Raw genomic sequence first — 113,090 nt, 5'->3', positions numbered from 1 at the left:
AGGTGCTCGACAAGACTCAGCGCCGTTTCCTGCTGGCCCTCCGTCGATCGGACGAATTCGAGAACATACGACCAGAGGACGATCTGCCCGATGCGGAACGCGTGAAGGAAATCGATCAGGGAGATGCCGTGCGCAACGCGCTCCGACGCATGCCCGGAGGTGAACGCGAAATCGTCGAGGCGCGGATTCCGTTGTTCGATGACGCTGGTCGTGAACACCCCGAAGACGCCGATGACGTGGGCGACCACGTCGTCGTACAGTCCGGTGGCGCGGTAGGACGGCAGTTCCGCCCAGATCGCGTCGGTGGCGGCTCGCGCGATTTCCGGATGGCGGTCGTGCACCCACTTCGCGAGATCGATCGCCGCGTCGTCGAACGGCCGCGTCGCGCCGTGTGCTGTGGTCATCCCCACGACCTCCGATACTGTCCACACGCTGTGGCCAGGCTACAGCCCGAATTCGGACCTTCGACACATTCCCACCAGGGGACTGTGGGCCGACCACAAACATCTTCGGTGTCGCACCACGATGAAGTGATGGCTGTCACGGCCTATGGTTGCCCGGACGACCCACGAGGCTCGCCGCCATTCGCGCGTGGGAGCCCGCCGCAATCTTCGAGGGAGTGACCCACGTGAGCTTCAAGAGCCCGTTTCCGGATGTCGAGATCCCGAACCTCAGTGTCTACGATTTCCTGTTCGGTCAGCTCGACCCGGCTGATGCGGGGCGGCCCGCCTTGATCGACGGCGCCTCGGGTGCGGTCACCACCTACCAGGCCCTGGTGGCGCAGATCGGCGGGGTCGCCGGGGCCCTGGCGGCCCGCGGNCTCGCGGTCGGTGAGGTGGTGGCCCTGCACTCACCGAACGTGCCCGCGTTCGCNGCGGTGTTCCACGGCATCCTGCGCGCCGGCGGCGTCGCCACCACCATCAANGCCCTCTACACCGCCGAGGACATCGCCAAACAGCTCACCGACTCGCACGCGAAGTTCCTGTTCACCGTCTCCCCACTGCTGCCGCAGGCCCGGGCCGCCGCCGCGAAGGTCGGGATCCCGGACGAGAACGTGATCGTCCTCGACGGCGCCGACGGCCACCCCTCACTGCGGGATCTGCTCACCGAGGCCCACCCCGCCCCGGAGGTGTCGTTCGACCCGGCCACCCACCTCGCCGTNCTNCCGTACTCNTCGGGGACCACCGGCCGCCCCAAGGGNGTGATGCTCACCCACCGCAACCTNGTCGCCAACGTCTGNCAGATCAACCCGCGGATGGGCATCGGCGCCGACGACAAACTCCTCGCCGTGTTGCCGTTCTTCCACATCTACGGGATGACGGTGCTNCTCAACGCCGCCCTCTACAACCGGGCCGCGCTGGTGACGATGCCGAAGTTCGACCTCGTCGAATTCCTGCGCATCGTCTCCGGNCAGCNGTGCACGTATGTGTTCATCGCGCCGCCGGTCGCGGTCGCGTTGGCCAAGCACCCGTTGGTCGACGACTACGACCTGTCGAGTGTGCATTCGGTCTTCTCCGGTGCCGCCCCGCTGGATCAGGAACTGGGCAAGGCCGTCGCGGACCGGCTCGGCTGCCGGGTCCGGCAGGGGTACGGGATGTCGGAGATGAGCCCGGTCTCGCACGCGATCCCGTTCGACCGCGACGACATCGCCCTGGACTCGGTCGGCCCGACGATNGCGAACATGGAATGCAAACTCGTCGACCCCGCCACNGGTGAGGAGGTCGAGTACCCCAGCGAGGGGGTCAGCGCGCCGGGGGAGTTGTGGTGCGCGGGCCCGAACATCATGGCCGGATACCTGGGCAACGAGCAGGCCACCGCGGAAACCCTGGACGCGGACGGGTTCCTGCACACCGGGGACATCGCGACCGTCGACGCCGACGGGGTGGTGACGATCGTGGANCGGATGAAGGAGTTGATCAAGTACAAGGGGTATCAGGTGCCGCCCGCCGANCTGGAGGCGCTGCTGCTCACGCACCCGCAGATCGCCGACGCCGCCGTCATCGGTGTCCTCGACGACGAGGGGGAGGAGGTCCCGAAGGCGTTCGTCGTNNCCCAGCCCGGCGCCGAGGGGCTGGACGAGGCCGCGGTGATCGCGTTCGTCGCCGAACGGGTGTCCCCGCACAAGAAGGTCCGCAAGGTCGAGTTCATCGACCTCGTCCCCAAGTCCGCCGCAGGCAAAATCCTCCGCAAGGACCTCCGCACGCGGGAAACAGCAGGACAGTAGACGGTCATCTGTAGCCAACGACGTTGAGTGCAGGTGCCGCCCGACCAGCAGCTCGGGCAGCACCTGCACCCCACCCCTCGCGTGATCGACTCGTGTGCCTGAGACGTCCGCGGCGTCATGTGACCACCATGACGGCCCCGACGCTACCAGAAAACAGGCCGAATGGTTTGTTTCATTCTCCCGGGGCAGACCGAGCACGCAGGTCGAGTCCGCGCAGGAGGGCCGCGAGGCCGGTCTCGAACTCGTGGTCTTGGCCCAGGGCGACGACTTGCCGCGCGATGTCGATGAAGTGAGACGCCGCCGCGTCGGTCCGATCGGTGGCGATGACAATCTCACCCCCGTCACGCGCCGTCTGCTGCTCGATCGCCGAACCGATGGTGTACCGCGAGACGGCAATCAAAGCCAACGCCGCGTCCGTACCACTGAAACCCGCTCCCTCCAACAGGGCGATTTGCTCGATCGCGATATCGAGACTCGGACTTCGCGAACCCGTCGACGCGATCAGCCTGGCGCCGTCGCGGACGCTCAGCATGGCACGGCGCAGGCTCCGCGCGTTCCGGGCCACGAACTCGTCCCAGCCTTCGCCGTCGGCGGGAAGGCGAGCGGTGTGCCGACGGCACAGAATCTCCTCCGCAACGGCGTCGAGCAACTCGGCTTTGCCGCCGAAGTAGTGGTAGAGGCCAGGCTGACGAACGCCGAGGCGAGTCGCGATCGCTCGGAGCGAGACACTGTCGAGTCCGCGCTCCTGCATCAACTCGATCGCGGCCGACACGATGGAATCCCGGTCCGTGCGTCGCGGGTACGGCATGAGCCTCAACGTATACCTTGAACAGCAAGATTATCAACGATAACCTTGGGGGTGTGTCCCACCGAGCGAAGGGAACATCATGAAACGAGAAGACATTTGGAGCGGCACCGTCGTGAAGAAGTCACGCGGTCTGCTGGACGGCTCCAACCTCTACCGAAGGGTCACCGTCCGCACCGACGACGACCGGACCGCGAAGGTCAGGGTCAATCGGACGCTGTGGAACGAACTCGCCGTCGGCGACCGCGTCGTGAAGGACGCGGGCCAGGAGCCTTACCGCGCATGACCGGTGACGTGATGTCGGGCCACCGGAATCCTCGCCTCCCCGACAGCAAGCCCCTCCACCCCGACGTCCAGACGCAACAGAGCGCCCACCGTCGTGACGTATATCGCCCTCCCGGAGAACGCGAGTGAGGACACGAAACGCCCAGGCACGTCGATCAACTCGTCGAGGACACCGTCGGGAGTGAAACGCGCAATGCCGCCACCACTGCCCAGTGCCACCCAGACGCCGCCCTCCACGTCGACCGCGAGCCCGTCACATTCCCCGCGCGGTGCCCGCGCAAATACCGATCCTCCGTCCGGGCCGAGTACCCGGACACGCGCGGCAGCGAACTCCGCAACATACACGGTCATGCCGTCCGGCGACGCACCGATCCCGTTCGGCCACAACAGATCATCGACCACGACACGCACCGAACCTGCCGGTGTCATCCGCAGCAACTCCGACGGCGGCGCGGTCTCCCCCGCGCCAGGACGGTGCCGCAGAACCCCCACCAGCACTGATCCGTCGGCGGTGACGGTCATGTCGTTCACCCCGGTCGCCCCGTCGACCTCGAGCACAGTGGTCAGACCCGCGACGCCGACATGCACAAGATCGCGACCACCCACCAGCAGTCCACCGTCGACATGCGCCGCGATTCCGCCGATCCCCCGCCGGCGCGCCACCAGGGTGGTGACCCCGGCAGGAGACCATCGATGCACCCCACCGACGGTGGTGTTCGCGAACACCACCGAACCGTCCGGCATCGGACGCGGGGCCTCCAGCAAGCCCTCCCCTTCGAACAAGACGTCCACAACCCACATATAGTCCTCGACCACCCGGGTGAGTCACCGTTTCGCTGCAGGACAGCCGCTCGGCGATCTTCCCGCCCTCGGCCAGGGACCGTGGAGTTCCGGTCAGCACGCCGTCCGGGATGGAGGTCGTCAGGCGGGGCGGGGCGCCAGCGGTCACCGTCACGGTGAGGTGTAACCGCGAGAGCCGACGAGTTCGTAGGCGGTCTGGGTGAAGGTGCGGGCGGCGGTGCTGATGTAGGCGCCTTGCCGGTAGAGGAGGGCTACCGTACGGGCCGGCAGGGGCGGGTCGAGGAGGACGGGGACGAGGTGGGGGTGGTCGTGGGTGATGGCGTCCGGTAGAACAGTGGCCACGGACGCGCGTTGGACGATCTCGATTATGGATTGAATCGAATTGGCCTCGAATATGATTCGTGGTTCGACGCGGTGTTCGGCAAAGTAGGTGTCGATGTGGCTGCGGGTGGCGAAATCGCCACTGAGCAGCGCCAGTTGCCGGTCGTGTAAAGCTTGCGCGGGTAGGGGTTCCGGACTCGGATCAGCGTCTTGGATGCCGGTGACGAGGCCGAGGGTTTCGATGAAGAGCGCGGCAGCAGTGATGCCGGACAGGTGGGATCCGGTAAAGGCGATACCGAGGTCCAGATCGTCGGCGAGCAGGGCCGATTCGATGCGGTCCTGAGTTGCCTCGGTGAAGGTCAGGACTATACCCGGGTGGCGGGTGTGGAATTCGGCGACGAGTGGGCCGATGAGATAGGCCGCGAAGGTGGGGGTGGCACCCAGGCGCAGGTGACCGCGAGAGAGGTCTTGGACGTCGTGGACTGCGCGGTCGGCGGCGCTCAGATCACGCAGCGCACGCCGGGCATGGTCGACGTAGACGTCACCGACGTCCGTGAGCCGGACTCTGCGGCCGGTGCGGTCGAGTAGCTGCACACCCACTGTGCGTTCGAGCTGCTTGATCTGTTGAGAAAGCGTGGGCTGGGAGATGTGCAGGTCTTCGGCAGCGCGGGTGAAGTTGCCGTGCTCGGCGACGGCGAGCAGATAGCGCAGGTGGCGCAGTTCGAGGGCGGCCATGGGTCAACTATAGCTGCCAACAATTGCCTCGATGGATATCAAGTCTTGGACTCTATAGATGCAGTTCGTGCAGGGTGTAAGTCACAGCCGACAGGGGCTGATCACCACCGAAGGAAGTGACCCATGCAAGACCTCGCCGAAGGTGTCGCTCATTTCCGGGAAACCGTATTCCCGGAGAAGGCGGAGTTGTTCGCCCACCTGGCCTCGCATCACACGCCGCACACGCTGTTCATCAGCTGTTCCGATGCCCGCGTCGTGCCGGAGTTGATCACCGGCACTGAGCCGGGTGACCTGTTCGTCATCCGCACTGCCGGCAACCTGGTGCCCGCCTACACGCCCGGAACCGACGGCGTGGCTGCGAGTATCGAGTATGCCGTGGCGGCGCTGGCCGTGAAAGACATCGTCGTCTGCGGCCACTCCGCCTGCGGCGCGATGACCGCGCTGGCTCAGGGACACGACCTCAGCGGTGCCCCCGCGGTTGCCGCATGGCTGCGGCACGCGGACACTTCCCAGGCCCGCACCCCCGGCACCGGTGACGTCGACGCTCTGGTGCGCCAGAACGTGCTCACGCAGCTGGCGAACCTGGCCACCCACCCTTCGGTTGCTCGCGCCTCGACGGAGCAGAAGCTCACCCTCCACGGCTGGGTCTTCGACATCGCCACCGGCGCAGTCGAAGTACTGCCCACCGCAGGCTCCGGTCCCGTTTCCTGACTCCCCTTACCCACAACTTCCACCTCGCGATCCGCGCGACGTGGTCCACCCGAAAGGGAAAGAAGCACCAATGATGATGCAGGCCCAGTTCGACCCGACCGCCCGTCAGGCCATCGCCAACACAGCTGTCGACGCCAAGACCCGCAAGGGCCTTTCCTGGCAGCAGATCGCCGACGCGTCCGACCTGTCGGTTGCCTTCACCACCGCCGCAGTCCTCGGCCAGCACCCTCTGCCGGAGCCGTCCGCAAAGGCCGTCGCTGAGCTGCTCGGCCTCGATGAGGACGCAGCCCTGCTGCTCCAGTCCGTCCCGACCCGAGGATCGATCCCTGGCGGTATCCCCACCGACCCGACCATCTACCGCTTCTACGAGATGCTCCAGGTCTACGGCACCACCCTCAAGGCGCTCGTCCACGAGCAATTCGGCGACGGCATCATCTCCGCAATCAACTTCAGGCTCGACGTGAAGAAGGTTGCGGACCCCGAGGGTGGCGAGCGCGCCGTGATCACACTGGACGGCAAGTACCTACCGACGAAGCCGTTCTGATCCGACATCGAGCCTGCACAGACCGGACATCGACGGGGTGGCCCGGAAGCATCTTCCGGCCCACCCCGCACCCCGACCACTCATCTGAGGAGGACACCTCCATGGACTTCGTCCAACGCACCATCGATCTCGCCCGCCAGAACGTCACCACGGGTGGCCGACCGTTCGCAGCCGTCATCGTCAAGGACGGCGAGATCCTCGCCGAGAGCCCCAACAAGGTCGCCCAGACCGGTGATCCCACCGCCCACGCGGAGATTCTCGCGATCCGCGAAGCCTGCACCAAGCTGGGCACCGAGCACCTGACCGGCGCCACCATCTACGTCCTCGCCCACCCCTGCCCTATGTGCCTGGGTTCGCTGTACTACTGCTCACCAGACGAAGTCGTCTTCCTCACCACGCGCGCAGACTACGAGCCCTACTACGTCGACGACCGCAAGTACTTCGAACTCGCCACCTTCTACGACGAGTTCTCCAAACCCTGGGACGAACGCCGCCTTCCCATGCGATACGAACCGCGCGATGACGCCATCGACGTCTACCGGCACTGGCAAGTGAACTCGGCATAGCACCATCTCCGGCGCAATGCAGTGGACGGTTGCCCTGCGCCAACCGTGCAGGCCAACCGTCGGAGGTATCTCGACCGCACCTGACCGTTTCGCAGCACGATTGCCGCGAGATTCAGCACGGCAGGGTTGCTGCCTACGCGGCCGGCGCCTTGGCCTGAGCGAGATTGAAGGCGTCTACGATCTCCGCCGAGATCCGGCCACGGGCCGATATATCGAGGCCTTCGCCGATCGCCCACTCGCGAATCTCCCTGGTCGTCCTCTTCGCCGGAGCCTTGCTCACCGCCGCCCTGTTCGATGGAGCCTTCGTCGCGGCCGTCTTCTTCGCGGCTACCTTCTTCACAGCCGGCTTGCCCGCAGCGACCTTCTTCGCCCGAACCGCCTTTGTCTGAACCTTCTTTGCCTGAACCTTCTTCACCTGAGCGTCATGGAAGGCCCGCTCGACCTCGGCCGAGATCCGGCCACGGGCAGACACATCAAGACCCGCACCGATCGCCCACTCCCGAATCTCCTTGGTCGTCTTCGTCGCCGGAGCATTCTTCGCGGCAGGCTTTTCCGCAACTACCTTCGTCACAGCCGGTTTCTCCGCGGCGACCTTCTTCGCCGGCACCGTTGTTGCCTCAACCTTCTTTGCCTGGCGCTTCTTTGGCTGACTCTGCTTGGTCTGAGCGTCTTCGAAGGCTTTTACGATCTCTGCCGAAATCCGACCGCGGGAGGACACATCCAGACCCGCACCGACCGCCCACTCCCGAATCTCACTGGTCGTCTTCGCCACCGGAGCATTCTTCGCGGCAGGCTTCTCCGTGGCCACCTTCTTCACGGCCACCTTCTTCACGACCGGCTTCTTCACGACCGGCTTCCGTGCGGCGAGCTTCTTCACCGGAACCCTTTTTGGCTGACTCTGCTTTAGCTGAGCGTCCTCGAAGGCTTGTACGATCTCAGCCGGAATCCGACCGCGGGGCGACACATCCAGACCCGCACCGACCGCCCACTCGCGAATCTCCTTGGTCGTCTTCGCCGGAGCCGTCTTCGTCTGAACCTTCTCTACCTGGGCGTCCTCGAAAGCTTTCACGACCTCTGCCGGAATCCGACCGCGGGAGGACACATCAAGACCCGCACCAATCGCCCACTCGCGAATCTCTCTGGTCGTCTTCGCCGAATCTTTCGAACCCGTCGGTGATTGGGCCATCTTGTTCTCCTTCTTCGCTGGGCAATCGTCGAACGCACACAGTAACGGCAAACTTCGCTCGGTAGTCAGAAAGCTCACCTGAGCTGACTTTTCGACGCCTCCAATTATTACCTATCTGGGCAGGCCAACACGATGATCCGGGCTCCGCAGCGCGACTCTCTCCCGAAACTCGATTCCCCACCACCCTCCGAAATGCCTCGGCCCCTGCAGTATCAAGCGCGTCGGCTTTTGACGCATTCGGCGACAGGTGGTTCAACATAGCGTGAGCCGGGTCACACCTATACCGAGTCGTGACGTCTGAAACTGCACGGAAAGGCAATCGAACTGGCGTGGCCCGACCACACTGCGGGCACTCAGACTCCGCTGAGACTTGATACGAATTCGTCGATGGCCCCGCTGCGGCCGGGGACAATCACCTTCTCGAAGACGGTCAGGATCAGCTCGTCCAGGTGGTCGGTGTGCGCGTGGGTGATGCGCGTGACGCCGACAGAGCGGAGTCCGCGTCCGCGTACGAGTTCTGCGAGCGGCGTTCCGTCACGCTCAGCGGTCGCCTTGCGGCCGGACGTGTGCCGAAGTGTGTATGCGCGACCGGGGAGGGTGACTTCGACTCTTTTGTACTTGCGGCGCATCCTTCCGGCCATTTGGTCGGTTGCTGTGAACTCGTCACCGGGTCCCGGGCGCAGTGTGGCGCGAGTGATATGCGACGGATCGATCAGCGTGACCGAGGACAGGTCGTCGTTGATCCGGGCCGTCCAGCCGGTGATTGTTGGTTGATTCCACGACACGTGCTGATTCTGTCAGGCCCGTCCGCGGACCGCGTGACCCGCATCGCGGCCGGTGCCTCCGTCGGCACGCGTTGCGCGATTTCGGTGTCACAGACTGGGCGAGCGATGCACCGAGCAGTTCGGTGACTCCAATGCACGCGACTCCCACACGGCCCGTTGTCCGGCTCGACGGTCAGGCGAAGGAACTGACTCGTCGAGGCTCTCCGGCGATCACGGGCGCGGACATCACACGAAGGCGCTTTGTCCGGTTAACGACCGTCCGACGATCAGGGTGTTCATTTCCCTGGTTCCCTCGTACGAGTAGATCGCTTCCGCGTCGGCGACGAATCGTCCTACGTTGTGTTCCAAGAGTATTCCGTTGCCGCCCATCAGCTCCCGCGCCCAGCCGACGGTTTCACGCATGCGGACCGTACAGAATGCCTTGGCGAGCGATGAGTGCCGGTCTTCGGCGTGCCCCTGATCCTGTAACTGGGACAGCCGTGCACACAGGGCCAAGGACGAGGTGATGTTTCCGAGCATCCGCACCAGCAGGTCCTGCACGAGCTGGAAGCCGCCGATCGGCCGGCCGAACTGTTCACGGGAGCAGGCATATCTCAGCGCGTTTTCGTAGGCGCCGCGCGCGCATCCGACCGCCATCCAGGCCACGCCCGCGCGTGTCAGTCGTAGCACCTCGGCCGTGTCCGTGAACGTGTTCGCGCCCTGTAGGCGGTTGTGCTCCGGAACCCGCACGTTGTCGAGGGTGATGAGCGCGTTCTGCACGATCCGCAGGGCGATCTTGTGCTCCTGCTTGTCTGCCGTGAATCCGGGCGAGGAGTTGTCGACGACAAATCCCTTCACCTGGCCGTCGGCGACGTCCTTGGCCCAGATGACCGTGAGGTCGCCGAACGTCGCGTTGCCGATCCATTTCTTCTGCCCGTTCAGGGTCCAGGTGTCACCGTCGCGTTCGGCGGTGGTGGTGAGCCCGCCCGACGCACCAGAGCCGACGTCGGGTTCGGTCAGCCCGAAGGATCCGATCTGCTCGTACCGTGCCATCGCTGGGAGGAAGCGTTCGCGTTGTTCGTCCGAACCGCACAGGTAGATCGACCCCATCGCCAGGCCGCCGTGCACGCCGTTGAAGGTGGCGATCGAGGAATCCGTGCGGGCCAGCTCCATCGCAATCATCCCGTCGAGCAGGTAGCTCCGTCCGGCACAGCCATGACCCTGGTAGGGCACGCCGGCGATGCCGAGTTTCCGGAGTCCGGGCACGATCTCGAATGGGAAGGTCCCGGCATTCCAATGTGTGTTGATGATCGGGTCGACCTCGGTGGTCATGAAATCGCGCACGGAGTGCAGCATTGCGCGCTCGGAATCGGAGAGCATCTGTTCGACTGCATAGAAATCCGAGGTGTCGATGTTCGGACCGGGGCTCATGGGCTTACTCCTGGGTCGTGAAGGAAGGTGGTGATCACCGGCGCGAGTTCGGTGGCATTGGTGACCAGGTCGATGTGTCCGCCGGAGTGCAGATGGACGGTTGAATGTGGCAACAGCTGATTCATGATGCGGGCGTTGACGACGGGCACGATCGGGTCGTCGGTACCCGCGACGAGGAGGGTCTGCTGCCTGATCGCGGGCAGCAGGGGCAGGCTCGTCCACACCGCTCCGGCGAGTAGTTGATGGAAGTAGCCGATCTTCGATCCGGCGTGCAGCTGCTGGAGGAAGAGCCCGGCAACGTCGTCGCCCTGCCGGCGCGCGGTGCCGCCGTACAGCTCGCCGGCGATCGAGGCCGCGTAGGCCGGGTCGCGGAACCTGCGCGGTGTCAGCATCTTGGCCAGCACCCGCGGGTTGCCGGGAACCATCACTGCGCCGGTGCCGGTCGCGGCCAGGACCAGTCGCCGGCACCGGCGCGGATTCTGGACGGCGAACTGCTGTGCCAGCGCCCCACCCCAGGACAACCCGAGCACGTCCACGACGCCGAGGTCGAGTTTGGTCAGCACCCGCCCCAGCACCCAGGCCAGGTAGGCAAACCCGTAGGGGGCAACGGACGCGGGGGATCCGCCGGTGCCGGGAACGTCGAACCGGATCACGGTGATCTCTGGATCCAGCTGCGCCACCAACGGATCGAGCACCTCGTAGCTGGCCCCGATGCCGTTGCACAAGACCAGCGGCACACGCCGGGTGCCGGATCCGGGCCGGATGCTGACGCGGATCCGCTGACCGGCGGCCGCGACGAATCTCTCGGCCTCGATGGCCGCGTTCATCGGTACAGCACCACGACATCGGCGATGCAGGCCGGGCGTTCGGTGCCGTCGACCTCGTAGGTCAGTCCGAACACCACCTCGACGCCGGCGGGCTTGTGCTGGGCCGACGTGACGGTGACCGTTGCCCGGAGTTTGGCACCGACCGGCACCGGCGAGGGGAACCGCACCCTGTTGAGCCCGTAGTTCAGCGCGGCCTGCACGTTGTCGATGGTGAGGACATCTGCGAGCACTCGCGGGGCCAGCGACAGCGTCAGGTAGCCGTGCGCGATCGTCCCCTTGAACGGCCCCCGGGCGGCGCGTTCGGGGTCGGTGTGGATCCACTGGTGGTCGCCGGTCGCGTCGGCGAAAAGGTTCACCTGCTCCTGGTCGATTTCGAACCACGCGGTGGTTCCGAGGGTCTGTCCGGTCAGGTCGAGCAAGTCCGCCGGGTTGGCGATATGTGTGGTCATCGTCTTCTCTCGGGTGGTGTCAGTTCTGGTGCACGTAGGTGCCGGGCGCTGGGGCGAGGGGTGCATAGCCCGGCCCGCCGAGGGTGTGCGGGGCGTCGACTTCGGGGCCGCTGCGGTCGGCCAGCCAGCTGATGTAGTCCGGCCACCACGAGTCGGTGGCCTGCTCGGCCGTCTGCACCCAGTCTTCGGCCGTGTCCTGATCGACTTGGCCGATCCGGAACGAGGCCCTGGGGTTGCCCGGCGGGTTGACCAGTGCCGCGATGTGGCCGCTCGACGAGAGGACGAACCGATTGTCCTTGCTGCCGAGCAGCCGGGCACTGCGGTAGCAGGCCTGCCAGGGTGAGATGTGATCAGCGACACCGCCGATGACGTACGAGTCCGCGGTGACCTTCGACAGGTCGACCGGGGTTCCCAGCATGCTCACCGCCCCGGGAGTGGTCAGCGCGTTGCGTAATCCCATCAGCACCAGGTCGCGGTGCAGCGCGGCCGCCATCCGGGTGGTGTCGGCATTCCAGAACAGCACGTCGAAGGCTGCAGGCGAGCGGCCCTGCACGTAGTTGTTCACCCAGTACCGCCACACCAGGTCGGTCGGCCGCAGCCACGCGAACACCTCGGCCATCGCCCGTCCGTCGAGGTATCCCTTGGACCTCGATGCTCGGATGGCGGCCTGCGCTGCGCGCTCGCTCATTGCGGCCGAGGCGAAGCCGGCCCTGTTCTGGTCGAGCACCGTGACGGCGAGCGTGAGTCCGGCGATCCGATCACCCTCGCCGATCGCAGCGAGGTGGGCCGCGGTCATGGCGGCGAGGATGCCACCCGAGCAGGTCGCCAGTAGGTGCGCACTGTCGGTCCCGGCGATCTTCTGCACCGCATCGAGCGCCTCGATGATCGCCGCGCCGTACGTATTGACGTCCCAGTCACGATGCCGGGCTTGGGGATTGCGCCACGAGATCGCGAAGACCTGCTGGCCCTGTTGCAGGAAATACTCGATCATGCTGCGACCGGGAGCGATGTCCATGATGTAGTACTTGTTGATCACCGGCGGGATCATCAGCAGCGGAATCGAGCGCACATTCTGTGTCTGAGGTGCGTAGTGGATCAGTTCGAACGCCCGGGTCTGCAACACCACCGCCCCCTTGGTGGTGGCGACCGTCTCGCCGACGGTGAACGCGTCGGGATCCACCATCGCCGGAGTCCGGGGCTGGGACAGCATGTCGCGGGCGAAGGCTTTCAGTCCGCGCACGGCGCTGAGTCCGCCGGTGTCGATCATTGCTTTCCAGCCGAGCGGGCTGATCAAGGGGTTGTTGGTCGGCGCCAGCCCCTCGACGATGTTGTCGAGAACGAACCGCATCTTCTCCGCGTCGCGCCAATCCAACTGGGCATCGTCGAACAGCTTGTCGGCCGTCTCCGCCGCCGCCAGGTACGCCTGCATGGTTCGCTTGAGCAGGGGGTTGCCCTGCCACGCCGGATCGACGAAGCGTTTGTCACCCTTCGCGGGGGCGCGTTCGCAGGTCCCGACGGCAATCGTGCCCAGTTCGCGGGCCAGCGTGGTGCCGCGGTGAGCGAGTGTGCGCTGCCGTTTGGTGAGATTCACCGCGGAGCGGGCCCAGGCCCCGTTCGGGAGCATTCGGCCGACGAATCCTCGGGTGGAGCTGGTCAGCAGTAGGTCCAAAGGTGCGGCGAGCTCATCGGGGCTCGTGGTCGGGTTGGTGGTCGGGTTCGTCATGACTACTTGGCGCTTTCGGTGGTCGGAACGGTTACCTCGCGGCGGAGAATCTTGCCGGTCGCTCCCTTCGGGAGACTGTCGACGATCCACACACGGCGCGGGTACTTGTAGGCGGCAACGCGCTGCTTCACGAAGTCGCGCAGTTCGGCGGGATCGACGTGTGCGCCGTCCTCGAGGACGACCGCAGCGCCGATCTCCTCGCCGAGCGAGTCGTGCGGAAGACCGACGACCGCAGCCTCGACCACCACCGGATGCTCGTAGAGCACCTCCTCTATCTCCCGGGGATAGACATTGAAACCACCGCGGATGATCAGGTCCTTCTTGCGGTCGACGATGTAGAAATAGCCGTCTTCGTCGACCTTGCCGACGTCACCGGTCGAGAACCAGCCATCGACCGAGAGGGCCGACGCCGTCGCTTCCGGCAGGTTCCAGTACCCCTTCATCACGTTGTGGCCCCGGATCTGGATTTCACCGAGCTCGCCCTGCGGGACCTCGTGGCCCATCAGGTCGACGATCCGCATCTCGACACCCTCGACCGGGGTACCGATCGATCCGGGCTTGCGCTCGCGGTGCGGGTGGTTGAAGGACGCGACCGGGGAGGTCTCGGACAGCCCGTATCCCTCGAGAATCGTGGCACCGAACATCTGCTCGAAGTCGGTGAGAACCTGAACCGGCAGGGAGGCGCCGCCGGATACGCAGACGCGGAGGGACGCCGTCGCCGAAGAAGGAAATCTCCTCGCCTCACCGAGCAGCGCCGAGTACATCGTCGGCACGCCCTCGAACACCGTGACTGCGTCGCGTTCGATCACCTCGATGGCCGTGTGCGCGTCGAATCGGGGGATCAGTGTGAGCGTCGCCCCCGCCGACACCGAGGTGTTCAGCCCGCAGGTCAAACCGAAGACGTGAAAGAGCGGCAGGCACCCCATCACCACGTCGTCGGGCCCCACTTCGATCAGGGTGTTCGCGGCGACGTCCTTGTTGCGGTCGAGGCCGCCGTGGGTGAGCTCGGCCCCCTTCGGCCTTCCGGTCGTCCCCGACGTGTGCAGGATGACGGCGGTGTCTGTGACGGCGCGGTCGACCGGACTCGCTTGTTCGGGCAGATCCGCCGTCAGCCTCACCAGATCGGCATCGTCGACCAGCCAGCATTTCGCTCCGGCTGCCGCGGCGGCCGCGGTGGCCTCAGCGGCGAAGGTCGGTGTCGCGAAAAGAGCTTTCGCACCCGTGTTGGAAAGATAGAACGCGATCTCGCGGGACTTGAACAACGGGTTCATGGGCACCGCGATGGCACCGCTGCGCAGGATGCCGTAGAAGGCCAGCGCGAACGCCGGCGTATTGGGCAGCATCAGCCCGACCCGATCGCCGACCGCGATTTCTTCGCGGGCGAGGAAGGTGGCGACTCGCGCGGCCGCCTCGTCGAACTCGGTGAACGTGAACTCCTGATCGTTGCATCGGAGCGCCACCTTATCCGGGTATTTTCGCGCTGAGGCAACAAGATTCAGACTCAGATTGGACAAGAGGACCTCCGGTGGCTGTTGGCGTTTTGCCGGTGATTCAAGAGTGACTCCCGGCTCCGCCTGAGTCGATGGCCCCGGGAACAACGTCAACGGGCCGCCGGTGTGTGCGCTCACAACGGGCGTCGATTCGGCCTATCGTGTCGGTATGGAGGGACGACCGGATCCACCCCTCGTCGAAGTCGCCGACGCGATGCTGGCCCGTGCCGACGAGCTCGGTGCCGCGATGGCCGCGGTCATCCGTCGCGACATCGACTACTACCGGTCGAACACCCTCGTGAGCACCGACGATATCCAGCGCAGCTGCAGCGCGAACATGACCTTCGTCTTTCATGCGCTGGCCGGAGACACCGATATGGACACCTCCGCAGCGGAAGCGACCGGGGCCGCCCGGGCGCTGGCCGGCGTCCCGTTGCCGGCGGTGATGGCGGCGTACCGGGTCGGCTTCCGCTTCATGTGGGAGAAGATGGTCACCGACGCGAGAAGTAGCGGGGTGCCGCCCGAGGCGATCCTGAACGCCACCTCGCAGATCCTCATCGCCCAGGACATGTTCACCCAGGCGATGACCGACGCGTACCGGCACCAGCAGACGATTCAGGTTCTCAACCACGAGGAGGAACGTTCGGCGCTCGTGGAAGCGTTGTTGTTCCACCGCATCATCGACATACAGAGTCTGTGGGAGGCAGCCGACCTCCTGCGGTTACCGACATCTGGACCGTATGTCGTTGTGGCAGCACAGGTTCCCGCCATCGGCAAACTCGGCCTCCCGGAAATCGCAAGCAAGCTCGACGTCCGCGACATCCGCTCGGCATGGCGACTGCTACCCGACCTCCAGGTCGGCATCGTCTTCCTCCGCCGCCCCGACATCCTCCACGAGCTGATCGACGTCCTCGACACCGTTGCCACCTCGCGCGTCGGCATCAGCCCCCAATTCGACGACCTCAGCGAGACCAGCGAAGCACTCCGACTCGCCCGGATAGCCACCGGCGAGAGACCGTCCGGCGACTCCTTGGTCTCGGTCTTCGACGGGTCTGCCCTCGCGTTCGCCGCCGTCAGCGCACCCGAGGCCATGAAACGGATCGGGAAGTCCGTGCTCGGACCGATCGACGACCTGCCACCCGAGGAGCGCAAAATTCTGGTGGACACCTTCGCGGCGTGGCTCGAGACCGGTGGGTCGGCGAACGAGACCGCTGCGAAGATCTACTGCCATCCGAACACCGTGCGGCATCGCCTCCACCGCATCGAGGAGTGGACCGGTAAATCGCTGTCGCGGCCAAGAGATGTCGCCGAACTCTGCCTGGCATTCGAGATCGACCGGCTACTGCCCTGAAGGCGCTGCCAACTTGGCTGGTGGCCCGGTGCAGGGCATGGATCGCGGGTGTGGGCGCGCGGATTCCGCACGCCCACATCAGTTGACGGCGGTGTCGTATGTCCAGAGGAGACGGATCGTCAGGCGGGCCCCGCCGGCATGCACCCGCGGGGCCCGGTTGCGGGTCCAAACGCTGAACCGAGCCCTCCCTGACGATGCCGCGCGCGTGCCTATCGCTGCCGGCTCAGGCTCGCCAGTACGGCCTTCGCCGCGCGCTCGCCCGACGTGGCTGCGTCGGCGAGTGACGGCATGTCGAGCTGGTAGTCGCCGGCGAGGTGGATGGTTCCGAGCGGATCACGCAACGTCGGAAGCGAGTTCCTCCGCCCGGGCGCCCAGAAGGGCACGACCCGACGGTGCTTCCGCACGATGCCCTCGCCCAGCTTCCCGTCCAGCTCGGGAAACACTGCGAGCAGGTCCTTCTCGAATCGCGACACGATCTCTTCGTCGGACAGGTCGAACAGCGCGTCGGCCTGAGCGCCGCCTGCGAAACAGGCCAGTGCTCCGCCCGGCTTGCGATCGTCGCCGTTCCGCATCGCCGCGGCGTGGTTGAACATCGCCTGGAACGACAATTGCGGCGTCGAGACACCGAGATAGTCGTCCCAGCGCTGCGGCCCGGCTTCGTCGGTGAAGAATCCGACGATCACGTACCGGCCGTAGGTGATGTCGTTGAATGCGTTCCGGTGCTGCTGCGGGAGGTCCGGGATGATCCGCTCGGTGATATCGGCGGGTGCGGTCACGATCGCGCGTTTCGCCCGCAGCCGCACCGGCCGGTCACCGTCGAGGTAGTCGACGACGACGCCGTCGCCGTCCTGCCGCACCGATTGCACCGCCGAGTTCAGCCGGATCCGGTCACCCAGATCGTCCGCCAGCACGTCGGTCAACGTCTGGTTGCCACCCACCGGCAGCGAGAAGTTCGGGATCTTCTCCGGGTCGGCCAACGCGAGGCCGACCGAGGTGACGAACTGGGTGGCGGCCGTCTCCTCCACCTCGCATCCCATCCACTGCGCGGACCACGACCGGACGACGGCGGCGGCCAGTTCCGACCGGACACCCTTCAGGAGGTACGACGCCAGCTTGGTGTCGAGTTTGGCGCGAACCCGTTGCGCGAGGCGGCTCTGCGACTCCAGGAACGGCATGACCGAGAGGATGCGTGCACCGACGATGGCCATGCCGATGCGGTCCATCATGGTCATCCGCGTGCGGAACATGAGCGCGACGGGATTCGAGGTGTCGACCACCCCACCGTTCAGGTACAGCGCGACGCTCTTGCCTGCGAGCGAACCCATCTCGATGCCGTGCCGGTCGAGGGCATCGATGAGTGTGCCTGTGCCCTCGGTGAACTGAGTGCCGACGTTGACCCAGTAGTCGCCCTGCCGGACGGTCTCGACTCGTCCGCCCACGCGATCGGTGGATTCGAGCACAACCACGTCGGCCTTCGGCGACAGCGTGGTCGCCGCCGTCAAACCCGCCATTCCGGCGCCGACGACGACCACCTCGGTGGTCTCTTCCTGGACGTGCGTTGTCATTTCGGTTCCTGACTCTGGAGAACGATGGGCTTCGGTGCTGCGGTGGGTCACGGCGCGGCTCAAGCCGTGACCGAAGCGCCGCCGCTGACCGCCTGGGCGTCGACGCGCTTGTTGTGAGCGTCGAACGCCCGGTACGCGCGGAAGTACGCGAACATCTGCAGGCCCCACGTGGACAGCGCGAAGATGTAAAAGATCGTGTGCTCCGCGTCGTCGCCCGGGATGTGGACGAAGTCGTAGGTCGAGGCGATGACGAATCCGCAGGCGGTGGCGACGCCGGCCCACACAGCGTGCCCGCGCTCGCCGATACCCCACAGGCGCGTGACGAAGTAGATGAGGAAGATCGTGGTGAGCACGTTGACCACGATGTAGAAGATCTTGCCGGGAACGCCGATCTGCTCGGCGAACTGGCTGAGGAGGAATCCCACCACGGCCGCGAGGGCGAACGCGCCGATGTCCACCGCCACGGACGGCTTGTACCGGTGAGTGACCTTCATCAGTCCGAGGACCAGGATCAGCGTGATCCCGACGGACCGGGAGAAGGCATCCAGGAAGTAGGCGAACGTGTACATCGGGCTGTCGTGACCGGCCTTGATGAGACCGTAGATCAGGAAGTTCGAACCCGACGTCGCGACGATCATCCACTCGATGCCGAGCAGGTAGTTCTTGTAGTTCCGGATGAACTTGATCCCGTAGGTGAATCCGACGGCGATCATCCAGATGTCCGCGACCGCAAAGAGCAGTTCTCGGATGGACATGATTTTCTCCTTGGATGTGACATCAGCCGTCCGGACGGGCGGCGATGGCTATTTCGTGAGGGCAGCCAGGCGGTCGGAGGCGCGGTCGGCGAGCCAGCCCGCATGCAGCACAGGGCCACTGACGAGACTGGGCCGGAAGCGCTTGCGGCCGCGCCAGATCGCCGCAAGGTCGTCGTGCAGCGGCGCGTCGCAGATGCGGTCCGCGAGCAGGTGGCCCACGTACTGCGCCTGGGCGAAGCCGTGGCCGTTGCAGGCGAGCGAGTAGAGCACGTTGTCGGAGGCCTCGCCGGCGACGGGGAGCCATGTGGAGCTCATGCCTATCCAGCCGCCCCAGGCCTTCTGCGGCTCGATGTCACGCAGACCGGGAAAGCGGTCGTGGAATCCGCGGACGAGGTCGTCGGCGACGTTGCGGGCGGGGGTGCGGTCGGGCAGTGGGTTGCGGCCGGTCTGTACGCGGCGGGTCCCGAACACGATGGTGCCCCGTGGGGTGACGCGATAGCTCTCGAGGATCATGTGCAACGTGACCATCGGGGCGCGGCTGGTCCAGCCGATCTCGTCGAGCCGCTCGGGTGCGACGGGTTCGGTCTCGACCAGGGAGGTCCACACCGGGGTGGCGAGGTTCTTCGGCGCGATCGACAGGCCCGCGCTGTAGGCGTTGGTGGTCAGCAGCGCCTTGCGGGCCCGGACACGTCCCTCCGGGGTGTCGACGGTGACGCCGCCGCCGGTGTCCGTGACGTCGTGGGCGGGGGTGTGCTCGTAGACGCGCACGTCGGACGCGATCGTCGCGGCCCGCAGGCCGAGGACGAACTCACCCGGGTTGAGGGTGCCGCCGACGCCCTCGCGCATTCCGCCGAGGAAGCCTTGCGGCAGCCCCGCCTCGGGGCCCTCGATGAATTCGGCCGAAGATCCGGCGTCGGCCAGGACCTTCGCGTTGCGGCGCGCGTGCCGCAACTGGCCCTTGGACACGGCGGCCATCACGATGCCCTCCGACTGGTAGCCGCAGTCGATTCCGTGGCGACTGATGGCGCCCTCGGCGAAATGCACCGCGTTCTCGGCGTACCGGTACAGGTTGCGTAACCGCTCGGGTTTGAGCAACAGCCCGAGCAACTCCGGATCGGCGGCGATCGAATTCGTGATGTATCCGGCGTTGCGGGAGCTGGCGCCCCAGCCGAGGGTCTTCGCCTCGAGAAGCACCACGTCGACACCCTTGTCGGCGAGGCGGAGTGCGGCCGACATGCCGCCCCCGCCGCCACCGATCACGACCACGTCGCAGTCGATGTCACCGGTCAGGGGCTGTTCGACAGTGGTAGGCGTTGCGGCCCAGCCGGTCTCGTGAATCAGTCTCATCGTCACTACTCCGTCGCGTCTGCAGGGATGACCGCGGTGCCGCGAGCGCGCACCGCGACCAATGGATGCTCCAGGACCTGCGATCGGCCCGTGTCGCCGGAGGCTCGGCAGATCACACGGAGCTCGAAATCGACGGTGCGGCTGCGATTGCCCTTTTTCACGAGCTTGGCCTCGGCCTCGACGACATCACCGCCGCGGACTGCGGCGAGGAACTCGACGGACGAGTAGCCGGCGAACAGGCCCTCGTGGCCGTCCAGCTCGATCGACAGGTTCGTGCCGACGTCGCCGAAGAGTTTCAGGGCGTAGGCGCCGTCGACGAGATTGCCCGCGTAGTGCGCGTCTGAGAAGGCGACGTATCGCCGGTGGACTGCAGTACTCACGAGATCTCCCGGTGGATGGGGCCGAGCTGACGGGACACTGTTTCGCCGTCGATCTCGACGCCGGGGTAGCCGCGCTTGGCGATCTCGGTGCACATCCGGCGGTACTTGCCGACACCGCCCAGGTAGCCCATGAACGTGTTGGGCTTGCCCTCGACGTTGGAGCCGCGGTACCAGGAATCGGTGGTGGCGTACAGGGTGGCGGCGACGGTCTCCTCGGTGATGTCGACCCAGTCGTTCTGGCCCTCGACGGTGGCCTCCACCAGCGTCGCGCCGGCGTCGAGGGCGTGCTCGATGAGGTCTGCGATCCAGTCCACACTCTGCTCGATGGACATCACCACGTTGCTCGCGAGCGCGGGGCTCTGCGGGCCCGCCACCATGAAGAAGTTGGGGAAGTCCGCGGTCATGATCCCGAGGTAGGTGCGGACACCGTCGCGCCAGGCCTCCTGCAGCTTCGTGCCGGACGCGCCGGTGAGATTGAGCCCGTAGAGCGGGCCGGTGAAGGCGTCGAACCCGATGGCGAGCACGACGGCATCCGCCTCGTACGTGCCCTTCGATGTGACGATCGCGTTCGCGGTCATCGTCTCGAGCGGCTCGTCGCGCAGCGACACCAACGACACGTTGGGCCGGTTGAAGGTCTCGTAGTAGTCCGTTCCGAAGCAGCTGCGCTTGGCGCCCAGCGGGTGGTATTTAGGCACCAGCAACTCGGCGGTGGCCGGATCCTTCACGATCTCGCGAATCTTGTCGTGGATGAATTCCGAAGCGGTCCGGTTGGCCTCGATGTCGGTGAGCAGGTCCGTGAACTCGGCGCCGACACCATTGAAACCACTGAGTTCGTAGGCCGCCTCGTAGCGCCGCTGACGCTCCTCGGCCGATACGTCGAAGGCCTTGTCGGCCACGGGGCGCTCGGGGATCCCGCCGAGCGAGTGCCGGCATTCCTCGCGGATCGCCTGGTAGTCGACCTTGACGGATTCGACCTGCTCCGTGGAGAGTTCGGTGTTGCGGGCAGGCATCACGTAGTTCGGTGTGCGCTGGAACACCGTGACGTGCTCCGCGACCTCCGCAATCAGTGGGATGGCCTGCACGCCCGACGATCCGGTGCCGATCACGGCGACGCGCTTGCCTGCGAGGTCGTCGAGCGAGATGTTCCACCGGCTGGTGGACACCTGCAGTCCGGCGAAGTTCTCGAGGCCCGGCACGTCGAAGTCCTTGGGGGTGGACAGGCCGCCTGCACCCGAGATCAGGTAGCGGCTGCGGCGCGTCTCGCCGTCGTCCAGCCGCACCTCCCACAGCCGGTCGGCCGCGTTCCACGTCGCGCCGACCACGCGGGTATCGAACGTGAAGTGCTTGCGCAGGTCGAAGCGGTCGGCGACGTGTTCGATGTAGCTGAGGATTTCGGCCTGCGGCGCGAATCGCTGGCTCCACGTCCATTCCTGCTGGAGCGCCTCGTCGAACGAGTAGGAGTAGTAGATGCTTTCGACGTCGCAGCGGGCGCCGGGATAGGTGTTCCAGAACCAGGTGCCGCCGACGCTGGGGCCGGCCTCGAAGCCCGCGAAGGTCCACCCGGCGTTCGTGAGCCGGTGCGAGAGGTAGAGGCCGGTGAAGCCGGCACCGACGCCGATGACATCGACAATCCCGCTGGCTGAGGTGGAGGTGGAGTTCATGCTGTCGCTTTCGTTGTTTTGGTCAAACGACTGGATCAAGTGACTTAGTTGAGTAGACCAGTGGTATCGGTCACAGTCAAGGGGTGACGCGAAAGTAGTCGCGATCGCTACAGGGGAGGGTCGGGAGAATCGACGCCGACCACGCGATCGCCGCAGAACACCCGGACGGACTCACCGGGGGCATGGCCGCCGATTCCGGAGGCCCCCCAGAAGCTCTGTGCCGAACCGTCGGCGAGATCGGCGACCTTGGCACCGTTCACCCGCACCTCGCCCGAAAGCACCCGGGATCCGACGTCGATGGCGCGGTCCAGGTCGCCACCGAACACGTACGCGTCGAGACCCGACGGGTTCGCGTTGGCGACGCGCAAGGCGTCCTCGTCGGACTCCACGGCGTGCAGGCTGACGAGCGGCCCGAACAGTTCGGCAGTTGCGACCGACGCGTCGACTCCCGAAGCGACGGTGGGGGAAAGGAAGAACCCGTCGAGCGCGGGGAGCTGCGCGGGCTGATGGATCGTCCCGCCGTGGGCCCGCAGCGCCTCGATCCGACTCTGCAGCGTGGCGAAGTGCGGGGCGTTCGAGATCGGACCCAGCTGTGTGTTCTCGTCGAGCGAGTGCCCGATGTCGATGCGGGAGATGCGATCGAGCAGCGCCTCCAGGAGCGGCGCGACGAGACTCTTGTGCGCCAGCACCTTTCCGGGGCCTTCACACCACTGACCGTTGAGCTTGGTCATCCCGTCGAGGATCCCGTCGGCGGCCACGTCGATGTCGGCGTCGTCCAGCACGAGGGCCGGGTTGTTGCCGCCGAGCTCGAGCTGGAGCACCTTGAAGTCCTCCGCGGCCGCACGAGCGATCGCGCGGCCGGCGTTCGGGCCGCCGGTGAAGGAGACGATCTTCACGCGGTGATCGCCGGTGATCGCCGCGCCCACATCGCCCGCGCCGTGGACGAGCTGCAGCGCACCGTCGGGCAGCCCGGCCTTGACGAAGCATTCGACGATGATCTGGGCGCTGCTCGGCGCATGCTCGGACGGTTTGAGGATGACCGGGCAACCGGCGGCGAGGGCGCTCACCATCTTCGCGGCGGGGATGAAACTCGGGCCGTTCCACGGGGTGAGGATCGCGGCGGGGCCCCACGGGACCTTGTACAGCCGCACGTCGCGGCCACCGGCCTCCAGCGCCGTGCGACGCGGGACGGCGCGCAGATCCGCCGCCGACGAGCGGAGCCGGTACGGGAGGAACTGCGCGACCATCCGAGCCTTCGCGATCGGGACGCCGCTGGTGAGGGCATCGGTGCGAGCGATGTCCTCGATCCGGGCCTCGACGATGTCGGCCGCACGCTCGATGACCGCCGCGCGTTCCTCGCTCGCCGCGTCGTCCCAGCGTTCGAAGCCGTACGACCGCTCGGCGTGCCGCAGTGCGCGCTCCACGTCGTCCGGGCCGGTGGTGACGGCGCGGTGGACCGGTTGGCCCGTGTTGGGGTCGAGATTCCACGCGTCCGGGATCGTCCGGCACTCGGACCACTCGTCGGCGATGTAGTTGATCGGCTGGGGCAGTTGAGGGTTCGACATCCGAGCCTTCCTTCGGTGCGTAGGTATGAATGGGTCGGTGTGATCACACGGTGAGGTCGGCGACGATGCGGGTCACCTCGCCCGACTTCATCGCCTCGAAGCCCTTGTCGATCTCGCGGAACGGGATCACGTCGCTGACCATCTCGTCGAGCAGCAGGCTGCCCTGCAGGTACAAGCGCGCGAACTGGGTGATGTCCTCGTGTGCCTGGCCCGAGCCCATGTACGAGCCGATGAGGCGCTTCTCGCCGAAGAAGAAATCCGACGCGGGAACGGTGAGATCGGTGCCGTCCGGTGCGATACCCACCAGGCAGGCGGTACCCCTGGCACGCAGCACCGACAGCGCGGTGGCCGCGGTACGCGCGGAACCGACGGCCTCGAACGAGTAGTCCACCCCGTCGCCGAGCACGTTCCGGATCTCGGTGGGGACGTCGGCCGCGCCGTTCACGACGTGCGTGGCACCGTACTTGCGGGCCGCAGCGAGCCGGGCATCGTCGAGATCCACGGCGACGATCGCCGAGGCACCGGCGAGCCGCGCCCCCTGGATGATGGCCGACCCGACACCGCCGCAGCCGATCACGGCCACGGTGGCGCCGGGGCGTACCTGCGCGCCACGGAAGACGGCACCGACGCCGGTGATGATGCAGCACGAGAGGAGGCACCCGACGTGCAACCCCACCTCGTCGGGCACCTTCACCAGCGAGTTCTCCCGCATCAAGGTGTGGCGGGAGAACGCGCCGATGTCGCCGAGCCGCTCGACGACCCGGCCTCCCGGCAACTGGAAAGCGGGGCGGGGCCGTTGCCGGATCTGCGAGGCGCGCTGGCACTGCGTCGAGTGCCCGGCCTGGCAGTTGCGGCACAACCCGCACGAGGGCGTGAGAGCGCCGACGACGCGGTCGCCCGGACGCAACGAGGTCACCGCGGAGCCGACCGCCTCGACGATGCCCGCCACCTCGTGCCCGACCACCACCGGCAGGTCGGTGTGCACGGTACCGGTCATGTAGTGCAGGTCGCTGTGGCACAGGCCGACATTGGAGACCGCGACGCGGACCTCGTTGGGCTCAGGGTCGTCGACCTGGATCTCGATGAATTCCAGCGGCTCGTTCACCGCTGTGAGAAGTGCTGCTTCGGTGGTGATCACCATTGTCTCCGATCTCAATTGCTCGTCGTGGGCGCCGTCGGCGCCGCGTTCTTCGATGCCCAGAAGCCCTCGATGCCCTCGGTGAAGGCGCCGGATTCCCACGACTGGCGGGCGGCGTCGTCTTCGCGGGCGAACGCGGCCTCGACGTCTTCGGGTCGCGGCCGCAGCAGACCCAGGTGCAGTGCAGTGGTACGGGGATCGGAGTTCCACTGCCGGATCACCTCGACCGCGCGGTCCACCAGTGTCTGCGGGGCGACGATCTCGTCGAGCAGCCCGATTCGCAGGGCCTCGTCCGCGCCGATCCGGTTGGAGCCGAGAATGATTCGCATCGCGTGGTTCCGGACGAGGCGGCCCATGAGGAAGCTCGAGGCGTTCGAGATGATGATCCCGCGGTGGTTCTCCGGCTGGTAGTACTCGGTGGCGGGGGTGCCGATCCGCGAGTCGCAGCACAGCGTGATCTCCGACGCGCCGCCGACCGCGATCCCGTTCACGGCCGCGATCACGGGGACCTTCGTCTCGAGGATCGCCCGGGTGATGTCGTGGAACGTCGCGAAGGCCTCGTGAATCTCGTCGTAGCTGGTCGGCACCGACTGCAGGTCCTCACCGGCGGAGAAGGCCCGCCCGGCGCCTGTGAGCACGATTCCGCGGACGACGTCCCCCGTCCCGAACCGGCGGATCGTCTGCGCGAGCCTCACCCGCGTGGCCACGTCCATCACGTTCAGCTTCGCCGGACGGTTCAGCGTGAGCACGGCGACGTCGCGGTCGATGTGCACATCCAGGTAGTTGTCGGTCATTTCTGGCTCCTCAGTTGCGGCCGCCGGCGGTGCGCGGCGACCGCAGGTCGTAGGTGATGCCCGGATGTTCGGCGGAGCGCGCCTTCAGCGCCGGCTTCGCCACCCGCTCGGACGGGGTGCGCGGGAAATCGGCGACGAATTCGACGTAGCGCGGAATCTTGAAGCGAGCCAGCTGGGTTCGCGTGCTGTCGACGATCCGCTCTGCGGCCCCGCGGCTCTCCTCGACGCCGGGGGCCAGCTGCACGAAGGCCTTGACCTCCTCGCCGAACAGCTCGTCCGGGACGCCGACCACCGCTGCCGCGACGACGGTGTCGTCGCGCTCCAGGACGCGTTCGACCTCGGCGCTCGCGATGTTCTCGCCGCCGCGGCGCACCATGTCCTTGATCCGGCCCACCAGGCGGTAGCTGTCCGCCTCGCGGACCGCGACATCGCCGGTGTGGAGCCAGCCGTCGCGCAGGACCTGCGCGGTGTCTTCGGGCCGGTTCCAGTAGCCGAGCATCATCGGTCTGCCCGACGTGATCAGCTCGCCGGATTCTCCCGCGGCAACCTCGGCGCCCTGCGGATCGACCACCCGGACCTGCTTCGTGGGAACCGGCTGCCCCAGCCGGCCGCTGCCGACGTCGGCCGTGCGCTCGGGGAGGCTGACCAGGTCGACGCCGCTTTCGGTCATCCCGAAGATTTCCCGCCACGGCGCGCCCCAACGGTCTTCGAGCCCAGCGTGCAGCGCGACGGGGATTGCCGAGCACAGGACGAGGCGTAGGTCGTTGTCCCGGTCCTGCGGACTCGGCGCCTGTTTGAACAGCAGCGTGGGCATCGAGCCGAGCACGTAGCAGAAGGTGGCCCGGTGCCTGCGGACGTCCGCCATGAAACCCGAGGCCGAGAACCGGGGCAGGACCACCAGCGGCGCGCCGATCGTGAGGCACAGCGAGGTGTTCCACTGCGGGTCCATGTACGAGAACGGCTGCGAGGTCAGTGCCACGTCGTCGGCCCCCAGGCCCGCCGCGCTCGCACAGACCCACCCCAGGCGGACCCAATAGTCGTGAGTCAGCATGCACGCCTTCGGGAATCCGGTGGTCCCCGAGGTGTACTGGAGGTTTGCGAGCGTCTCGCCGGAGATGGCGACCCGCGGCCTCTCCGCCGGATACTGCGCGAGTTCTTCGCACGAGGCGGCTTCGACGATCCGGACATCGCCCAGATCGCCGTTCGCGGCGCGCACCTCGTCGACGAGCGGGGTGTGACCGGCGTCGGTGAACATCACCCGGGCGCCGGAATCCCGCAGCACGAATTCGAGGTCTGCGCGCTGGTACGACGAATTGATCGGCACCGCGACGCCGCCGGCCTTGAGGATCGCGAGCCAGGCGATCGGCCACTGCACCACGTTGGGCAGCATGATCGCGACCCGGTCGCCTTCGCGGACCCCGTCATCGGAGACGAGTCGCTGCGCCAGGCGTGACGCCCAGTCGTCGATCTCGCCGAAGGTCCACGACCCGTCCTCGAACCGGAGGAACTCGCGGTCGGGATACCGGAGGGCCTGGATCGCCAGCAGGCCGACGAGGGTGTCGATCGGCGGGTCCACAGCCAGGCGCTCGAGCGCGATCGCGCGTTCCCGGTGAACTGATTCGACTCCGGTCATGGTCATCCTCTACGTCGGGTGCAGTGCGGCGTTGAAGCGGGTGCAGCTCGCGACTCTCGTCGTGACGGCGTATCCGCGGCGAGCTCGTGGCCCGCGACCTTCCGGTCGCCGACAGGCGCCGGACTGTGGTCCCGGTCATAGCCTAGAAGAACATGGTCATATGATCAAGGCGTATGACCATGACATGGTGGGAACTGCAGGTCCAGAGGGTCCGATCTCGGCGATGCGGGGGCCCACTTACCCGCTCGACTGGTAGCGTGGGGAACTGACTTGATCATCCGTTCAGGTCCGATTCGACAGGAGAACGCATGGCCCGCATTCCCGCCACCGAACGTCGCGCCGAACTGGTGGCCGCAGCCGTGCGCATGATCGCCGCCCACGGGGTGGACGGTGCGACCACACGCCGCATCGCGCAGGATGCGAACGCTCCACTGGCCACGCTGCACTACTGCTTTGCCACGAAGGAGGTGCTGTTCGCGGCGGTGTTCGAGTACGTCAACGCGCAGTATCGAGAAGTGTTGACGCGCAACGACGTCCAAGTCGACGTCGAGACCTCCGCGCGTACCCTGCTTCGTGGCGTGATGGAGTGGTACGTGGCGAATCCCGATTTCGGTGCGGCGATCGTCGAGCTGATCAGCTGGGCCCAGCGCCAGGAGGGCGAGCAGGCCGAGATGGTGTACAACCAGGCGTTCGCGACCATGCGGCCGATCCTCGACGCCGCCGCGACCGCTGCGGGCCAGTCCGTCGACCCGAAAACCATCGACGAACTGACCTACATCGTGTCCACGCTGTCCGACGGATTCGCGCTCAACTGGCTGGTGTTCGCCGATCGTGCAGCGGCCGAGTCGCAGATCGAGCTCGTCCTCGGCGTCCTCGATGCGTGGATGGCCGCCAACCTCGGCGATGTACCCAGACCGGTGACTCCGGCCGCGAAGGCCTCACCGGAAGACGCCATGCGTTCGCTGGTGACCTGGGTGAGCGTGGACTGACGCACCCTGTTTCAGGACACGGCACTTTCGACGCGTCGACCGGACCGGGCGCGCGAGATCAGCACGGTCACCACGATGAGCAGGGCGAGGACTCCCGACAGCCAGTAGCCGGTGCCATAGAGGCCCTTGGCCGCGACCTCGAGGCCGGTGCCGACCACCGGAACCAGTGAGGCACTGAGGTCGCCGCTGACGAGTGCGGTGCCGAAGGCGAAACCCACGGCCATGAACGTGCCGGCGACACCGGCCGCCATCCCGGCCTTCTCTTCGGGCACTGCCATCTGCACCATGGTGAAGCCGGCTGCGTAGCCGATTCTGGTCCCGAGCCCCATGACGGCAGCACCCACGAGGTATTGCCACTGCTGGTCGTGCGCCAGGGCGAGCCAGGCCAGCCCCGATGCGCTGGTGAGCGCTCCGATGACGAAGACGGGGATGCCACGGCCGTTGAACAAGGCACGGTCGAGCACGGTTCCGCGGACCAGGAACGCCGCCGCGAAGGGTGCCATGAGCCAGCCCGTCTGCAGCGCGCTGAGCCCGAGTCCGTAGGAGTCTTCCGGCCGAAGATTCTCGGGAGAGATCTGGGCGTACGTGCTGAGCAGCAGCAGAAACGCCGAGTTCACCGCGGCGAACAACGCGATGCACAAGCACGACGCGGTGACCAGAGGCGTCTTCATCATTGCGACGTCGAACACCGCCGAGGTCGACCGACGCTCGACGCGCACCCAGGCGATGCCACCGACGATTCCGACCACCAACGGAATGAGTGCCGCGATGCCCCACACGAGGCCTTGAGTCAGAGTCAGCAGGATCGCTGCGACCCACGCGATCATCCACACCGTGCCGAGTACTGCGATGCGGCCGTTACGCTCAGCGGGCGGGGCGTGGGGGATCGTGACAAAGCACGCAATGGTCGTCGCCGCGCACACTGCGGTGAGGATGACGAAAAAGCCCCGCAGCGACAGGCTCTCGACGATGAAGCCGCCGCCGATCATGCCCACGACGATGCCGACACCGGTGGCGACGACCAGAACCGCGACACCCACCGCGATTCCCTCGTCGCCGAGGTTGCGGCGCAGGAAGCCGAGCGGAAGTAGCTGCGCCGCACCACCGAAGCCCATGAGCATGCAGCCGGCCAAGAGGGTCGGATACGAGTCACCGACAGCCGGAACCAGCGCGCCGACCGCGAGGAATGCCGACGCCGCCACCGAGGCGTTTCGGTCGCCGTACAGATCGGCGAGGCGCGGCAGCAGGATGAAGCCGGCTCCCCCGCCGAGGGTCAGCGCCGTGTACAGCCACGTCGTCTCGGCCACTGTGGCAAGGCCGTACTGCGCCTGGATGATCGGCAACAGCGGCGGCAGGATGAAGATGACGGCGTTGGTCAGGACGATCAGCAGCGTGCCGACTCCGATCAGCACTCCCTTGTTCGGCGCACCGCGAGCAGGCGCCTCACCGGCGAGTCCGGCTTGGTGGATCTCTGTCATCAGTTTCTCCGATTCGTGATCAGACGTGGGCGGGGAGCGCGTCGCCGATAGCGGTGTATTGGTCACAACTGAGCAGGTCCATGGGGTCGGACATCTGGCCCCCGACCTCGACCCAGCCGACGTAGTGCTCCGAGGACCAGTCGAGTGCTCGCTGGATCTCCTCCGGGAACGACCGAATCTGATCGAGGGTGTAGGTGAGGAAGGGGTTCTCCTCTGGGCGCAGGAATGCGAGGTCGTAGCCCATCGACAGGCCGAAGCGGTACTCGTCCGACGTGGTGTTCCGGCCACCACCGTGATAGGTGGAGCCGATCCAGATCAGCGCCGATCCGGCCTTCATCTCCGTCGGGATCGCCTCCTCGAGGCGCGGTGCGCGCTCGTCGTCCCACAGGTGCGAGCCCGGGATCACCAGGGTGCCGCCGTTCTCGGCAGTGAAGTCGCTGACCGCCACCATGATCTGCACCCGTGCTTCGCGCTGATAGGTGGGGTGTCGCCACAACCAGACCGAGTCGTCACGATGGAGCGGCTGCGAACCCTGTCCCGGGCCGATCTTGATGGCCATCGTCGCGCCTACGTGCATGCCTGCCGGGTTCGGCATCGACTCTTCGCCGAAGAAGACGTTGATCGGCTTGTTGAGGATGCGCTCGGCGACGCCTCGGTACAACGGGTTCAGCGCGACCGTCGCCATGTGCTCGGTCCGCGCGAACAAGCCGCTTGCGCGCTTGGTTCTGTTGCCGGCGAACAGCTCGTCGTGGCCGGTGTCGACCCGGTCGAGCACGGGGCCCAAGTCGGTCTCGAGTCCCTCGATGGTGGCTTCGTCGAAGAGTCCTTCGATGATCACGCCGCCGTCTCGCATGATCACCTCGACCGCGGCTTCTGTGGTGACGTCGGGAGTCAGACGTGTGAGTTCGTTCGTCGTCATGAGGGGTCTGTTCCTTCGAAATTGGGCTGGTCGCATTGGAGGGGCGCCGGAGCCGGCGATGTGATCCGGCTCATACCGTAAGGCAAGTTAGTCAAATGATCAAGGTGTTTGACTCATAAAACTTGAGGGTTTACCTGCAGTTGGGGACGGCTTTTCTCGGCGATAGGGCCGTCCCCTCACTCCTCTGACTGCTAACGTGGGACTCGACATGATCATCTGATCAGCTCTGTCTCGACAGGAGAACGCATGGCTCGCATTCCCGCCACCGAACGTCGCGCCGAACTGGTGGCCGCAGCCGTGCGCGTGATTGCCGCCCACGGAGTGGACGGCGCCACCACTCGTCGCATCGCGGAAGAGGCGAACGCTCCACTGGCGACGCTGCACTACTGCTTCTCCTCCAAGGAGGTGCTGTTCGCTGCGGTTTTCGAGTACGTCACCGATCAGTATCGAGAGGTGTTGACGCGCAACGACGTCCATGGCGACGTAGCGACCACCGCGCGTGCTCTGCAGCGCGGCGTGATGGCGTGGTACGTGGCGAATTCCGATTTCGGCGCCGCGATCGTCGAGTTGATCAGCTGGGCGCAGCGCCAGGAGGCCAAGCTGGCCGAGATGGTGTACAACGAGGCATTCGCGACCATGGGGCGGATCCTCGGTGCCGCCGCGACCGCTGCGGGCCAGTCGGTCGACCCGAAAACCATCGACGAACTGACCTACATCATGTCGGTATTGTCGGACGGATTCGCGCTCAACTGGCTGGTTACCGACCGCACAGCGGCGGAGTCGCAGATCGAGCTCACCCTTGGCGTGCTCGACGCCTGGATGGCCACGAACCTCGGCGCTGCTTCTGTGCCGGCGCGCCGAGCTTCGACGGTCTCTCCCGAGCCGACGCTGCGCTCGCTCGTGTCCTGGGTGAGCGTGGATTGATACCGGGCCGTCACCGAAAGACAACTGTCGGCCGCCCCTTTCGGTGGCGGCCGACAGTATCTTGTGGTCAGATCCGCTGGTTGCCTTCGGCGACGATCCAGCTCAGCGCCGGATCGTCGCGTTCCATCCACTCGGGATGCCACTGGACACCGAGCACCGCGGCCCCCGGCAGCTCGACCGCTTCGACGACGCCGTCGGCCGCGCGCCCCGTGACCACGAGGCCGGTACCGCAGCTGTCGACCGCCTGATGGTGCCACGAGTTGGTCACCGCGCCGGCGCCGAACAGCCGTTCCGCGATCGAGCCGGGCTCGAACGTCACCTTGTGGTCGTCGGCACCGTCGGTGAGCGGCGGCGACACCGACAGGTGCTCGACGGAGCCGGGCGGAAGGTCGGCGATGAGCGTGCCGCCCAGGGCGACGTTCAGAACCTGCAGGCCGCGGCACACCCCGAGCACCGGAATGCGCCTGGCGAGTGCGGCACGCACGAGCGCGATCTCGAACTCGTCCCGGTCGGGGTCGTGGACCATCGGATCGTCCCGCGGATCCACGTCCCGGACCACCGACGGGTCGCCACCCCAGCACGCGGGATGAACGTCCTGACCTCCGGTGACGACCACGCCCGCCAGCCAGTGGCACAGTGCCTCCGGGTCGGCATCGTACGGCAGGTTCACCGGAATGCCACCGGCCCTGGCGATCCGGTCCGAGAAGTCCGACATGAAGGCGTCGGCGAACAGGTGGCCGTAACGCTTGTCGAGTCCGTCGACCAGCCCCAGCCGGAACCGTCGGCCGGTGATGCCGATCAACGGCCGGACGGTGCCCGGCGTCGCGTTCTCCGTGCTCACGGGAACTCGAAGTATCGCGTCGACTCCCATTCGGAGAGCTCGGCGAACGGGTCGCCACCCGCGGTGTGGAACTGCATCCACTCCCACCGGCGGGTACCCACCCAGTAGTCGACGAACTCGTCCCCGAGTTGTTCGCGCAGAATCGGATCCGCCTCGAGAGCGGCGGCCGCCTTGGTGATGGTGTTCGGCAACCGCTCGAGATCGGGCGCGCACCACGCCATGTCGTTGACCGGCTCGGGCGGCTCGATCGCGCCGTCGAGGCCGGCGATCACCCCGGCGAGAATCGCCGCGACCGCGAGGTACAGATTCGCGTCGGCACCGGGAACCCGGTACTCGAGGCGGGAGTACGCCGGGTGCCCGCACACCGCACGCACCGCGGTGGTCTTGTTGCTGATGCCCCACGTGACCGTCGTCGGCGGGCCGCTCAGGTCGACCAGGCGGCGGTACGAGGTGATCTGTGGGAGCACGATCGACGTCGCGCCCTGAATGGTCGCGAGGAGTCCGCCGACCGCGTGCCGCATCGTCGGCGAGGGCCCGTCCTCGGCGTAGAACGCGTTGGCCCCGTCGCGCTGCAGGGACAGGTTGACGTGCGAGGCCTGACCGTACCCGGCCGTCGGCTTGGCCATGAAGGTCACGGTGTGACCGAGTTCGAAGGCCACCTCACGCATCACCTGCCGGGCGCGCGCCCAGGCATCGCACACCGAGATCGGGTCACCGGGAACCAAGTTGAGTTCGACCTGCCCTGCCGCGTCCTCGTCGCTCCACGCCTCCCACTCGATGCCGATCTCTTCGAGGCGACGGGCGACCGCCGACATGTAGTCGACCCAGTCCTTCGATTTCGCGAGGTGGTACGCGGTTCCGGCGGAACCGCCGAGCGGGGTCAGGTCGCGATATCCCTTGGCGCGGGCCTCGTGAATGGATTCCTGGAACAGGGTCGCCTCGATCTCGACCGCCACGGTGGCCGTGAAACCACGCGTTGCGAGTCGGTCGACCAGCTTTCGGGCCAGATTGCGCGGGCAGGTCCCGACCGGTGTGCCGTCCGTCTGCCAGTAGTCGCCGATCACCGACTGCAGGCCGGGCTCCCACTGCACCAGCGTCGACATGTCGGGCCGGAACTGGACGTCGGCGAGGTGCCCACGCCAGTCGGGGTAGGCGAATCCGAAGGTCGGATCATTTCCCAGGTCGAGGCCGAACAGGAGATCGGCGAACGCAAAGCCCGACCCCGCGCTCGCGGCGAACTTCTTGGGAGCCACGTTCTTTCCGAGGAACGAGCCGTCGTGATTGGTGGCCTCGAGCCGGACCGTGTGGACGGCGGCGTCGCGATCCGTTGCGGTGGCGGTGATTTCAGACATCGTATCGAACCTTCCAGGATGCGGCGACGAGCACCGACAGCTGAGAGAGCGTGCCGCGCACGCCGATCAGACCGGTGGACAGGGCGGCGATCAGATCGTCGGCGCCCGAGAAGATCCCGGCCAGCAGCTCCGGGGGGCCGGCGATCACATAGTGCGTCTCACCCTCGCCGACGACCAGCTGGTCCAACCCGTCGGGGCCGTCCGCGACCGCGACGAGCACGTCGGGGATCCCCGGAATCGCCCGGGCTGCGGCCCAAAACGTTTCCGCGGCGACCTGCCAGTCCGGCAGCGGCGGCGAGAGCAATGCCAGCGACGTTGTGACGAGGTCGCCCTCGCCCACGGGCTCGCCGACCGGGGCGAGCCGCGCGTTCAGGTCGACGGTCAGGGTGACGTCGGGCGAGATGAACACGCCGCTCGACACCGCGACGACACCGTTCGAGATGCTGATCGTCGCAGCCTGCGGGGTGTCGTGGGAGCGGACCGCGACAATGCCTTCCACCCCCGCCACGACGGAAGCCGCACGGTTCCCGCGGACGGAATTGGCAATCGTGCGGCCGATCAGCCGGACGATCGGACTCGCATCGTCCTCGATCCGAATGTCGACCCCGCCGACCGCGTCGGCCTCGCATGTCGCGTGGCCGATCGTCGTTTCGGTCATCCTTCAGTCCTTTCGATTCGACGAGATCATGTGCGCGGTACACCGTCAGCAGCGGATCCCTGTGGAATGCGACCATTGTGGTCAAGCGTCTTGGTCACGTGACTATGATAGTGAGGCACAGATCACTTGTTGTCAATGACTTGCGAGGTTTCCGAGATGAACGACGACGCCCCCACCTGGTGGAATCTGCTCGACGGCGATGCGCAGGCCGCGGCACGGATGATCGCCCACGCCCTGCCGAAACCGCTCCAGGAGCTGGGACCGGAGCAGGCCCGAGCCCTCCTGAACACGACTCGACCTGCCGAGCCGATCACACCGCTCGACCGTGTCGAGCAACTGACCGTGCCGACCCGCGCAGGTGCGATCCGGGCTCGCCTGTACCGCGCACACAGTGCCGCACCGGAGGGTGACAGGCCTGCCCTCGTCTATCTGCACGGCGGCGGTTTCGTCCTGGGAACCCTCGACGGAGCCGACGAGTTGTGCCGCGCGATCGCCGCCGGATCGGGATGGACGGTCGTGTCGCTGGACTACCGGCTGGCACCCGAAAACCCCTACCCGGCAGCACTGGAAGACTGCCTCGACGCCTACACGTGGCTGACCCGGATGGCACCGGAGCTCGGTATCGATCCGGGACGGATCGCGATCGGTGGCGACTCCGCCGGGGGCAATCTCGCCGCCGCCCTCTGCCTGCACCGACGCGACGAGCGCAGCCCCCTCCCCGTGACTCAGGTACTTGCCTACCCCGCCGTGGACGGGACATTCACGACGCCGTCGTGGTCGGAATTCGCCGATGCGCCGCTACTGAGCACCGCGGACGCGCGCTGGTGCTGGGACCACTACGTCGGCCCGGGACATCGTTCGGACGACCACCTCGCGGCACCCATGCGCGCCGAATCGCTGCGCGGTCTTCCTCCTGCCCTGGTCCTGACCGCGGAGGTCGACCCGATCCGGGACGACGCCGAGGCATACGCGGCACGGCTGCGGCGCGACGGCGTCCCCGTCTCGCTGACCCGGTATGCCGGCGTCTTCCACGGCTTCGTCACCGAGATCGGTGTGTTCGCTCAGGCCAAGCAGGCGATCGACGAGATGTGCCTGCACCTGCGCGAGGTCGTGCGGGGATAGCCGCGCACCCGCGGACCCGCGTCGTCACTACGCGGGCGCCTCGCTCAACGTCCGGCGGGTGACGAACCGCCGCGCCATCCCCGACAGCGGATCGGTGAATTCGAGTTCCCGCGCGAGCAATTGGAGCGGGAGGGCATGATCGTCCGGCGCCTCGGGCATCAGGTCGGGGTACAAGCGATCGCCCAGAATCCCGGCGCCGAGCGCCGCCAGATGCACCCGCAACTGGTGCATCCGTCCGGTGCGCGGACGGAGGATCGTGTGCAGCACAGCACGTCCGGAGGGGCTCACGCCGCCGCCACGCACCTCGATCACCGTCTCGGCGTTGGGTTCACGGGAGTCGTCGACGACGACCCGAAACTCGCCGCGGCGCGACGCGATGTGGTTGCGGTAGACGACGGGGACGGCACGCTCGGCAAGCACCGGTGCATCCGGGTCCCACCCGGGCGGTTGCGTCGACACCGCCTCGTAGACCTTCACGACCCGCCGTTGCTCGAACAGCGACTGGTATGCGCCGCGCGTCGCGGGACGGGCCGAGAACATCACCAGGCCGGCGGTCGCGCGGTCGAGTCGATGGATCGGGGTGAGGTCCGGATTGTCGAGGCGAGTCCGCAATCGGACCAGCGCGGACTCGCGCAGGTATCGCCCGCCCGGGGTGGTCGGGAGGAAGTGTGGTTTGTCGATCACGACGAGGTCGTCGTCGACGTGCAGGATCTCCAGGTGAAACGGCACCGGGTCCTCCACCGGCAGCTCGCGGTAGTACCAGACGAACCGGTGCGCGCCCAGCGCCGTGCCGCGACCGATCGGACGACCGTCGGTGCCCACGATCTCTCCGGCGTCGAATCGCCGGTGCAGGTCGCCCGCGTTCAGATGGTCGAACCGCGCGACGACGTACTCGGCGATCGTCGCCCACGGCCCGCACGTCGGGACGCGCAGCCGCGTCGGTCCGACCCCGTCCTTGACGGGCAGCGGTGAGGGCATTGGCACGCGCACCATCATCCCACCGGCCGACTCGGCCGCGTCGCGGGCAGTGGTGAACGCCGCGGTTGTCAGTCGGCCCCTGCCGCGGCCCGCGCCTTCCACCACAACCAGACGGCCGTCACGATGATCGCCCCGGCGAGGGAGCCGATGATGCCGCTGGGACGCAAGTTGAGGCCGTCCCCCGCGAGGAGGCTGATGAGCAGTCCGCCCACGAACGAGCCGCCGATGCCTGCGACGAATGCCAGCGTCCAATCGATTCCGGACTTGGACCTACCCAGGATGAGTTGGGCGACGGCACCGACGAGCACTCCGAACAGGATCATCCCGATGATCAACATGGCGGGAGTATAGGGCGCAAATCCGGCCCATGCCGTGGTACTCGCGGCTCGGCGGGCGAGATCGGCCGCGCGGCCGCTGGTGAAGCGCCTAGGATACCGCCATGCGGCTGACCAACGTCGCGCACCTGCGCCTGCCGTTCGGCCGACTGCTGGGCTACGACGTCACCGTGGGCCGGCCGGGCCGACCGCTGCCCGTGTCCTTCGACCAGCGACGCCACGTCGGTGCCGGCGACCGCGCCGGGTCCTGGATGGCGTTGTCCTTCAGACTTTCCGCGCCGGTTCCGTCCGACGAGCTCGCGGCCGCCTGGCTGGCGGTCATCGCGCGGCACGGCACGCTGCGGTCGACCTTCTCGCCCGGCGAGGACGGCGAGCCGCAGCTGCACGAGGTCGAGATCTCCCCCGGTGACTGGGTCGAGCACCCGATCGCCCCCGGACAGGCCGTCAACGATGCGCTCCGTGACGTGCTCGACCACGCCTGCCCGCCGTACAGTCGTCCGTCGCACCGGCTGTGCGTGCTCGAGACCGCGGTGGGGCCGACCGTGGTGGTCGCCGCCGACCACTCCCACGTCGACATGTGGTCGATGTTGGTGATCGCACGCGACCTTCTCGCCGCGTTGGCCGCGGTGCAGGACGGGCGGGCGCCGTCGTTGCCGCCCGCGCCCGCCTTCGCCGAGCACACCCGCGCCCTGCGGGACCGCCCGGCGGCACCCGCAGAGGTGCACCACCGCTGGGCGGAGGTGCTGGCGGCCAGCGGTGACGTGATGCCACGGTTCCCGCTGTCGCTGGGCGCGGCGACGCTGCAGCAGGAGCGGGTGGAGGTGCGCGACGTGCTCGATGTCGACGACAGCGCCGCGTTCTCGGCGCAGGCCCGCGAGGACAGCGTCTCGACTCTGGCACTGGTGGTGGCCGCGATGACCGACGTGACGCGCGAACTGGCCGGCACCCCGCTGCGGGCGGTGTTCCCGGTGCACAGCCGGTACGACGCCGCCTGGAACGACTCCGTCGGGTGGTTCATCACCAACTCGGTGCTGGAATCGACCGACCCCGATCCCCGGGCCAGCGCGGAGGCGGTCAAGGAGGCCGTACGGATGGGGTCCTGGCCGTTGGAGGACGTTCTTCGCCCGTGGGGCGGGATGCCCGAGGCCCCCGGGATGTTCGCGATCTCGTGGCTGGACCTGCGCCGGTTGCCGGTCCGCGTCGACGCCACCGGGCTGGAGGCGCAGTACGTCGGCGCGACGATCCGGACCGACGGCGTGATGCTCTGGTTCATCCTCGACGAGGCCGGGTTGCACCTGCGCTGTCGCTACCCCGACACCCCCGAGGCCCGGCAGCATGTCGGCACCTGGCTGGACACACTCGTCGCCCACTTGCAGTCGCGGGCACGTGAATCGGTCGGTGGGCGGCTCCGACTCGGCGACCGTGTCTATCGGGTGCAGCGTGCCGGCCGCGCCGATGTGCCGGCGCTGGTCGCCCTGCTGTCCGACGACGAGATCGGCCGCACCCGCGAAGGGGCCGAGATGGCACGGTATGAGGAGGCATACGACGCGATCGCCCGGGATTCCTCACACTATCTGGCGGTGGTCCGCGCCGAGGACGACCGGATCATCGGCACCATGCAGCTCACCATCATCCCCGGGTTGTCCCGCGGCGGCACCACCCGCCTCCAGATCGAGGGGGTGCGGGTGACGGCTACCGAGCGCTCCCATGGTGTCGGAACCGCGATGCTCGAGTGGGCGCACGACCACGGCCGGCACCGCGGCGCGACACTCGTGCAGGTCACCACCGACCGCGCTCGTGATCGGGCGCAGGCATTCTATGCACGACTCGGATACGACGACAGCCACGTCGGATTCAAGCGGGCACTCTGACGGTTGCCGAGACCTGATGTGTTCGGTCCGCTCGGGCACATAGCGCGGCCGACGTGTTCGCGGAACAGGTTTCGAATAGCCAGGGTGTCAGATTCGCCGCATCACGGAGACCACCTTGCCCAGGACGACTGCGGCGTCGCCGTCGATGACGGTGTAGTCGGGGTTACGGGGTTCGAGGAAGACGTGGCCGTCGCGGCGCCGGAGCACCTTCACCGTGGCCTCGCCGTCGATCATCGCGGCGACGATCTCACCGGAATGGGCCTCGTCCTGGCGGCGCACCACGACGACGTCGCCGTCGCAGATCGCGGCGTCGATCATCGACTCGCCGCGCACCCGCAGCCCGAACACGGTGCCGGAGCCGACGAGTTCACGAGGGAGCGTGAGCATCTCGTCGGCGTGCTCCTCTGCGAGGATCGGTGCGCCGGCTGCGATGTCGCCGACGACCGGCACCGTCACATTGTTGTCGGCCGAACGTCCATGCTTCGTCTCGGAGAGGAATGGGCGCACGTCCAATTGCCGGGCCATGGACGAACCCCTCCGGAGAAAGCCCTTTTCCTCGAGGCTCTTCAGGTGCTTGGACACCGACGACGTCGACCGCAGGCCCACCGCGTCCCCGATCTGCCGGGTGCTCGGCGAACATCCGTGTGCGGCTACCCAGTCCCGGATCGTCGCGAGAATCAACTGCTGGCGGGACGGCAGGGTGGCGGCGTCGAGGCCACCGAACATGTCGAGATCGTCGTAATCGGTCACCCGGAGAATCGTAGGGGGTGAGCACCGCCCCTTCGGCAGGGTGTGGGCGTGCGACCAGGTGCGGGGTCTGCACCGGACCGGCGCCGCCCTCAGCCGTTCGGAAGATCCGCGAACTGTCGCCGGTACGCGGTGGGCGAGGTCGCGAAGGCGGCGACGAAGTTCTGCCGGAAGGTGACGGTGCTGGCGAAGCCGCACGCGGAGGCGATGTCGTCGATACCCCAGTCCGTGGCCTCGAGGAGGACGCGCCCTTCACGGAGTCGCTGCTCCGCGACCCACCGCGCCGGCGTGGTCCCGGTGGTCCGAGTGAACTGCCGAATGAAGCTGCGCCGACTCATCTTCGCCTCGCCCGCGAGGCGATCGACGGACAGGTTTTCGTGGAGGTGGGCCAGCGCCCACTGCTGCACGTCGGCAATCGCCGTGTCCGTCGGCGCCTGTGCCAGCGGGCGCTCGATGTACTGGGCTTGCCCGCCCTCCCGGTGCGGGGCGACGACCAGACTTCGCGCCACCCGGGTCGCGACCGCGGACCCGAGGTGTGTGCGCACCAGGTGCAGGCAGGCATCCACCGACGACGCGGTCCCGGCGGAGGTCAGCACGTCGCCGTGGTCGATGTAGAGCACCGAGGTGTCCATCTGCGTGCCCGGATGGCGTTCGGCCAGCGCCGGCATCATCTCCCAGTGTGTGACGGCCGGACGACCGTCGAGCAGACCGCTGTCGACCACCGCGAAGGCGCCGAGACACAGTCCCGCGACGACGGCACCCCGCGCGTGGGCCCTGCGCAGGCGGGATCCGAACACCTCGCTGCTCGGCACCACGGGAAGCGGCCACGACGGGATCACGACGATGTCGGCCCACTCGACCGTCTCCGGGCCCGCCACCTCACCGATGGGGTATCCCTCGGCCGTTCGGATCGACCCCGGGCGATCGGACCACAGCCTGGTCTCCCAGTCGGTGGCCAGCCCGAGGCGGCCCACCTCGCCGAACACCATCAGCGGCGCCGCGAGGTGGAACATGGTGATGTCGTCGAACGCATAGACGGCAATCCGCATCGGTTCTCCCCCAGGTTGGCACAAAGTCATCGAAAGTATGCATCCATGCCACTCGCAACCGCCACCCCCTCACCGAAGAATGGGGAACAGCGCGACCCGGCGAAGGGCGCGCACGATTTCGATCCCCGGGAGTGAACTATGACTGCACCACGCCGTGCCCTCGTCGTCGTCGACGTCCAGCAGGAGTACTTCGACGGACCGCTGCAGATCCAGTACCCGCCGCGTGAGGAATCACTGGCCAACATCCTGAACGCGATCAAGGTGGCCGACGCGGCCGACATCCCGGTTGTCGTCGTCCAGCATCGGATGCCCGACGGCGCTCCGGTCTTCGTGGAAGGGTCGGCGGGGTGGTCGCTGCATCCCGACCTCGACACCGCGATCGACCCGTCGTGGAAGCGGGTGCACAAGCAGTACGGGAGCGTATTCGCCGGCACCGATGTCGCGGAGTGGTTGCGCGCGAACACCATCGACACCATCTCGATCGTGGGGTTCATGACCAACAACTGCGATCTGGCGACCGCCGTCGAGGCCGAGGGCCTGGGATTCTCCGCCGAGATCCTGTCCGACGCTACCGGCGCGATCAACCTCGCAAACGAGGCCGGTCAGGTGTCCGCGGAGTCGCTGCACACCACACTGATGGTCCTGTTGCAATCGAACTTCGCCGCGGTCGCCACAACCTCACAGTGGGTCGCGGCCGTCGAATCCGAAACAGCTCTCCCGAAGGGCAACCTCGTCACCTCGGCACTCGAAGGGAGTGCTCACTGGAAGTAGGACGCATAGTCGCCGAACGGGACCTGGCCGGTGGGGCTCGACCGCACGGCGTCGGCAACCGCCGGAGGAATGGGAGCCCAGTAGGCGGGCATCGCGGCCGCCAGGGACGGCTGCAGTACGTAGAGCAGTGCGAAGTTCACAATCCACAGCGGCGGCGCCATCGACATGCCGACCTCCGAACTCACACCGCCCTTGGTGTTCGTCACCAGTTGAGCTTCGCCCGACATCTGTTGCGCTGCGAAGCCGAAGGCCGCTTGTATCGTGTACGCGGACTCGTACAGCGCTATCAGGGTGTGTGTTGCACCGTTGTTCCTCAACCAGGTGCCCACGAAACCCCCGGGAGCGATCAGCGAGTTCACCTGGCGCGTCGGCGCGTCCGCGTTGGCCGGACTCTCCAGTAGTCCGCTGGGGTTCACGTACAGCCCGTAGCTGGCCAGAACCGACGGTGTGTTGCGGCCGTCTACGTCGGAATAGAGGGGGCGGTCGTTCGTATTGGTGAGGATCCGGGCACACGCATCGATCACCTCGGCGGCGTCGCTGCTGCCGCCGACTCCACCGCCGGTGATGAGATCGCGGTACTGCTGCTCGGTCAGCGCATCGGCCCGGTCGAGCCCGATCTGACGGGCGACCTCGTCCGCCACCTGCTGACCGAGCGGCGCGTTGAGCTGATCCGGCCTCGTCATCTGCGTCGGCGCCAGGTTCTCGTAGCCGGGGTCCCCGGAGAAGGGGATCGCGAACCCGGTGCCGACAGCGGGCTGACCGTCTGCCGTCCGGGCCGTTGCCAGGGAGAGAAGGCACACGCCCACCAGTGCCAGTACCGAGAACATCCTGCGGTGGGGGGTTGCTCCGCGTCGATGTCCCGCCAAACCTGTGCCGCGCATACGTCAACCTCCCAGAACACCATCCGGCGAGATAACACGAGCTTCCGACCAGTCAAACGCCGTGACTGCGGCTGTGTCAAGACTCCGCGTCGGCTCGGTGCCGATGACCTAATCCGAGGTCAGGACCGCAGGTCCCAGCCATTGGCACACCAGCAGTGCGAGTTCGACGGCCAGTCGATCTCCGGTGAAGTCCTTGCCCCGTACTTCGGCCGCCCGTTTCACGCGGTACTTCACCGAGTTGTGGTGCAAATCAAGCTCTTTTCCGGCGGCGACGTTGCTCAGGTTGTGGGCGAGATAGACCCGCACGGTCTCGCGCAACCGGGCCGAGTTCTCGTTGTCGGCAGCCAGCCCGCTCAGAACGCCGCGCACCCAGGCGCGGGTGGCCACCAGGTCCTCGACCAGCAGGGCAACCGTCGATACCCCGGGTTCGTCGTAGGCGGTCACCGCCGGCGCGTTCTGCCCTGCCGCGATGGCCACGGCTCGCGCGCGTTGTGCTTGACCGTGGGACTGCCGGAACCCGTCGATTCCTGTGGCCGCAGCACCGAGAGCCACGACCAGCCCGGGATGCCGACGCTCGAGGAAGTCGCACATCTCCCCCTGCGTACGCTCGGGGTGAGATCGTGAGCCGAGTGGAATCCACACCCAGCCGGTCAGTCGGTCTGCGGCCACGAACAGCGGGTCGGCTACCCCGCCCAGGTAGTTGGCGAAATCGTGTGCCGCAGATTCGATTCGGGCCAGCATCTCGCCCGATTCGGTGTCGGAGCTCCAGACGATCGCGGCCAGGTGACTCTGCTGCAGAACATAACCCAGGGCGGCACCGGCGTCAGGAAGTGCGTTGCCCGCCAGGATCTCCTGAACACGCACGGCCCGGACACTGCTCCGATGCGCGAGCCACCGCTCCCTTTCGCGCTCGTACACGGCCACCACCTGCTGTGACACCCTGTCGATGTAGACAGACATGACCGTGATGATGCGTTCGAGTACTGGCACACTGAGTTCCGGCTGCACCGAAGCAGCACGCAGTTCGTCGAAAACCAGTCCGAGCAAATTGGTTTGTCCCAGGCGATATGCGCGAACCAGCGCATTGACGGGAACTCCATGCTGAGCAAGCCTTCTCGCGTACTCCATGGCCGCGGCCGGCGCGTCCAAATCCTCGGGCGCAATGTTGTGCTGCAAGGTGTGGAAAATGGTGTCGAGGTTGCCTTCCACACTTGCCCCGAGTAGATCGAACAACTGGCGATCCGTCCGTAGATCCGGGATCTCCGCGTAGAGCACGCTGGTGATGTCGGCCGTCAGCGACACCAACCGCTCGTTGAGCGAACGCGCGATTCTGGCAACGAGCAGTGCGGATCGTTCCTCGTCTGATGCCATGGGAAGACAATATCGGTCTTCGGTGCCAATGGACGAAGAATCTCCCCCACCATCGCCGCAGGCGCGCCCTACCTGGATATTTGCGATTCGGTGCATCAAATTTTCGCGGCACCCTCCTGAGACACTATTTGTTCTCACCGGACAACATAATGCGCATTCTTGATTCTTCGAGGACGTCGTCACGGTCTCGAGAGTTTCCTATCGTGGAGTCGTTCGGTCACCGGCCACTCCTCTCAGGCCGACACAGACGAAGGAATCAACCTTGAACGACCCAAACAGTTTCCGAGGAAGAACCACGGTCATGTCCGGCGGAAGTCGAGGCATCGGCCTGGCGATTGCGCGCGCGATCGCACGTCGCGGTGGGAATGTCGTCCTGCTGGCCAAGACCGGCACTCCCGATCCCCGGCTGCCCGGAACCATCCACACCGCGGTCAGCGAGTTGACCGAACTCGGCGGACACGCTCTTCCCGTGGTCGGAGACGTCCGCAACGACGACGACATCGCGCGGGCCGTCGATCTCGCCGTCGACCACTACGGCGGCATCGACATCGTGATCAACAATGCGAGCGTGCTCGACCTGTCACCGACCGAAGACCTCACACTCAAACGATTCGATCTGATGCAGCAAGTCAACGTTCGCGGCACCTTCGCATTGACTCGCGCCTGCCTGCCCCATCTTCAGAAGTCCGCCAATCCGCACGTGATGACGTTGTCGCCTCCCCTGAACCTGTCCGAGCAGTGGCTGGGTGCGCGCCCGGGCTACATGCTCGCAAAATACGGAATGACGTTGGCAGCGTTGGGTATCGCAGCCGAGTATCGGAACATGAACCTGTCCAGCAACTGCCTGTGGCCTCAGACCACGATCGCCACCGCGGCAGTCGGCAACCTCCTCGGCGGCCGGGAAAGCCTGCACCACTCGCGCTCACCCGAGATCATGGCCGACGCGGCAATCGAACTCCTCAGCCGCCCCGCCGGCACCGACACCGGTAGAACCCTCCTCGACGTCGAGGTCCTCGCGGAGGCCGGTGTGTCCGACTTCGCGAAATACGGCGGTGAGCAACCACTGACAGTCGACATCTTCGTCGACGGACCGGATCTCGCGAAACACGGGGTAAGCCCGACTACGTGAGTGGGCACTGCCCGCCCGGACGGCCGTGAGTACTATGCGCCAGTCAATGGCTCTGCGCCCCGGTCGATCCGACACCACACGTTCCGTCGGATGCGGTCGGCGCCGTTGCTGTCCAGTCCGGTCGATCGGCGGTGCCGGGCGGGTGTGCCCGGGGTTCGCCGCGCCCCGCGAGAAGGAACTACAGGTGAAGGAGGCGGCAGCGGGCGAACCCCGTCAGCGAGTGCTCTCGTATCGTCCGGTTCATCACCTCTTTCTCGATTACCTACAGGAAACGCATCCTTTGCCGGTGCCGTCTCACGATCGGCGCATGTCGGGTCCGGGCTTTCTCCGGTCTCGGAGGCGAGCGCTGCGTTGCCCGGACTCCGGGTGCCGGTGGGGCCGACACCGTCCACCATTCCGAGGCGGGCGGGACGACAGGGCGCGGCGGACCGGCCGGAGCGGTGGCCACCTGTGTGAGCAGGACTACGGCCTGCGGCGTGAGTGCGTCGGCGAGGATGCGATCCGAGTCGGCCACCAGCACTGCGCATTCGAGTTCGTGCCACGGCCACACTTCCTCGCGTGCCGCGCGCTCCCCGTTGTCGGTGGCATTCACCTCTGCGACTCTGATCGCCGATGTCATCGTTATTCACCCCCTTCCAATCCGGGTGCCTCGGTCAGGCGTCGATGGCCCTCCTGTCCGAATGCCCGTTGCTGATTTCGATCTTGCGGGGCTTGGCCTTCTCCGCGACCGGGATCGACACCCGCAGCACCCCCGCGTCGTAGCTGGCCTCGATCTTGTCCGCGTCGAGGTTCTCACCGAGGAACAACTGCCGGCTGAACACCCCGCGCGGACGCTCGGCGGCGACCATCTCGCGGTTCTCGTCCAGCGCGGCCCGTTCGGCGCGCACCGTCAGGGTGTTCTTCTCGACGTCCAGATCGAGTGAGTCGGCCTCGACACCGGGTAGATCGAACTCCACCACGAACCGGTCCTCTTCACTCCACGCATCCATCGGCATCACTGTCGGCCGGGCCGCGGTACCGAGGAGTTGCTGTGTCAGACGGTCGAAGTCGCGGAAGGGATCCGTCCGCATCAACATGATGTCCACCTCCTGAAACCCTCTAATTCCACCAGGTAAACTCCAGCAGATGCTGTAGATTCGTTATAGCACCAGCCGTAGAACTTGACAAGACGCTGTGCAAAAAAATTTCTCGATCAGAGCGGAAGTGGCCGATGAATACGGCCTCACGACTCCTGACCGCCCTTGTTGTTCCGAGCATTAACCAACCGGTAGCGGGACGGCGGGTTGACGCGCTCAAAAGACTCGCCTCCCGCATTCCTGGCACTCGACGGAATCGAGTGCTAAATTCCAGATGCACAGTGATGGTAGTCCCGCCGAGGTGGCGGGCCATTCAAATGATCATGGGAGGTGTGTTGCTGTGCTGCGTTTCGATCCCTTCACCGACGTCGATTCGTTGACCCAGACTTTGCTGGGACTTGATTCCGGTTCGTCTCGCCGTCCGCGGTTCATGCCGATGGACCTCTACAAGGTCGACGACCACTACGTCCTGCATGCCGATCTGCCCGGGATCGACCCCGGCTCGATCGACATCGATGTGGACGCCGGCGTGCTGACCCTGGCCGCCCACCGGAGCCAAGCGGAAGACGGTGTTCAGTGGTTGACGTCGGAGAGATTCAGTGGCCGCTACCGGCGCCAGGTGTCGCTCGGTGAGGACATCGACGTCGACCGCATTTCGGCGAGCTACGACAACGGTGTTCTGAGCGTGATCCTGCCGGTCGCCGAACGAGCGAAGCCGAGGCGGATCCAGATCACCCGCAAAGACTCGCCCGTGGAGTGCGTTGAGCGCACCCCCATCGATGCCTGATCCAGCTCCCCGCTCGCCTCGGGTTCGGTCCGGCGAGGAAACGGCACCGCCGGACCGAACCTGAGGCAGGACATGCATATTCGATCCCCTGCGCACCACCGAGGACCTGAAAAATGACTGTCGCTCCCGCCCAGTTCCGACCCGATCCCCCCAGTTCCGGACGACCGTCTTGGCGCACCGGCCCATCTCGCTCTCTCGGCGAATATTGCAACGACCTCTCGATCATGCTGGGCTCGCTGTCGATCGTGATGTTCTGGACGTTCGGATTCGGAATTCTGCTCGGTGCCGGTGCCGTCGCTGCCGGAATCGTCGCCAACCGGCACCCCGCGGTCGAGGGAAACGAGCCGAAGGCACTGGAAGCGCTGCTCGGCACTCTCGCCGGAGCCTTCGGAATCGCCGCCGGTCTCGTCTTCCTCGCCGCAGCCCTCCCCCAACTCTGAGATAGCAAGCCCGGTGGACGGTGCCGTACCGGATCGTCGCTCGCAGCCGCGCGGCGACGGCGGTCGGCAATTCGCATCGGAAAGGCGCCGTGGGTAGTCGAACGCTGTTACGGGTACCCGGACGGCGGGCGACGCCGACCGCTGTCGGGGCAGCGGTCGGCGTCGAACCGACGTTGAACCGTGGTGCATTCGGCATACGGGTGCATCCGACCGAGAGGGTGTAGATATCGTGCCACGCATTGAGAACAACCCCGACAATGGCGGGAGTTCTGAGCTCGAGCCGGACGACGATCCAATCCGGTGGCCGGATCCGAGTCCGTTGGACCTGTGGTGGCAGCGGGTGATGTCCGAGAGCATTCGGCGGTCTCGGGACCGAGCCACACCGCAAGTGGTTCCACGCGGGCCGCGGGTCTCTCGAGGTCGAGATTCCTACCCTCTCGCAAACTGACCGGTCGGATCCACAATTTGGTCGGCGATCCGGCCGCGGGTAAGCACCACGCCCGGCTCGGTGTCACCGAACAAGGAGGCTTCATGAACATCACAGCGCTCACCCTTGCCGTGCTGCGCGTGCAGTACACCGTCGTGCGATATCCCCTCCGCCTGATCGACGACCAAGTGATCGCACACCTGGCGCCCGCGGCACCGGCCAGGCGGCTGTATCGGGGCGGCCTCGGCCTGCTCGATGGTGTCGCCGGCACTGTTCTGGGTCACCGGGACCGTGCCGACCACGCCGCACCCGGTGTTGCCGATGCCCGCGCATCAGATGCCGCTGCTGCCGTCGCAACCACTGGCCGGGCCGCGACGGTCGAGAACACCGAGCTGAACGAGAAGGCGTCCCAGAAACTCGACACCGATACGCTCGCAGAGCATCTCAAAGAGGTGAAGCCGCACCCACGCGGGCATGCGGCAGCCGCCGACACGACCGATCCGGCGACCACCAAAATTCTGACCGAACTCGCGGACGCCGCGAGCACCGAACCCGACACGACGCTGACCGGCGAACTGGCCGACCGCGTAGCCGCACTCTCGCGCGCCGAAGCCCCGCCACCGGGCGTCGAAACGAACCCGGCCGGCGAGCACCACTGACGACCATCAGCGCCTCGCAAAGTGCCCCGCATCGGCCTCGATGCGGGGCACTTCCCCCTTGGGGGACTGAAGAAAAGCTGTTGGTTATCCGCGGGAGAGTCCGGGCTGAGTCTGGATCTGCCCGAGGTTGCCCTTGGTCTTGCCGACCGTCCATTCACCGTCCGCACCGCACACCAGGGCGCCGTTGCGGTCACCGGGCTTGCCATACGTCACCGTCTCGTTGCCCTGCGAGTCCGTGTTCACGATCGGGCACGGACCACCGGTGGGACCGTTCGGTCCGATCGGCTCGGCATGAGCGACGGAAGCCGCCCCCACCGCACCGAGGACCGAGAATGCTGTGAAGGCGACGGCGGCGAAGGTTCGGCGGGCGTTGATCATTAACGTTTCTCCTGAGGATGTCGGGGAGTGCTGCGGTGACAGGTACAACCTTGCCCGGCCCGGATCCAGACGTGAACCACTCCCAGGGGGCCGTTCGGGCACCCCGGGAGTGGAGGTACGCACCCCACCCGAGGGTGGACCTCAGCGAATCTTCGGGTTTGCCGCTTGCGGCGTGCGGAAGCCCCGGAAGGTCACCTGCTTGCGCGTCCGGAAGCCGAGCCGCTCGTACAGGGCGATCGCGCGCCGGTATTCTTCTCAGCCACGTGCAGGAAGGGGCGTTCGCCACGAGCAGTGATCCGCGCGACAAGCGCACTGACCACCCGGGCAGCGTGACCTCGTCCGCGTGCCTCGGGGGCGGTGCAGACGGCGCTGATCTCGGTCCATCCCGAGCAAAGTGTGCGTGGCGAGATCGCAGTGATTCGCCCACCGGGTCGTCGAGTACGGCGGCGTCGCGGCGATCTATGGCACTACCTTTCTCCTGCGGTCGGGGTGCGAACCCAGTGTCGACCATGGTGGGGGAGGTGCTTCTCATCGGCGACGTGGTGATCCAGACCGGGTTCTCCATCGACCTCACGGAGACCCACACTCGGGGTGTCAGGGACGCGGACCAGGGCCCAGACAGGGGTTCGGCCGGGAATGCTCTCGCACTCTCGGCCGGATCTCTGCTTCTCGAGCTTTTCATCGTTGCCGATGACCAACTCGATCCGCAGCTCTCAATTTACTCGCCCACAGCGGGCGTCCGCAATAGCCGGGGTCTCCAAATGTCACGTCTACCTGCACGTGAATTGATGTGCTTCCGCCAGACAACCCGACCGGGGCGTTCGTCCTGGCTAGGGCAGAGAGTGCGCAGAGTCCCCGTCCCCGACATCCCGATGCACGAGTTCGAACCATGCACTGGGTCCGCCGTGGATATGCGGATCCGGGTAGCACAGGGCCAAACTTTGCCCGTCGAACGCGGTGAACCATTCGTGCCAGGAAATGTGTTCGAGTCCCGCGGTGCCGTGGCCGGGGAGGTCGATGCGCAGGACACCTGCGCTGCCGGCGGTGGCCGTGTTTGCCATTCGCGCCGGTGCGCCGTGGTGAGCCTCGACCCAACGACGAATCTCGTCATGATCAGTGGTGATGTGTCGATGCGAAGTCTGTATGGTCATCGGTCGGTTCCTGGGTCGCAGTCATCCCCGGCAGGGATGTTCTCGAATAGGTGGATTCCCGTCTTACCCACAATGGCAGCAGCCGAATCCAGTGGGCAATCGCGAGCGCGCGCACCGGACGTGATCGTTTGCCCCTACCGATCCACGGGTACGCGACCGCAAGGCAGCTGACCGAGCACGGGAGGACGGAGCGTGACCGGAGACGTAGAGAAGCGCTGGTCCGACCCCACCACCCTCCGCCGGGCCGGGTGGTACGTGGCAGCCGTGATCGCTGTCGCGATGGCCGTCATGGTGATCACTCTCGTTTCGGCCGGCACCGACAATCAGAGCTGCGCCGACAGACAACCGGTGGCGTGCTCCGATGTGGGCCCCTACGTTCTGGTGTTCGTGCCCACCGGCGTCCTGCTGCTCGGCGGTCTCGGTGCCTTCGCCAATGCCTACCGCGCCTGGCGAAGCGGAGGTACCTGGCCGATCTGGCACGGTGCCGGATGGATATTGCTGACCTTCATGCTGATCTACCTCGGGATGTCCGCGCGCGTCTTCACGTCGTAGACCCCCGCCGACCAGCAGCGGCGAGACGACGTGTGCGAGTCAGTCCTCGTCGAAATCGTCGAGCTCTGCCAGTGCGGTCCACAGACCATCCGCGGCCAAGGCGATGGCAGGCCAGGCACTCGACGAGGGGTGATGCCGTCGGACTGCTTCCTTGAAGGACGCGAGGCGTGTGCGGGTATCGGGCAGCGCGGTCTGCACGACGTGAAGGTAGGGATCTCGGTGATGGGCCGGATCCCACCTGAGTTCGTCGAATGCGGCCGAGAATGCCTCGATCAGCGCCGCTGCTTCGCGCCGAAGTTGCTCCGGAACAAACACTTCCGGCCGTCCGTCGGGGGTGGTGAGCGCCTCGACTGAGACCTCCAGTACGGACACGTGCAGCAACGTGTCGTCGAGAACCGTTGCTATCGGCTGGTATACCCGCGATCCGCCGACCCTGGTCCAGCCGGCGCTGCGCATGTTGCCACGCAAGCTTTCCCTGCCCTCGCTCAACGCAGCGCCTGCGCCGGTCGATTTGTGCAGATCCCACACCCGTTGCCTTTCTCGATCACTGTCGTGCCGGCCTGACCGAAGGCCTTCGGCAAGATCCGCGAGCAGAACGGAGAGTTCCTCGGCGCGTTTCAGAATCAGATCACGGGCTGGTGAAAGCATGTCGGGAGGCAGGACGAGGGCGTTGACGGCGACACCGACGAGCACACCCAGCGTGACATCGAGGATGCGATGGAACACCAGGGCCGCATTTGTGGCCGAGCCGTACAGCAATACCAGTAGCGCGGTGATCGCTACCCACATTCCGTCCGGCGCCAGCCATCGGCTGCGGCCGAGGAGCGTACCGACCGCGACCGCACCTGCGATGGCGGCGAGCTCAGGCAACGTGCGCGCCGCCAATGCGGCCACGAGCACACCGAGCACTACGACCGCGACCTGACGTGCGGCGGCCACGACCGAACTGCGGACCGTGGTGCCGATGATGAACAAGGCCGCGTAGGGCGCAAGGAATGCCTCCGGGCTACGAAGCACCCGATCGGCCAGCAACCAGGCGATCAACACCGCCGCCGTGCACTTGAAAGCGGACACCGTGCCTGGTTGCTGTAGTACACCGCGCAACCGGGTCCAGCCACCCGCGCGAGGTCGCGGCGTCCGTGCCTCGGTTCGTGCGGGACGAAACCATCTCATGTCAAACGCGTCCCTGTTGCACACTGTCAGCCCGGTAGCGTCTCACCACCCAATGGGGCGAGCACTTCGCCGGAGTAGTAGGAGGACAGCAGCCCGGAGGCGAAGAACACGTAGGACGGCGCGATCTCGTCGGGCTGGGCTGCCCGCCCATACGGGGCCTGCTTCCCGAATTCCGCGACTTTCTCCTCGTCCATGGTCGCCGGGATCAGTGGTGTCCAGACCGGTCCGGGAGCAACACAATTGACGCGAATTCCGCGTTCCAGCAAGGTTTGAGCCAACGAGTACGTCAAGGCCGTCACCGCCCCCTTGGTCGCGGAATAGTCGATCAGCGACTTGTTTCCACGCAAACCGTTGACCGAACCGGTGTTGATGATGGAGGAATCCCGGCCGAGATGCGGCACGGCCGCCTTCGTCACGTGGAAGTAGCTGTCGATGTTCACCGAGAACGTTCGCCGCCACTGCTCATCGGACAGGTCGAGGAAATCGTCGACGGGTTCCTGGTAGGCCACGTTGTTGACGACGATATCGAGCCCGCCCAATTCCGAGACCGTGCGTGCGACGACGTCACGGCAATGCTGCGGATCGGCGAGATCGCCCGCGTATGTGCGGCAGCGCCGCCCTTCCCCCTCGACCAATTCAGCCGTGTGGGCCGCGTCGTCGCTCTCTTCGAGGTAAGCGATGGCCACGTCGGCGCCTTCCTTCGCGAACGCCACCGCTACGGCGCGCCCGATCCCCGAGTCTCCGCCGGTAACCAGTGCCCTCTTTCCGCTCAACAATTCGTTGCCCCGATACGCGCGCATCTCGTCATGCGGTTCTTCCGCCATCTCCGAGGTTCGACCGGGGTAGTCGATTGTGTGTGGAGTGTGTTCGCCCATGCGCCTCTCCTATCGAGTGGTCAACCGCCCGCCTACGGGCGTCACCTTGGCCACCGAGTTCGTCGGCGGAAGACAAGCAGCGCAACGACACCGGCGACGGCACCGCCGAGGAGCGCCGCGGCTCGCGGCTCGGTCCGGACCTTGTCGAGTTCCCGCCGGATGCCGGCCTTCGTGCGCGCGGGCACGTCCACCTTGTGGGCCAGGGCGTCGAGCGTCGTGGCAAGTTCGGCGCGCTCACGCGCAGCGGCAGCGGCGAGGTCGCCGCCGTCCGGGGTCGACTCTCGCGGGGAACTCATCGGAGGCCTTCCTTGACCGTGTCGACGTCCCGGCGGACGCTGCGGGTGGTGTCATCCGGGGTTGGGGGTAGTGCGTCCTTGGCCCGCTGCCCGCCGACGGCGGCGACCACGCCGCCCACCGCAATGAGGACAACTGCCACCAGCAGTGCCGCGAGCCACGGGTCCAGGACCGTCGCAAGTGCGAGTACCGCCGCGCCGACCAGGGCACCGAGTCCGTACAGCACGATGAGAAGTCCGGCACCCGAGACGCCGGCCCCGACTCCGAAGCGCGCGCCCTTGTCCTTCACTTCGACGATTCCGTGCCGGACCTCGGTCTGAACAAGCGCCTTCACCTGGTCGGTGAGGCGTTCCACGAGCTGAACGGTGGACAGGTCGTCGACCTGACGTGCCGCGTCCGGGGGTTCGCCCGACCGATCCGGGGACGGTCCCGTGTGGTGGGTGTGGGTCACAATCATCCCTCCTGTCGTCGGCATCCGATTGCCCAACGGCCCGGTCTACGAAACGCCGGCCACCCATCCGGCAGCGCGGCGGCCGCGAATCCCTGCCGCGCAGCATTTCTCGTCTGGTGCTGCGCCCCGACACGGTGGCGTTCACGACGCCGGAACCTATCGTCGACAACGGACCTTCTACGGGAGAGTGGTGGGCATGAACAGTTCGATCGAACCGATCCGTCACGACGGCGTCCGCGTGCTCCTCGTGATCGTCTCCGCAGTGGTGGCCGTCGTCGGCTCCTTCATCGGCTCGGGAGCACTGGTGGGAACTCCGATCGCCCAGGTTGCCGATGGTGCCCTCGCCGCGGACGCCACGGCCGTGGCCCCCGGCGAGCCCGCCTTCTCGATCTGGACACTGATCTATTCGGGATTCATTGGGTACGCGATCTGGCAGGCGCTGCCCGCTCACCGCGCCGATGTTCGTCAACGGCAGGTCGGGTGGTGGTTCGCCGCCGCTATGGTCCTGAACGCGGCCTGGATAACCTGCGTTCAGTTCGAACAGCTCTGGCTCAGCGTCCTGGTCATCATCGCGCTGCTCGCCGTCCTCGTGGTGGTCTTCGGGTTCCTGACCACGGAGAGGCCCGCAGGCCGTGTCGAGGCGGTCCTCGTCGACGGCACCGCTTACATCTACCTCGGCTGGGTGTGTGTCGCCGTCGTCACCAACATCGCCGCGACACTGGCTGGCGCCGACATCGATCCGTTCGGACTCGGACCCGACACCTGGGCCGTCCTCGTCCTCGCACTGGTCGCCGTGGTCGCAGGCCTTCTCGCCGTCGCCGGTCACGGAAGGTTCACCGTCACCGCCGCAATCGTGTGGGGTCTTGCCTGGATAGTCGTGGCGCGAACCTCGGGCGACGGTCTCGATTCGCGGCCGGCCGCCATCGCCGTTGCCGTCGCCGCCGCGGTAGCCATAGCCGCCACCGCGATCGCCCGCTCACCTCGATCACATTCCCCGCGGTGACGCCCGCGGTCACCCGCACAAATCAGAGGCGGCAGGAAGTTAGTTAGGGAAAAGATCTAGCACTCGCACGGCATGAGTGCTAATTTGAGTGGGGCCTACGTCACAAGCTCGGCCTCGACGTAATCGCGGCCACCGACTACCGAGGCGACCTCGACACACCGCTCGTATTCGTGGACGGGCCAGTCCCGAACACACTGCGAACCCAGTTCAGCCGCCATGTGGCCCGCCGACCCGACGCGCCAACCGTACGAAGGAGGATCATGACCGCCGCCGTCCCCCACAGCCCCCGTGCCGACAACTGCATGTCTGCCTCCGCCGACAACGACACCGGGAAACCGCACGGTTCGCGGTTGCCTGCCGTGTCGATCGCCTTGGGGGCTCTCTCCGTTGCGTCGTTCTGGGTGGTAGCACTCGGCTTCATCCTGGGATTAGCCGCGGTCATCTGCGGCGCCATCGCGACGTCGCGGTCCGCGGATGCAGACGACGAGGCAGCATCACTGCGGGCCCTGCTGGGCGTCGTTGCCGGCGCCGCGGGAATCACCGTCTCCGCGATCGCCCTCTTCCCCATGCTGGCCCATCTGTGAACCACCCACGTGGCTTCCGCATGCGCGGTTGACATCGGGTTCGACACCCCGCGCACGAACAGCAACATCTCCCTCTACTGCTGCCTGCGGTCGATGTGACTGCCCTGGGCGGCCTACTTGATGCGTGGGCTCCGGACGACCTCGGCGTCGCGCGGGGGGAAGGGTTCGCAATTGTTGTACCTGCGTTCGAGAACGGCGAGGTAGTGGGCGACGGCTTCGTCGACGAGGGCGGACCAACTGCTGGGGGCACCGGCGATGTGGCCGATGGCGGCGACGGCGTCCTTGCCGTGCTCGACCCGGGCGGTCTCGATGGAGACCGATACCTGCTTCTTTCCTACGGAGACCCGTTTCGTGGTCATCTTTTCCTCGCCGAGGGCTACTTGCGCGACGTCCACGCACTGTTCCACAAGGTTCGGCAGCCGCCGCTTGCGGCGTTCGAGGGGGTTGCTCGCGAGTCCGGGCTCACGTGTCACGCCCACCAGGAGGTCCTTTCGACGTGCGCGCGAGTGCGTCCCGTCCGGGTGTGCTCCTGCACGGGCCTGCTGGCGACGTTCGAGGGGGTTGCTCGCAAGTCCGGGCTTACGTGTCGCGGTCATCAGGGCATCCTTTCGACGAGCTCTTGGGCGGCGTCGCGGTAAGCGCGTGATGCGGAGGAGGACGGCGCCCACCTGACGACGGGTTCTTCGGCACTGTAGCTTTCGCTGACACGGACAGACTTCGGAATGATGGTGCGCATCGTCTGGTCGGGGTAGGTCTCGCGGAGCGCGGCGAGAACCTGCTGGTCGATGACCTGGCCGAGTTCGACGCGGCCGCACAAAATGTGATTGAGCCGCGCGGTGGGGTTGAGCAACTCGACCTGCTGGGTGATGTAGTTCTCGATCCGCATGAGCGCTTCGAGTTCCATGGCGCCCGTCATGACAGCGGCGAGCACTTCGGTGCAGGCGACGAGTGCGCTGATGGTCAGGTGGTCGAAGTCTCCGGGGCAGTCGATAAGGTTGAAGTCGACGTCGGGGGCGTTGGTGAGGGCTTTGCGCAGGATGCCGTGCGCACCGGGCTTCTTGAGGAAGTAGGGCCCGACGGAATCGAGTTCCTTGGTGGCAGGAACGAGGTGGATCCCGGACGCGGTGATGGTGGTCGCTTCCTCGATGCTCGCCACCAGCATGAGTACCGACAGGACATCGTTGTCGACAGCTTCGGGTGTGGCGCCGAGCCAGGTGGTGGCGTTGCATTGTGGGTCGAGGTCGACGACGCGGACGGTGTAACCGGCTTCGACGAGGGCCTGGGCGAGGTTGACCGTGCTCGTGGTCTTGGTCGAGCCGCCCTTATGGTTGACCACTGCGATGGTGCGGGTCATGGTGTCCCTTCGGTTAAACATACTGAGGTATCTCAAGATACTTAACTTCTCCGCGACACGCGGACGAGCCGCCGATCTCTTCCCCAGAGCTACGCTTGCTCATGGTCACCAGACGACGATGGAGCGAACTCAGCAACCGCAGCCGGCGGCTGATCATCGCCGGCGCTGCCTTCGAGGGTGTCCTGAAGATCGCGGCACTAGTTGACATCAAGCACCGGCCGGCAGACCAGATCAGGGGATCGAAGACGGGTTGGGCGACAGCGGTGGTGCTCGTCAACTCGGTTGGCGTAGTCCCCCTCGCCTACTTCCTCGTCGGTCGATCGACCCCTGACGCCTGACGTGTCCGGGACTCTCCTGAGCCAAGGGCTGGCGGTACCCCCTCTCGAGAGCACCTGGTCGGATTCGGCGAGGCTCTCGTCGTAGCTTTCGCACACGCCGGTTGGAACGTTGCCGCGACAATGCGCAACATTGCCAAAACTCCTGCGAGCCTGCACGAGCTGTCGAACGTCCTCGTCCAGCAACTCGACGTCACCGACGAGACGTCGATCCGCGACGCCGTCGAGGCGGTTGAATCGCATCTCGGTCCGGTCGACGTGCTGCTCAACGTCGCTGGGAATGTCGTCCAAGGCACCCTCGAAGAACTTTCACTCGATCAGGTCCGAGCCCAGCTCGAAACCAACGTCGTCGGCCTCGTCGCGGTGACCAAGGCGCTCCTGCCGGGAATGCGGCAGCGCCGCAGCGGACACATCATCAACTTCTCCTCCGGCGGCGGTCTCATCGGCGTGCCGCGGTTCGCCGCCTACGTCGCGTCCAAGTTCGCGGTCGAGGGACTGAGCGAGGCGCTGTGGCGGGACATCTCTCACCTCGGTCGTCAGGTGACCATCGTCGAGCCGGGGGTCTTCCAAACCGGGCTCGGTGAATCCGCGGTGCAGCCGTCGCGCACCATCGACGCATACGCGCCGGCTGCCGATCAAATACCCGGGCTCTACGACTGGACCCCGGCAATCTCGAAGGCGCGGCGCAGACCATCGTGTCGATCGCCGACCGACCCGACGCGCCACTGCGCCTCTACGTCGGGCACGGACTCGACGAGGTGCGCAGGCACTACCACCAGCGTCTCGACGAATGGGCGGCGTCGGAACACTTCACACGCGCCACCCTGTGAGCGATCGGCGGGTCCTGTCGCCGGAGAGGCGCCGGTGTCCGGGCGCAAAACTTTACAACTCACCGACCCAGCTGCTCCTACTGGCTCCACACATGCGGACCGTATGACGACAGAGACGACGAATTCATTGAAATACGGTGTTCAACAATGAGTACGAAGGACAGCTAACGGCTATTACGTCAACCAAACCGGCCTATAAGACTTCCGATCTATTCGCTTTTGCAATATCGCGCTCTCTTCACCCGCTCGAGGGCACCTATGTGCTTCTCGCGGTTGAATTCGACGGCCGCCTTGGCGACCGACAAAACCTTCGCCCTCTCCGCTTGAAAGCTGAGTCCCGGAACCGACAGCAAATCCTCGTCCGGCCGGCCCGGGTTTGCGGCTTCCACTCTGCGCGAACTTGCGCCCGGAGTGAGCGTCGACGACGTGCAGGCCGCGACCCCACACCGATCGTCGACCTGGAGACCGCGGCCTGATCCGCACTCCAGTTCGACGACCGCGGGATCGGACCTAGATGCTGTCGTCGACCGTGTACTTCACGAGGGTCGGTGCGCCGGCCAGCAGAGGTCCGAGGTCGGTGATGGCGCCCGGTCCCGCGCGGAAGGTGCGGTAGGCGGCGTCGTGTTCCTCCGTCTCCCACTTCTCGATCAGCAGCCAATGAGCGGGATCGACGGCGTCGACGAGCACCTCGACGCCCAGGCAGCCGTCGAACGCGCGGGTGGCCTTCAGCTCGCGGCTGAAGATGTCACGGGCAGCGTTCACGGACTCAGGCTTGAACTTCAGTTCCAGTGTTGCGGTGATCGGCATCTGGTCTCCTCGAAATCGTTGCAACTGATATGACGTCGATCACGATAGAGAACGCTTACTCGGCACCGGTGGGTGGACGGTCTATCCGCCGGATGTCCGGCAGCAGCCATGGAGAACACCGCCGCCGCCCCGAGCAGCCGGCGATGCTTACGCACGTGCGGCCTCAAACACGCACACCTCCCCGGCCGATGGTGCCTGCAATTCCCCCTACAACGGTCGGCGGAACTGACCGAGGCGATTCCATACCCCCCCAAAAACCCCAGATATAAGTTCCGTCATCATATTTGGGCCGGTCCCGAATCTCGGATTGACCGGCCGACCAGTGCACTGCAGCGGTACATGGTGACCGTTGGTGGTCCGTTCACTCGATGAAAACTGCATTGTGGGGGTGTTGTGCGGGGTGGGCAGATCCTGCGGTTCAGCTACGTGCATCGTCCGTCGACGGCATCCTCCGTCGACGCGCCCGTTGATCCACCGCCATAAAAATTACATGTGCATTGACATCTGTTAAGTCACATGTAAGTGTGTGTTGGGCATCACATGTGACGGCTAGTGGCTCGTGCATCACAGGAACCAGCGTGTGCCCAGCCGGTGCGTCGGACTTTCGATGCTTGGATCAACCCCGAAGGAAGCCATGCCATCTACGAAGACGTCAGCCGGTTCCGTTACGGGACCGCCGATATCCACCGTCGATGCCGAACCTGTCAACTCCTCGACGGGCGGCCGGAGCGGCTCATCGCGACGCCCGATCACATCACCATCGTCCGAGTGGATCAACACCGCACGGGCCGGGACAGGCCAGTAACCAAGTCAAGCGCCCGCAGGCCCATCTTCTCCAGTTGATGGGTGGCGCCGCATGGGCCGCTCGACCCGACATAAAGAGAAAGGAAAGTTCATGGCAACCATCGAACAGCGTGTCCAGCAGTTGGAGGACCGCGAAGAAATCCGAGAACTCATCGCCAAGTACTGCCACGGCGTCGACGGGCGCGACGAGGACCTGTTCATGTCGATCTGGTCCGAGGATGCCAAATACCTGATCGGCGCCCAGTTCGGCGATCACATCGGGATCGACGCGATCCGCGAGATCCTGCACGGGTTGTGGGGCGCCTTCACCGAGATGCACCACTGGGCAACCAATGTCGTAATCGAACTCGACGGAGACACGGCTAAGGCGCGAGTCAACGCGGACGTCACCGGCACCGACACCAAGGGGCGAGCCCTGATGTTCGCCGCGACATACACCGACGAACTGAGACGAATCGACGGCCGATGGAAGTTCACCGTTCGCGATATCGACCTGCACTACATGACTCCGGTCCTCGAACCGTGGAGCAACGACAACGAATCCCGCTTCGCTGAGGTCTGAGCCTCGGACGAAGGCTCCTCACCCTCACTCCGATCTCGAGACCAGGAAACAAGTCCTCGAAACGATCGGCCGTTTCGTCACGGAGAAGGTGGCCAGCCCCCGCCTGACCGAAACAAATGCATGAGACACCCTGCAAGATGAGGAATCACTCCATGAGCACAGATACACGTTCCAATCAACCGGACATCGATGCTGTCGTAGTGGGCGCGGGATTCAGCGGGTTGCGAATGCTCGTCGAGCTTCGCAAGCTCGGCCTGCAGGCCCGATGCTTCGAGGCAGGATCCGATGTGGGCGGCACCTGGTACTGGAACCGTTACCCGGGCGCACGTACCGACAGTGAAGCCTGGTTCTACTGCTACGACTTCGACGAAGAGCTCATGCAGGAATGGGACTGGCAGGAGCGGTTTCCGACTCAGAAACAGTCCCTTGCCTACCTGCGGCACGTCGCTGACAAATTCGATCTCCGCAAGGAGATCACCTTCAACACACGCGTCACATCCGCAGCATGGAGCGACGACGACAACCTTTGGACTCTCACCACGGAAACCGGTGAGACCGTCACGGCCCGCCATTTCTGTGCCGCATCAGGATTGTTGTCGGTAGCTGTCGAGCCGCCGTTCCCCGGCGTGCAGGACTTCGAAGGCGAGTGGTACATGAGCTCCCGGTGGCCTCATACCCCTGTGGAACTGTCGGGTAAGCGGGTGGCCGTCGTCGGAACCGGCGCCACCGCGGTCCAGATCATTCCAACGATCGCCGACGAGGTAGAGCAGCTGACAGTGTTTCAGCGAACCGCGAACTATGTCATCCCTGCTCGCAATTATGTGGCAACGGAAGAAAAGCGTCAGTCGATCAAACGGGATTACTCCACCGTGTGGGAAGAGACCTATGCCCATCCGTTCGGCATGTGGTTCCCGCCGGCCAATCGAGTCTTCGATGACGTGCCCGATCGTGACGAGCGGCAGCGGATATTCGATTCTGGTTGGGAAGCAGGAGGATTCCGCTTCTTGTTCGAGACCTTTGATGACATGTTGGTCAATCAGCAATGTAACGATGAAGCGTCTGACTTCATTCGGAACAAGATTCGATCGATCGTGAAGGACCCGACGACCGCGGAACTGCTGTGCCCTCAGGATCATCCGATCGGCGGCAAGCGGCCACCAGCAGGTCACTTCTACTACGAAGCGTTCAACCGTGCCAACGTCTCACTGGTGAGCGTGCGTGACAATCCGATCACAGAGATCGTCCCGAAGGGCATCAAGCTCGCCGACGGCACTGTGCACGAGGTCGACGTGATCATCTACGCGATGGGATTCGACGCCATCACGGGATCGTTGACGAATATCGATGTCACGGGCCGGGGTGGCACCTCGATCAAAGAGGCCTGGGACGCCAACGCTCCAGCTCAGCACCTGGCCCTGTGTGGTGCCAACTTTCCCAACATGTACACCATCGCGGGCCCCCAAGGCGCTTTCGGCAACTTCCACGCGTTCATGAACAAGCAGATCGAGTGGATCGGGGCGGTGCTCGAGTACGCCCGTGAGCACGGCCACGAACGAGTCGAAGTGACAGATGAAGCAGCCGAGGCATGGGTTGAGCAGTGCGAGGCTGCGATCAATGCCACCCTGTTGATGCAAGGCGCCAAGGCAGGATCGTGGTTCCTCGGCGCCAATATCGAAGGCAAGAAGTCGCGCGTCCTCTTCTACTTCGGGGGAGTCAACGCCTACGTCGCAGCGTTGGCGCAGTCCATCGAGGAGGGCTTTCCCGGGTATGTCTTCGACAAGGCACTCACACCCGCCTGACCCTTCCACCCGCAGCCATCCGCTGCCGCTCCGGTAGCGCGGGAAGAACGATGCGCGCTCTTCCCCTGCTTGGCGGAGGTGGGCAGACACCGCGGTGACCTCGGCGAGGACTGCCCCCTCTGCCGTCCGCTCGGTCCACGAATATGGAGGAGGGCCCGGCCCTCCAACTCGAGGCCACCGGTCACTCACGACGCCTAGTTACTCCCCGAGGACCCCGCGGAATCGGACAGGAACGTCTGGCAGAAGGGGCGCACCGTGTGCGCCGCGGCAGGATTGGGATAAGTCACGCACCGGCGTCCAAGCGAAGGGATCTCATCCACATCATCGCCAGCATGTCGGCGAGATCTTCGTCCGAACGCCCCAGTGGACTGTCCGGTGTAGCGATGGCGAGGTAGACGCAGCGCTCGTAGAGGGAGACCAGCGCCGTCGCAACCATGTCGTCGGTGGGTTCTAATGGGCGCGCTTTTGCCAGCCGTTCCATCAGCGCGATGCGGAAGCGTTCGAGGACGTCGTTCCAGGTGTCATGGATCTCGTCATTGCTGTGCCACCCCTCGATCGTCGCCGAGAACAGGGTCGCCTGTTCGCGCCATCCGTGGATGGTCGCCAGGCCCGCCTGGCGCAGCGTGACCTCCTCGATCGGTCCCTCTCCGTCGAAGAGGGGTTTCCAGCGGTCATAGATGGTCCGCCCCATGTCGGCAATCAGGGCGGCGACGACCGAGTACTTCGTATCGAAATGTGAGTAGAAAGTGGGGCGGGACATCTGAGCGCGGTCGACGATCTCTTGGACGGTGAGGTCGTCGAGGCGACGGATGGTCAGCAACTCGCGCACGGCATCGGTGATGGCCTGCCGAGAAGGCGCGGCCAACCGTCGCTGCTTGAGGCGCCGCGGGAGGGCCCTGCTTTCGGCCTGGTTAGTCACCTTATCCAGGCTATCCGATCCAGACATAACACGCGTCGTGGCATGCGTCCCTACTGCTGCGAAACAGCAATCGGAGCGTGAAGTTCGCGAGCGTGCGTGCGCCCGAAGATTCCTTAAGGGCGCTCCGATCTGGTCTTTTCACTCCTTTACGTGACTCTTGACACATGTGTTTACACCTGTAAGGATCGTCACATCAGCGCGGGTCAGTACCGCGAAAACGCAGACGTGAGGTGGAATCAATGGGAAGCACCGAGGTCGAGCAAGTCAGGGAAATCTGGCAGGGGCTGTTGGCAGCGCTCGCCCCACCGGCCGAGATACCTGACTGGCGCCGCGGCTACGAAGAGCTGTGCGACCAGTTCCCGATCGTCGAGGGAACGACCATCGAGCAGATCGACGCGGGAGGCTGCCCCGCACTGCTGGTCACGGCGCCGGGCGCCAGCGATGAGACGACGATCAGCTGGACCCATTCGGGTGGGTACGTCTTCGGCTCCGCACACGGCTACCGCGCCTTCGGTTCCGCACTGTCGGCGGCGTCGGGAGCCCAGGTGCTTCTGGTCGACTACCGGTTGGCGCCCGAGGCGAACTACCCGGCAGCCCATGACGACGCCATCGCGGCCTACCGATGGCTGCTGGCCCAGGGCCGCGACCCGAGGAGCATCGTCATCGGCGGCGACTCGGCGGGCGGAGGCCTCGCACTCGGCACACTCCTTCGCCTGGTGGACGAGAAGACCCCGCTGCCTGCAGCCGGCGTTCTCGTCTCCCCCGTCGCCGACCTCACTTGCTCGGGAGAGTCCATGGAGACCCGCGCCCATCTCGACCCGATCGCCACGAAAGACATGCTCGCGGGTCTCGGAGCGTTGTACGCGGGCGAGGAGCCGGTGACGAACCGCTACCTGTCCCCTGCTCTGGGCGACCTTGCCGGGGTGCCGCCGCTTTTCGTTCTGGTGGGAACGGACGAGGTGCTCCACGACGACGCGCTCCGCGTGGTCGATGGCGTCAATGCCTCAGGTGGAGATGCCCGCCTGCTCGTGGGCGAGGGACAGGCCCACATCTGGCCGTTCTTCCACGCGATCTTGCCTAAAGGCCAGGACGCCATCGAGGAGATGGCGACGTTCATCCGTACCCGTACCAGCACGACCGTCACGAACTGATCATCCGAAAAGACTGGAGAGAAACATGAAGTTCGCACTGCTGCAGGTCATGCAGAACTGGCACCACGACCTCACTGATCAGGAGATGTACCAGGGTGAGATCGAAATGGCGATCAACGCCGACAAGCTCGGCTTCGATTCGCTGTGGACCGTCGAACACCACTTCGAGCCGTACGGCATGTGTCCCGACAACATGCAGTACCTGTCCTACATCGCGGCACGGACCGAACAGATCAAGCTCGTGCCCGGCGCGATCATCCTGCCGTGGAACGATCCGCTTCGCGTCATCGAGAAGATGTCGATGCTCCAGGCTTTCGCACCGGGTCGCGTCGGACTCGGCGTCGGACGCGGCCTCGCCAAGAGCGAGTACCGCGGAATGCGCCAAGACATGAACGAATCGCGGCAGCGGTTCGACGAGGCGGCAGAGATGATTCTGCGCGGCCTCGACACCGGTATCGGCGAAGGCAACGGCAACTTCTACACGCAGCCCGCGGTCGACATCCGCCCCAAGCCTGCGCGCAGCTACTACAACGACCTCCACTGCGTCGCAATGTCACCGGACTCAGCCATGGCGGCGGCCGACCTCGGCGCCACGATGATGACGTTCATCCAGCACGAGTTCAGCAACCACGTCGCCGGAATCGAGGCGTGGCGCGAGCGGTTCGCCGGCGCCCACCCGGACGTCCCGATCCCGCCGGTGATGCTGACCGACGTCACCCTCTGCCACGAAGACGAAGAAGAAGCCGAGCGGATGGCGCACGAATACATCGGTCAGCACTTCAGCTCGGTGATGGAGCACTACGACTTCGCCGGTGACCACTTCAAGGACACCAAAGGGTACGAGGCCTACCAGCAGGGCGCCGACCTCATCAAGGCCGCCGGCCTGGAAAACGCCCGCACCGCCTACATCAACGCCCAGAACTGGGGCACCCCGGAACAGATCGTGGAGAAGTACGCCGAGCGCCAGAAGCTGATCGGCGAATTCAACCCGATGGTCGTCCTGTCCTACGCGAACATGTCCTTCGCCGAGTCCCAGAACAGCCTCCGGCTCTTCGCGGAAAAGGTGCGGCCGCTCGCCGAGAAGCTGACGAAGAAGACTCCCGCCCGGGTCTGACGTCGAACACCGGTTCCTCGTCGCCCCCGCGCCCTCTACCGGGTGGGGTCAGCACTCCACGACCCCGCCCGGTGGGCTCCACCTCTCACCTCGTCATCTGATCCAGAAGGGACATGCCATGTCCGAATCGCGAATGTTCGTCGAGCGAGTGCAGGCGGCCGTCGCCGCGCTTGCGGCGGGCCGACCCATCGTGGTGGTCGATGACGAGGATCGGGAGAACGAAGGCGACCTGATAATGGCGGCCGAGTACGCCGACGCCGAGTCTCTCGCGTTCATCGTCCGCCACACCACGGGCATCGTGTGCGCTCCCATGTCTGCCGCCCGCGCGGATGAGCTGAAACTTCCGCTCATGGTCGACGACAACTCGGACGTGAACGGCACCGCCTTCACCGTCACCGTCGACCATGCCTCGACCGGGACGGGGGTCAGCGCCGCCGACCGAGCCGCCACCTTGAGTGCCCTCGCGGACCCCACCACACCGGCGACGTCCCTGCACAGGCCGGGCCACATCTTTCCGCTGCGGGCACGCGACGGCGGAGTCTTGGTCCGAGCGGGCCACACGGAAGCGGCAGTGGACCTGACCACCATGGCCGGCCTGTCCGGCGTGGGGGTGATCGGCGAGATCGTGGCCGAGAACGGCTCGATGCGTTCGGGTGATGACCTGCTCTGCTTCGCCCGGAAACACGATCTCGTCGTGCTCGCGATCGCCGACCTCGTCGAGTACCGCCGAGTGACCCATCCGATCGTCACCGCCGTGTCCAGCGCGTCCATGCCCACCCGCGCCGGAACCTTCCGCGCGGTCGTCTACCGGAGTGAATCGGACGGCATCGAACATCTCGTCCTCGTCAGGGGCGACGTGGCCGCAGCCGGCTCGGCCGTCGAGGGGGCGCTGGTACGAGTTCACAGCGAATGCCTCACCGGCGACACGCTCGGATCGCTGCGCTGCGACTGCGGAGGCCAGCTCGAGCAAGCGCTCGAGACCATTGCCGACGAAGGGTGCGGTGCCCTGGTGTACCTACGCGGGCACGAGGGTCGTGGGATCGGACTCGCCAACAAGATCCGTGCCTACTCCTTGCAGGAGGCGGGCCTGGACACCATCGATGCGAACACCGTCCAAGGCCTGCCCGATGACTCGCGCAGCTACGGCATCGGCGCAGAAATCCTTCACCACCTCGGGATCTCCCGGCTCCGTCTCATCTCCAACAACCCTGCCAAGTTCGACGGACTCCGGAACTACGGGCTCACCGTGGTAGGGCGCGTCTCCCTCCCGGCGATCGAGACGCCCGAAAATGTCCGCTACTTGCGTAGCAAACGCGACCGCATGGGTCACGAACTCGAACTCCGAAGCAGCGCTGCCGGAAGCTGACAGCGGTTGCACCGCTCAATCACCCCGCACCTGAAGAACTACAAACCCGCATTGACGCCGCTGGATCGTCAATCGCACATGAGGAAGGCATCACACATGTCTGGACGCCTACAAGACAAGGTCGCAATCATCACCGGAGGTGGATCAGGAATCGGTGAAGCGAGCGCCGAACTGTTCCACAACGAGGGCGCCAAGGTCGCCGTCGTCGACGTCTCCGGCACGCAGGAGGACGTCGTGAAGCGACTCGGCGACAACGCTATCGCGATTCATGCCGACGTCAGCGTGCCATCCGACGTCGAGAACGCCGTGCGCACGACCATCGCTTCCTTCGGCCGGGTGGACATCCTCTTCAACAATGCCGGTATCGACGGTCGGCTCGCTCCGGTCATCGACTACGACCCGGACGAATGGGACCGGGTCCTCGCGGTGAACCTCAAGGGCGCCTACCTCGGCATGCAGTACGCAATCCCCGAAATGATCAAGAGCGGCGGCGGTTCGGTAATCAGCACCGCGTCGATGGCTGCGCTCGTGCACTTTCCAAGCATGCCGGCCTACAGCGCGAGCAAGGCTGCGCTGCTATCCCTGACCCGATCTGCGGCAGTTGACAACGCCCCGAACAAAGTCCGGGTCAACGCCATCCTACCCGGCGTCATTGATACAGGAATGACGCGCCAGCTTCCAGACGACCTGATCCAGGGCACCAAGCAGGCCACACCGCTCGGCTACATCGGCCACCCGCGTGAGATCGCGACGGCGGCACTGTTCCTCGCCAGCGACGATGCTTCGTTCATCACCGGCCAGGGCCTAACGGTCGACGGCGGCTACACGCTGCTCTGACGACCGACCTATCGACCAAACACTCACCCCCCGAAAGGTTCCCGTGGCTACACCAACCCAGGCTCCCAGCAGCCACGAGGTCGACGTCATCGTCGTCGGCGCCGGCTTCGCAGGGCTGCGGGCCCTCCACAGCCTGAGATCCGCAGGAAAACGTGTCGCGGTCCTCGAAGCCGGCACCGGCATCGGAGGCGTGTGGTTCTGGAACCGCTACCCCGGCGCCCGGTGCGACATCGAAAGCTACGACTATTCCTACGGCTTCGACCCCGACCTCGAGCAGGAGTGGCGCTGGACCCAGCGCTATGCCCAGCAACCCGAGATTCTCGCCTACATCGAGCACGTCGCGGACCGGTTCGACCTGCGACGAGACGTGCACCTCGAACAACATGTCACACAAGCTAACTGGGACGCCGAGGGGCGCTGCTGGGACGTCGCCACCGAAGCCGGCGACCAGTGGAGGGGCCGCTACCTGATCTGGGCCGTCGGGAATCTCTCGGCCACCAAGCGTCCACCCCTCCCCGGAACCGAGGACTTCACCGGCCGCATCGTGCACACGGCCGAATGGCCGCACGAGGGAGTCGACGTCACCGGGCTCCGGGTGGGCGTGGTCGGGACGGGCTCTTCGGGCATGCAGTCGATCCCGATCCTGGCGAAGGAGGCCGATCACCTGACGGTGTTCCAACGCACCCCGAACTTCAGCGTGCCCGCGCGGCACCACGCCATCAGCGACCAGGAAGACGCACAGGTCAAGGCCGGGTACCGCGAGCGCAGGCGCCGGGTCCTCGAGTCGCCGACCGGGTTGGGATTCCGTCCCCGCAAGGAGTCGGCTCTGGAAGTTTCGGAGGCGGAGCGAACTGCTGCATTCGAGACAGCCTGGGACGGAGCAGGATTCGGATTCGCGCTCACCTATCGCGACCTTCTGCTCGACATCGACGCCAATGCCACCGCGGCCGAGTTCATCCGTGACAAGATCGCCGCGACCGTGAAGGACCCCTCCGTTCGGGATCTGCTGACCCCGCAGGGTTACCCATTCGGCGCGAAGCGGCCCGTCGTCGACGACGGCTACTTCGAGACCTTCAACCGCGACGACGTCACCCTTGTCGATATTCGCACCGACGGGCTGGTCAGGGTCACGAGCGAAGGCCTCGAGACCGAGAGCGGAAAGACCTTCCCGCTCGACGTGCTGGTCTTCGCCACCGGCTTCGATGCCATGACCGGTTCGCTCCTGCGGCCGGAGATCGTCGGCCGTGACGGACTGACACTGCGCGAGAAATGGAGCAACGGGCCGACCACCCACCTCGGTCTGGGAACCCACGGCTTCCCCAACATGTTCGTCATCGCCGGCCCGGGAAGCCCGGCCCTGCTCATCAACGTGCTCGTCGGAATCGAACTGCACGTCGACTGGATCGTCGAGTTGCTGGCGGAGGCGGACAACCGCGGCACCGAGGTCATCGAAGTCGAGGCCGAGGCCGAGGCGGCCTGGGGCGCTCACCTCGAGCAACGCGCACAGGAAACCCTCTACCCGAAGGCACGCTCCTACTACATGGGTGACGAGATCCCCGGCAAACCCCGCGTCTTCATGCTCTACAGCGGCGGCTTACGCAACTACCGACGCCTGCTGACCGACTGCGCCGCCGGCAATTACAGCGGCTTCGAGCTGACCAAGGACTGAAGGTGGCAGAGATGCTGAGCAAAACCGACACGCGGCTGGCCCCGTTGGCCGTACGGCGAGCGGAACTCGAGGCGCGCCACCCCGTCTGGACCCCCATGACGGTGCACGGGGCACTCGACGACACGGCCGAGCGCTGGGGTGATCGGCCCTATCTCATCACCGACAGCGTCACCTACACCTACGACGACATCCGCGCATGGTCACATCGTCTCGCCCGTGCTCTGGTGGCGCGCGGTGTGCTCCCCGGCGATCACGTGGGCCTGGAAATGGCCAACTACCCGGAATTCGTCGCCTGCAAGTTCGCAATCTCCCGGATCGGTGCGACCGCCGTGCCGATCAACTTCCTCAACCGGCGTGACGAACTCGCCTATGTCCTGAAGCAGTCGCAGGCGTCGGTCCTGATTGTCATGGCCCGGTTCCGTGATCTCGACTATGCCGCGATGCTCGACGAGATCGCACCGAACTGGATCGGTGCGGGCGGCGGCGACACCCTTCCGGACCTTCGCCAGGTGATCATCTTCGAGAACGACGGAGCGAGTGCACCAGCCGGTGCCCTGACCTTGTCCGCCGTCGAGGCTGCGGCGCCTGAGGCCGCGACATTCCCGGAGGTCGATCCGCAGGCGACGGCGGACATCCTCTATACCTCCGGGACGACCGGCGGACCGAAGGGGGTGCAGCTCACGCACGACATGCTCCTTCGGACCGCATACGGTGCCGCCTTCGGGCGTGGTTTCGAGGACGGTCGGCGTATCCACTTCGCACTGCCGATGTATCACGTGTTCGGCTACGTCGAGGGCATGCTCCCCGTGCTCTTCGTCGGCGGCGCCATCGTCCCGCACGTGAGCTTCGATCCCGCCCGCTCGCTCCGGGCCATCGAGCAGCACCGCGTCACCGACATGCTCGCCATCCCGCTGATGACCCAGGCAGTCATGGACGCGCTCGCACAGGCACCGGCAGACCTGTCATCACTCGCCTCGGTGCTCTCCTCGGGAACGGCGTCGCCGCCGGAGATCTGGGATCGCATCGACGACGAGTTGCGCTGCGACGAAGTGACCACCGGCTACGGCATGTCCGAGGTGACAGCGTCGGCGACCGTGACACGGCCGGATGACCCACCGGAGAAGCGCCGGACCACGAACGGCCGCCTGCGTGACGTGGGTGTGGCGGGCGAGCCCGCACTCGGCGGGCGGCTGGTGCTCTACCGTGCCGTCGACCCCGAGACCGGGCACGACCTCGGACGCGGCGTCGTCGGCGAACTGCAGGCATTCGGTCCGGGCGTGACACGTGGCTATTGGGACAAGCCAGAGGCAACCGCGGCGGCGTTCACCGACGACGGCTGGCTCCGGACCGGGGACCTGGGCAGCATCGACGACGAGGATTACATCCACCTTGTCGGCAGGGTCAAGGACTGCTACCGGTGCGGCGGCGAGCAGGTCGTTCCCAGCGACGTCGAGGACGTCCTGATCGAGCACCCCGCGGTCGCCCAGGCTCTCGTCGTCCCGGTGCCGGACGCCAAGGTGGGCGAAGCCGGGGCGGCGTTCATCGTCCGCCGGCCGGGGGCGCAGGTGACCGCGGACGAACTGCTCGCCCTCGCCGCCGACCACCTCGCCCGCTTCAAAGTTCCCAAACACGTGCTGTTCATCGAACCCGGCGACATCCCGCTCACCGCGAGTGGGCGACCCCGCAAGTTCCTCCTGTCCGAAATGGCAATCAAAGAGTTGGGCCCAACATGACCACACAACCTGTCGGATCGGTAGCGGTAACCGGAAACGGCGCTCCGCCCGAGCACGGCATCATCCGTAAAGACACACCGGTCGGCTACGAGCTGATCGGGGTGAAGAAACAAGCAGTCATCCAGCTCATGGGGTCGCGCCTGTGGGGCCGGTTCAATCCGAACCACTGGGACCCGGTCTATGCGGCCGAAACCGGGCTCGCAGCGCCTTTGCAGACCGGCGAGATGTCCAGCGCCTACCTCGCGGAGATGTGCGTGAACAACTTCGGGCGCAGCTTCTTCACCGGGGCACGGATCGTGTGCAAGTACATCAACGCGACCCTGGCCAACGAGGAAATCACCACCTATGGCGTGGTCCGGGACAAAACACCCAAGGGTGACGGCTACCGCTTCAATGTGGAGATCTGGGCCGAGAACGCAGATGGGCAGAAGAAGACCGTGGGCTTTGTGGAGGTAGATGTCGATGTCTGAGAACACATTCGAGACGGACTCGCTCCGACCGATGACCTCGATCCAGGTCGAGCAGACCCGCGCATTCGTCAACAGCCTCAACGAGGAGTCGCAGCCCTACTGGGACATGGTGACGATCGGCGACGAGCTTTCCCGGGACCTGCACCTGACGCCGGAACTCGTCATCCTCTACGCCGACGGCGTCGAGGACTTCAACCCCTGGTACGAGGGCTGGGTCATGAACAAATGGCAGGTGAGCGGCGAATCACCGTTCGGTGCCGCCATCGTTCCCCCGGTGCTGGTGTCGCATTTCGTGCTCTCGGTGCAGTTCGACCACACCAAGCCATTCGCGATCGGTTCGATTCACACCTTCCACGACACCACCCTGCATGCGCCGATCCCGGTGGGGGCGACGGTGCGGATCACCACCCGAGCCACCGACAAGTTCGTCAAGCGTGAGCGCCGCTACGTCCGTCACGAAGTGACCGTCACCGACGTGGCCTCCGGTGCGCTCTACGTCACCGAGACTCGCGACATCCTCTCCCTCTGAGAACGGCAGACAGTATGAACAGCAACACCATTCCGGCGGTCGTCCCCGTCGCGGAGGGCCTGATCGATGTGTCCGGAGCAGTAGCTTCGCTCATCGGGTCCCGTTGCACCGGCTGCGGCATCCACTACTTCCCACAGGCCCTGAGCTGCCGCAATCCGGATTGCGACCGCAAGGTCCTCGAAGCCGCCCACATCGGCCGAGAAGGCCGGCTCTACGGCTGGACCCTGCAGGCCTACCGGCCACCGGCCCTGTTCCGGATGGACGACTGGGAGCCGTACGCCCTCGGCCTGGTGGAACTCCCCGAAGGGCTGCGAGTGCTGAGCATGCTCACCGGCTGCTCGGTCGACGAACTTCATGTTGACATGGCGCTGGAGCTGGTGGTGGAGACCCTGTACGTCGACGACTCCGGTCACGACGTGCTCACGTACAAGTACGCCCCTGCGGCGAAGAACGGAGCGGTGGCGTGAGACCTGTTTACGTACTCGGTGTCGGCGCCCACCCCTGGGGTAAGTGGCCCGACAAACCTCAGTTGCGGCTTGCCATCGAAGCGATCAGCGCCTCGTTGACCGATGCCGGGCTGGCCTGGCGGGACCTTCAGGGCCTGGTCGCCGCCAGTTCACGGTTCGAAGGCGGTCTCGGCTGGGGGCTGCATGCCAACGAGGTCTTGCAGACTTTCGGGGAAACCGGCATTCCCGCCGTCAACGTCGGCGGCGGGTGCGCGGCCGGCGGGATAGCGGTCCACACCGCCGCCTCGATGGTCGCGAGCGGCGAGTGCGATGTCATCGCGGCCTTCGGTGCCGAGCGGATGCCCAAGGGTTTCATCCCCCGCCCGCCGGGTGTCCCCGACGACATCACCGACACCGACTACCTCCGGTGGGTGGCGATGGGAGCGACGAACCCGGTGTACTGGGCGATCGAGGCCCGCCGGCGGATGCACGATGTCGGCACCACCCGCGAGATATTCGCGCAGGCGTCGGTCCTGATGCACGAGCACGCGGCCTTGAACCCTCTCGCCCGCTACCGCACTCCGATCACGGTGGAGCAGGTACTGGCCTCCCCCGTCGTCGCCGACCCGTTGCATCTTCTGGAAATCTGCGCCGTCAGCGACGGTGCAGCTGCTGTGGTCCTCGGTTCGGAGGAGCAGGCCCGCCGTACCGGCCTACCCCTCGTCCAGGTCGCCGGGTCCGCCGTTGCCACCGGACAGTTCGGTGACCCGGCCCTGCGGATCCCGACCGTGTCGGCGACGTCGGTGGCGACCGCGCCGCACACCAGTGAAGTCGGCGGGGCGGTTCGTCGCGCCCAGGCATCGGCAGGAATCGGTCCCGACGAAATCGACCTGCTGGAAATCGCCGACAACTCCTCGTGGCAGGTGCTGGCCTGGCCCGAGCTCTTCGGATTCGTCGAGCCGGGGCAGTCGGACTGGATGCTGGAGAAGGGCGAGTACAGCATCGACGGCCGGCTCCCGCTCAACCCCAGCGGCGGCTTTCTTTCGTTCGGTGAGGCCACCACCGCGCAGGGGGTATTGCAGGTCTGCGAGCTGGCTTGGCAGTTGCGAGGCCAGGCCGGGGCCCGTCAGGTCCCCGGGGCCCGCACTGCGCAGTCCGCCGTGCTGGGTCTGGGCGCCAACGGTGCCTCGATCCTGCTGAAGGCCCACTAGCTGGCGTCCCTCAGAGGAACCTGCCGGGAATACGATTTCGATCGAAAGGCACGTCATGTCGTCGGGACAGCAGCAGGTCCGCCAGTTGTGGCGAGATTTCCTGAACGCTCTTGCTCCGCCCGCCGGTCTCCGCGAAAGCCGCCGTGGCTTCGAGGAACTCTGCGCTCGCTTTCCGATTCCGGAAAGCGCGTCCATCCGGCCGGTCGACGCGGCCGGAGTTCCCTGCCTGCTGGTGTCCGCGGACGGCGCCCCGTCGAACGCGATGATCGTCTGGGCACACAGCGGCGGCTATGTTCTGGGCTCTGCACACGGCTACCGGTCCTTCGCGGCGACGCTGTCCGAAGCCACAGCGGCCGATGTGCTCCTCGTCGACTATCGCCTCGCACCGGAGCATCCGTATCCCGCGGCACTGGAGGACTTCCTCGCCGCCACACGCTGGGCGATGTCCTCATACCGGCCGGAGCAGGTGGTCGTCGGCGGGGACTCCGCCGGTGGAGGGCTCGCCTGCGCGGCCGCGTTGCATTTGGCGAACAACGAGGGTCCCAATCCCGCAGCCACCGTGTTTCTCTCGCCCTTCACCGACCTCACCCTGTCGGGCCGATCGATGGACGAACGAGAGACTTGCGACCCGGTCCTGGATCGCGCCACGCTCGCCGGCATGGGTGCCCTGTATCGACAGGATTTTCCGGCGAAAGATCCCTCCGTCTCCCCCCTGTTCGGGGACTTCTCCAAGGTGCCGCCCATGCTCGTTCTGGTAGGCACCGACGAGGTGCTACACGACGACGCCACGAGGCTCGCCGAGCGGGCAGCCGCAGCGGGCGCCGACGTGAGGCTCCTCGTGGGGGAAGGCCAGACTCACATCTGGCCGCTCTTCGCGACGATGCTGCCCGAAGGACAGGCCGCGATCGAGGACATCGCCGAATTCGTTCGGGCACGGGTTCCCAGTAGCCCTGCCACACACGTATGACCTCAGTGTCCGCACAACGGACCGATGGTGATTCGCGGTGACGAGTCGGCCCCCGAGAACCGCGGTGACCGGTCAGGTATGAGGGGCGATGATCGTTGACGTCGAGCCGGCTGCGAATTTCGCAGCCGATTCGATAGTTGCACCCCCGGATATCGATAGCGAAGGCCGCAGCATCCTTGCGGATTTGGTCCCCGATCGGCAGCCGGAGAAACGCAAAATCGAGAGGGTGTTCGTTTCGCGTTCGTCGTGCTCGAGTTGCCTGCTCCGACCTAATGGCAGGCTCGTCCGGTCGGACTGTCAGTCACCGGGGCCCGCCTACGTCACAGATCACTGAGGCAACCACGGCGCGGGTGCGGAATCGTTCGCACTCGCGTGCACGGGTATGCACAGGCGAGGCTGCGTATCTCGTCCTGGCTGTCGTTCGATTCAGGAACTGCCTGCCACAAACGCTCGACGAACTGGGGCTTGCTCGATCCGAGATGGACGAGGATTTCCTCCTCACTCACACCCCCGTAGGGTGCCCACATACTTGCAAACGTGATCAGGCGCTCGGTCTCGGAGTCAGGATGTTTTCGCTGACGGTTGGCTTCGATCCAAGCCGCGCGACGCCGTCGACTCCATCGGCGATAATCATGAGCACTCATAGGTTCAGACTTCTGGTTGGGACTGGCAGGACTGCGGAGCTGTCGGCGGGCTCGGCCGGCGGCCTGTGGAAGAGCGGTCCTCTGGGCTACCCGGCAAGAGCTGTCCGTAAAGATATCTATCCCCCGCCGCTCTGGTGGGTCGATCGCACATGGTCCCGCTCCAAGCCCGAGGTTGGAGCGGGACCATGAGTGCCATCGGCCTTTCTGGACGTCATCCCGGTAGGCGGGCCAGGGAGCGTTGATCATCTGTCCAGGAGGGGATGTTGGTGAATGCCACCATGTGAGGGGACTCAGCCGATCGCGAGTTCCCCACCGTCGACGGTCAGTGACGCCCCGGTAACGAAGGATGCACGATCGCTGGCCAGGAACGCCGCTGCGTCCGCGATGTCATCCGGTGTTCCGAGGCGGCCCACGGGAATCCCGCGATCCGCCTCGTGGACGGGAAGGTCGACCCGTGTCATGGAGGTGTCGATGACACCCGGGTGGAGCGCACAGACCCGAATGCCATGCCGCCCGAGCTCTTGCGCCAGAGCGTAGCTCAGTAGACGGACTGCTCCCTTGGCGGCACAATACGCCGAGATCCCCGGCTTGCCGTGAAGGCCGCCGATCGAGGACAAATTGATGATTACCCCACGGCGGCTGGCGTCCTTCATCGAGCGGACCGCGGCCTGGCTTGCGAAGTACACACCCTTCACGTTGACATCCATCACCGCGTCGTAGTCGGCCTCGGTGAAGTTCACCAGACGGCCGCTCCGCATAAGGCCGGCGTTATTGACGAGCACGTCCACCCCGCCGAACACCTCAGCGGCGTCGATCATCGCCTGCAGGTCTGCGAGCTGTGTGACGTTGGTCGGAACGAAGGTGGCATCGGCGCCCATCTGCTGGATCAGCTCATGGGTCGGAGTGCCTCCCTCCCGAGGCTCCTTTTGAAGGTCGGCGACCACCACAGCACGCGCCCCCTCCTCAGCGAAACGCAGCGCGATGGCGCGCCCAATGGCACTGGCGCCTCCGGTGATGACCGCGACCTTGCCCTCGACCAAGCCGGATCTGTTGGCGCTCATGCCGACCTCGTGGATGCAACGTTGCACATGGCGGTCCAGCAAAGAATATTCACGACACTCCTTGGTTTGCAGCAAAGTCCGGCAAAGACTTCGCTTGTGTTGAAAAATGCAGATGCCTCCGCGGGCACAGGACGCGAACAGTGCCGTGTCCGGCCGGCCGGTGTTCGCAGCGCTCAGCCGCCCGGCAGAGACGACATCTCACCGTGCCTGGTCGCCATTCGCCGAAGACCTGGACGGGTTGTCGGTCGGAGGCGTCCTCAGGACGGACGTACATGTGGCGGAAGTCAGGAAAGTTTCCTGAAGCGGCTCGAGTGGAAGACGATCGGTTCGATGTCCGGGTAGGCATACAGGCGCTCGATGGCAAGCACGACAATTTCGTGGTCGCCGGCAGGCACCTCTTCGACGACAGAACAGTCGAGCCATAGGGCGCTCCCGCGAACGAAGATCGCACCGTCGGACGACGACTCCCAATCGATGTTGTCGAATCGTCGCGAGGCATCCTTGGCCGCCAGAGCACGCGCGGCCGAGTCCTGGGCCTCCGACAGGACACTCACACCGAGCCGCCTCGCGCGCCGAAGAACAGGCCAGGTAGTCGAGCTCCGAGCGACGCACACCGAAACCAACGCAGGTTCCAACGAGACCGACGTGAAGGAACTTGCGGCCATCCCCACCGCCCGGTCATCGCCCATCGCACAGAGCGCCGTCACACCTGAAGGAAACGCACCGTACGCGCCGCGAAGTACCTCAGGGCTCAGGGCAGACTCCTCCATCCACGCTGTGCGTCCTACCGGAGCCGAAATCGCCACACCCATTGAGCTCACCTCTCGTCCGCGTCGTGCGAAGTTGGTTCCACACCCGATGTGACGATCCTTACAGCTGTAAGTACATGCGTCAAGTGTCACGTAAAGCTGAATGGAACTCCGTACATCGAACGACAGGCTGGGGCGTCACACCGATGCAGTAGCGGGAACACCTCGTGTCTCGTAGGTATCTCGTACGTTCGGTGCGCACAGGTTCTCGAACGGGCCGAGGGTCCGGGCTGGTCGAGCACGCGGTCGGACCCGACCCGTGCGGCCAACGCGTCGAGCTTGTCGCCCGTCGGCTTCTGCCCCACCACGATCCCCGGTTGCTGGGCAGGACCAGTCGTTCCCGGCCTCGCCGAGCTGACCGAAGAGGAATGCACCCGCCGGACCGAACGCATCAGGCAAGGGCCCAGGCCCACCGACGACGAGTAACACACCGTCGCCACGCATCTCATCGGGTCAGACTGACGGCTCCGGGAGGCCCGTCACCGCGCCGCCCTGAGTGTCTCTACGCCACCGAGCAGCCCCGAAGGCACTGCAACACAAGAAGTGTGCTGATCTGCATACTTCCACTCGGTGCTGCGTAGATGTCTTCATACAGCACGAACCTCGCATCCATCATGAGTGACGTGGCGCGCGCAAGTTCCGACACATCGCCGTGCCCGGTGGCAAGGTCATGCTGCGCCGTGCAGGTGTCGCTGTGCTGGTCGTGGCTTGGATCTCTCGCTATCGATTGACGCAGGCGAGCACCCGTGCGACTGAAGAGCCCGGGTGCTCGCCGCGGTCGACCGCCGGGTGGGCCTATTGCCGAGCTTGCCGCACAACAATGCCGTCTACGACCAGATTGTCTGCGCCAAGCACGGGGCCGGTGAAGACCTCCTGGGAACCCGCGTCGACGATGTCCACGACTCTGTCCCAGAACACGTCGCTTGTGGCGAGAACCCTGAGGCCGTCATCGTCGAGAAACTCGGCGACCTTGGCGAGACGGGATCGACTCACGCCATGCTTCCACAGAGTCGATCCGCAGAATTTGGTGTTCATTGCTGCCGCGAATTCACGATAGGTGACGCCTTGCGACGCAAGGATCTGACGTACGCTAACCCAGATCTCTTTCGGAATGGTGTCGACGTTCGTGTTGGAAGCCAACGACAAAAGCTCCCCCAGTACCCTTCGCGCAGATTCGCCCCTGGCGCCATGCACACCCGCCACGGAGAGAAACTGTGTCTGGTTCTGGACGCCGTCAATCGTCAAGAACCAGCAATCACGATAGCCCGCCTTACGGACCCGTTTGATCCGTCCGTGAACGCCGATCCGTAGCAGCAGTATCGCGACATCGTCGACCAGGCGACGGCTCGTCGACGCGTAATACACGCGACCCTGATTTCCCTTCTCGTCCCACCGAACCGAGCCATCCGTGGCCCACAAATGCCTCAGGAACAGCGCAACTTGATCGTTCCCCACATCGAATATCACGCTGGGAACGAATTTCTCATAACTGCGCAACCCGAACAGTCCAAGTTCATCGAGCCAGGCCGCAATGGGATTGCGCTTGCCGTGCCCGAGCCTGTAGGGCGCTCGCAATCGGAGCGTGATACAGCGCGCAGCAGCGTACTCGTCACGAATCGCGGTGACACCGAAGTGGGTGGCCGCCGTTGTCACCGCTGCGAGATTCTCTTCATCAATCGACGCGTAGCGAATCGGCTGGCGCTTGACGCAGGATCCGTCCCCGATCATGTGCGCCAGCAAAATGATTTCAGCGTCAGCAAGTTGCGTCCCATGAATTGACTTGGGGATGTATCGTGGAATAGCCAGTCGTTGACCGATCTCCAGTTCTCTCAGCGGAATCCAGCCTGTCACAGTTCTGAACTCCTGATCGCGCGACACTTCGATCTGACGACCCGACGCGAGATGCACCCGGAAAACGTCAGCCATTCCGACAGGAACAACCTTGCCCAGGGGACTGGCGACCATTCGTAGATCGTCACCCAGTGACCACACGCATTGCGGTTCAGTCGAACACGCGATCTCGCTCAATTCGGTAGGGCCACCAGTGCCAGCACACAACGGACGCGCAGACGAAGGTATGCCTGAAGCCAACCTCGAAGAACTCGATCTCTCCGGATTGACTTGCGGTGCGCCGTCTATTGTCGATCCTGTTTCCCCACCCATGACCACTCCCCCTGTTTTCGAGCTCCCCTTGAGCGAGTGTATCTGAAATTTTAGTGGCGCAACGGGTTTTGATAGATCGGACGGCAAAGTGTAGCGATCTGCCACCAGCGGACCCGCGCAGTTGAACGAATCAGTGAGCAGATGGTCAGGAAAGGCATCCACGATCGACGTCGTGAGGCAATTGATTACCCATGGCTACAACATCTTTCGTGATTCAGCGATCACACGGTGGCGATGCCGATGACGGAATACGAAGCCCAAGAGGGTAATAGCGATGTGTCCGGCGACAACAGGGCCAAGATGCGCAGCCACAATCACAACGGCGGCGCCACCCACGAGGGATGGCGTCGCCGCTCGAACTACGGCTTCCGCTATGAGCTTTCAGCGGTGAAGCCCACCGCATACACGACGACGCCCGGGAGAGCAGCCACTGCTCTCCCGGGCGTCGCGAACCTACGGTGTCGCCGGTCAGCCCACGGGCATCGCATCAGCGGCGTCGACCGCGGGGTAGATCGGGTACTCCACACCGGACAGGTACTGGACAGTGCGCACCACCTGGCACGAGTATCCGAACTCGTTGTCATACCAGACATAGAGGATGGCGGTGTCGCCGTCGACGATCGTCGCGTTCGCGTCGACGATGCACGCGGCGCGCGAACCGATGAAGTCACTGGACACGGCATCGGTTGCAGCGGTGTAGTCGAGGTTTCGGCTGAGTGCCCCGGTGAGCGACTCCTGGCTGAGGTGCTCGAGCACTTCCTCCCTGGTGGTCTCACGATTCAGCTGAAGGTGGAGGATGGCGACGGACACGTCCGGAGTGGGAACGCGGATCGAGTTGCCGGTGATCTTGGCCTTCAGCTCGGGGAGCGCCTTGGCGACCGCCGACGCGGCGCCGGTCTCGGTGAGCACGAGGTTGAACGGCGCCGAACGACCACGACGGTCCGCCTTGTGGTAGTTGTCCAAGAGGTTCTGGTCGTTCGTGAACGAGTGCACGGTCTCGACGTGGCCTCGCGACACACCGAATTCGTCGTCCATGGTCTTCAGCGGCGGGACGATGGCATTGGTGGTACAGGACGCGCATGACACGATCTGCTCGTTCGGGTCGAGGTCGCGGTGATTGACGCCATGCACGATGTTCGGGACGTCGCCCTTGCCGGGCGCGGTGAGCACCACCTTCGCGACGCCGGGTCGGAGGTGCTTCGACAGTCCGTCGCGGTCGCGCCAGATTCCGGTGTTGTCGATCAGGATGGCGTTGTCGATGCCGTACTCGGTGTAGTCGAGGCTCTCCGGGTCGTTGCTGTAAATGAACTTGATGACGTTGCCATTGGCGATCAGCGTGTTGTTGTCGGTGTCGACCTTGATCGTGCCATTGAACTGCCCGTGGACGGAGTCACGGCGCAGCAACGATGCACGCTTGGTCAGATCGTCGCTGCCACCCTTGCGAACCACCACGGCACGCAGGTTCAGCCCATTGCCCGAGCCGGCCTTCTCGATGAGCAGTCGAGCGACGAGGCGACCGATACGCCCGAATCCATACAGGACCACGTCCTGCGGCTGCGCGGGGCTCGTCTGAGCGCCGCCGACCAGGTCGGCGAGGCTCCGGGCGACGAACTCCGCAACCGATGCTCCGTCATCATTGGCACGGTAGGCCATCACCAGCAGTCCGAGGTCGATCTTCGAGGGCCGAAGGTCGAGATGAGTGAGCGCCTCGAGGAAGGGGAACGTCTCCTCGACCGACAGTTCGTCGCCGCTGATCTGCCGGGCGAAACGGTGGGTTCGCAGGATACTGATGACCGACTTGTTCACCAGGGAGCGGCTGTGAAGCAGAATGGTCACCGAGTGTCGGCGGTGCAGGCCGCCGATGATCGGGATCATCGCCTCCGCGAGAGCTTCCTCGGAGTTCCACTGGGCCAGTTCCACTGTGCTCACTGCGCTTGTCTGCCTTCCCGGCTTATGTGGTGTGTCCTTGGTCGGATGCCGGCGGGCGCAACCGTTCGACCAGCGGTGACCTGGATCACCGGACCCGTTTCGCGACTCGCGGACACCGGCGCATCCGACGCACTCATCATATGGAAGCCATTCGTCGGGCCGACAAGCCGGTCGCCGAAACGTCCGGTGGGACGAGAAGCCGGCCATCTCGCAGGTGGTGGTTGCCTAACCTCTCGCCATGTCCACGAACTTGGACAGGTGTAGCTGGTGCGCCACGGTGATCGTCGCGGTCGGACCGTTACGGTGCTTGCCGAGAATGAGGTCGGCCTCGCCGCCGCGGGGGTCGTCGCGTTCGGTCGCGTCGGGGCGATAGAGCAGGATCACCATGTCGGCATCCTGCTCGAGACTGCCGCTTTCGCGCAGGTCAGCGACCTGCGGGCGCTTATCTTGCCGCTGTTCTGGACCACGGTTCAGCTGGCAGATCGCGACCACCGGGACTTCGAGTTCCTTCGCCAAGAGCTTGAGGCTACGGGAGAATTCGGAGACTTCCTGCTGACGTGACTCGACCTTTTTACCGGAGCTCATCAGCTGGAGGTAGTCGATCACGATCAGTTTGATGTCGTGCTTCTGCTTGAGCCGCCGCGCTTTGGCACGGATCTCCATCATGGTGAGGTTGGGGGAGTCGTCGATGAACAGCGGCGCCTCGCTGATCTCACTCATACGGCGAGCGAGTTTCGTCCAGTCATCGTCGGTCATCTTGCCGGAGCGCATGTCGCCGAGCTTGATCTTCGCCTCCGCCGACAACAGACGCATGACGATCTCGGTCTTGCTCATCTCGAGGGAGAACATGACGCTGGCCATGCCGTGCTTCACGGAGCACGAACGCAGGAAGTCCATGCCGAGCGTGGAGTTGTGGGTGGGCACCATCGAACGACCCGCGAGGTACAGATGGTCGGTGTTGTCGACCTCGACGCACCGCACCGGGACACTGTCGATCGGACGTACCGCGACGATGCGGCGGAAACCACTCACCTCACCGCGAAGTTCCTTGTGCTGGATGGCCTTCCGGTGAAGCTGGAACACCTCGCCGTCGGCGCAGAACGTGACACCGCCGTCGACACGACGGCAGTCGTATCCGAGGCTGACGACGAGTTCGGCGAGATCCTGCGACAACGGGTCGTTTCCGGTCTGGAACCACACCGCGCCGTCGTCGGCGACCGACCCTGCCGCGTCGAGCAGACCGGCCAGCAACTCGCGACGCTCCGATTCCGAACCACGCAGCAGCTCCGCCGGGATTCGCTTGCCCCCGGCGGTGAGCGAGACCCCCAGAGCGTAGGGGTCGACGTGCACGGTCGACGTCGGCAGCTGCAGTGCGCGGGTGTGCGCGACCTCGTGCCCGAGGTCGACCGATCCGGCGATCTGAGCGGTCGTGCGTACGGCGCCCCTCCCGTCGACGCCCGTCAACCACTGATGTTGCTCGTCGGCGACGAGGACGGTGCCGTCGGAGAATTCCACCTCGTAGCAGGGCCGGCCGACCATGACGTCGGTGGCGGCGACGACGCGGGTGGGTTTGCCGTCGGCGTCGATGAGGTGGTCGCCGACCTGGACGTCGCCCATGGTGGTCCAGCCGGTGGGTGTGGCCAGGGGAGTGTCGAGGGCGAGCGCCTTACCGACACCGGGTCGGGCCGCGACGATGATCATCTGGCCGGGGTGGAGTCCGTTGGTGATCTCGTCGAGTTCGACGAAGCCGGTGGGTACGCCGAGGGAGATGCCGCCGCGGCTGGCGATGGAGTCGATCTCGTCCATCGTGGGCTGCAGGAGCTCTTCGAGGGGGACGAAGTCCTCGGTGGTGCGGCGTTCGGTGACCTCGAAGATCTCGGCCTGCGCGCGGTCGACGACCTCGGCGACATCCTGGCCGTCGGCTCCGGTGTAGCCGTATTGGACGATGCGGGTGCCGGCGTCGACGAGGCGACGCAGGATGGCTTTCTCCGCCACGATCTCGGCGTAGTAGCCGGCGTTGGCGGCGGTGGGCACCGTCTGGGTGAGCGTCACCAGGTACGGCGCGCCGCCGATGCGGCGGAGTTCGCCGCGACGATCGAGTTCCGCTGACACCGTCACCGGGTCGGCGGGCTCACCGCGGCTGTAGAGGTCCAGGATCACGTCGTACACCGACTGATGCGCGGGACGGTAGAAGTCGCCGGGACGGAGCACCTCGAGCACGTCTGCGATGGCGTCCTTGCTGAGGAGCATGCCGCCGAGCACCGACTGCTCCGCCGCCATGTCCTGAGGGGGTTGCCGACCGAACTCTTCACCGGGCTCCGCGTCGGGCGGACCCGGGTATTCGGAATGGCCCCGATCGTCTACTACAGCCACTCGACCGACCTTCCCCATCACTGTTGCACCGCCCCGGGAAAAGCTTCCCGGTGTTGGTGCTACGAACTCTTTGTACTCGCCCCCACCGACAACCTTCGCAGGCTCTTCCTGGCAGCCGGCGTCGTGATCGCGAGACACGCCGGGACGACGTTAGGGATTAGCTACCCGGTGTTCAAACCAGCCTGTGCACACAGCTGGGGAGAAATTGTGTAAACCGCTGGGTACGTGTGTTAACCCCATGGGGATAACCTGAGGATAAGTGCATGTCACAATCCCAAGTGCCCAGTTCAGAGCCGTTTTTTGGTTTCTCACAACTGTGGATGAAAACCCGTTCGGCGTGTCTTTCGCGTTGACGACTCGGGCGTGTTGAGTTGATCGCCCCTGCATGGCAATATGATTCACCTCACAGATCTCCGGCGTGGGCGGCTAACTTCCAGACACACCTGGAAGCCGCCCCTCTGCACGCCTCACACCCGCGAAAACGGGCCCGATAGGGCGGCTGAGAGCCGGAATCGACAAGCGCAGGCCCCCCGCGCGCCGAGGCGTCCGGGGGGCCTGTGTGTGAACGGGTCGACTAGGCGCCGACGACGTTCAGGTGGAACTTCGCAACCACGTCGGGGTGCAGGTTCACGACGACGGCGTGCTTGCCGGTCGCCTTGATGTGAGCCTTCGGCAGCTCCAGGCTGCGCTTGTCGACGACGGGTCCGCCGGCAGCCTTGATGGCAGCGGCGACGTCGGCGGCGGTAACCGAACCGAAGAGCTTGCCCGAGTCACCGGCGGTCTTGACCGTCAGCGAGATGTTCTCGATGCCCTCGATGGCGGCCTTGAGCTCCTTGGCGTGGTCGAGACCGCGCACGGCGCGGGCTTCCTGCGCACGACGGATGCCTTCGACCTGCTTCTCGGCGCCACGGGTGGCGACGATGGCCAGGCCGCGGGGCAGCAGGTAGTTGCGGCCGTAGCCGTCCTTGACCTCGACGGTGTCGCCAGGCGCACCGAGGTTGTCCACGTCAGCGGTGAGGATGAGCTTCATGTCTTTCCTCCCTTTCCTTAGCGAGCCACGGTGGCGTAAGGCAGCAACGCCACCTCACGTGAGTTCTTGACGGCAATGGCAACGTCGCGCTGGTGCTGGACGCAGTTGCCGGTGACACGGCGCGCACGGATCTTGCCGCGGTCGCTGACGTACTTACGCAGCAGCGTCGTGTCCTTGTAGTTGATCTGCGTGTTCTTCTCTTTGCAGAAGATGCAGATCTTCTTCTTCATTACCTTGTCGCGCAAGGGCGGCTTCGGCATTTGTTTGCTCTTTTCTGGATGTTCCGATCAGGTACGGATCAGAACGGGGGTTCGTCGCTCCCACCACCAGAGCCTCCGAAGGAGCCGGACGCCTGCGGCGCGCTGCCCCACGGATCATCTCCGCCGGTATTGGATTGCGGACGTCCGCCGCCCGATCCGCCGGAGGAACCGAAGCCTCCACCGCCGCCGCCGCCACGGTTGGCCTTGTTGACCTTGGCCGTGGCGTACCTCAGCGAGGGGCCGATCTCGTCGACCTCGAGCTCGACGACAGTGCGCTTTTCACCTTCACGAGTTTCGTAGGAGCGCTGCTTGAGCCGGCCGCTCACGATCACTCGCGAGCCACGGGTCAAACTCTCCGCGACGTTCTCGGCTGCCTCGCGCCAGATGTTGCAACGCAGAAACAGCGCTTCGCCGTCTTTCCATTCATTGGTCTGACGGTCGAAGGTGCGGGGCGTGGACGCGACAGTGAAGTTCGCGACCGCGGCACCCGCGGGGGTGAATCGAAGCTCCGGATCAGCCGTCAAGTTTCCGATGACGGTGATGACGGTGTCGCCTGCCATATGGTTCCTCCTGCAGAATGTGGAGTTCGGTTGGGCACGAGCCTAGGGCTGGTGACCGACAGAAATCACTTGTTGTGGCGCAGAACCTTCGTACGCAGCACCGATTCGTTCAGACCGAGCTGACGATCGAGCTCCGCGACGGTGGCGGGCGTAGCGCTGATGTCGATCACCGCGTAGATGCCTTCGCTGTGCTTCAGGATCTCGTAGGCGAGACGACGCTTACCCCAGACATCGACCTTGTCGATCTTGCCGCCGTCCTGGCGAACAACATTGAGGAACGTATCCAGCGAAGGAGCAACAGTGCGCTCGTCCAGGCTGGGGTCAAGGATGACCATCAATTCGTAATGACGCATAAGACCTCATCACCTCCTATGGACTAGTGAAAACGGCCACGGACTGTCCGTGGCAGGAGGGTCGTTGCGTCAGCAACCTTTGCAGGGTACACGACGAGCCCCTGACCAGCGAAATCAGCCCTGCCGGTGTGATCGGGGGTACGGCTGGGTACGCCGACACGATGGCAGATGACGAGAAGTTCCACCACGGCGACAAGGTCGAGTGGAAGACACACGGCACCACCACGTCCGGCGAGGTGGAAGAGAAGATCACCGAGGACACCGAGGCGGCGGGCCGCACCGTGCGGGCCTCCGAGGACGACCCGCAGTACCGCGTCGTCAGCGACAAGAGCGGGAAGGACGCCGTCCACAAACCCGACGCCCTGCGACGCGCGAGCGACTGACCGCCCTGTGCGCCTTTTCGGTAGTTCTGGCTACCAGAAAGGCGCACGGGGCGCGGAGCGCCCTAGTGTGGATTCATGCATATCGGAGCTCGGCAGCGGTCGCCGATCACGGCGGTCGTCGTCGGGTTGGCGGGCCTCGCCATGCTCGCCGGCTACCTGCAGAAGGCGCGGTGCGCCGGGGCGCCGTTCGACGGCGTCGGCCGCAGCCTGATCTTCGACCGCATCAAGGACACGCAGGTCTGCTATTCCGACATCCAGTTCCTGTGGCTCGGCCGCGACGTCAATCTGCACGTCTTCCCGTACGTCAGCGGCGGCATCAACGCCGACGGCGTCCTCACCGGGGGCACCGTCGAGTACCCGGTGCTGAGTGGTGTGCTGATGTGGCTCGGCGGCATCGGTTCGCACACCGACGCCGACTTCCTCCTGCACTCGGCGTTGATCCTCGCCCCGTTCGGCCTGCTCACGGCGTGGATGCTGGGGCGGCTCGCGGGCTGGTGGGCGCTGTTGTGGTCGGCGACGCCACCGCTGGTGCTGTACGCCTTCCACAACTGGGAACTACCGGTGGTCGCGACGTCTGTGGCCGCGATCTTCGTGATGACATTCGAACGCATCCCGCTCCGCACCCGTGCGGTCCTCGCGGCGGTGCTCCTCGCGGTCGGGTTCTGCCTGAAGCTGTATCCGGGTGCGTTCGTGCTGCCGCTGATCGCGTACGTCCTCACCCGGAACGGCACCGCGGAGCGACGCTACGACGTGCGCGGCGCGGTGCTGGTCGCGGTCGCCGCGATCACCACCGTCGTGGCGGTGAACCTGCCGTTCGCGCTCATCTCCTACCGCGGATGGCGGGCGTCGTTCACGTTCCAGGAGAACCGTCAGGCCGACCTCACCACCAACTCCATCTGGTACTGGGGGCTGCGTCCGCTGTTCGGGCCGGTCGCCGACGACGTCCCGCTGCCCGCGTACGACCAGACGGTCAGCCTGCTGTCGCCGCTCCTCGTGTGCGCCGCGTTCGCGATCGCCCTGCGGCTCGGCTGGTCGCGGTTCCACCGCGACGGCGTGTACCCGTGGATCGCCGTCAGCGCCGCCATGCTGTGTGGATTCCTGCTTCTGCACAAGGTGCATTCACCGCAGTACACACTGTGGCTGATCCCGTTCTTCGTGCTGCTGCGCGTCCCGTGGGGGCTCGTCGCCGCGTACCTCGTGGCCGACCTGTCGATGGGGATCGGCGTCTTCAAGTACTTCGGGGCCCTCGCCGCCCAGACGGACGCGTCGACGTTCGAGGTGCTGGTGAAATTCGGGGTGTGGGGCCGTGCGGGACTGCTGGTGGTGCTGTTCTTCGTGTTCCTGCGCGCGACTCTCCGGCATCCGCCCGTCCGCGGGCGCACCGGTCCGGGCTCGGGCCGGCGGCCGATGCTGAAATCTCCCGAGCCGGCGCGATGAGCGAATCCTGGTTCGCGCATCCGACTCTCACCGGACGGCACGTACGCCTCGAACCGCTGGGCGAGAAGCACGTCGACGGTCTGCTGGACGCGGTCGACGATCCCCGCATCTTCCACTGGACGTCCGTCGCGATCGCCGACCGGGACGACGCCGCAGCGTTCGTCCGCGGCGCGGACGAGGATCCGACCCGGTTGGCGTACGCGCAGATCGACGTTCACACCGAGCGGATCGTCGGTTCGACTTCGCTGTATCTGATCGACCCGAAGAACCGCAGCCTCGCGATCGGGCACACCTGGTTGTCGCGTTCCGCGCAGGGAACGCTGATCAATCCGGACTCGAAACTGCTGTTGCTGCGGCGGGCGTTCGAGGACCTCGGCGCGGTCCGCGTCGAATGGCACACCGACGAGCGCAATGCCCACTCCCGCGGCGCCATCGCCAAGCTGGGGGCCGAGTTCGAGGGCATCCTGCGCAAGCACCGGCGTCGCCGCGACGGATCGTGGCGCAACACCGCTCTGTTCTCGATGATCGACGAGGAATGGCCGCGCATCTGCCCCCGACTCGAGGCGCGAGTCGAGGGCTGACGCGGCCGGGTCACGTCACAGCACGGGCGCGGTGGCCGTCACCCGCTTCACGAACTCGACGACGGCCGAGCGCATTTCGCTGCTGCGCGGAACCGCCCCGGACATCCAGAACGCGCCGTGGAGGAGTCCGTCGAAGCGGATCGCTTCCGTGTCGACCCCCGCCTGCCGTAGCGCCCCGGCGTACGCCTCGGCCTCGTCGCGGGCCACCTCGTTTTCGGTGGTGAGCACGAGCGCGGGCGGAAGCCCCTCGAGGCTCGCGGCGCGACTCGGGACGGCGTACGGATGGGTCGCGTCCTCGGGCGAGTACAGGTAGTTGCTCCAGAACCAGTCGAGGTCGCCGGCACCGATCACGTATCCCTGAGCGAACTCCCGCCGGGAGGGGAACTCCGCGTTCGGATCGATCACCGGATAGATCAGCACCTGCCCCCGCAACCGCGGTCCGCTTTCGTCGCGGGCCCGCAGCGCGGTGACCGCGGCCAGGTTGCCGCCGGCGCTGTCACCCATGACGACGACGTTGCCGGGGTCCCCGCCGTAGTTCCCGACGTTGGCTGCCACCCACTGCAGTGCGGCCGACGCGTCGTCGGCGGCGGCCGGGAACCGGTGTTCGGGAGCCCGGCGGTACGTCGCGGCGACGACGATCGCGCCTGCACCGTTCGCGACCGCGCGTGCGGGTTCGTCGACGACGTCGAGGTCGCCGGCCACGAAACCGCCGCCGTGGAAGTACAGGACCACCGGGTGCGGCGCCTGCCCGTCCGGGATGTAGACCCGCAGCGCGATCTGCGCTCCGCCGCTCTCGTAGTGCGCGTCCACCACGCGGGCGACGGGTTCGGGCGGCGCCTGCAGTCCGGTGAACGTCGCCACCACCGCCCGCACCTCGTCGACGGTGCTGTGCTCGAAAGCCTTCAGCCCCTGCGCCTGTAGTCCGGCGATCAGTTCGGCTGCGTGTGAATCGAGTGCCATGTCGGTCTCCTCTGTCGGGGGTTGGGGGTCAGGACACTGTGGAAGCCCGGCGGACACGCTGCCCGGCGGCGGAGGCGACGCGGGCCTCCGCCCGGGTGAGCGCGAATCCGGAGTAGCCGCCGGCGACGACCTCCTCGCAGGTGGCCCGGTAGGTGGGGGCGCCGCCGAGATAGACCATGCAGGCGCGGGGTTTGCCGGGGATGTTCGCGCCCATATACCAGGAGTTCGTCTCCGGCAGCAGGGTCTGGTTCGCGATGTCGTTGGTCATTGCGCCCCAATCGCTTTCGGCCTGCGCCGTGGGCTCGATGACGTCGAGGCCGCGCCGGTCCAGGTAGTCGATCGCATCGGTGGCGAAGTCGACGTGGTCCTCGATGGCCAGCGGCATGTTGTAGAGCACCGACGGCGACTGCGGCCCGGTGATGACGAACAGGTTCGGGAACTCGTTGACCATGATGCCGAGGTACGTCCTGGGTCCGTGCTCCCACTTCTCGGCCAGCGGCAGGCCGCCCCGACCGCGGATGTCCATCGCCATCAGCGGGCCGGTCATGGCATCGAATCCGGTTGCGAGCACGATGGTGTCGACCTCGTAGACGCGGTCGCCGACCCGGACTCCCGTCGGGGTGATCTCGTCGATCGGCGTGGTTTTGACGTCGACGACGCTCACCGTGTCGCGGTTGAACGCCTCGTAGTAGTTGGTCTCGAGCGGTGGCCGCTTGGTGCCGTACGCGTAGCCGGTCGGGGCGAGCGTCGCCGCCTTGGCCGGGTCCTGGACCCGCTCGTGGATCCGCCCGCGGATGTAGTCGGCGATCGTGTCGTTGGCCGCCTTGTCGAACAGGATGTCCTGATAGGAGTCGATGAACAACCGGAATCCGCCGGCGTTCCAGCGTTCGTCGAACGTGCGGCGACGCTCGTCGGCGTCGACGGCGAGCGCGGACGGCTGCACCTGATCGAACGGGACGCCGAGGAAGTGGTTGCGGGCCGCGTTCCGCACGTCCGCGTAGTTGCCCTTGATGTCCGCCACCTCGTCCGGGTCGATCGGACCGTTGCCGAGGGGGGTCGCGAAGTTGGGGGTGCGCTGGAAGACGACGAGTTCGGCGGCGTCCTCGGCGATGAACGGGATCGCCTGGATCGCGCTGGCCCCGGTCCCGATCACGGCGACCCGCTTGCCGGTGAAGTCGGCGCCCTCGCGCGGCCAATTGCCGGTGAGCAGCACCTCCCCGCGGAAGTTCTCGATGCCGCCGAACTCCGGCGTCTTCGGCACCGACAGGTTGCCCGCCCCCGAGATGAAGTACCGGCTGCGCACGACGGCGCCGTCGTCGGTGCGGACCGTCCACACCGAGTCCTCGTCGCTCCAGTGCACGCCGATCACCCGGGTGCCGAACGTGATGTCCTTCCGCAGGTCGAAGCGGTCGGCGACGTGTTCGAGGTAGCGGAGGATCTCCGGCTGTCCGGCGAACTTCTCACTCCACCGCCAGTCCTGCTGCAGATCCTCGTCGAACGAGTACGAGTAGTGGACGCTCTCGATGTCGCAGCGGGCTCCCGGGTACCGATTCCAGAACCAGGTGCCGCCCACGTCCGAGCCGGCCTCGAACACCCGCGTCGACAGCTTCATCGTGTCGCGCAACTTGCGGAGCGCGTAGAGGCCGGCGAACCCGGCACCCACGACCACGACATCGACGTCGGCGGAAGAATTGGTCTTTGACATGGTGTTGGGCTCCTCGCGAACGGTGGGTTCCGGCTGAGTTCGTGCGGTCAACCGGGGTATGCCGACAACGATGACCCGCGTCACATCACCCCCACACGGGGTGAAACACCCCCTTGATTACCTGTGTTGTCCGTCACAGCAGGTGGGGGTACGTTCGTGCCACACCTGGCCGAACGGACACGGGAGACATCCACTGACTCGCTCGAGAGAACTCACCAGGTCGATGACCAGCTTCATCGGCCGGCGCCGCGAGATCGAGGAAGCCCGCGCCCGCCTCCAGCAGTCCCGGCTGGTGTCGCTGCTCGGCGCGGGCGGTGTGGGCAAGACGCGGTTGGCCGAGGAACTCGCGGTCCGATCCGCGCGTGCCTTCCGCGACTCCGTCCGGTGGATCGACCTCGCACCCGTCCGCGACCCCGGCGCACTGCCCTCCGCGGCCGCGGCCGCGCTCGGTGTCACCGATCAGTCCAGCCGCGCGGTGATGGACAAGGTAATCGACCACCTGCGGTCGCGGCACCTGCTGATCGTCGTCGACAACTGCGAGCACCTGCTGTCCGCCGCCGGTGAATTCGTCGGCACCGTTCTGGCCGCCGCGCCGGAGGTCCGGGTGCTCACCACGAGTCGCGAACCGCTCGGGATCGCCGGTGAATTCACGTACGTGCTTCCGCCGCTGAACACCCCGGGTGAGTTGGAGGACTGCCGCGCCGCGGACATCGCCCCGTTCGAATCGGTGTCGCTGCTCGTCGAGCGGGCGCAGGGTGTCGTCGCCGACTTCCGTCTCACCGACGCGAACGCTCCCGCCGTCGCCCAGTTGTGCAATCAGCTCGACGGGATTCCGCTCGCCATCGAACTCGCCGCTGCCCGGCTGCGGTCGCTGTCCGCGTCGCAACTCGTCGAACGTCTCGACCAGCGGTTCGCGCTCCTCACCGGCGGCGACCGTGCGGCGATGCCCCGCCAGCAGACGCTGCGCGCCCTCATCGACTGGAGTTACGAACTGTGCTCCGACACCGAGCGGCGACTGTGGTCCCGGCTCGCCGTGTTCCCCGGCAGCTTCGATCTCGAAGCCGCGGAAGCGATCACCGGGTTCGGTGAGCTGTCCGACTCGCCGGTCATCGACGTCCTCGACCGGCTGGTCGGAAAATGCCTTGTCACCGTGGACCGTTCGACCGAAAGACTCCGCTATTCGCAGCTGATGACGGTCCGCGAATACGGGCACGAGCTTCTCGACCTCGGCGGGGAACGCGACGAACTGTACCGGCGACATCTCGAGCACTATTCGGAGCGCGCCCGCCGGTCGTCGCTCGACTGGTGCGGGCCAGGACAATCCGAGACGCTCGCGGCACTGCGGATCGACCACCCCAACCTCGTCGCCGCCCTGGACTGGGCCCTGCACGACGACTCGCAGCGGGCCGCGGCCGCAGAACTGGCCGTCGCCCTGCGGTACCACTGGATCGCCGGCGGCAACCTGTCCGACGGTCGGATCCGGCTCGAGCGGATCCTGCAGCGGCTCACCGAACCGACCCGGGAGCGGGGCGACGTGCTGTGGGTGACGGCGTGGACCGCGCTGATCCAGGGCGACCGCGACGCCGCGCGGGAACACCTCGACGAATGCACGGCGATCGCGACGGCACTCGGCGACGAGCGACTGCGGGCGCACGCCGATCACTGGGCGGGGATCCACGCGGTGTTCTCCGGCCGCCCCGCGGACGCGATCCTGCTGTTCCGGGACGCGATCGCCGTCCACCGCGCCGTCGGGGACACGGCGTCCGCGCTGACGGCGTCGTTCGAACTGGGCATGGCGCAGACCTACGACGGACGTCTCGACGACGCGCTGGAGACGTGCCGCGACGTGATCGCGGTGGCGGACCGGCACGGCGAGAAGTGGAACAAGGCCTACGCCCTCTGGGTTTCGAGCGTCGCGTACTTCCACCTGGGCCGGGCCGAGGACGCCGTCGACGCCGCCCAGCAGGCACTGCGGATCCAGCGCGACTTCAAGGACAAGATCTGCACCGCCCTGTCGATCGAGGTGCTGTCGTGGGTGGCGACGTCGAGCGGTGACGCGAACGCGGCGGCGACACTGTGCGGCGCCGCGAAGGGGGTGTGGCATCGGCTCGGCACGTCCGTCGCGGCGTTCGGCCCCCAGATCACCGACGACTCACGGTCGTCCGAGCGGGACGCCGCCCGCATGGTGGGGCCCGGCGAGTTCGCCCAACTCGCAACGCCCGCGGTCCGGCTCACCATCGAGCAGGCGGTCGATCTCGCGCTCGGCACCCGAACCGAGGACGCGGCGGCGCCCGTCGCCGAGGCGTCGCCGCTGACGAAGCGGGAACAGGAGATCGCCGAACTGCTCGCGCAGGGTCTCAGTAATCGGCAGATAGCCGAGGGCCTGGTGATCTCGCGGCGCACCGTCGACGGGCACGTCGAGCACATCTTCGACAAGTTGGCCGTCAGCTCCCGCACCCAGGTGGCGGCGTGGGTCGCGGCCCGGGCGCATCCGCCCGCCGTGGAGACCGGCCGGTAGCCGGGCCGTAACCGCAGTCCCCGCGAAAGGCACTGCACAGTCGGGGATCTCGACGGTCTATACTCCACGTCGTCGCCCACGGTCGTGGGCACCACCACGGGGAGGCAACGCATGACGTCGCAGCAGCAGGACACCGGGGCGGACTACCGCGGGCCGCTGGCACCGCCGCCCGCCAGCAGTCTGCCGCTCGCCATTCTTGCGATTATCGCGTTCGTGCCGTTCGGCATCGTCGCGCTGCTGCGTGCGCGCACCGTCCACCGGTTGTGGGAGCGCGGCGAGTACGACCTGTCGGTGCGCGCCGCCGCCGACGCCCGCCAGTGGTCGATCCGCGCGATCGCCCTCGGTGTCTCGATCGCCGTGTTCGCGGTCGGGGCGGCGCTGGTGCTGTCGAAGCCCTAGCCCGGCGAAACGCCGTGAGCGGGAGCTGCTTCTACCGGTGGCCGCGGACGTAGCCAGGCCGGCAGCCACCGCGGCTGCGCATCGGGCGCCTGGTCGAGCACCCCGCCCGCCGGATCGTCGATGAAGCCGTACCGCACGAGGTCCTCGTCGGGCCGGTAGATCTGGCGGAGGATGAGCGCGCAGATGACCACGACCGCGACGTCGCGGACCACCACCGCGGCGGTGAACCACTGCTCGGGGAGACCCTTGTTGGACACGCCGAGGTAGTAGAACATGCGCGGCACCCACACGAGTGCGTCGATCGTCATCCAGGCCAGCAGGATCCGCCGGTGCGGGAACGCGAGCACGGCCAGCGGCACGAGCCACAGCGAATACTGCGGGCTCCACACCTTGTTGGTGAGGAGGAAACCCGCGACCAGCAGGAAGCACAGTTGGGTGAGCCGCGGCCGTCGCGGCGCCGTCAGCGCAATATACCCGATCCCGACACACACGAGCGCGAACAGCAGGAACGACACCGCATTGAGCACGGTGGGCGCCTCACCGGCCGCCAGGATTCCGTCGAATCCGGTCCAGCCCGTGAATGAGGAGATGACGTTGTAGACGGAATCCGGGTCGGCGCCGCGTTCGGAATTGAGCCGGAAGAACTCGGCCCAGCCGCGCGGGAACAGCACGGCGATCGGCAGATTCACCGCGATCCACGCACCGACCCCGGTCAGTGCCGTCACCGACCAGTCCCGCACCCGGCCCGTGCGCAGGCACAGCACCAGCAGGGGTCCGAGCAGGAGCAGCGGATACAGCTTGGCGGCGCCGCCGAGCCCGAGCAGGATCCCGGCGAGCACCGGCCGTTTCCGCGACCACGCCAGCAGCCCGCCCGCGGCGAAAGCCGTTGCGAGGGGATCGAAATTCGTGAACGCGTGCACGATCACGAGCGGGGACGCGGCGATCAGCGCGGCATCCCAGATCCGGCGTCCGGCCAGCAGCGCACTCGCCCAGACGGTGACCAGCCAGGCCAGTGCCAGACCGAGCGCGACGACGTTGAAATAGATCGCGACCTGCAGGGCACCGGGCAACCAATGCACCGCATCCCACGACTTCGCGATCGTCATCGCGCCGTACTGGTAGAGCCCGGAGATCACCGGGTATTCCATGTAGCGGCGCTGGATCTGGCCGTTGCCCGCGGTCTCTTCCCACCACTTCTTGTAGGGGAACGCGCCCTCGTTCAACCGTTCCGCCCCGTACAGGGGGACCGTGTCCGAGTAACACATCGCGACGTACTGCCTGCTGCCGCTCCAGTCGAGTCCGAGCGCACCGTTCTCGCCGACGGGAGCCTGCTGGATGCACGGCGCCTTCGCGAACCAGCCGAGCGCGAGAAACACGATCGCCAGCAACAGGATGGCGCGCATCGGCGTGAAGAACCGGCTGCGCCCGACGACCGCGTGCCGTCCGACCGGACCGCCGATCACGCCGGACAGATCGGCGGTCAGCGGGTCGGTGCGCCCGGGAAGATCCCGCCAGTCCGCGGAACGCCGATCCTTCGCCAGCGGCGCGGGCGAGACGAATTCCGTCTCGCCCGCGTCTCGGACGGCGTGCGCGTCACGGTTGTCGGCCACTCCGCGAGGCTACCGGTCGCCGTTAACGGGTCGGAACCTGCTGCTGGCCGTTACCGGCGTTCGGCGGTGTCGTCGTCTCCGGTTCCGCCGGCACGGCCGGGGCCGGGGTGGTCTGCCGCGGTGCCAGACCCGGAATCGGGATGGTGATGCCGGGCAGGATCTCGACCGGCGACGGCGTCACGACCACCGGCGGCACGAGTTCCGTCGGCAACTGGAACGTGCTCGACGGCGGCGCCGACGTCTTGGTCGGTGCGGGCGCCGAGTAGGCCGGGACACCCGACTGACCACCGATGGAACCCGGCTTCGGGAACTTCTCGACGTCGGTGCCGTCGAGGGCGCCGTCCATCGTGTCCTTCCAGATGTCGGAAGGCAGACCGGAACCGTAGATCATGGCGCCGCCGCTGTTCTTCAGCGCCTGACCGTCGGTGGTGCCGACCCACACCGCCGTGGACAGCGACGGGGTGTACCCGACCATCCAGGCGTCCTTGTTCTGGCCGGTGTCGCCGAGCTGCGCGGTACCGGTCTTCGCCGCCGACGGGCGTCCGCCTGCCAGGTTGTGATTGCGCGAGTACCCGGCGATCGGCTCCATAGCCGACGTCACGTTGTCGGCGACGTCCTTGTCGATGCGGTCCTCACCGGTGTCGCCGCCGCGGTCGAGCAGCACCGTCCCGTCCGCACTCACGACCTTCTGCACGAAGTGCGGGGCGTGGTACGTGCCCGACGCGGCCAGCGTGGCGTACGACGACGCCATGTCGAGGACCCGCGACTGGTACTGGCCGAGCACGATGCCGTTGTTGGGACCACTGCCGTCGGGCTCGGTCAGCGAAGGTCCGACGCCGGGGATCTCCTTGGGGATGCCCGCCTTGTGGGCCATGTCGGCGATTGCCTGCGGTCCGCCGTCGAGTTCGAGTTCCTGACGGTAGAAGCTGGTGTTCAGCGACCGCTTCAGCGCCTCGGCGATGGTGCAGGTGCCGCAGCCCTCGCCCTCGACGTTGCTGATGGTGATGCCGTTGACGGTCAGCTCCGAGCTGTCGTACATCTGAGACAGCGGGATGCCCTGGTCGAGGGCCGCGGCGAGACCGAACACCTTGAACGAGGAACCGGTCTGCAGGCCGGCGTTCGCGAAGTCGTAGCCGCCACCGTCCTCGCCGCCGTAGTATGCCCGCACCGCGCCGGTCTTCGGGTCGACCGACACGACACCGGTGCGCAGGTTCTCCGGCTCACCCTCCATGTTCGAGCGGACCGAATCCACGGCCGCCGCCTGGGCGACCGGGTCGATCGTGGTGGTGATCTCGAGGCCCTCGGTGTTGAGTAGCTGCTCGCTGATCCCGGCCTCACCCAGCTCCCGCAGAACCTGGTTCTTGATCAGGCCCTCCGGTCCGGAATCCTGGTTGCCGTTGTCGACCTGAGCGATCGGCACGTACGGCGGGTACTGCATCACCGACCGGGCCGACTGTTGGAGCGTCCCCGCCGATACCATGCCGTCGAGCACGTAGTTCCAGCGCGCCTGCGCACCCTCCGGGTTGGTCTCCGGGTCGAGCAGCGACGGCAGCTGGATCGACGACGCCAGCACCGCGCTCTCCTCGACCGTCAACTGGTCGACGGGCTTGTTGAAATACGCCTTCGACGCGGCCGCGATGCCGTACGCACCACGCCCGAAGTAGATGGTGTTCAGGTACGCGGCGAGGATGTCGTCCTTGGACCACTCACGCGCCATCTTCGACGAGATGACGAGTTCCTTCATCTTTCGCGTCAGCGAACGCTCGGAACCGACCATCGTCTTCTTCACGTACTGCTGTGTGATGGTCGAGCCACCACCGGCGCTGTCCTTGCCCAGGACGTTGTCGCGGGCGGCACGCGCGAAACCACCGATCGAGAAGCCGGGGTTCGAGTAGAAGTCCCGGTCCTCGGCAGCGAGCACCGCGTCACGGGTGTGCTTCGGGATCTGGTCGAGCGTCACCTCGGTGCGGTTGCCCTCCGGCGGCACCACCTTGCTCAGCACCGACGTGCCGTCGGACGCGTAGATCGTGGCCACCTGGTTGGTCTTGAGGTCGCCGGGACGCGGAACGTCCTGGACGACGTAGGCCGCCATGAACAGCAGGATCGGGATGATCAGACCCAGCGCGACACACGCGTACGCCGTCCGGCGCACGATCTTCCACCGCGACTTCTTCACAGCCGTCTTCTTTCCACCCTTCGGCGGTTCGCCACCGCGGCCGCCACCGGTCTTGCGGCCGTTCGACGGCGGCGGTCCTGGTGGGCGCCCACCGGGGCCCGACTGGTTGCGCGCCACCGGGGGCGCACCCGCGGGACGTCCGGGCGGGGGACCGGGACGGCGCGGCGGGGGACCGGGCGGCCGGCCACCACCCTGCGGCGGCGGACCGGGACGACGCGGCGGCGGGCCGGGGGGACGGCCACCACCCTGCGGGGGCGGAGGCGGCATTCGACGCGGCGGGGGACCACCCGCAGGCTGTCCGCCGCGGGGTGGTGGACCTCCGGGGCGCCCCTGTGGCGGGGGGCCACTCGGTCGTCTCGGTCCGTTCGGTCGATCACCCGGGGCGTTGCTGCGGGGGGAACTCACGTACAAATCTCCAGTGGTTGTGGACCGGCTTCAGTCCTGCGTTACGTCTGTGGGCATTCTTCGGCCCGCGTCCGTGTTCGGGCGTGTCTACTCGCTCGCGGTGCGACGGCTCGGGGGCCGAGGCCGTGGCGACGACCGCCTGGGCCGTTTCGGTGCGGGAACGGTACCGAGAACATAGGACTGAACCAAATGGTTCCAGCTGCATGTCCGGCACACCTCGACCACGTGAACCGAGAACTCCTCCTGAGTGGACGCGAGACGCACCAACTCCTCGGCCGTACGAGCCGAACCCGACACCGGGCCCAACTTGTCGCCGAAGACCCAGGAAACCAGAGTCAACTGCTCCTTACGGCAGATCGGGCACACCACGTCACTGCCCTTGCCGTGGAACTTTGCGGCACGAAGCAGGTAGGGGCTGGCGTCACAGACCTCCTTGACACCCGTCCTGCCCGAGTAGACCTCGGCCAGGAGAGACCGGCGCTGAAGCGCATAGTCAACCACCTGCCGCTGTATCCGCACGGAGACCAGAGTACGTGCGTCGCGTTCGGAGAGAAGGGGTCGGTCGAGTGACGCTGGTCAAACCCGGTTGCCGCACTACGATGCCGATGTGGCCTCAGGACCGTCCTCGCAGACTCGCGCACGTGACCTCGACCGGGTCAATGCGTGCAGCCAACTCGACGCCGCGTACGCCGACGGCCAGCTCGGCGCCGGCGAGTACCACGACCGGTCCGCGCAGGCCATGTCCGCGAAGACCCTGTCCGAGCTGAACCTGCTGATCAGCGACCTGCAACTGCCGTCGGCGGTCACGGAACAGGCACCCGTCCGGACCCCGGGATCACCCCGCCTGGCGCTGCGGATCGCGGTCGCGTGCGGGGCGGTGATCGCGGTCGGCGCGATCGGTCTCGCGCTCACCGAGCAGGACGGCCCCGACCCCGCCGTCACACCCGTCCCGGCGCAGGTCGAAAAGCCCCTCGCCCAGCCGGAGGTCGCGGTACCCGCGGTCGAGCCGATCATCGTCGGTGCGGCGCAGCCCCTCACCCAGGACGGGATCTACGCCCTCTTCGAGCAGTACCGGCAGAAGTTCGGCGACCTCACCGTCCACGAACTGGGGTTGTACGACCAGTACGCGATCCTGTCGCGGACGGCGCCGGACGCCCCCGACAAGGTCGACCGGTACGACTTCCGCGGCGGATTCAAGACGTCGGACACCCGCACGCAGCGCCTCCCCGGAACCGGCGAGGTCGACCTCGCCCAGGTCGACGTCCCCAAACTCGTCGCGCTCATCGCCGACGCACCCCGGCTGGTCGGCGTCCCGGACGGCAGCATCGGGCACGTCCTCCTCGCCGACGGCGGCAAGGGACCCGCCATCAACGTGTACGTCTACGACAAGGCCCAGACCGGTGGGGGTTATCTGCGGGCGACCCTCGGCGGAGACGTGTGGCAGGTGAACCCCGCGAACTAGCGGTTTGCGCTCTAAGATCCTCGGGTGGCCAGCCGATACCCCGCGAACACGCGGGCGCGAGACGTCGATCGAGCCAACACGTCCGCGCTGCTCGATGCCGCGTTCGGCGACGGCCAGATCAACAAGTCCGAGCACCGTGCGATGTCCGACCTAGCCTCGGAGGCCCGCACCCTCGCCGACCTGGACGTTCTGGTCGGTGACCTGCAACGGCCCGCCGACGCACCGCCGGACGCACGGCCCCCGCGCGACACCGCCAAGCCCTGGTTCCCGCTCGCCGTCGCCGCGGTCGCGGTCGTGGCGGCGGTCGGCGCCTTCACCCTCGCCGCCGGCGACGACGCGGAGGCCACCGTGACGCCCGTCGCGCAGCAGATCGATTTCGATGCCGTCGAACCGCTGGTCGTCGCGACCCCGAACCCCGTGTCCCCCGAGGGCATGAAGGTGTTCCTCGACCGGTACCGCGCCAAGTTCGGCGACCTGATCGTCGACGACCTCACCCTCTACGAGGGTGGCCACGCCAGCCTCGAACGCGCGCTCCCACTCGAACCGAACCGGATGGTGAGCTACGGCTACCGCGGCGGCTTCACGCCGTCCGGCACCCCGACCACCCGGAAGGTCGACACCCCCGTGTTCGACTTGTCGACGCTGAACCTCGACAGGATCGGCGGGACGGTCGCGGGTGCCCCGGTGAGCCTGAACGTCCCCGACGGAAAAGTCAGTCACATCTCGTTCCAGACCGACAGCGGCGGTCCCACCGTGTCGATCTACGTGACCAACGAGTTCAGCGAGAGCGGATACATGGAGCTCGCCCCGTCCGGCGAACCCCTGAGCGTCCGTCCCTTCGGCCGATAGGACGCAGATGCCCAGGACCACACTCGCCGGTGTCCGCGCCCGCGACTCCGACCGCGCCGATGCGTGCGGGCTGCTCGACGCCGCCCTCGCCGACGGTCAACTGTCCGCCTCGGAACACACCTCGCGCACCTCCACCGCGATGCGGGCGAAGACGTTCGACGAACTCGAACGCCTGATCGGGGACCTCCAGATCCCCAGCAGGCTCGCGGCCAGTCCCGTCGTGTCGCCGCGCCGCCGACGATCGCCCCGGCGGTGGGTGTACGCCGCGATCCTCGTCGTCGCCGCGGCCGCCGTCGGCGGCATCGCCGGGGCCGTCGCGAACAGCGATCTCGGCCCGTCGAAGTCGGTGCCGAACCTGACCACCGGCGCCGGCCTGCACTTCTTCCTCGACGAGTACCGCGCCGAGTACGGCGACACCGTCGCCGACGACCTCGGCCTCTACCCGGAACACGCCGTCGTCGACCGGCCGGCCTCCGGAAACGCGAGGCAGTCCGATTCCTACCTCTACGACGGCGAGTTCGACGACTGGGGCAGTTCCTCCAGCCGCGCCGCCGACGAGAGGTCCTTCGACCTCGGCACCGTCGACCAGGTCGCGATCGCCGGACTGCTCGCCGGGGCACCCGAAACGCTGCGTGTCCCCGACGGTGCGGTGGAGATCGTGTCCTTCGGCTACGAACCCGGCTCCGACGACGGACCGCCGACCATCTCCATCCACGTGAAGAACGCCGACGGCGACAGCGGGCACATGGTCGTCGGATTCGACGGCGAGCCGTTCGACATCTACCCGTTCGAGGACTGAGCGTCCGGGCGGCTGTCCCGCCCCCTGACGCATCGTCGGCGATTCCGCGCGCCCGGACCAGGGTCAATAACCTGTGACGGCTTGTCCCATGTATCGAGCGGGCGTATCGTCCTATATATCGGTGCGATATAGTTTTGAATCGCATCACACGGTTAGGTCGGGCGACTCAGGGGGTGGACATGCTCGAATTGGCAATTCTCGGGCTGCTCCACGAGTCACCCATGCACGGATACGAGCTACGCAAGCGGTTGACGGGACTCCTGGGTGCATTCCGCGCCTTCTCCTACGGTTCCCTCTATCCGACGCTCCGACGCATGCAGGCAGACGGTTTGATCGCCGAGGACGCAGGTCCTCCGGGGACCGTCAAACGTCGCGCCCGCCGCGTCTACCAGCTCACGCCGATCGGCAAGGAGCGGTTCAAGGAACTGGTCGCCGACACGGGTCCGCAGAACTACACCGACGATGGATTCGGCGTTCATCTCGCCTTCTTCAGCCGCACCCCCGCCGAGGCGCGGATGCGGATTCTCGAAGGCAGACGACGCCAGGTCGAGGAGCGCCGGGAGGGGCTTCGAGACGCGATCGGCAGAGCAAGCGGCACGCTGGATCGCTACACCAAGCAGCTCCACCAGCTCGGCCTCGAATCCAGTGAGCGTGAAGTGCGCTGGCTCAACGAGCTGATCGCCGCCGAGCAATCGACAGCAACACCTAAGAAAGAAGGAGAACCCGACCATGGGTGAGAACAGCACCGCGGTGCGCGTAGCCATTGTGGGCGTGGGGAACTGTGCCTCGTCCTTGGTTCAGGGCGTGCAGTACTACAAGGACGCCGACGAGACGGCGACCGTTCCCGGCCTCATGCACGTCAAGTTCGGCAAGTACCACGTGCGCGACGTGCAGTTCGTCGCCGCGTTCGACGTCGACGCCAAGAAGGTCGGATTCGACCTGTCCGAGGCCATCTTCGCCAGCGAGAACAACACCATCAAGATTGCCGACGTCCCGCCGGCCGACGTTCCGGTGCTGCGCGGCCCCACCCTCGACGGCATCGGCAAGTACTACGCCGAGACCATCGAGATCTCCGAGGCCGAGCCCGTCGACGTCGTCAAGGCTCTGAAGGACGCCAAGGTCGACGTGCTGGTCTCGTACCTGCCCGTGGGTTCCGAGGACGCCGACAAGTTCTACGCCCAGTGCGCCATCGACGCGAATGTCGCGTTCGTCAACGCCCTGCCCGTGTTCATCGCCTCCGATCCCGAGTGGGCCGCGAAGTTCAAGGACGCCGGCGTCCCGATCGTCGGCGACGACATCAAGTCGCAGGTCGGCGCCACCATCACCCACCGCGTGATGGCGAAGCTCTTCGAAGACCGCGGCGTGCAGCTCGACCGCACCATGCAGCTGAACGTCGGCGGCAACATGGACTTCAAGAACATGCTCGAGCGTGACCGCCTGGAGTCGAAGAAGATCTCCAAGACGCAGGCCGTGACGTCGAACCTGACCCGCGACCTCGGTCCGGGCAACGTGCACATCGGCCCGTCGGACCACGTCGGCTGGCTCGACGACCGCAAGTGGGCGTACGTCCGCCTCGAGGGTCGCGCGTTCGGTGACGTTCCGCTGAACCTGGAGTATAAGCTCGAGGTCTGGGACTCCCCGAACTCGGCAGGCATCATCATCGACGCCGTCCGCGCAGCCAAGATCGCCAAGGACCGCGGCATCGGCGGACCCGTCTACCCGGCGTCCGCGTACCTGATGAAGTCCCCGCCGGTCCAGATGGCGGACGACAAGGCTCGCATCGAGCTCGAGGCGTTCATCATCGGCGCGGAGTAATCCACGCAGCTTTACCGAGCGCATAGGTCGCTCAGCTCCCGGCGAATGCACCTTTCGTCGTCTTCACGGCGACGAAAGGTGCATTCGCCTTTGTGTTCGACTTCTTGTCAGACCCTCCCTCTACGGTGACACCCAGGATTCATCGAGGGAGGCGTGATGTCCGACAACACTTTCGATCGCGAGATCGACGACGCCTGGACCGAGCTCCAGGACCGTCTGACCGGCTACGTGCACGCGATGGAGGACGACGACGAACTGGTGCTGCAATCGCAGTACGACAGCGTCGACGAGGGCCTCGTCGAGACCGCCGCGTGTGTGCGGTTCTTCGCCTGGGCCGGCGACAAGGTGCGGTGCGAGGTGCCGTCCAACCGCTTCCTGCACCCGGCGCGGGCGCTCACCGCGGAGGAGCACGAGCGGCTGATCGAACTCGGCTGGAACCGCCCCGACCTGTGCGAGCACGTCGACGAGGGCAACGGTTCCGCGTCGTACTACCTCGACGCCGACCGGGAGGACGCCCACCTGCTGGCGTCGATGACGGTCACCGTGTTCCGGGAGATCTGGGACCTTCTGCACCCCTCGTTCCTGAAGGCGATCACCGGCGGCCGGGACGAGACCGCCGAGTTCGGTACCGCCGACGTCCCCGCCCAGCTGCGCGACGGCACCGGGTTGCGCGACCGTGTCGACGCCGCGGTCGAGGCCATGCTCGAGCAGGAACCGGGCAAGGACGCGGACGGCGACATCCTCGTGTGGGTCGGCGACCTCCCCACGTATGTGCGGGCGATCGAGGAAGACGCCCGCGTCGAGGTGTTCGCCCGCGTGGTCCACACGATCAGTGATCGCACGCGCACGGCGGAAGCTCTCGCCGACCTCAACCGCCAGTGGCCCGACATCAAGTTCCTGCTCATCGTCGACAACGTGGTCGCCGTCATGCGTGTCGACGGGTCACCGTTCGTCGCCGATCATCTGGTGTCGGTGTTCCGGATGTTCGAGCATTTCGTGGACACCATCGATGACGCGTTCGCCGAAAAGCTTGGCGGCAAACTCAATTCCACGCCCGAGGCCACGTCCTCGTCCGCCGAGCACGAATGCGCGGACGAGTTCCCCGCCGCCCTCGTGACCCTGATCCACCTCGACTCCGAGAGCGGCCTCGACCCCGACGACGTCGCGGAAATCTGCGGACGCGACCGCGACACCATCCTTGAATTCCTCCGCCTCTGCTCCGAGCAGGAGATCGAGTGGCGCCACAATGCCGAACTCGCCCGCGAGGAGGACGCCGAAGAGGCAGCCATGTGCGAGGACGAGTCGCGGGCGTGGGCCAAGACGAAGGAAAGCCTGCGCGCCGCGCTGCGAGTTGTGGTGCTGCCGCACCGGACTCCGCCGCGCGGCGGGTTCCAGAACCTCGGCTAACCCGGCAGCGGGATGATGACGCCCGGCAGGATTTCGATCTGCGTCGGCGCCGGGACCGGTGCGGGTACCGGCGGGACAGGCGGCACCGGGACGGCCGCCGGGGGCGGAACCTCGACGGGTGCAGGGGTGGGCGCGCCGGGCGGTGGGACCACCCCGCTGGTGCCGGGAGCTGTTCCGTCGCCGCCGGTTTGACCGCTCCACGTCGGCACGCCGGCCTGACCGCCGATCGGGTCGGGCCACGGGAAGTCTTCCCAGTCGGTGTCCTCGAGCGCGCCGTCCATCGTGTCTTTCCAGATGTCGGACGGCAGACCCGAACCGTAGATCAATCCGCCCCAGGTGTTGTTGATGGCGGTGGCGTCGGCCTTGCCGATCCACACCGCCGTCGACAGTGACGGTGTGTAGCCGACCATCCAGGCGTCCTTGTTCTCACCGGTGTCACCGAGTTGCGCGGTGCCGGTCTTCGCCGCGGACGGGCGTCCCCCCGCCAGCGCGTGCCCCCGCGAGTAGGAGGCGATCGGCATCAGGGCCTGGCTGATGTTGTCGGCGACGGCCGGGTCGAGTCGCTGTTCGCCGGGGCTGGGTGCCCGGTCGAGGAGCACGACACCGTCGGCGGTCACGACGCGCTGCACGAAGTACGGCTGGTGATAGACCCCGGACGCGGCGAGCGTCGCATACGCCGACGCCATGTCGATCGGCCGCGACAGGTACTGGCCGAGGACGATGCCGCCCTCCGGTTCGCCGCCGTTCTCGCTGAGCGTCTTGCCCTGCACTCCGGGGATGAACTCCGGGATCCCCGCCTTGTGGGCGGCGTCGGCGATGGCCTGCGGGCCGTTGTCCAACGACATCATCAACCGGTAGAAACTCGTGTTCAGCGATCGCTTCGTCGCCTCCGCGATCGTGCACGTGCCGCAGGACTCGCCCTCGACGTTGCCGATCTGCACGCTGCCGACGGTCAGCGGGGCGCTGCTGAACCGGGCCGAGAGCGGTATGCCCTGATCCAGTGCGGCGGCCAGGCCGAAGACCTTGAACGACGACCCCGTCTGCAGCGGCGCCTGCGCGTAGTCGAAGCCGGCGCCGTCCTCGCCGCCGTAGTACGCGCGCACCCCGCCGGTGCGCGGGTCGATGGACACGACCGCGGTCCGCAGCGCCGGATCCTCACCCTCGAGGTTGTCGTGGACGGCGTCGATCGCGGACTGCTGCGCCTTCGGATCGATCGTGGTGGTGATCTGCAGGCCCTCGGTGTTGAGGGTCTGCTCGGAGATCCCCGCATCCGACAACTCGTGCAGCACCTGGTTGCGGATCAGGCCGTCGGGTCCGGGCGCGGAGTTGGCGTCGGTGGGCCGGTTGGACGGCGCCGTGACCGGGAACTCCGCGGCACTGCGATCCTGCTGGGTCAGCACACCCATCGAGACCATGCCGTCGAGGACGTAGTTCCAGCGCGCCTGCAACTGGTCGAGGTTCGCTTCGGGGTCGAGGTAGGAGGGGCTCTGGATTACGGAGGCGAGCACCGCTCCCTCGGCCACGGTGAGATCGCCGACCGGCTTGTCGAAGTACGCGCGCGACGCCGCCTCGATGCCATACGCGCCGCGACCGAAGTAAATGGTGTTCAGGTAGGCGGCGAGAATCTCGTCCTTGGACCACTCGCGGGCCATCTTGGTGGAGATCACGAGTTCCCGCATCTTCCGGTACACGTTGCGATCCGCGCCGACCAGCACGTTCTTGACATACTGCTGTGTGATCGTCGACCCGCCGCCCGCGCTTTCCTTGCCGAGAACATTGTCGCGGGCGGCGCGCATGAAACCGGTAACCGAGAACCCGGGGTTGGAGTAGAAGTTGCGGTCCTCCGCCGACAGGACGGCGTCGCGGACGTGCTGCGGGATGGCGTCGAGCGCGATCTCCGTGCGGTTGCCTTCCGGCGGGATCACCTTGGTCAGCTCGGTCGTGCCGTCGGCGGCGAAGACGGTCGCCACCTGGTTGGTCTTCATGTCCGACGGTCGCGGGACCTCGGCGCGGATGTAACTGACCAGGAAGACGACGAGCGGGATGACCAGCAGCAACGCGATCACGACCAGGCTCACCCGGCGGACCGTGCGCCACCGGGTGCGCTTCTTCTTTCCGTCCGGGGGTGGGGTGGTCGCCTCGGCCGAACCGTCGTCTGCGGGCGGTGTGTCTCCCGGATCGGAGGCACGATTGTCCGTCGCGTCGTTGCCAGAACTCACTTACACACTCCCGGTCAGTTATCCGGTCACGGAGGATCGTCGCACCCACCCGTACGTATGTTATGTGAACGACCGGGGGCGTGGCGCGCGGCGCGCTACCGCTCAGCAACTATCCGTACCGACCGGACTGTTTCAGTGCACCCGGTTCCGGGCGGTGATCGCCAGCCCCGACAGCACCAGACACCCGGCCAGCACCAGCGCGGGGGTGACGCCGGGGTCGTCGCGGAACACCTCGACGACCGCGGCGACGAAAGCCATCACCGTGAAGAACCCGAGGATCCCGATCAGAACCTCGAGCCGCTGCCGCTTCGCCACCGGATGCACTACCGATACCTCGTCAGCTTTTCACGCCGCCGGCCGTCAGGCCCGACACGATGCGACGCTGGAACAGCAGCACCATGATCACCAGCGGAATGGTGACGATCGTGCCCGCCGCCATGATCGCCGCATACGGCACGACGTGCGGGTCGTTGCCGGAGAACCGGGCGATCGCGACGGTGACGGGTTCGGTGGCGTCGCTGGAGAGCTGGCTGGCCAGCAGGTACTCGTTGACGGTCGCGATGAACGCGAGGATGGCCGTGGTGAACAGGGCCGGCGCCGCGAGCGGCAACATCACCAGCCGGAACGCCTGACCGCGACTGGCACCGTCGATGCGGGCCGCCTCCTCGAGTTCCCAGGGAAGTTCCTTGAAGAACGACGTCAGCGTGTAGATGGTGAGCGGCAGGACGAACGAGATGTTCGGGATGATCATCGCCTGGTAGGTGCCGATCCAGCCGATGTTCGTGAACAGCTGGAACAGCGGGGTGACCAGGGCGACGACGGGGAACATCGACGCCCCGAGCACGATGCCGACCACCACGTATTTGAACCGGAACTCGATGCGGGCCAGCGCGTAGGCGGTGAAGATGCCGACGGCGAGGGCGATGACGGTGGTGATTCCGCCGATGATCATGCTGTTGACGACGGCGCGGGTGAAGTTGTTGCCGCTGCTCGTCGACAGTGCGTTCTGGAAGTTCTCGAGCGTGACGTGGGTGGGCCACGGGGTGGTGTCGAACGTGTAGTCCGGGTCGCGGAACGCCGTCACCATCATCCAGTAGAACGGCGCGAGCCCCCAGACCAGGATGATCGCGACGCCGATGTAGATGCGGGAGTTCTTGAACGCGAGCCGCGTCGGACGGTTGCGGGCGGGGGGTTTGCTCGGGAGTTCGAGCTCCGGGGCGCGGTGGGTCACGGCTTCGGCCCCTTTCGCTGGGCTTCCTGCGTTTCGACGGCGTTGGCGCCGAGGAATTTCACGAGCACGAATGCCACCGCGAAGATCAGGAGGAACGTGATGGTCGAGAGTGCGGACGCGCTGTTGAACCCTTGCCGCACCTGGTCGACGACGAGGATCGACACCGTCGTGGTGGCTGGGTTGCCGCCGGTCAGGATGGCGGGCAGGTCGTACATGCGCAGGGCGTCCATGGTGCGGAACAGGATGGCGACCATCAGCGCCGGCTTCACCAGCGGGAGCGTGATCTGCCGGAACCGCTGCCAGGCGGAGGCGCCGTCGACGCGCGCCGCCTCGTACACGTCCTGCGGGATCATCTGCAGGCCGGCGAGGATCAGCAGGGCCATGAACGGGGTGGTCTTCCAGACGTCCGAGATGATCACCGCGAACCGGGCCGGCCAGGCGTCCGACGTCCACAGGATCTCGGTGCCGAGGAGGCGGTTGGCGATGCCGTCGTACGCGAAGATGAAGTACCAGAGCTTGGCGGTGACCGCGGTCGGGATCGCCCACGGGATCAGGACCGCCGCGCGCAGCAGTGCGCGGCCCTTGAACGTCTTGCCCATGATGATCGCCATCCACAGGCCGATCGCGACCTCGAGAGTCACCGTGACGACCGTGAAGAACGCGGTGTTCCCGACGGCCGACCAGAACTGGGAGCCGAGCGTGCCGGGCGGGCACGCCACCGACACTCCGCTCGGGGACGTGCACTGCTGCAGAATCCAGTGCGTGTAGTTGGTGAATCCGGCCCAGCCGCCCTCGACGAACATGCCGGTCGTCGGATCGAGTCCCGCGTCCTTCTGGAACGACATCACCACTGCCCGGACCACCGGGTAGCCGATGACGACGGCCAGCACGACCAGGGTCGGTACGACCAACATCCACGCGCGACGACCGCTCAGCCCGGAGCTTCGCGTGTTCTCGCTCTTCTCACGCGAACCGCGGCCGGGGTCGGAACCCCCGGCCGCGGGACGGGCCGGCGCTCCACTGGAGGTCCCAGTCGGAACGGCCATGTTCACTCCTGTGCTCTACGAGCCTGCGGACTGGATACCGGACTGCATGTCCGTGATCGCCTGATCCACCGACTTCTCACCCTTGATGGCAGCGTAGGCGTTGTCCTGCACGGCCTTCGACACCGCCGGGTAGAACGGCGTGACCGGACGGGGGACGGCGTTCTCGATCGACACCTTCAGCGTCGGCATGAACGGGAAGGCCGCGATGATCTCCGGGTCGTCGTACAGTGCCGCGCGGACCGGCGGCAGCGAGCCCATGGCGATGATCCGCTGCGCCTGCTCACCCTGCAGGAACGTGAGGAAGTCGCGGGCCGTCGCCTTGTTCTCGGAGTACGCGCTGATGGCCGCGTTGTAGCCGCCGAGCGTCGAGGCGCCGATGCCGTCCTTGCCGGGCAGCGGGGCGACCGCGAACTTGCCCTTCACCGCGGACGAATCCTTGTCGGCGGTGCCGTACACGTACGGCCAGTTGCGCAGGAACAGCGACTTGCCGTCCTCGAACGCCTTCTGGCTCTCGGGCTCCTTGAACGTGGTGTCCTGGGCCGGGATGTCACCGTTCTTGAAGTTGTCGACCAGAACCTGCAGGCCGGCGCGGGCCTCGGGGCTGTCGACGGTGGGGGTCTTGCCGTCTTCGCCGACGAACGAGCCGCCGTACGCGTTGATGACCTCGGCGGTGTTCACCGTCAGGCCCTCGTACGGTGCGAACTGACCGGCGTAGCAGTCGATGTTGTTGGTCTTCGCGACCTCACACGCCGCGGACAGCTCGGCCCACGTCTTCGGTGCGGCGGGCAGCAGGTCGCTGCGGTAGTACAGCAGGCCGCCGTTGGTGTTCTTCGGCGCCGCGTACTGGGTGCCGTTGTAGGTGGCGCTGTCGACCGTGGCGGGGAGGATTCCGGTGTTGTCCACCGCGAACTCGCCGGTCAGCGGCTGCAGCCAGCCCTTGGCCGCGAACTCCGCGGTCCAGGGGACGTCGAGTGCGACGACGTCGTAGTCGGACTGCTTGGCCTGCAGGTGCTGGACCAGGTCGTCGTGCGCCTGATCGGCGTCGTTCGACTGCTCCTTGAACGTCACCTGCTCGTCCGGGTGCTCAGCGTTCCACGCGTCGATGATCTGGCGGACGACACCGGTCTCGGTGGTGTCCTTGCCCTCGACGTACGTGATGGGTCCGCGGCCGTCGAGGTTCTCCGACGTGGAATCGCTGCCGCTGTCGCTCGAGCAAGCGGTGAGCGTGACCAGCGAGGCGGCGGTGGCAAACACCGCGGCGCGCCGGACCGCTCTCGAAATCTGAACCATGGAGTCTCCCCGTAGGTAGATGTGGATGAACCCGTTACCGGCACGACAGAACTCGCGGCACCGGCGCGGTGTCGAGACATACTGTGGCATGGAACACCGTCGAAAGCCTGCATTACCCCCGTCCTGAATCGGTCAGGAGGCGCCGCGATCAGCTGAGCCGGTACCCCTCGGACGCCGAGAACAGGTGCACCTGCGACGGGTCGACGTGCAGTTTCACCAGGTCACCCTTGCGGGGCGGGTTCCGCCAGTCGGCGCGGGCCACCAACTGCTGCGTCTCACCGTTGACGGTGCTGCGGCCGTAGATGTAGGCGTCGGATCCGAGTTCCTCCACCACCGCCACCTCCATCGGGATGCCGGTGGTCGACAGTTCCAGGTGCTCCGGACGGATCCCGACGACCACCTGGCGCTCGTCGGTGTCGGACCGCAGCTGCCGGGGCAGCGGGATGGTCGCGTCGCCGAGCAGCACCCCGTCCGGGGTGATCGGCAGCGTGAAGAGGTTCATCGAAGGCGAACCCATGAAACCGGCGACGAACACGTTCGCGGGCCGGTTGTAGAGGTCACGCGGCGACGCGCACTGCTGCAGCACCCCGTCCTTCAGCACGGCCACCCGATCGCCCATGGTCATAGCCTCGACCTGGTCGTGCGTCACGTACACCATCGTCGTCTCGAGGCGCCGCTGCAGCTGCGCGATCTGGGTGCGCGTCTGCACCCGGAGCTTGGCGTCGAGGTTGGACAGCGGCTCGTCCATCAGGAACACCTGCGGCTGCCGGACGATGGCGCGTCCCATCGCCACGCGCTGCCGCTGACCGCCGGACAGCGCCTTCGGTTTGCGGTCCAGGTACGGCTCGAGGTCGAGGAGTTTCGCGGTCTCCTCGACGCGCGTGCGGATGTCGTCCTTCGCGGCGCCGGCGAGCTTGAGCGCGAAACCCATGTTCTCGGCCACCGACATGTGCGGGTACAGCGCGTAGTTCTGGAACACCATCGCGATGTCGCGTTCCTTGGGTTCCTGCGTGGTGACGTCGCGGTCACCGATGAGGATCCGCCCGCTGTGGACGTCCTCGAGCCCCGCCAGCATCCGCAGCGACGTCGACTTGCCGCAGCCGGACGGGCCGACCAGGACCAGGAACTCGCCGTCCTCGATCTTCAGGTCGAGCGTGTCGACGGCCGGCTTGTCCGAGCCGGGGAACAGGCAGGTGGCACCGTCATAGGTCACTGTGGCCATGAACGTCGAAGTCCCTTCTACCCGGCGCCGCGCTCAGGTGCGTGAAAATGTACCTGTTGACACACTTTCTCACTCACCTGTGGGTGGTCCGGTACGAATTCCCCTCGGTCCGAATCATGTTGGTCGGATTCATGTACAGGTTTCTCCACAGCTGGGGATGAACGCCCCAATGAAACGGGGTCGTGAATACCGTGTGAACGCAGAGCGCTTCGCGCCCGTGCGCCTTTTTGGTAGCGGGAACGACCAGAAAGGCGCACGGGCGATAGCCTGCCCTGGTGAGTTCCGACAAGATGCTGACCCGCATCGGTGGGCTCCTCCGGCAGGCGGAATCCACCGACAACCCGCACGAGGGCGAGGCCTTCATGGCGGCGGCCCAGCGGCTCGCCACCGCCTCCTCGATCGACCTCGCGGTGGCGCGCGCCCACGCGGCAGGCCGGGAGAGGCAGGCGACGCCCACGCAACGGCTGATCACGATCGGTGAACCGGGCAAGAAGGGTCTGCGGACGTACGCGCAGCTGTTCCTGGCGATCGCCGCCGCCAACGACGTGCAGTGCGACATCGCCCAGACGTCGGCCGTCATCTACGCGTACGGGTTCGCCGGCGATATCGACGTCTGCGAGGCCCTGTATGCGAGCCTGCTGATCCAGATGGTCCGGGCGTCGGACGCCTACATCAAGTCCGGGGAGTACCGCGGCGAGACGACGGTCCGGACACAGGTCGAGACACGTGGACGCCGCCGGGTCTCGACCCGGGTGCGACGCCCCGTCGCCGGCGTTACCGCCCGGTTGAACTTCCAGCTCGCCTACGCCGCGCGGATCGGGCAGCGCCTCGCCGACGCCAAGAAGGAGGCCGAGGAGCAGGCGGTGTCGGTGCCGGAATCGTCGGCGGAGACGGCGCTGGTCCTGCGCGACAAGCAGCTCGAGCTGAAGGACTACTACTCGGAGAACTCGCAGGCCCGGGGCACCTGGCGGGGTGGCCGGGCGTCCGCCGGACATTCGTCGAGTGCACAGCGGGCGGGGGATCGCGCCGCCCGGACCGCCCGGTTGAGCAATTCCCCCGAACTGTCGGTCGCGCGCAGACAGATCCCGTCGTGAAGCGACCCCGCGACACCCAGCGCACCGCCGTGTACGACGCGGAGGCGTTGGTGCGCACCATGTTCGACCGCGCCGACGAACGCGGCCTGCGGGTCGTCGACGTCCTGGGTTCGCAGGTGACGCTGCCGGTGGAACGTAAGTTCGCGTCCATCGATTCGGTGCAGCACTACGTCGACCGCGTCCTCGCCCTGAACTGGGTGCGGTCCACGTGGACGCGGGCGGCCACCCCGATCCACGTCCGGGCAAGGTCGGGCAACAAAGCCGCGCACTACGAAAGCGATTGCGCGACAATCGCGGTACCCGAGCACCGGAACGGCAACGCCTGGGCGTTCCGCGAATTGGTGGTGCTGCACGAGATCGCCCACCACCTCGACCCGTCCGATCCCGAATTCCCGACGGTCGCACCGCACGGCCCGGAGTACGTGGACCGCTACCTCACCCTGGTCGGGGAGATCATCGGCCCCGAGGCGGCGTTCGTCCTGCGGACCATGCTCCTCGCCGGCGGGGTGCGGCTGAACTGAGGACCGTCAGTCGCGGGGGCGCAGCCTGACGAACCGGATCTCGCGGCCCGCGGCCCGGAAGTCGGACGCGCTGCCGTCGACGTCGAAGCCCATGCCCCGGGCGATCCGCATCCCGAGTTTCGGATGCTCCGCCGCGTAGTGCGCCATGAAGTCCGCGCCGGTCTCGGCATCGAGGAATTCGGCTGTCACGGACACTCGCCGACGGCCCACCTGGACCGTCGCGTTCGGCTGCGCCCGCAGGTTCCGGTACCAATCGGACTTGGGACCGAACCCCGCAGCCAGCACGTACCCGTCGCCGACGGCGTCGTGGTTGACCACCTCGAGCACGACCTGCCTGCGGGCGCCGGACTTGCGCCCCACGTGTTCGAGGAGCAGAAACCGGCCGCCTAACAGGAATCCCAGGTGGCAGCGGTAGAGGTAGATCGGCGCGCGGAAGAATGCCCGCCGGAAGCCGGTTGGCGGGTCAGGCCGCTGGGTGACCTTCACACGCCCAGTCTTCCACGGCAGTTCGTTGTGCGCCCGGCCGTCGCGCGAGCAGTATGGATCGAGAAGGCCCACCGTCTACTCCGAGGAGCCAGAATGACTCGTCCAGTTCGCATCGGCGTCCAACTTCAGCCGCAACACGCGCCCGACTACGGGATGATCCGCGACGCGGTGCTGTGGGCCGAGGACGCCGGCGTCGACATCGTCTTCAACTGGGATCACTTCTACCCGCTGTCCGGTGACCCCGACGGCGCGCACTTCGAATGCTGGACGATGCTCGGGGCGTTCGCCGAACAGACGGAACGGGTGGAGATCGGCGCGCTCGTCACATGCGCCGGCTACCGCAACCCGGATCTCCTCGCCGACATGGCCCGGACCGTCGACCACATCAGCGGCGGACGTCTGATCCTGGGCATCGGCGCCGGCTGGTTCGAGCGCGACTACGACGAGTACGGCTACGAATTCGGCACCGCCGGGTCGCGCATCAATCTGCTCGGCGAGTACCTCCCGCGGATCACCGCCCGCTTCGAGAAGCTGGAACCCGCACCCACCCGGCACATTCCGATCCTCATCGGCGGCGGCGGCGAGAAGAAGACGTTGCCGCTGGTCGGCAAATACGGCGACATCTGGCACAGCTTCAGCGACGTGGACACCTACCAACGTAAGTCGGGGATCCTCGCCGAGCACGCCCGCAGCGCCGGGCGCAGCCCCGACAGCATCCAGCACTCGACGTCGTGGCCGGGCGTCGACGACGCGGCGGCCCGGGTCGACGCCGGCGTCACCCTCTTCACCGTGGGCGTGGGCGGTCCCGACTACGACCTCGGCACGCTGAAGGAGGCCATCGCCTGGCGCGACGAGAACACCCCGCCGCCGCTGTCGGGCCTGGCGTAGGCGCTTCGCGCTCGTGCGCCTTTTTGGTAGCTGGAACAAGGCGAATTCATGCGGTCGTTGCACCATCGAATAATTCGTTGAGCTTCTCGGCTGGAGTATGCCAGTCGTGGGTTTTGCGGGGACGGTCGTTGAGTTCGTCGGCGACGAACCGTAGGTGCTCGGCGGAATGCACGGACAGGTCGGTGC

112 protein-coding genes (1 of these 112 running past the window's edge) are annotated in these 113,090 nt (G+C 66.2%); 47 read left to right on the top strand and 65 right to left on the bottom strand.

All coding sequences use genetic code 11. From position 1 onward, the window contains the following. Positions 1-404 carry the 5' end (the start) of a CdaR family transcriptional regulator gene (locus CA951_RS04225; protein WP_087555671.1) on the bottom strand. Its footprint begins 826 nt before the window's first position, so 404 of the gene's 1,230 nt are visible here — the first part of the coding sequence; it begins with the start codon at positions 402-404; its stop codon lies beyond the left edge, outside the window. A 224-nt stretch (positions 405-628) separates the two neighbouring features. Here CA951_RS04225 and CA951_RS04220 point away from each other — a divergent pair, with 224 nt between their 5' ends. Continuing rightward, positions 629-2,224 carry an AMP-binding protein gene (locus tag CA951_RS04220; RefSeq protein WP_087555981.1) on the top strand — a complete coding sequence of 532 codons (1,596 nt, stop codon included), beginning with the start codon at positions 629-631 and terminating at the stop codon, positions 2,222-2,224. Positions 2,225-2,396: 172 nt separating this feature from the next. On the opposite strand, the gene CA951_RS04215 is transcribed toward CA951_RS04220, so the two are convergent. After that, the gene (locus tag CA951_RS04215; RefSeq protein WP_087555670.1) at positions 2,397-3,032 is read right to left on the bottom strand and encodes a TetR/AcrR family transcriptional regulator C-terminal domain-containing protein; all 636 of its coding nucleotides are present in this window, start codon (positions 3,030-3,032) and stop codon (positions 2,397-2,399) included. 79 nt (positions 3,033-3,111) lie between these two features. Between CA951_RS04215 and CA951_RS04210 the strand changes: the two genes are divergently transcribed. Further along, a complete protein-coding gene (locus tag CA951_RS04210) occupies positions 3,112-3,315 on the top strand; it encodes a hypothetical protein (protein ID WP_087555669.1) in 204 nt (67 codons plus the stop codon). On the opposite strand, the gene CA951_RS04205 is transcribed toward CA951_RS04210, so the two are convergent. Then, on the bottom strand, positions 3,303-4,106 hold the full coding sequence (locus tag CA951_RS04205; RefSeq protein WP_143543018.1) for an SMP-30/gluconolactonase/LRE family protein: 804 nt from the start codon (positions 4,104-4,106) through the stop codon (positions 3,303-3,305). The two genes, CA951_RS04210 and CA951_RS04205, sit on opposite strands and share 13 nt — an antisense overlap. Positions 4,107-4,265: 159 nt before the next feature. Further along, positions 4,266-5,171, bottom strand: a complete 906-nt coding sequence (cynR, locus tag CA951_RS04200) for a transcriptional regulator CynR (RefSeq protein WP_087555668.1) — start codon at positions 5,169-5,171, stop codon at positions 4,266-4,268. 123 nt (positions 5,172-5,294) lie between these two features. Here cynR and CA951_RS04195 point away from each other — a divergent pair, with 123 nt between their 5' ends. The 3 genes from CA951_RS04195 (at position 5,295) to CA951_RS04185 (ending at position 6,992) form a co-directional block, all read left to right on the top strand. Beyond that, positions 5,295-5,882: a carbonic anhydrase gene (locus tag CA951_RS04195; RefSeq protein WP_087555667.1), complete on the top strand. Its 588-nt coding sequence runs from the start codon at positions 5,295-5,297 to the stop codon at positions 5,880-5,882. A 73-nt stretch (positions 5,883-5,955) separates the two neighbouring features. Next, the gene (cynS, locus tag CA951_RS04190) at positions 5,956-6,426 is read left to right on the top strand and encodes a cyanase (protein ID WP_087555979.1); all 471 of its coding nucleotides are present in this window, start codon (positions 5,956-5,958) and stop codon (positions 6,424-6,426) included. A gap of 101 nt (positions 6,427-6,527) precedes the next feature. Further along, complete coding sequence (locus CA951_RS04185; RefSeq protein ID WP_087555666.1) at positions 6,528-6,992, top strand: nucleoside deaminase; 465 nt, start codon at positions 6,528-6,530, stop codon at positions 6,990-6,992. Positions 6,993-7,125: 133 nt separating this feature from the next. Here CA951_RS04185 and CA951_RS04180 read toward each other — a convergent pair whose 3' ends face one another. From CA951_RS04180 to CA951_RS04150, 7 genes are all read right to left on the bottom strand, one after another. Continuing rightward, positions 7,126-8,178, bottom strand: a complete 1,053-nt coding sequence (locus CA951_RS04180; RefSeq protein WP_087555978.1) for a histone-like nucleoid-structuring protein Lsr2 — start codon at positions 8,176-8,178, stop codon at positions 7,126-7,128. 353 nt (positions 8,179-8,531) lie between these two features. After that, positions 8,532-8,963, bottom strand: a complete 432-nt coding sequence (locus tag CA951_RS04175) for a hypothetical protein (RefSeq protein ID WP_087555665.1) — start codon at positions 8,961-8,963, stop codon at positions 8,532-8,534. 225 nt (positions 8,964-9,188) lie between these two features. Then, on the bottom strand, positions 9,189-10,373 hold the full coding sequence (locus CA951_RS04170; RefSeq protein ID WP_087555664.1) for an acyl-CoA dehydrogenase family protein: 1,185 nt from the start codon (positions 10,371-10,373) through the stop codon (positions 9,189-9,191). Next, the gene (gene phaZ, locus CA951_RS04165; protein ID WP_087555663.1) at positions 10,370-11,200 is read right to left on the bottom strand and encodes a poly(3-hydroxyalkanoate) depolymerase; all 831 of its coding nucleotides are present in this window, start codon (positions 11,198-11,200) and stop codon (positions 10,370-10,372) included. The genes CA951_RS04170 and phaZ overlap by 4 nt, the downstream gene beginning before the upstream one ends. Then, positions 11,197-11,649 carry a MaoC family dehydratase gene (locus CA951_RS04160; protein ID WP_087555662.1) on the bottom strand — a complete coding sequence of 151 codons (453 nt, stop codon included), beginning with the start codon at positions 11,647-11,649 and terminating at the stop codon, positions 11,197-11,199. Before CA951_RS04160 ends, phaZ begins: the two co-directional genes overlap by 4 nt. 19 nt (positions 11,650-11,668) lie before the next feature. Further along, the gene (locus CA951_RS04155) at positions 11,669-13,372 is read right to left on the bottom strand and encodes an alpha/beta hydrolase (protein ID WP_087555661.1); all 1,704 of its coding nucleotides are present in this window, start codon (positions 13,370-13,372) and stop codon (positions 11,669-11,671) included. A gap of 2 nt (positions 13,373-13,374) precedes the next feature. Continuing rightward, positions 13,375-14,886 carry a long-chain fatty acid--CoA ligase gene (locus CA951_RS04150; protein ID WP_087555660.1) on the bottom strand — a complete coding sequence of 504 codons (1,512 nt, stop codon included), beginning with the start codon at positions 14,884-14,886 and terminating at the stop codon, positions 13,375-13,377. A gap of 145 nt (positions 14,887-15,031) precedes the next feature. Between CA951_RS04150 and CA951_RS04145 the strand changes: the two genes are divergently transcribed. Then, complete coding sequence (locus CA951_RS04145; protein WP_087555659.1) at positions 15,032-16,213, top strand: CdaR family transcriptional regulator; 1,182 nt, start codon at positions 15,032-15,034, stop codon at positions 16,211-16,213. A 209-nt stretch (positions 16,214-16,422) separates the two neighbouring features. On the opposite strand, the gene CA951_RS04140 is transcribed toward CA951_RS04145, so the two are convergent. The 9 genes from CA951_RS04140 to CA951_RS04100 all read right to left on the bottom strand — a co-directional run bounded on the left by CA951_RS04140 (position 16,423) and on the right by CA951_RS04100 (position 27,051). Continuing rightward, a complete protein-coding gene (locus CA951_RS04140) occupies positions 16,423-17,778 on the bottom strand; it encodes an NAD(P)/FAD-dependent oxidoreductase (protein ID WP_087555658.1) in 1,356 nt (451 codons plus the stop codon). A 59-nt stretch (positions 17,779-17,837) separates the two neighbouring features. Continuing rightward, positions 17,838-18,533: a transporter gene (locus CA951_RS04135; protein ID WP_087555657.1), complete on the bottom strand. Its 696-nt coding sequence runs from the start codon at positions 18,531-18,533 to the stop codon at positions 17,838-17,840. Between the two features lie 48 nt (positions 18,534-18,581). Next, positions 18,582-19,880 (bottom strand): FAD-binding oxidoreductase, encoded by a 1,299-nt coding sequence (locus CA951_RS04130; protein WP_087555977.1) that lies wholly within the window; start codon positions 19,878-19,880, stop codon positions 18,582-18,584. Positions 19,881-19,885: 5 nt separating this feature from the next. Then, positions 19,886-20,260: a hotdog domain-containing protein gene (locus CA951_RS04125; protein WP_087555656.1), complete on the bottom strand. Its 375-nt coding sequence runs from the start codon at positions 20,258-20,260 to the stop codon at positions 19,886-19,888. After that, positions 20,257-21,921, bottom strand: coding sequence for an NAD(P)/FAD-dependent oxidoreductase (locus CA951_RS04120; RefSeq protein ID WP_087555655.1), 1,665 nt, complete (start codon positions 21,919-21,921; stop codon positions 20,257-20,259). The genes CA951_RS04125 and CA951_RS04120 overlap by 4 nt, the downstream gene beginning before the upstream one ends. A 107-nt stretch (positions 21,922-22,028) precedes the next feature. After that, positions 22,029-23,486, bottom strand: a complete 1,458-nt coding sequence (locus CA951_RS04115) for an aldehyde dehydrogenase (protein ID WP_087555654.1) — start codon at positions 23,484-23,486, stop codon at positions 22,029-22,031. A gap of 43 nt (positions 23,487-23,529) precedes the next feature. Next, positions 23,530-24,627 (bottom strand): Zn-dependent alcohol dehydrogenase, encoded by a 1,098-nt coding sequence (locus tag CA951_RS04110; protein WP_087555653.1) that lies wholly within the window; start codon positions 24,625-24,627, stop codon positions 23,530-23,532. A gap of 11 nt (positions 24,628-24,638) precedes the next feature. Beyond that, the gene (locus CA951_RS04105) at positions 24,639-25,418 is read right to left on the bottom strand and encodes an enoyl-CoA hydratase/isomerase family protein (RefSeq protein WP_087555652.1); all 780 of its coding nucleotides are present in this window, start codon (positions 25,416-25,418) and stop codon (positions 24,639-24,641) included. Positions 25,419-25,428: 10 nt separating this feature from the next. Continuing rightward, positions 25,429-27,051, bottom strand: coding sequence for a class I adenylate-forming enzyme family protein (locus tag CA951_RS04100; protein ID WP_256973316.1), 1,623 nt, complete (start codon positions 27,049-27,051; stop codon positions 25,429-25,431). 308 nt (positions 27,052-27,359) lie between these two features. On the opposite strand from CA951_RS04100, the gene CA951_RS04095 reads away from it, so the two are divergent. Then, positions 27,360-28,040, top strand: coding sequence for a TetR/AcrR family transcriptional regulator (locus tag CA951_RS04095; RefSeq protein ID WP_087555650.1), 681 nt, complete (start codon positions 27,360-27,362; stop codon positions 28,038-28,040). Between the two features lie 11 nt (positions 28,041-28,051). On the opposite strand, the gene CA951_RS04090 is transcribed toward CA951_RS04095, so the two are convergent. Together CA951_RS04090 and CA951_RS04085 are read right to left on the bottom strand one after the other, a co-directional pair. Beyond that, the gene (locus CA951_RS04090; protein WP_087555649.1) at positions 28,052-29,518 is read right to left on the bottom strand and encodes an MFS transporter; all 1,467 of its coding nucleotides are present in this window, start codon (positions 29,516-29,518) and stop codon (positions 28,052-28,054) included. A gap of 19 nt (positions 29,519-29,537) precedes the next feature. Beyond that, positions 29,538-30,437, bottom strand: a complete 900-nt coding sequence (locus CA951_RS04085; protein ID WP_087555648.1) for a phytanoyl-CoA dioxygenase family protein — start codon at positions 30,435-30,437, stop codon at positions 29,538-29,540. A gap of 246 nt (positions 30,438-30,683) precedes the next feature. Between CA951_RS04085 and CA951_RS04080 the strand changes: the two genes are divergently transcribed. Beyond that, positions 30,684-31,361: a TetR/AcrR family transcriptional regulator gene (locus tag CA951_RS04080; RefSeq protein ID WP_087555647.1), complete on the top strand. Its 678-nt coding sequence runs from the start codon at positions 30,684-30,686 to the stop codon at positions 31,359-31,361. A 67-nt stretch (positions 31,362-31,428) separates the two neighbouring features. Here the strand turns inward: CA951_RS04080 and CA951_RS04075 are convergent, their stop codons facing one another. Genes CA951_RS04075 through CA951_RS04065 form a run of 3 tightly spaced genes read right to left on the bottom strand, consistent with a single transcriptional unit; the run spans position 31,429 to position 34,212 of the window. Then, the gene (locus tag CA951_RS04075; protein WP_087555646.1) at positions 31,429-32,202 is read right to left on the bottom strand and encodes a gamma-glutamyl-gamma-aminobutyrate hydrolase family protein; all 774 of its coding nucleotides are present in this window, start codon (positions 32,200-32,202) and stop codon (positions 31,429-31,431) included. After that, entirely contained in the window at positions 32,199-33,554 is a 1,356-nt protein-coding gene (locus CA951_RS04070) for a glutamine synthetase family protein (protein ID WP_087555645.1), read from the bottom strand. Before CA951_RS04070 ends, CA951_RS04075 begins: the two co-directional genes overlap by 4 nt. After that, on the bottom strand, positions 33,547-34,212 hold the full coding sequence (locus CA951_RS04065) for a hypothetical protein (RefSeq protein WP_087555644.1): 666 nt from the start codon (positions 34,210-34,212) through the stop codon (positions 33,547-33,549). The genes CA951_RS04070 and CA951_RS04065 overlap by 8 nt, the downstream gene beginning before the upstream one ends. Before the next feature lie 156 nt (positions 34,213-34,368). Here CA951_RS04065 and CA951_RS04060 point away from each other — a divergent pair, with 156 nt between their 5' ends. Then, on the top strand, positions 34,369-35,334 hold the full coding sequence (locus CA951_RS04060) for an alpha/beta hydrolase (RefSeq protein ID WP_087555643.1): 966 nt from the start codon (positions 34,369-34,371) through the stop codon (positions 35,332-35,334). Between the two features lie 27 nt (positions 35,335-35,361). On the opposite strand, the gene CA951_RS04055 is transcribed toward CA951_RS04060, so the two are convergent. Then, entirely contained in the window at positions 35,362-36,327 is a 966-nt protein-coding gene (locus CA951_RS04055) for a pseudouridine synthase (protein WP_256973314.1), read from the bottom strand. A gap of 53 nt (positions 36,328-36,380) precedes the next feature. Beyond that, positions 36,381-36,650 (bottom strand): GlsB/YeaQ/YmgE family stress response membrane protein, encoded by a 270-nt coding sequence (locus CA951_RS04050; protein ID WP_087555642.1) that lies wholly within the window; start codon positions 36,648-36,650, stop codon positions 36,381-36,383. A 101-nt stretch (positions 36,651-36,751) separates the two neighbouring features. Here CA951_RS04050 and CA951_RS04045 point away from each other — a divergent pair, with 101 nt between their 5' ends. Beyond that, positions 36,752-38,518: a GNAT family N-acetyltransferase gene (locus tag CA951_RS04045; protein WP_087555641.1), complete on the top strand. Its 1,767-nt coding sequence runs from the start codon at positions 36,752-36,754 to the stop codon at positions 38,516-38,518. A gap of 87 nt (positions 38,519-38,605) precedes the next feature. Here CA951_RS04045 and lexA read toward each other — a convergent pair whose 3' ends face one another. Together lexA and CA951_RS04035 are read right to left on the bottom strand one after the other, a co-directional pair. Next, on the bottom strand, positions 38,606-39,268 hold the full coding sequence (lexA, locus tag CA951_RS04040; RefSeq protein WP_087555640.1) for a transcriptional repressor LexA: 663 nt from the start codon (positions 39,266-39,268) through the stop codon (positions 38,606-38,608). A gap of 89 nt (positions 39,269-39,357) precedes the next feature. Continuing rightward, a complete protein-coding gene (locus CA951_RS04035) occupies positions 39,358-40,314 on the bottom strand; it encodes a GlxA family transcriptional regulator (protein ID WP_087555639.1) in 957 nt (318 codons plus the stop codon). Positions 40,315-40,452: 138 nt separating this feature from the next. Between CA951_RS04035 and CA951_RS04030 the strand changes: the two genes are divergently transcribed. Continuing rightward, positions 40,453-41,085: an isochorismatase family protein gene (locus CA951_RS04030; protein WP_087555638.1), complete on the top strand. Its 633-nt coding sequence runs from the start codon at positions 40,453-40,455 to the stop codon at positions 41,083-41,085. Here the strand turns inward: CA951_RS04030 and CA951_RS04025 are convergent. Further along, positions 41,073-41,966 (bottom strand): hypothetical protein, encoded by an 894-nt coding sequence (locus CA951_RS04025; RefSeq protein ID WP_087555637.1) that lies wholly within the window; start codon positions 41,964-41,966, stop codon positions 41,073-41,075. The genes CA951_RS04030 and CA951_RS04025 overlap by 13 nt on opposite strands. Positions 41,967-42,074: 108 nt before the next feature. Beyond that, positions 42,075-43,520 (bottom strand): CdaR family transcriptional regulator, encoded by a 1,446-nt coding sequence (locus CA951_RS04020; RefSeq protein ID WP_256973312.1) that lies wholly within the window; start codon positions 43,518-43,520, stop codon positions 42,075-42,077. Positions 43,521-43,599: 79 nt separating this feature from the next. Between CA951_RS04020 and CA951_RS04015 the strand changes: the two genes are divergently transcribed. After that, positions 43,600-44,466, top strand: coding sequence for an NAD(P)-dependent oxidoreductase (locus CA951_RS04015; protein WP_087555635.1), 867 nt, complete (start codon positions 43,600-43,602; stop codon positions 44,464-44,466). Positions 44,467-44,728: 262 nt separating this feature from the next. Here CA951_RS04015 and CA951_RS04010 read toward each other — a convergent pair whose 3' ends face one another. Then, positions 44,729-45,085: a hypothetical protein gene (locus tag CA951_RS04010; RefSeq protein ID WP_087555634.1), complete on the bottom strand. Its 357-nt coding sequence runs from the start codon at positions 45,083-45,085 to the stop codon at positions 44,729-44,731. A gap of 34 nt (positions 45,086-45,119) precedes the next feature. Beyond that, complete coding sequence (locus CA951_RS04005) at positions 45,120-45,542, bottom strand: Hsp20/alpha crystallin family protein (protein WP_087555975.1); 423 nt, start codon at positions 45,540-45,542, stop codon at positions 45,120-45,122. Positions 45,543-45,882: 340 nt separating this feature from the next. Here CA951_RS04005 and CA951_RS04000 point away from each other — a divergent pair, with 340 nt between their 5' ends. The 3 genes from CA951_RS04000 (at position 45,883) to CA951_RS03990 (ending at position 47,855) form a co-directional block, all read left to right on the top strand. Then, on the top strand, positions 45,883-46,329 hold the full coding sequence (locus CA951_RS04000; protein ID WP_087555633.1) for an Hsp20/alpha crystallin family protein: 447 nt from the start codon (positions 45,883-45,885) through the stop codon (positions 46,327-46,329). A 113-nt stretch (positions 46,330-46,442) separates the two neighbouring features. Continuing rightward, positions 46,443-46,769, top strand: coding sequence for a hypothetical protein (locus CA951_RS44020; RefSeq protein WP_256973311.1), 327 nt, complete (start codon positions 46,443-46,445; stop codon positions 46,767-46,769). A 531-nt stretch (positions 46,770-47,300) separates the two neighbouring features. After that, on the top strand, positions 47,301-47,855 hold the full coding sequence (locus tag CA951_RS03990) for a hypothetical protein (protein ID WP_087555973.1): 555 nt from the start codon (positions 47,301-47,303) through the stop codon (positions 47,853-47,855). An 84-nt stretch (positions 47,856-47,939) separates the two neighbouring features. Here CA951_RS03990 and CA951_RS03985 read toward each other — a convergent pair whose 3' ends face one another. From CA951_RS03985 to CA951_RS03975, 3 genes are all read right to left on the bottom strand, one after another. Next, positions 47,940-48,233 (bottom strand): hypothetical protein, encoded by a 294-nt coding sequence (locus CA951_RS03985; protein ID WP_087555632.1) that lies wholly within the window; start codon positions 48,231-48,233, stop codon positions 47,940-47,942. A 191-nt stretch (positions 48,234-48,424) separates the two neighbouring features. Next, positions 48,425-48,607, bottom strand: a complete 183-nt coding sequence (locus CA951_RS03980; protein ID WP_256973353.1) for a GNAT family N-acetyltransferase — start codon at positions 48,605-48,607, stop codon at positions 48,425-48,427. Between the two features lie 456 nt (positions 48,608-49,063). Next, positions 49,064-49,384 carry a hypothetical protein gene (locus tag CA951_RS03975; RefSeq protein ID WP_087555631.1) on the bottom strand — a complete coding sequence of 107 codons (321 nt, stop codon included), beginning with the start codon at positions 49,382-49,384 and terminating at the stop codon, positions 49,064-49,066. A gap of 192 nt (positions 49,385-49,576) precedes the next feature. Here CA951_RS03975 and CA951_RS03970 point away from each other — a divergent pair, with 192 nt between their 5' ends. Next, positions 49,577-49,936 carry a hypothetical protein gene (locus CA951_RS03970; protein WP_087555630.1) on the top strand — a complete coding sequence of 120 codons (360 nt, stop codon included), beginning with the start codon at positions 49,577-49,579 and terminating at the stop codon, positions 49,934-49,936. A 39-nt stretch (positions 49,937-49,975) separates the two neighbouring features. On the opposite strand, the gene CA951_RS03965 is transcribed toward CA951_RS03970, so the two are convergent. The 4 genes from CA951_RS03965 to CA951_RS03950 form a co-directional block, all read right to left on the bottom strand. Next, on the bottom strand, positions 49,976-51,010 hold the full coding sequence (locus tag CA951_RS03965) for an FUSC family protein (protein WP_256973309.1): 1,035 nt from the start codon (positions 51,008-51,010) through the stop codon (positions 49,976-49,978). A 125-nt stretch (positions 51,011-51,135) separates the two neighbouring features. Continuing rightward, positions 51,136-51,984, bottom strand: a complete 849-nt coding sequence (locus tag CA951_RS03960) for an SDR family oxidoreductase (protein ID WP_087555628.1) — start codon at positions 51,982-51,984, stop codon at positions 51,136-51,138. Between the two features lie 41 nt (positions 51,985-52,025). Further along, complete coding sequence (locus CA951_RS03955; protein WP_087555627.1) at positions 52,026-52,280, bottom strand: DUF3618 domain-containing protein; 255 nt, start codon at positions 52,278-52,280, stop codon at positions 52,026-52,028. Next, complete coding sequence (locus tag CA951_RS03950; RefSeq protein ID WP_256973306.1) at positions 52,277-52,729, bottom strand: phage holin family protein; 453 nt, start codon at positions 52,727-52,729, stop codon at positions 52,277-52,279. The genes CA951_RS03955 and CA951_RS03950 overlap by 4 nt, the downstream gene beginning before the upstream one ends. A gap of 196 nt (positions 52,730-52,925) precedes the next feature. Between CA951_RS03950 and CA951_RS03945 the strand changes: the two genes are divergently transcribed. Both CA951_RS03945 and CA951_RS03940 read left to right on the top strand, forming a co-directional pair. Beyond that, the gene (locus CA951_RS03945) at positions 52,926-53,732 is read left to right on the top strand and encodes a tryptophan-rich sensory protein (protein ID WP_087555625.1); all 807 of its coding nucleotides are present in this window, start codon (positions 52,926-52,928) and stop codon (positions 53,730-53,732) included. Positions 53,733-53,992: 260 nt separating this feature from the next. Continuing rightward, positions 53,993-54,316 carry a hypothetical protein gene (locus CA951_RS03940; RefSeq protein ID WP_256973304.1) on the top strand — a complete coding sequence of 108 codons (324 nt, stop codon included), beginning with the start codon at positions 53,993-53,995 and terminating at the stop codon, positions 54,314-54,316. Between the two features lie 113 nt (positions 54,317-54,429). On the opposite strand, the gene CA951_RS03935 is transcribed toward CA951_RS03940, so the two are convergent. Together CA951_RS03935 and CA951_RS03930 are read right to left on the bottom strand one after the other, a co-directional pair. Next, entirely contained in the window at positions 54,430-54,912 is a 483-nt protein-coding gene (locus CA951_RS03935) for a hypothetical protein (protein WP_087555624.1), read from the bottom strand. Further along, positions 54,912-55,670: a ParA family protein gene (locus tag CA951_RS03930; RefSeq protein WP_087555623.1), complete on the bottom strand. Its 759-nt coding sequence runs from the start codon at positions 55,668-55,670 to the stop codon at positions 54,912-54,914. Before CA951_RS03930 ends, CA951_RS03935 begins: the two co-directional genes overlap by 1 nt. A gap of 101 nt (positions 55,671-55,771) precedes the next feature. Between CA951_RS03930 and CA951_RS03925 the strand changes: the two genes are divergently transcribed. Together CA951_RS03925 and CA951_RS03920 are read left to right on the top strand one after the other, a co-directional pair. Then, complete coding sequence (locus tag CA951_RS03925) at positions 55,772-56,008, top strand: hypothetical protein (RefSeq protein WP_087555622.1); 237 nt, start codon at positions 55,772-55,774, stop codon at positions 56,006-56,008. Between the two features lie 54 nt (positions 56,009-56,062). Then, a complete protein-coding gene (locus CA951_RS03920; RefSeq protein WP_087555621.1) occupies positions 56,063-56,986 on the top strand; it encodes an SDR family NAD(P)-dependent oxidoreductase in 924 nt (307 codons plus the stop codon). Positions 56,987-57,345: 359 nt separating this feature from the next. Here the strand turns inward: CA951_RS03920 and CA951_RS03915 are convergent, their stop codons facing one another. Next, positions 57,346-57,642 (bottom strand): putative quinol monooxygenase, encoded by a 297-nt coding sequence (locus CA951_RS03915; RefSeq protein WP_087555620.1) that lies wholly within the window; start codon positions 57,640-57,642, stop codon positions 57,346-57,348. Between the two features lie 895 nt (positions 57,643-58,537). Here CA951_RS03915 and CA951_RS03910 point away from each other — a divergent pair. Both CA951_RS03910 and CA951_RS03905 read left to right on the top strand, forming a co-directional pair. Continuing rightward, complete coding sequence (locus tag CA951_RS03910) at positions 58,538-59,008, top strand: nuclear transport factor 2 family protein (RefSeq protein ID WP_179220109.1); 471 nt, start codon at positions 58,538-58,540, stop codon at positions 59,006-59,008. A gap of 152 nt (positions 59,009-59,160) precedes the next feature. Next, positions 59,161-60,807, top strand: a complete 1,647-nt coding sequence (locus tag CA951_RS03905) for an NAD(P)/FAD-dependent oxidoreductase (protein WP_087555618.1) — start codon at positions 59,161-59,163, stop codon at positions 60,805-60,807. Between the two features lie 283 nt (positions 60,808-61,090). Here CA951_RS03905 and CA951_RS03900 read toward each other — a convergent pair whose 3' ends face one another. Further along, positions 61,091-61,726, bottom strand: coding sequence for a TetR/AcrR family transcriptional regulator (locus tag CA951_RS03900; protein ID WP_179220108.1), 636 nt, complete (start codon positions 61,724-61,726; stop codon positions 61,091-61,093). A 239-nt stretch (positions 61,727-61,965) separates the two neighbouring features. Here CA951_RS03900 and CA951_RS03895 point away from each other — a divergent pair, with 239 nt between their 5' ends. The 11 genes from CA951_RS03895 (at position 61,966) to CA951_RS03845 (ending at position 73,219) form a co-directional block, all read left to right on the top strand. Beyond that, positions 61,966-62,877, top strand: a complete 912-nt coding sequence (locus CA951_RS03895) for an alpha/beta hydrolase (RefSeq protein WP_179220107.1) — start codon at positions 61,966-61,968, stop codon at positions 62,875-62,877. A gap of 25 nt (positions 62,878-62,902) precedes the next feature. Then, positions 62,903-63,991 carry an LLM class flavin-dependent oxidoreductase gene (locus CA951_RS03890; protein WP_087555616.1) on the top strand — a complete coding sequence of 363 codons (1,089 nt, stop codon included), beginning with the start codon at positions 62,903-62,905 and terminating at the stop codon, positions 63,989-63,991. Between the two features lie 118 nt (positions 63,992-64,109). Continuing rightward, entirely contained in the window at positions 64,110-65,357 is a 1,248-nt protein-coding gene (locus tag CA951_RS03885) for a bifunctional 3,4-dihydroxy-2-butanone-4-phosphate synthase/GTP cyclohydrolase II (RefSeq protein ID WP_306300843.1), read from the top strand. Between the two features lie 51 nt (positions 65,358-65,408). Further along, on the top strand, positions 65,409-66,194 hold the full coding sequence (locus tag CA951_RS03880; RefSeq protein ID WP_256973302.1) for an SDR family NAD(P)-dependent oxidoreductase: 786 nt from the start codon (positions 65,409-65,411) through the stop codon (positions 66,192-66,194). 43 nt (positions 66,195-66,237) lie between these two features. After that, a complete protein-coding gene (locus CA951_RS03875) occupies positions 66,238-67,863 on the top strand; it encodes an NAD(P)/FAD-dependent oxidoreductase (protein ID WP_087555613.1) in 1,626 nt (541 codons plus the stop codon). Between the two features lie 11 nt (positions 67,864-67,874). Next, on the top strand, positions 67,875-69,596 hold the full coding sequence (locus tag CA951_RS03870) for an AMP-binding protein (RefSeq protein ID WP_087555970.1): 1,722 nt from the start codon (positions 67,875-67,877) through the stop codon (positions 69,594-69,596). Then, entirely contained in the window at positions 69,593-70,066 is a 474-nt protein-coding gene (locus tag CA951_RS03865) for a MaoC family dehydratase (protein ID WP_087555612.1), read from the top strand. The genes CA951_RS03870 and CA951_RS03865 overlap by 4 nt, the downstream gene beginning before the upstream one ends. Further along, on the top strand, positions 70,059-70,595 hold the full coding sequence (locus CA951_RS03860) for a MaoC family dehydratase (protein ID WP_087555611.1): 537 nt from the start codon (positions 70,059-70,061) through the stop codon (positions 70,593-70,595). The genes CA951_RS03865 and CA951_RS03860 overlap by 8 nt, the downstream gene beginning before the upstream one ends. Positions 70,596-70,609: 14 nt before the next feature. Next, on the top strand, positions 70,610-71,062 hold the full coding sequence (locus tag CA951_RS03855) for a Zn-ribbon domain-containing OB-fold protein (RefSeq protein ID WP_087555610.1): 453 nt from the start codon (positions 70,610-70,612) through the stop codon (positions 71,060-71,062). Further along, positions 71,059-72,252 carry a lipid-transfer protein gene (locus tag CA951_RS03850; protein WP_087555609.1) on the top strand — a complete coding sequence of 398 codons (1,194 nt, stop codon included), beginning with the start codon at positions 71,059-71,061 and terminating at the stop codon, positions 72,250-72,252. Before CA951_RS03855 ends, CA951_RS03850 begins: the two co-directional genes overlap by 4 nt. 55 nt (positions 72,253-72,307) lie before the next feature. Then, positions 72,308-73,219, top strand: a complete 912-nt coding sequence (locus CA951_RS03845) for an alpha/beta hydrolase fold domain-containing protein (RefSeq protein WP_179220106.1) — start codon at positions 72,308-72,310, stop codon at positions 73,217-73,219. 934 nt (positions 73,220-74,153) lie between these two features. Here the strand turns inward: CA951_RS03845 and CA951_RS03835 are convergent. From CA951_RS03835 to rpsF, 9 genes are all read right to left on the bottom strand, one after another. Beyond that, positions 74,154-74,999, bottom strand: coding sequence for an SDR family NAD(P)-dependent oxidoreductase (locus tag CA951_RS03835; protein ID WP_218780479.1), 846 nt, complete (start codon positions 74,997-74,999; stop codon positions 74,154-74,156). A 209-nt stretch (positions 75,000-75,208) separates the two neighbouring features. Continuing rightward, on the bottom strand, positions 75,209-75,736 hold the full coding sequence (locus tag CA951_RS03830; protein WP_256973300.1) for a flavin reductase family protein: 528 nt from the start codon (positions 75,734-75,736) through the stop codon (positions 75,209-75,211). 792 nt (positions 75,737-76,528) lie between these two features. Beyond that, positions 76,529-77,698 carry an LAGLIDADG family homing endonuclease gene (locus CA951_RS03825; protein ID WP_256973298.1) on the bottom strand — a complete coding sequence of 390 codons (1,170 nt, stop codon included), beginning with the start codon at positions 77,696-77,698 and terminating at the stop codon, positions 76,529-76,531. A 666-nt stretch (positions 77,699-78,364) separates the two neighbouring features. Beyond that, on the bottom strand, positions 78,365-79,825 hold the full coding sequence (locus CA951_RS03820; RefSeq protein WP_087555604.1) for a glyceraldehyde-3-phosphate dehydrogenase: 1,461 nt from the start codon (positions 79,823-79,825) through the stop codon (positions 78,365-78,367). Between the two features lie 225 nt (positions 79,826-80,050). Next, positions 80,051-82,198 carry a replicative DNA helicase gene (dnaB, locus tag CA951_RS03815; protein ID WP_087555968.1) on the bottom strand — a complete coding sequence of 716 codons (2,148 nt, stop codon included), beginning with the start codon at positions 82,196-82,198 and terminating at the stop codon, positions 80,051-80,053. Positions 82,199-82,772: 574 nt separating this feature from the next. After that, positions 82,773-83,228 carry a 50S ribosomal protein L9 gene (rplI, locus tag CA951_RS03810; RefSeq protein WP_072947285.1) on the bottom strand — a complete coding sequence of 152 codons (456 nt, stop codon included), beginning with the start codon at positions 83,226-83,228 and terminating at the stop codon, positions 82,773-82,775. Positions 83,229-83,245: 17 nt separating this feature from the next. After that, positions 83,246-83,488, bottom strand: a complete 243-nt coding sequence (gene rpsR, locus CA951_RS03805; protein ID WP_005249686.1) for a 30S ribosomal protein S18 — start codon at positions 83,486-83,488, stop codon at positions 83,246-83,248. 38 nt (positions 83,489-83,526) lie between these two features. After that, on the bottom strand, positions 83,527-84,048 hold the full coding sequence (locus tag CA951_RS03800) for a single-stranded DNA-binding protein (RefSeq protein ID WP_012690423.1): 522 nt from the start codon (positions 84,046-84,048) through the stop codon (positions 83,527-83,529). Between the two features lie 65 nt (positions 84,049-84,113). Continuing rightward, a complete protein-coding gene (gene rpsF / locus CA951_RS03795) occupies positions 84,114-84,401 on the bottom strand; it encodes a 30S ribosomal protein S6 (RefSeq protein ID WP_005249677.1) in 288 nt (95 codons plus the stop codon). Between the two features lie 161 nt (positions 84,402-84,562). Between rpsF and CA951_RS03790 the strand changes: the two genes are divergently transcribed. From CA951_RS03790 to CA951_RS03780, 3 genes are all read left to right on the top strand, one after another. Next, positions 84,563-84,784 carry a DUF2945 domain-containing protein gene (locus tag CA951_RS03790; RefSeq protein ID WP_160097893.1) on the top strand — a complete coding sequence of 74 codons (222 nt, stop codon included), beginning with the start codon at positions 84,563-84,565 and terminating at the stop codon, positions 84,782-84,784. A gap of 75 nt (positions 84,785-84,859) precedes the next feature. Continuing rightward, positions 84,860-86,221 carry a glycosyltransferase family 87 protein gene (locus CA951_RS03785; protein WP_087555602.1) on the top strand — a complete coding sequence of 454 codons (1,362 nt, stop codon included), beginning with the start codon at positions 84,860-84,862 and terminating at the stop codon, positions 86,219-86,221. After that, on the top strand, positions 86,218-86,802 hold the full coding sequence (locus tag CA951_RS03780; protein WP_087555601.1) for a GNAT family N-acetyltransferase: 585 nt from the start codon (positions 86,218-86,220) through the stop codon (positions 86,800-86,802). Before CA951_RS03785 ends, CA951_RS03780 begins: the two co-directional genes overlap by 4 nt. A 15-nt stretch (positions 86,803-86,817) precedes the next feature. On the opposite strand, the gene CA951_RS03775 is transcribed toward CA951_RS03780, so the two are convergent. Together CA951_RS03775 and CA951_RS03770 are read right to left on the bottom strand one after the other, a co-directional pair. Beyond that, positions 86,818-87,762 (bottom strand): alpha/beta hydrolase, encoded by a 945-nt coding sequence (locus CA951_RS03775; RefSeq protein WP_087555600.1) that lies wholly within the window; start codon positions 87,760-87,762, stop codon positions 86,818-86,820. Positions 87,763-87,790: 28 nt separating this feature from the next. Then, a complete protein-coding gene (locus CA951_RS03770) occupies positions 87,791-89,467 on the bottom strand; it encodes an NAD(P)/FAD-dependent oxidoreductase (RefSeq protein WP_087555967.1) in 1,677 nt (558 codons plus the stop codon). A 223-nt stretch (positions 89,468-89,690) separates the two neighbouring features. Here CA951_RS03770 and CA951_RS03765 point away from each other — a divergent pair, with 223 nt between their 5' ends. Both CA951_RS03765 and CA951_RS03760 read left to right on the top strand, forming a co-directional pair. Continuing rightward, entirely contained in the window at positions 89,691-91,985 is a 2,295-nt protein-coding gene (locus CA951_RS03765; RefSeq protein ID WP_087555599.1) for a LuxR C-terminal-related transcriptional regulator, read from the top strand. A 111-nt stretch (positions 91,986-92,096) separates the two neighbouring features. Continuing rightward, positions 92,097-92,384, top strand: a complete 288-nt coding sequence (locus CA951_RS03760) for a CD225/dispanin family protein (RefSeq protein ID WP_087555598.1) — start codon at positions 92,097-92,099, stop codon at positions 92,382-92,384. Here CA951_RS03760 and CA951_RS03755 read toward each other — a convergent pair. From CA951_RS03755 to CA951_RS03745, 3 genes are all read right to left on the bottom strand, one after another. Further along, positions 92,381-93,994: a glycosyltransferase family 87 protein gene (locus CA951_RS03755; RefSeq protein ID WP_087555597.1), complete on the bottom strand. Its 1,614-nt coding sequence runs from the start codon at positions 93,992-93,994 to the stop codon at positions 92,381-92,383. The two genes, CA951_RS03760 and CA951_RS03755, sit on opposite strands and share 4 nt — an antisense overlap. Before the next feature lie 22 nt (positions 93,995-94,016). Further along, complete coding sequence (locus CA951_RS03750; protein WP_306300842.1) at positions 94,017-96,287, bottom strand: transglycosylase domain-containing protein; 2,271 nt, start codon at positions 96,285-96,287, stop codon at positions 94,017-94,019. Positions 96,288-96,662: 375 nt separating this feature from the next. Next, the gene (locus CA951_RS03745) at positions 96,663-97,094 is read right to left on the bottom strand and encodes a DUF5318 domain-containing protein (RefSeq protein WP_072947293.1); all 432 of its coding nucleotides are present in this window, start codon (positions 97,092-97,094) and stop codon (positions 96,663-96,665) included. A gap of 88 nt (positions 97,095-97,182) precedes the next feature. Between CA951_RS03745 and CA951_RS03740 the strand changes: the two genes are divergently transcribed. The 6 genes from CA951_RS03740 (at position 97,183) to CA951_RS03715 (ending at position 102,907) form a co-directional block, all read left to right on the top strand. Next, positions 97,183-98,037 (top strand): DUF1707 domain-containing protein, encoded by an 855-nt coding sequence (locus CA951_RS03740; protein WP_087555596.1) that lies wholly within the window; start codon positions 97,183-97,185, stop codon positions 98,035-98,037. A 24-nt stretch (positions 98,038-98,061) separates the two neighbouring features. Further along, a complete protein-coding gene (locus CA951_RS03735; protein ID WP_087555595.1) occupies positions 98,062-98,886 on the top strand; it encodes a DUF1707 domain-containing protein in 825 nt (274 codons plus the stop codon). 7 nt (positions 98,887-98,893) lie between these two features. Next, positions 98,894-99,685 carry a DUF1707 domain-containing protein gene (locus CA951_RS03730; RefSeq protein WP_087555594.1) on the top strand — a complete coding sequence of 264 codons (792 nt, stop codon included), beginning with the start codon at positions 98,894-98,896 and terminating at the stop codon, positions 99,683-99,685. Positions 99,686-99,864: 179 nt separating this feature from the next. Further along, on the top strand, positions 99,865-100,422 hold the full coding sequence (locus CA951_RS03725; protein WP_012690437.1) for a PadR family transcriptional regulator: 558 nt from the start codon (positions 99,865-99,867) through the stop codon (positions 100,420-100,422). Further along, the gene (locus tag CA951_RS03720; RefSeq protein WP_087555593.1) at positions 100,415-101,500 is read left to right on the top strand and encodes an inositol-3-phosphate synthase; all 1,086 of its coding nucleotides are present in this window, start codon (positions 100,415-100,417) and stop codon (positions 101,498-101,500) included. Before CA951_RS03725 ends, CA951_RS03720 begins: the two co-directional genes overlap by 8 nt. Positions 101,501-101,656: 156 nt before the next feature. After that, entirely contained in the window at positions 101,657-102,907 is a 1,251-nt protein-coding gene (locus tag CA951_RS03715; protein ID WP_087555592.1) for a hypothetical protein, read from the top strand. On the opposite strand, the gene CA951_RS03710 is transcribed toward CA951_RS03715, so the two are convergent. The 6 genes from CA951_RS03710 to CA951_RS03685 form a co-directional block, all read right to left on the bottom strand. After that, positions 102,904-105,126 carry a transglycosylase domain-containing protein gene (locus CA951_RS03710; protein ID WP_087555591.1) on the bottom strand — a complete coding sequence of 741 codons (2,223 nt, stop codon included), beginning with the start codon at positions 105,124-105,126 and terminating at the stop codon, positions 102,904-102,906. The genes CA951_RS03715 and CA951_RS03710 overlap by 4 nt on opposite strands. 132 nt (positions 105,127-105,258) lie before the next feature. Then, entirely contained in the window at positions 105,259-105,450 is a 192-nt protein-coding gene (locus CA951_RS03705; protein ID WP_087555590.1) for a hypothetical protein, read from the bottom strand. 13 nt (positions 105,451-105,463) lie between these two features. Next, complete coding sequence (locus CA951_RS03700) at positions 105,464-106,357, bottom strand: carbohydrate ABC transporter permease (RefSeq protein WP_087555589.1); 894 nt, start codon at positions 106,355-106,357, stop codon at positions 105,464-105,466. After that, positions 106,354-107,403 (bottom strand): carbohydrate ABC transporter permease, encoded by a 1,050-nt coding sequence (locus tag CA951_RS03695; protein WP_087555588.1) that lies wholly within the window; start codon positions 107,401-107,403, stop codon positions 106,354-106,356. Before CA951_RS03695 ends, CA951_RS03700 begins: the two co-directional genes overlap by 4 nt. 15 nt (positions 107,404-107,418) lie before the next feature. Continuing rightward, positions 107,419-108,693, bottom strand: coding sequence for an ABC transporter substrate-binding protein (locus CA951_RS03690; RefSeq protein ID WP_087555587.1), 1,275 nt, complete (start codon positions 108,691-108,693; stop codon positions 107,419-107,421). A 148-nt stretch (positions 108,694-108,841) separates the two neighbouring features. Then, on the bottom strand, positions 108,842-109,915 hold the full coding sequence (locus CA951_RS03685) for an ABC transporter ATP-binding protein (RefSeq protein WP_087555586.1): 1,074 nt from the start codon (positions 109,913-109,915) through the stop codon (positions 108,842-108,844). A 275-nt stretch (positions 109,916-110,190) separates the two neighbouring features. On the opposite strand from CA951_RS03685, the gene CA951_RS03680 reads away from it, so the two are divergent. Continuing rightward, on the top strand, positions 110,191-111,009 hold the full coding sequence (locus tag CA951_RS03680; RefSeq protein WP_087555585.1) for a DUF2786 domain-containing protein: 819 nt from the start codon (positions 110,191-110,193) through the stop codon (positions 111,007-111,009). After that, on the top strand, positions 111,006-111,530 hold the full coding sequence (locus CA951_RS03675; protein WP_087555584.1) for a TIGR04338 family metallohydrolase: 525 nt from the start codon (positions 111,006-111,008) through the stop codon (positions 111,528-111,530). The genes CA951_RS03680 and CA951_RS03675 overlap by 4 nt, the downstream gene beginning before the upstream one ends. A 6-nt stretch (positions 111,531-111,536) precedes the next feature. Here CA951_RS03675 and CA951_RS03670 read toward each other — a convergent pair whose 3' ends face one another. Then, complete coding sequence (locus CA951_RS03670) at positions 111,537-112,016, bottom strand: nitroreductase family deazaflavin-dependent oxidoreductase (protein WP_087555965.1); 480 nt, start codon at positions 112,014-112,016, stop codon at positions 111,537-111,539. A gap of 93 nt (positions 112,017-112,109) precedes the next feature. Between CA951_RS03670 and CA951_RS03665 the strand changes: the two genes are divergently transcribed. Then, on the top strand, positions 112,110-112,904 hold the full coding sequence (locus CA951_RS03665) for an LLM class F420-dependent oxidoreductase (RefSeq protein WP_087555583.1): 795 nt from the start codon (positions 112,110-112,112) through the stop codon (positions 112,902-112,904). Positions 112,905-113,090: the final 186 nt, after the last annotated feature.

This window comes from Rhodococcus sp. NCIMB 12038 (assembly GCF_002165735.1).
Classification (GTDB): domain Bacteria; phylum Actinomycetota; class Actinomycetes; order Mycobacteriales; family Mycobacteriaceae; genus Rhodococcus_F.
Note: the sequence above shows the minus strand (reverse complement) of the source record. Positions and strands in the feature narration are given on the sequence as shown.

What these genes read in the sequence shown, in the direction of transcription:
- CA951_RS04215 (WP_087555670.1), bottom strand. Translation starts at nt 3,032, where the DNA reads ATGCCGTACCCGCGACGCACGGACCGGGATTCCATCGTGTCGGCCGCG.
- CA951_RS04210 (WP_087555669.1), top strand. Translation starts at nt 3,112, where the DNA reads ATGAAACGAGAAGACATTTGGAGCGGCACCGTCGTGAAGAAGTCACGC.
- cynR (WP_087555668.1), bottom strand. Translation starts at nt 5,171, where the DNA reads ATGGCCGCCCTCGAACTGCGCCACCTGCGCTATCTGCTCGCCGTCGCC.
- CA951_RS04195 (WP_087555667.1), top strand. Translation starts at nt 5,295, where the DNA reads ATGCAAGACCTCGCCGAAGGTGTCGCTCATTTCCGGGAAACCGTATTC.
- cynS (WP_087555979.1), top strand. Translation starts at nt 5,956, where the DNA reads ATGATGCAGGCCCAGTTCGACCCGACCGCCCGTCAGGCCATCGCCAAC.
- CA951_RS04185 (WP_087555666.1), top strand. Translation starts at nt 6,528, where the DNA reads ATGGACTTCGTCCAACGCACCATCGATCTCGCCCGCCAGAACGTCACC.
- CA951_RS04180 (WP_087555978.1), bottom strand. Translation starts at nt 8,178, where the DNA reads ATGGCCCAATCACCGACGGGTTCGAAAGATTCGGCGAAGACGACCAGA.
- CA951_RS04170 (WP_087555664.1), bottom strand. Translation starts at nt 10,373, where the DNA reads ATGAGCCCCGGTCCGAACATCGACACCTCGGATTTCTATGCAGTCGAA.
- phaZ (WP_087555663.1), bottom strand. Translation starts at nt 11,200, where the DNA reads ATGAACGCGGCCATCGAGGCCGAGAGATTCGTCGCGGCCGCCGGTCAG.
- CA951_RS04160 (WP_087555662.1), bottom strand. Translation starts at nt 11,649, where the DNA reads ATGACCACACATATCGCCAACCCGGCGGACTTGCTCGACCTGACCGGA.
- CA951_RS04155 (WP_087555661.1), bottom strand. Translation starts at nt 13,372, where the DNA reads ATGACGAACCCGACCACCAACCCGACCACGAGCCCCGATGAGCTCGCC.
- CA951_RS04145 (WP_087555659.1), top strand. Translation starts at nt 15,032, where the DNA reads ATGGAGGGACGACCGGATCCACCCCTCGTCGAAGTCGCCGACGCGATG.
- CA951_RS04140 (WP_087555658.1), bottom strand. Translation starts at nt 17,778, where the DNA reads ATGACAACGCACGTCCAGGAAGAGACCACCGAGGTGGTCGTCGTCGGC.
- CA951_RS04135 (WP_087555657.1), bottom strand. Translation starts at nt 18,533, where the DNA reads ATGTCCATCCGAGAACTGCTCTTTGCGGTCGCGGACATCTGGATGATC.
- CA951_RS04130 (WP_087555977.1), bottom strand. Translation starts at nt 19,880, where the DNA reads ATGAGACTGATTCACGAGACCGGCTGGGCCGCAACGCCTACCACTGTC.
- CA951_RS04120 (WP_087555655.1), bottom strand. Translation starts at nt 21,921, where the DNA reads ATGAACTCCACCTCCACCTCAGCCAGCGGGATTGTCGATGTCATCGGC.
- CA951_RS04115 (WP_087555654.1), bottom strand. Translation starts at nt 23,486, where the DNA reads ATGTCGAACCCTCAACTGCCCCAGCCGATCAACTACATCGCCGACGAG.
- CA951_RS04110 (WP_087555653.1), bottom strand. Translation starts at nt 24,627, where the DNA reads ATGGTGATCACCACCGAAGCAGCACTTCTCACAGCGGTGAACGAGCCG.
- CA951_RS04105 (WP_087555652.1), bottom strand. Translation starts at nt 25,418, where the DNA reads ATGACCGACAACTACCTGGATGTGCACATCGACCGCGACGTCGCCGTG.
- CA951_RS04100 (WP_256973316.1), bottom strand. Translation starts at nt 27,051, where the DNA reads ATGACCGGAGTCGAATCAGTTCACCGGGAACGCGCGATCGCGCTCGAG.
- CA951_RS04095 (WP_087555650.1), top strand. Translation starts at nt 27,360, where the DNA reads ATGGCCCGCATTCCCGCCACCGAACGTCGCGCCGAACTGGTGGCCGCA.
- CA951_RS04090 (WP_087555649.1), bottom strand. Translation starts at nt 29,518, where the DNA reads ATGACAGAGATCCACCAAGCCGGACTCGCCGGTGAGGCGCCTGCTCGC.
- CA951_RS04085 (WP_087555648.1), bottom strand. Translation starts at nt 30,437, where the DNA reads ATGACGACGAACGAACTCACACGTCTGACTCCCGACGTCACCACAGAA.
- CA951_RS04080 (WP_087555647.1), top strand. Translation starts at nt 30,684, where the DNA reads ATGGCTCGCATTCCCGCCACCGAACGTCGCGCCGAACTGGTGGCCGCA.
- CA951_RS04070 (WP_087555645.1), bottom strand. Translation starts at nt 33,554, where the DNA reads ATGTCTGAAATCACCGCCACCGCAACGGATCGCGACGCCGCCGTCCAC.
- CA951_RS04065 (WP_087555644.1), bottom strand. Translation starts at nt 34,212, where the DNA reads ATGACCGAAACGACGATCGGCCACGCGACATGCGAGGCCGACGCGGTC.
- CA951_RS04060 (WP_087555643.1), top strand. Translation starts at nt 34,369, where the DNA reads ATGAACGACGACGCCCCCACCTGGTGGAATCTGCTCGACGGCGATGCG.
- CA951_RS04055 (WP_256973314.1), bottom strand. Translation starts at nt 36,327, where the DNA reads ATGGTGCGCGTGCCAATGCCCTCACCGCTGCCCGTCAAGGACGGGGTC.
- CA951_RS04050 (WP_087555642.1), bottom strand. Translation starts at nt 36,650, where the DNA reads ATGTTGATCATCGGGATGATCCTGTTCGGAGTGCTCGTCGGTGCCGTC.
- CA951_RS04045 (WP_087555641.1), top strand. Translation starts at nt 36,752, where the DNA reads ATGCGGCTGACCAACGTCGCGCACCTGCGCCTGCCGTTCGGCCGACTG.
- CA951_RS04035 (WP_087555639.1), bottom strand. Translation starts at nt 40,314, where the DNA reads ATGCGGATTGCCGTCTATGCGTTCGACGACATCACCATGTTCCACCTC.
- CA951_RS04030 (WP_087555638.1), top strand. Translation starts at nt 40,453, where the DNA reads ATGACTGCACCACGCCGTGCCCTCGTCGTCGTCGACGTCCAGCAGGAG.
- CA951_RS04025 (WP_087555637.1), bottom strand. Translation starts at nt 41,966, where the DNA reads ATGCGCGGCACAGGTTTGGCGGGACATCGACGCGGAGCAACCCCCCAC.
- CA951_RS04010 (WP_087555634.1), bottom strand. Translation starts at nt 45,085, where the DNA reads ATGACATCGGCGATCAGAGTCGCAGAGGTGAATGCCACCGACAACGGG.
- CA951_RS04005 (WP_087555975.1), bottom strand. Translation starts at nt 45,542, where the DNA reads ATGTTGATGCGGACGGATCCCTTCCGCGACTTCGACCGTCTGACACAG.
- CA951_RS44020 (WP_256973311.1), top strand. Translation starts at nt 46,443, where the DNA reads ATGACTGTCGCTCCCGCCCAGTTCCGACCCGATCCCCCCAGTTCCGGA.
- CA951_RS03990 (WP_087555973.1), top strand. Translation starts at nt 47,301, where the DNA reads ATGAACATCACAGCGCTCACCCTTGCCGTGCTGCGCGTGCAGTACACC.
- CA951_RS03985 (WP_087555632.1), bottom strand. Translation starts at nt 48,233, where the DNA reads ATGATCAACGCCCGCCGAACCTTCGCCGCCGTCGCCTTCACAGCATTC.
- CA951_RS03975 (WP_087555631.1), bottom strand. Translation starts at nt 49,384, where the DNA reads ATGACCATACAGACTTCGCATCGACACATCACCACTGATCATGACGAG.
- CA951_RS03960 (WP_087555628.1), bottom strand. Translation starts at nt 51,984, where the DNA reads ATGGGCGAACACACTCCACACACAATCGACTACCCCGGTCGAACCTCG.
- CA951_RS03955 (WP_087555627.1), bottom strand. Translation starts at nt 52,280, where the DNA reads ATGAGTTCCCCGCGAGAGTCGACCCCGGACGGCGGCGACCTCGCCGCT.
- CA951_RS03945 (WP_087555625.1), top strand. Translation starts at nt 52,926, where the DNA reads ATGAACAGTTCGATCGAACCGATCCGTCACGACGGCGTCCGCGTGCTC.
- CA951_RS03940 (WP_256973304.1), top strand. Translation starts at nt 53,993, where the DNA reads ATGACCGCCGCCGTCCCCCACAGCCCCCGTGCCGACAACTGCATGTCT.
- CA951_RS03935 (WP_087555624.1), bottom strand. Translation starts at nt 54,912, where the DNA reads ATGACCGCGACACGTAAGCCCGGACTTGCGAGCAACCCCCTCGAACGT.
- CA951_RS03930 (WP_087555623.1), bottom strand. Translation starts at nt 55,670, where the DNA reads ATGACCCGCACCATCGCAGTGGTCAACCATAAGGGCGGCTCGACCAAG.
- CA951_RS03925 (WP_087555622.1), top strand. Translation starts at nt 55,772, where the DNA reads ATGGTCACCAGACGACGATGGAGCGAACTCAGCAACCGCAGCCGGCGG.
- CA951_RS03915 (WP_087555620.1), bottom strand. Translation starts at nt 57,642, where the DNA reads ATGCCGATCACCGCAACACTGGAACTGAAGTTCAAGCCTGAGTCCGTG.
- CA951_RS03910 (WP_179220109.1), top strand. Translation starts at nt 58,538, where the DNA reads ATGGCAACCATCGAACAGCGTGTCCAGCAGTTGGAGGACCGCGAAGAA.
- CA951_RS03905 (WP_087555618.1), top strand. Translation starts at nt 59,161, where the DNA reads ATGAGCACAGATACACGTTCCAATCAACCGGACATCGATGCTGTCGTA.
- CA951_RS03895 (WP_179220107.1), top strand. Translation starts at nt 61,966, where the DNA reads ATGGGAAGCACCGAGGTCGAGCAAGTCAGGGAAATCTGGCAGGGGCTG.
- CA951_RS03890 (WP_087555616.1), top strand. Translation starts at nt 62,903, where the DNA reads ATGAAGTTCGCACTGCTGCAGGTCATGCAGAACTGGCACCACGACCTC.
- CA951_RS03885 (WP_306300843.1), top strand. Translation starts at nt 64,110, where the DNA reads ATGTCCGAATCGCGAATGTTCGTCGAGCGAGTGCAGGCGGCCGTCGCC.
- CA951_RS03870 (WP_087555970.1), top strand. Translation starts at nt 67,875, where the DNA reads ATGCTGAGCAAAACCGACACGCGGCTGGCCCCGTTGGCCGTACGGCGA.
- CA951_RS03865 (WP_087555612.1), top strand. Translation starts at nt 69,593, where the DNA reads ATGACCACACAACCTGTCGGATCGGTAGCGGTAACCGGAAACGGCGCT.
- CA951_RS03860 (WP_087555611.1), top strand. Translation starts at nt 70,059, where the DNA reads ATGTCTGAGAACACATTCGAGACGGACTCGCTCCGACCGATGACCTCG.
- CA951_RS03855 (WP_087555610.1), top strand. Translation starts at nt 70,610, where the DNA reads ATGAACAGCAACACCATTCCGGCGGTCGTCCCCGTCGCGGAGGGCCTG.
- CA951_RS03845 (WP_179220106.1), top strand. Translation starts at nt 72,308, where the DNA reads ATGTCGTCGGGACAGCAGCAGGTCCGCCAGTTGTGGCGAGATTTCCTG.
- CA951_RS03830 (WP_256973300.1), bottom strand. Translation starts at nt 75,736, where the DNA reads ATGGGTGTGGCGATTTCGGCTCCGGTAGGACGCACAGCGTGGATGGAG.
- CA951_RS03825 (WP_256973298.1), bottom strand. Translation starts at nt 77,698, where the DNA reads ATGGTCGCCAGTCCCCTGGGCAAGGTTGTTCCTGTCGGAATGGCTGAC.
- rplI (WP_072947285.1), bottom strand. Translation starts at nt 83,228, where the DNA reads ATGAAGCTCATCCTCACCGCTGACGTGGACAACCTCGGTGCGCCTGGC.
- rpsR (WP_005249686.1), bottom strand. Translation starts at nt 83,488, where the DNA reads ATGCCGAAGCCGCCCTTGCGCGACAAGGTAATGAAGAAGAAGATCTGC.
- CA951_RS03800 (WP_012690423.1), bottom strand. Translation starts at nt 84,048, where the DNA reads ATGGCAGGCGACACCGTCATCACCGTCATCGGAAACTTGACGGCTGAT.
- rpsF (WP_005249677.1), bottom strand. Translation starts at nt 84,401, where the DNA reads ATGCGTCATTACGAATTGATGGTCATCCTTGACCCCAGCCTGGACGAG.
- CA951_RS03790 (WP_160097893.1), top strand. Translation starts at nt 84,563, where the DNA reads ATGGCAGATGACGAGAAGTTCCACCACGGCGACAAGGTCGAGTGGAAG.
- CA951_RS03785 (WP_087555602.1), top strand. Translation starts at nt 84,860, where the DNA reads ATGCATATCGGAGCTCGGCAGCGGTCGCCGATCACGGCGGTCGTCGTC.
- CA951_RS03780 (WP_087555601.1), top strand. Translation starts at nt 86,218, where the DNA reads ATGAGCGAATCCTGGTTCGCGCATCCGACTCTCACCGGACGGCACGTA.
- CA951_RS03775 (WP_087555600.1), bottom strand. Translation starts at nt 87,762, where the DNA reads ATGGCACTCGATTCACACGCAGCCGAACTGATCGCCGGACTACAGGCG.
- CA951_RS03770 (WP_087555967.1), bottom strand. Translation starts at nt 89,467, where the DNA reads ATGTCAAAGACCAATTCTTCCGCCGACGTCGATGTCGTGGTCGTGGGT.
- CA951_RS03765 (WP_087555599.1), top strand. Translation starts at nt 89,691, where the DNA reads ATGACCAGCTTCATCGGCCGGCGCCGCGAGATCGAGGAAGCCCGCGCC.
- CA951_RS03760 (WP_087555598.1), top strand. Translation starts at nt 92,097, where the DNA reads ATGACGTCGCAGCAGCAGGACACCGGGGCGGACTACCGCGGGCCGCTG.
- CA951_RS03730 (WP_087555594.1), top strand. Translation starts at nt 98,894, where the DNA reads ATGCCCAGGACCACACTCGCCGGTGTCCGCGCCCGCGACTCCGACCGC.
- CA951_RS03725 (WP_012690437.1), top strand. Translation starts at nt 99,865, where the DNA reads ATGCTCGAATTGGCAATTCTCGGGCTGCTCCACGAGTCACCCATGCAC.
- CA951_RS03720 (WP_087555593.1), top strand. Translation starts at nt 100,415, where the DNA reads ATGGGTGAGAACAGCACCGCGGTGCGCGTAGCCATTGTGGGCGTGGGG.
- CA951_RS03715 (WP_087555592.1), top strand. Translation starts at nt 101,657, where the DNA reads ATGTCCGACAACACTTTCGATCGCGAGATCGACGACGCCTGGACCGAG.
- CA951_RS03695 (WP_087555588.1), bottom strand. Translation starts at nt 107,403, where the DNA reads ATGGCCGTTCCGACTGGGACCTCCAGTGGAGCGCCGGCCCGTCCCGCG.
- CA951_RS03690 (WP_087555587.1), bottom strand. Translation starts at nt 108,693, where the DNA reads ATGGTTCAGATTTCGAGAGCGGTCCGGCGCGCCGCGGTGTTTGCCACC.
- CA951_RS03685 (WP_087555586.1), bottom strand. Translation starts at nt 109,915, where the DNA reads ATGGCCACAGTGACCTATGACGGTGCCACCTGCCTGTTCCCCGGCTCG.
- CA951_RS03665 (WP_087555583.1), top strand. Translation starts at nt 112,110, where the DNA reads ATGACTCGTCCAGTTCGCATCGGCGTCCAACTTCAGCCGCAACACGCG.